The 115,343-nt window shown below is 38.1% G+C and carries 112 protein-coding genes, 2 riboswitches and 1 other annotated feature (2 of these 115 only partly in view); of the genes, 31 read left to right on the forward strand and 81 right to left on the reverse strand.

All coding sequences use genetic code 11. From position 1 onward, the window contains the following. The 6 genes in view from AC4BHA_RS12785 to mnhG are tightly spaced (at most 7 nt apart) and all read left to right on the forward strand, a layout consistent with a single transcriptional unit that may run on beyond the window. Nucleotides 1-193: the 3' end of a Na(+)/H(+) antiporter subunit B gene (locus AC4BHA_RS12785; RefSeq protein ID WP_066106630.1), read on the forward strand. It extends 230 nt beyond the left edge of the window; the window shows 193 of its 423 coding nt (coding positions 231-423); its start codon lies off the left edge, out of view; it ends in the stop codon at nt 191-193. Further along, nucleotides 193-534 carry a Na(+)/H(+) antiporter subunit C gene (locus AC4BHA_RS12790; protein ID WP_066106626.1) on the forward strand — a complete coding sequence of 114 codons (342 nt, stop codon included), beginning with the start codon at nt 193-195 and terminating at the stop codon, nt 532-534. Before AC4BHA_RS12785 ends, AC4BHA_RS12790 begins: the two co-directional genes overlap by 1 nt. Then, on the forward strand, nt 527-2,011 hold the full coding sequence (locus AC4BHA_RS12795; protein ID WP_139892294.1) for a Na+/H+ antiporter subunit D: 1,485 nt from the start codon (nt 527-529) through the stop codon (nt 2,009-2,011). Before AC4BHA_RS12790 ends, AC4BHA_RS12795 begins: the two co-directional genes overlap by 8 nt. A gap of 7 nt (nt 2,012-2,018) precedes the next feature. Then, nucleotides 2,019-2,495 carry a Na+/H+ antiporter subunit E gene (locus AC4BHA_RS12800; protein ID WP_066106620.1) on the forward strand — a complete coding sequence of 159 codons (477 nt, stop codon included), beginning with the start codon at nt 2,019-2,021 and terminating at the stop codon, nt 2,493-2,495. Further along, nucleotides 2,495-2,776, forward strand: coding sequence for a Na(+)/H(+) antiporter subunit F1 (locus AC4BHA_RS12805; RefSeq protein ID WP_066106615.1), 282 nt, complete (start codon nt 2,495-2,497; stop codon nt 2,774-2,776). The genes AC4BHA_RS12800 and AC4BHA_RS12805 overlap by 1 nt, the downstream gene beginning before the upstream one ends. Then, on the forward strand, nt 2,763-3,116 hold the full coding sequence (gene mnhG, locus AC4BHA_RS12810) for a monovalent cation/H(+) antiporter subunit G (RefSeq protein WP_066106612.1): 354 nt from the start codon (nt 2,763-2,765) through the stop codon (nt 3,114-3,116). Before AC4BHA_RS12805 ends, mnhG begins: the two co-directional genes overlap by 14 nt. A gap of 52 nt (nt 3,117-3,168) precedes the next feature. Here mnhG and AC4BHA_RS12815 read toward each other — a convergent pair whose 3' ends face one another. After that, nucleotides 3,169-3,534, reverse strand: coding sequence for a hotdog fold thioesterase (locus AC4BHA_RS12815; RefSeq protein ID WP_066106926.1), 366 nt, complete (start codon nt 3,532-3,534; stop codon nt 3,169-3,171). 206 nt (nt 3,535-3,740) lie between these two features. Here AC4BHA_RS12815 and AC4BHA_RS12820 point away from each other — a divergent pair, with 206 nt between their 5' ends. Both AC4BHA_RS12820 and AC4BHA_RS12825 read left to right on the forward strand, forming a co-directional pair. Next, on the forward strand, nt 3,741-3,920 hold the full coding sequence (locus tag AC4BHA_RS12820) for an asparagine synthase (protein ID WP_066106609.1): 180 nt from the start codon (nt 3,741-3,743) through the stop codon (nt 3,918-3,920). 121 nt (nt 3,921-4,041) lie between these two features. After that, nucleotides 4,042-4,455, forward strand: a complete 414-nt coding sequence (locus AC4BHA_RS12825) for a YuzC family spore coat inner layer protein (protein WP_066106606.1) — start codon at nt 4,042-4,044, stop codon at nt 4,453-4,455. A 44-nt stretch (nt 4,456-4,499) separates the two neighbouring features. Here AC4BHA_RS12825 and AC4BHA_RS12830 read toward each other — a convergent pair whose 3' ends face one another. The 6 genes from AC4BHA_RS12830 to AC4BHA_RS12855 form a co-directional block, all read right to left on the reverse strand. Next, nucleotides 4,500-4,733 carry an inner spore coat protein YmaG gene (locus AC4BHA_RS12830; RefSeq protein WP_066106603.1) on the reverse strand — a complete coding sequence of 78 codons (234 nt, stop codon included), beginning with the start codon at nt 4,731-4,733 and terminating at the stop codon, nt 4,500-4,502. A 126-nt stretch (nt 4,734-4,859) separates the two neighbouring features. After that, nucleotides 4,860-6,368, reverse strand: a complete 1,509-nt coding sequence (locus tag AC4BHA_RS12835; protein ID WP_066106601.1) for a leucyl aminopeptidase — start codon at nt 6,366-6,368, stop codon at nt 4,860-4,862. Nucleotides 6,369-6,779: 411 nt separating this feature from the next. Further along, nucleotides 6,780-7,559 carry an ABC transporter ATP-binding protein gene (locus AC4BHA_RS12840; protein ID WP_139892288.1) on the reverse strand — a complete coding sequence of 260 codons (780 nt, stop codon included), beginning with the start codon at nt 7,557-7,559 and terminating at the stop codon, nt 6,780-6,782. Nucleotides 7,560-7,575: 16 nt separating this feature from the next. After that, nucleotides 7,576-8,598, reverse strand: a complete 1,023-nt coding sequence (locus AC4BHA_RS12845; protein WP_490558750.1) for a FecCD family ABC transporter permease — start codon at nt 8,596-8,598, stop codon at nt 7,576-7,578. Next, nucleotides 8,591-9,595, reverse strand: a complete 1,005-nt coding sequence (locus tag AC4BHA_RS12850) for a FecCD family ABC transporter permease (protein WP_490558751.1) — start codon at nt 9,593-9,595, stop codon at nt 8,591-8,593. The genes AC4BHA_RS12845 and AC4BHA_RS12850 overlap by 8 nt, the downstream gene beginning before the upstream one ends. Before the next feature lie 12 nt (nt 9,596-9,607). Further along, complete coding sequence (locus AC4BHA_RS12855; protein ID WP_148630788.1) at nt 9,608-10,582, reverse strand: iron-hydroxamate ABC transporter substrate-binding protein; 975 nt, start codon at nt 10,580-10,582, stop codon at nt 9,608-9,610. A gap of 244 nt (nt 10,583-10,826) precedes the next feature. Between AC4BHA_RS12855 and AC4BHA_RS12860 the strand changes: the two genes are divergently transcribed. Beyond that, entirely contained in the window at nt 10,827-11,678 is an 852-nt protein-coding gene (locus AC4BHA_RS12860; protein ID WP_490558752.1) for an alpha/beta hydrolase, read from the forward strand. A gap of 79 nt (nt 11,679-11,757) precedes the next feature. Here AC4BHA_RS12860 and spsC read toward each other — a convergent pair whose 3' ends face one another. The 5 genes from spsC to AC4BHA_RS12885 all read right to left on the reverse strand — a co-directional run bounded on the left by spsC (nt 11,758) and on the right by AC4BHA_RS12885 (nt 15,017). Beyond that, the gene (gene spsC, locus AC4BHA_RS12865) at nt 11,758-12,420 is read right to left on the reverse strand and encodes a stationary phase survival protein SpsC (protein WP_139892282.1); all 663 of its coding nucleotides are present in this window, start codon (nt 12,418-12,420) and stop codon (nt 11,758-11,760) included. Between the two features lie 117 nt (nt 12,421-12,537). Next, nucleotides 12,538-12,861, reverse strand: coding sequence for a YuiB family protein (locus AC4BHA_RS12870; RefSeq protein ID WP_066106581.1), 324 nt, complete (start codon nt 12,859-12,861; stop codon nt 12,538-12,540). 87 nt (nt 12,862-12,948) lie between these two features. Next, nucleotides 12,949-13,071, reverse strand: coding sequence for a YuiA family protein (locus AC4BHA_RS12875; protein WP_175354293.1), 123 nt, complete (start codon nt 13,069-13,071; stop codon nt 12,949-12,951). A gap of 150 nt (nt 13,072-13,221) precedes the next feature. After that, nucleotides 13,222-13,701 carry an NUDIX hydrolase gene (locus AC4BHA_RS12880; RefSeq protein WP_175354297.1) on the reverse strand — a complete coding sequence of 160 codons (480 nt, stop codon included), beginning with the start codon at nt 13,699-13,701 and terminating at the stop codon, nt 13,222-13,224. Nucleotides 13,702-13,799: 98 nt separating this feature from the next. Continuing rightward, entirely contained in the window at nt 13,800-15,017 is a 1,218-nt protein-coding gene (locus AC4BHA_RS12885; protein WP_225983739.1) for an NAD(P)/FAD-dependent oxidoreductase, read from the reverse strand. A 299-nt stretch (nt 15,018-15,316) separates the two neighbouring features. On the opposite strand from AC4BHA_RS12885, the gene AC4BHA_RS12890 reads away from it, so the two are divergent. Beyond that, on the forward strand, nt 15,317-16,315 hold the full coding sequence (locus AC4BHA_RS12890; protein ID WP_066106573.1) for an NAD(P)/FAD-dependent oxidoreductase: 999 nt from the start codon (nt 15,317-15,319) through the stop codon (nt 16,313-16,315). A 213-nt stretch (nt 16,316-16,528) separates the two neighbouring features. Next, nucleotides 16,529-17,161: an NAD(P)H-binding protein gene (locus AC4BHA_RS12895; RefSeq protein ID WP_066106570.1), complete on the forward strand. Its 633-nt coding sequence runs from the start codon at nt 16,529-16,531 to the stop codon at nt 17,159-17,161. A 175-nt stretch (nt 17,162-17,336) separates the two neighbouring features. On the opposite strand, the gene AC4BHA_RS12900 is transcribed toward AC4BHA_RS12895, so the two are convergent. Beyond that, nucleotides 17,337-17,702 carry a HesB/IscA family protein gene (locus AC4BHA_RS12900; RefSeq protein ID WP_066106916.1) on the reverse strand — a complete coding sequence of 122 codons (366 nt, stop codon included), beginning with the start codon at nt 17,700-17,702 and terminating at the stop codon, nt 17,337-17,339. Between the two features lie 262 nt (nt 17,703-17,964). On the opposite strand from AC4BHA_RS12900, the gene AC4BHA_RS12905 reads away from it, so the two are divergent. Next, the gene (locus tag AC4BHA_RS12905) at nt 17,965-18,723 is read left to right on the forward strand and encodes a TraR/DksA C4-type zinc finger protein (RefSeq protein WP_066106567.1); all 759 of its coding nucleotides are present in this window, start codon (nt 17,965-17,967) and stop codon (nt 18,721-18,723) included. 64 nt (nt 18,724-18,787) lie between these two features. Here the strand turns inward: AC4BHA_RS12905 and AC4BHA_RS12910 are convergent, their stop codons facing one another. Then, nucleotides 18,788-19,024, reverse strand: coding sequence for a YuzB family protein (locus AC4BHA_RS12910; RefSeq protein WP_066106566.1), 237 nt, complete (start codon nt 19,022-19,024; stop codon nt 18,788-18,790). A 345-nt stretch (nt 19,025-19,369) separates the two neighbouring features. Here AC4BHA_RS12910 and AC4BHA_RS12915 point away from each other — a divergent pair, with 345 nt between their 5' ends. Then, nucleotides 19,370-20,440: an NAD(P)/FAD-dependent oxidoreductase gene (locus AC4BHA_RS12915; protein ID WP_066106563.1), complete on the forward strand. Its 1,071-nt coding sequence runs from the start codon at nt 19,370-19,372 to the stop codon at nt 20,438-20,440. Nucleotides 20,441-20,530: 90 nt separating this feature from the next. Here the strand turns inward: AC4BHA_RS12915 and AC4BHA_RS12920 are convergent, their stop codons facing one another. Then, nucleotides 20,531-20,893, reverse strand: coding sequence for a YuzD family protein (locus AC4BHA_RS12920; protein WP_139892277.1), 363 nt, complete (start codon nt 20,891-20,893; stop codon nt 20,531-20,533). Between the two features lie 102 nt (nt 20,894-20,995). Here AC4BHA_RS12920 and AC4BHA_RS12925 point away from each other — a divergent pair, with 102 nt between their 5' ends. Next, the gene (locus AC4BHA_RS12925) at nt 20,996-21,232 is read left to right on the forward strand and encodes a NifU family protein (protein WP_066106557.1); all 237 of its coding nucleotides are present in this window, start codon (nt 20,996-20,998) and stop codon (nt 21,230-21,232) included. Between the two features lie 52 nt (nt 21,233-21,284). On the opposite strand, the gene thrB is transcribed toward AC4BHA_RS12925, so the two are convergent. Genes thrB through AC4BHA_RS12940 form a run of 3 tightly spaced genes read right to left on the reverse strand, consistent with a single transcriptional unit; the run spans nt 21,285 to nt 24,548 of the window. Beyond that, nucleotides 21,285-22,196 carry a homoserine kinase gene (thrB, locus tag AC4BHA_RS12930; RefSeq protein ID WP_066106554.1) on the reverse strand — a complete coding sequence of 304 codons (912 nt, stop codon included), beginning with the start codon at nt 22,194-22,196 and terminating at the stop codon, nt 21,285-21,287. After that, the gene (gene thrC, locus AC4BHA_RS12935) at nt 22,193-23,254 is read right to left on the reverse strand and encodes a threonine synthase (RefSeq protein WP_066106550.1); all 1,062 of its coding nucleotides are present in this window, start codon (nt 23,252-23,254) and stop codon (nt 22,193-22,195) included. Before thrC ends, thrB begins: the two co-directional genes overlap by 4 nt. Nucleotide 23,255: 1 nt before the next feature. Next, entirely contained in the window at nt 23,256-24,548 is a 1,293-nt protein-coding gene (locus tag AC4BHA_RS12940; protein ID WP_175354291.1) for a homoserine dehydrogenase, read from the reverse strand. A gap of 412 nt (nt 24,549-24,960) precedes the next feature. Between AC4BHA_RS12940 and AC4BHA_RS12945 the strand changes: the two genes are divergently transcribed. Then, nucleotides 24,961-25,458 (forward strand): phosphatidylglycerophosphatase A family protein, encoded by a 498-nt coding sequence (locus AC4BHA_RS12945; protein ID WP_066106546.1) that lies wholly within the window; start codon nt 24,961-24,963, stop codon nt 25,456-25,458. A gap of 59 nt (nt 25,459-25,517) precedes the next feature. On the opposite strand, the gene AC4BHA_RS12950 is transcribed toward AC4BHA_RS12945, so the two are convergent. From AC4BHA_RS12950 to AC4BHA_RS12960, 3 genes are all read right to left on the reverse strand, one after another. Next, nucleotides 25,518-26,282 (reverse strand): TIGR01457 family HAD-type hydrolase, encoded by a 765-nt coding sequence (locus AC4BHA_RS12950; protein ID WP_066106910.1) that lies wholly within the window; start codon nt 26,280-26,282, stop codon nt 25,518-25,520. A gap of 499 nt (nt 26,283-26,781) precedes the next feature. Next, nucleotides 26,782-27,231 carry a DUF86 domain-containing protein gene (locus tag AC4BHA_RS12955; protein WP_066106543.1) on the reverse strand — a complete coding sequence of 150 codons (450 nt, stop codon included), beginning with the start codon at nt 27,229-27,231 and terminating at the stop codon, nt 26,782-26,784. Nucleotides 27,232-27,281: 50 nt separating this feature from the next. Then, the gene (locus AC4BHA_RS12960; RefSeq protein ID WP_066106540.1) at nt 27,282-28,580 is read right to left on the reverse strand and encodes an EAL domain-containing protein; all 1,299 of its coding nucleotides are present in this window, start codon (nt 28,578-28,580) and stop codon (nt 27,282-27,284) included. A 190-nt stretch (nt 28,581-28,770) separates the two neighbouring features. Between AC4BHA_RS12960 and AC4BHA_RS12965 the strand changes: the two genes are divergently transcribed. After that, nucleotides 28,771-29,037, forward strand: coding sequence for a DUF3055 domain-containing protein (locus AC4BHA_RS12965; protein ID WP_066106537.1), 267 nt, complete (start codon nt 28,771-28,773; stop codon nt 29,035-29,037). A 58-nt stretch (nt 29,038-29,095) separates the two neighbouring features. On the opposite strand, the gene AC4BHA_RS12970 is transcribed toward AC4BHA_RS12965, so the two are convergent. Beyond that, nucleotides 29,096-29,371: a YutD family protein gene (locus tag AC4BHA_RS12970; protein ID WP_066106535.1), complete on the reverse strand. Its 276-nt coding sequence runs from the start codon at nt 29,369-29,371 to the stop codon at nt 29,096-29,098. Nucleotides 29,372-29,613: 242 nt separating this feature from the next. Between AC4BHA_RS12970 and AC4BHA_RS12975 the strand changes: the two genes are divergently transcribed. Continuing rightward, on the forward strand, nt 29,614-30,606 hold the full coding sequence (locus AC4BHA_RS12975; protein ID WP_066106532.1) for a M23 family metallopeptidase: 993 nt from the start codon (nt 29,614-29,616) through the stop codon (nt 30,604-30,606). A 61-nt stretch (nt 30,607-30,667) separates the two neighbouring features. Here AC4BHA_RS12975 and yunB read toward each other — a convergent pair whose 3' ends face one another. From yunB to adhE, 7 genes are all read right to left on the reverse strand, one after another. Further along, entirely contained in the window at nt 30,668-31,441 is a 774-nt protein-coding gene (gene yunB, locus AC4BHA_RS12980; protein WP_140461720.1) for a sporulation protein YunB, read from the reverse strand. A gap of 49 nt (nt 31,442-31,490) precedes the next feature. Next, a complete protein-coding gene (locus tag AC4BHA_RS12985; protein ID WP_148630710.1) occupies nt 31,491-32,603 on the reverse strand; it encodes an HD-GYP domain-containing protein in 1,113 nt (370 codons plus the stop codon). 180 nt (nt 32,604-32,783) lie between these two features. Further along, nucleotides 32,784-33,083, reverse strand: a complete 300-nt coding sequence (locus tag AC4BHA_RS12990; protein WP_066106526.1) for a YunC family protein — start codon at nt 33,081-33,083, stop codon at nt 32,784-32,786. 64 nt (nt 33,084-33,147) lie between these two features. Further along, entirely contained in the window at nt 33,148-34,515 is a 1,368-nt protein-coding gene (locus AC4BHA_RS12995) for a bifunctional metallophosphatase/5'-nucleotidase (protein ID WP_490558753.1), read from the reverse strand. A gap of 10 nt (nt 34,516-34,525) precedes the next feature. Further along, entirely contained in the window at nt 34,526-35,350 is an 825-nt protein-coding gene (locus tag AC4BHA_RS13000; protein WP_066106520.1) for a sulfite exporter TauE/SafE family protein, read from the reverse strand. Between the two features lie 250 nt (nt 35,351-35,600). Continuing rightward, a complete protein-coding gene (locus AC4BHA_RS13005) occupies nt 35,601-36,446 on the reverse strand; it encodes a DUF72 domain-containing protein (protein WP_066106517.1) in 846 nt (281 codons plus the stop codon). 140 nt (nt 36,447-36,586) lie between these two features. Then, nucleotides 36,587-39,190 carry a bifunctional acetaldehyde-CoA/alcohol dehydrogenase gene (gene adhE, locus AC4BHA_RS13010; RefSeq protein WP_066106514.1) on the reverse strand — a complete coding sequence of 868 codons (2,604 nt, stop codon included), beginning with the start codon at nt 39,188-39,190 and terminating at the stop codon, nt 36,587-36,589. Between the two features lie 362 nt (nt 39,191-39,552). On the opposite strand from adhE, the gene AC4BHA_RS13015 reads away from it, so the two are divergent. Then, nucleotides 39,553-39,858, forward strand: a complete 306-nt coding sequence (locus AC4BHA_RS13015; RefSeq protein WP_490552409.1) for a c-type cytochrome — start codon at nt 39,553-39,555, stop codon at nt 39,856-39,858. A gap of 98 nt (nt 39,859-39,956) precedes the next feature. Here the strand turns inward: AC4BHA_RS13015 and AC4BHA_RS13020 are convergent, their stop codons facing one another. The 11 genes from AC4BHA_RS13020 to AC4BHA_RS13070 all read right to left on the reverse strand — a co-directional run bounded on the left by AC4BHA_RS13020 (nt 39,957) and on the right by AC4BHA_RS13070 (nt 51,445). Continuing rightward, on the reverse strand, nt 39,957-40,838 hold the full coding sequence (locus AC4BHA_RS13020) for a mechanosensitive ion channel family protein (RefSeq protein WP_077248115.1): 882 nt from the start codon (nt 40,836-40,838) through the stop codon (nt 39,957-39,959). Nucleotides 40,839-41,235: 397 nt separating this feature from the next. After that, entirely contained in the window at nt 41,236-42,633 is a 1,398-nt protein-coding gene (sufB, locus tag AC4BHA_RS13025; protein WP_066106507.1) for a Fe-S cluster assembly protein SufB, read from the reverse strand. Between the two features lie 63 nt (nt 42,634-42,696). Then, the gene (sufU, locus tag AC4BHA_RS13030; RefSeq protein WP_066106504.1) at nt 42,697-43,131 is read right to left on the reverse strand and encodes a Fe-S cluster assembly sulfur transfer protein SufU; all 435 of its coding nucleotides are present in this window, start codon (nt 43,129-43,131) and stop codon (nt 42,697-42,699) included. Further along, nucleotides 43,121-44,350, reverse strand: coding sequence for a cysteine desulfurase (locus AC4BHA_RS13035; RefSeq protein ID WP_490558754.1), 1,230 nt, complete (start codon nt 44,348-44,350; stop codon nt 43,121-43,123). Before AC4BHA_RS13035 ends, sufU begins: the two co-directional genes overlap by 11 nt. After that, the gene (gene sufD / locus AC4BHA_RS13040; protein WP_066106498.1) at nt 44,350-45,654 is read right to left on the reverse strand and encodes a Fe-S cluster assembly protein SufD; all 1,305 of its coding nucleotides are present in this window, start codon (nt 45,652-45,654) and stop codon (nt 44,350-44,352) included. The genes AC4BHA_RS13035 and sufD overlap by 1 nt, the downstream gene beginning before the upstream one ends. A 17-nt stretch (nt 45,655-45,671) precedes the next feature. Continuing rightward, a complete protein-coding gene (gene sufC / locus AC4BHA_RS13045) occupies nt 45,672-46,457 on the reverse strand; it encodes a Fe-S cluster assembly ATPase SufC (RefSeq protein ID WP_066106490.1) in 786 nt (261 codons plus the stop codon). A gap of 359 nt (nt 46,458-46,816) precedes the next feature. Beyond that, a complete protein-coding gene (locus tag AC4BHA_RS13050; protein WP_175354290.1) occupies nt 46,817-46,969 on the reverse strand; it encodes a YuzK family famiily protein in 153 nt (50 codons plus the stop codon). A gap of 293 nt (nt 46,970-47,262) precedes the next feature. Then, the gene (locus AC4BHA_RS13055) at nt 47,263-48,096 is read right to left on the reverse strand and encodes a MetQ/NlpA family ABC transporter substrate-binding protein (protein ID WP_066106487.1); all 834 of its coding nucleotides are present in this window, start codon (nt 48,094-48,096) and stop codon (nt 47,263-47,265) included. A gap of 13 nt (nt 48,097-48,109) precedes the next feature. Continuing rightward, nucleotides 48,110-48,778, reverse strand: a complete 669-nt coding sequence (locus AC4BHA_RS13060; protein WP_066106484.1) for a methionine ABC transporter permease — start codon at nt 48,776-48,778, stop codon at nt 48,110-48,112. Next, a complete protein-coding gene (locus tag AC4BHA_RS13065; protein ID WP_066106481.1) occupies nt 48,775-49,806 on the reverse strand; it encodes a methionine ABC transporter ATP-binding protein in 1,032 nt (343 codons plus the stop codon). Before AC4BHA_RS13065 ends, AC4BHA_RS13060 begins: the two co-directional genes overlap by 4 nt. A gap of 113 nt (nt 49,807-49,919) precedes the next feature. Next, a riboswitch (SAM riboswitch) is annotated at nt 49,920-50,031 on the reverse strand. Between the two features lie 94 nt (nt 50,032-50,125). After that, a complete protein-coding gene (locus tag AC4BHA_RS13070) occupies nt 50,126-51,445 on the reverse strand; it encodes an O-acetylhomoserine aminocarboxypropyltransferase/cysteine synthase family protein (RefSeq protein ID WP_490558755.1) in 1,320 nt (439 codons plus the stop codon). A gap of 86 nt (nt 51,446-51,531) precedes the next feature. Further along, nucleotides 51,532-51,638: riboswitch (SAM riboswitch) on the reverse strand. A gap of 290 nt (nt 51,639-51,928) precedes the next feature. Here AC4BHA_RS13070 and AC4BHA_RS13075 point away from each other — a divergent pair. Further along, on the forward strand, nt 51,929-52,777 hold the full coding sequence (locus AC4BHA_RS13075; RefSeq protein ID WP_490558756.1) for a DUF5677 domain-containing protein: 849 nt from the start codon (nt 51,929-51,931) through the stop codon (nt 52,775-52,777). A 271-nt stretch (nt 52,778-53,048) separates the two neighbouring features. On the opposite strand, the gene AC4BHA_RS13080 is transcribed toward AC4BHA_RS13075, so the two are convergent. The 8 genes from AC4BHA_RS13080 to AC4BHA_RS13115 form a co-directional block, all read right to left on the reverse strand. After that, on the reverse strand, nt 53,049-53,264 hold the full coding sequence (locus tag AC4BHA_RS13080) for a hypothetical protein (RefSeq protein WP_490558757.1): 216 nt from the start codon (nt 53,262-53,264) through the stop codon (nt 53,049-53,051). A gap of 570 nt (nt 53,265-53,834) precedes the next feature. Next, nucleotides 53,835-54,116 carry a thioredoxin family protein gene (locus tag AC4BHA_RS13085; RefSeq protein ID WP_066106475.1) on the reverse strand — a complete coding sequence of 94 codons (282 nt, stop codon included), beginning with the start codon at nt 54,114-54,116 and terminating at the stop codon, nt 53,835-53,837. Then, entirely contained in the window at nt 54,091-54,486 is a 396-nt protein-coding gene (locus tag AC4BHA_RS13090) for a toprim domain-containing protein (RefSeq protein ID WP_139892263.1), read from the reverse strand. The genes AC4BHA_RS13085 and AC4BHA_RS13090 overlap by 26 nt, the downstream gene beginning before the upstream one ends. A gap of 170 nt (nt 54,487-54,656) precedes the next feature. After that, nucleotides 54,657-55,040 (reverse strand): glycine cleavage system protein GcvH, encoded by a 384-nt coding sequence (gene gcvH / locus AC4BHA_RS13095; protein ID WP_066106469.1) that lies wholly within the window; start codon nt 55,038-55,040, stop codon nt 54,657-54,659. 72 nt (nt 55,041-55,112) lie between these two features. Further along, entirely contained in the window at nt 55,113-55,466 is a 354-nt protein-coding gene (locus AC4BHA_RS13100; protein ID WP_490558758.1) for an arsenate reductase family protein, read from the reverse strand. Between the two features lie 142 nt (nt 55,467-55,608). Beyond that, nucleotides 55,609-57,393, reverse strand: a complete 1,785-nt coding sequence (locus AC4BHA_RS13105) for an acyl-CoA dehydrogenase FadE (protein WP_490558759.1) — start codon at nt 57,391-57,393, stop codon at nt 55,609-55,611. Between the two features lie 66 nt (nt 57,394-57,459). After that, a complete protein-coding gene (locus AC4BHA_RS13110) occupies nt 57,460-58,638 on the reverse strand; it encodes an acetyl-CoA C-acetyltransferase (RefSeq protein WP_490558760.1) in 1,179 nt (392 codons plus the stop codon). Between the two features lie 37 nt (nt 58,639-58,675). After that, on the reverse strand, nt 58,676-61,066 hold the full coding sequence (locus tag AC4BHA_RS13115) for a 3-hydroxyacyl-CoA dehydrogenase/enoyl-CoA hydratase family protein (RefSeq protein ID WP_066106456.1): 2,391 nt from the start codon (nt 61,064-61,066) through the stop codon (nt 58,676-58,678). Nucleotides 61,067-61,245: 179 nt separating this feature from the next. On the opposite strand from AC4BHA_RS13115, the gene AC4BHA_RS13120 reads away from it, so the two are divergent. Continuing rightward, on the forward strand, nt 61,246-61,374 hold the full coding sequence (locus AC4BHA_RS13120) for a YuzL family protein (RefSeq protein ID WP_077248114.1): 129 nt from the start codon (nt 61,246-61,248) through the stop codon (nt 61,372-61,374). A 101-nt stretch (nt 61,375-61,475) separates the two neighbouring features. Here the strand turns inward: AC4BHA_RS13120 and arcC are convergent, their stop codons facing one another. The 5 genes from arcC to argR all read right to left on the reverse strand — a co-directional run bounded on the left by arcC (nt 61,476) and on the right by argR (nt 66,947). Further along, a complete protein-coding gene (gene arcC / locus AC4BHA_RS13125; protein WP_066106453.1) occupies nt 61,476-62,438 on the reverse strand; it encodes a carbamate kinase in 963 nt (320 codons plus the stop codon). Nucleotides 62,439-62,482: 44 nt separating this feature from the next. Beyond that, nucleotides 62,483-63,898: an arginine-ornithine antiporter gene (arcD, locus tag AC4BHA_RS13130; RefSeq protein WP_066106450.1), complete on the reverse strand. Its 1,416-nt coding sequence runs from the start codon at nt 63,896-63,898 to the stop codon at nt 62,483-62,485. Nucleotides 63,899-63,968: 70 nt separating this feature from the next. Further along, nucleotides 63,969-64,979, reverse strand: coding sequence for an ornithine carbamoyltransferase (gene argF / locus AC4BHA_RS13135; RefSeq protein WP_066106447.1), 1,011 nt, complete (start codon nt 64,977-64,979; stop codon nt 63,969-63,971). A gap of 48 nt (nt 64,980-65,027) precedes the next feature. Next, entirely contained in the window at nt 65,028-66,260 is a 1,233-nt protein-coding gene (arcA, locus tag AC4BHA_RS13140) for an arginine deiminase (RefSeq protein ID WP_066106443.1), read from the reverse strand. 231 nt (nt 66,261-66,491) lie between these two features. Next, complete coding sequence (gene argR / locus AC4BHA_RS13145) at nt 66,492-66,947, reverse strand: arginine repressor (RefSeq protein ID WP_066106440.1); 456 nt, start codon at nt 66,945-66,947, stop codon at nt 66,492-66,494. A 142-nt stretch (nt 66,948-67,089) separates the two neighbouring features. Further along, nucleotides 67,090-67,300, forward strand: a binding site (T-box leader). 52 nt (nt 67,301-67,352) lie between these two features. Between argR and argS the strand changes: the two genes are divergently transcribed. Next, a complete protein-coding gene (gene argS / locus AC4BHA_RS13150; protein WP_140461733.1) occupies nt 67,353-69,038 on the forward strand; it encodes an arginine--tRNA ligase in 1,686 nt (561 codons plus the stop codon). A gap of 79 nt (nt 69,039-69,117) precedes the next feature. Here the strand turns inward: argS and AC4BHA_RS13155 are convergent, their stop codons facing one another. The 4 genes from AC4BHA_RS13155 to rodA all read right to left on the reverse strand — a co-directional run bounded on the left by AC4BHA_RS13155 (nt 69,118) and on the right by rodA (nt 73,471). Then, entirely contained in the window at nt 69,118-69,741 is a 624-nt protein-coding gene (locus tag AC4BHA_RS13155; RefSeq protein WP_139892259.1) for a hypothetical protein, read from the reverse strand. A gap of 85 nt (nt 69,742-69,826) precedes the next feature. Further along, nucleotides 69,827-70,513, reverse strand: coding sequence for a Crp/Fnr family transcriptional regulator (locus AC4BHA_RS13160; protein WP_066106431.1), 687 nt, complete (start codon nt 70,511-70,513; stop codon nt 69,827-69,829). Between the two features lie 414 nt (nt 70,514-70,927). Next, entirely contained in the window at nt 70,928-72,055 is a 1,128-nt protein-coding gene (locus AC4BHA_RS13165; RefSeq protein WP_490552430.1) for a GGDEF domain-containing protein, read from the reverse strand. Nucleotides 72,056-72,298: 243 nt separating this feature from the next. Continuing rightward, nucleotides 72,299-73,471, reverse strand: a complete 1,173-nt coding sequence (rodA, locus tag AC4BHA_RS13170) for a rod shape-determining protein RodA (protein WP_066106425.1) — start codon at nt 73,469-73,471, stop codon at nt 72,299-72,301. 341 nt (nt 73,472-73,812) lie between these two features. On the opposite strand from rodA, the gene AC4BHA_RS13175 reads away from it, so the two are divergent. Further along, entirely contained in the window at nt 73,813-74,664 is an 852-nt protein-coding gene (locus AC4BHA_RS13175; RefSeq protein ID WP_490552432.1) for an MBL fold metallo-hydrolase, read from the forward strand. 644 nt (nt 74,665-75,308) lie between these two features. After that, nucleotides 75,309-75,890, forward strand: a complete 582-nt coding sequence (locus tag AC4BHA_RS13180) for a YdcF family protein (RefSeq protein WP_066106420.1) — start codon at nt 75,309-75,311, stop codon at nt 75,888-75,890. A gap of 70 nt (nt 75,891-75,960) precedes the next feature. Here the strand turns inward: AC4BHA_RS13180 and AC4BHA_RS13185 are convergent, their stop codons facing one another. Further along, complete coding sequence (locus AC4BHA_RS13185; RefSeq protein WP_066106417.1) at nt 75,961-76,473, reverse strand: acyl-CoA thioesterase; 513 nt, start codon at nt 76,471-76,473, stop codon at nt 75,961-75,963. A gap of 202 nt (nt 76,474-76,675) precedes the next feature. Here AC4BHA_RS13185 and AC4BHA_RS13190 point away from each other — a divergent pair, with 202 nt between their 5' ends. Then, complete coding sequence (locus tag AC4BHA_RS13190; RefSeq protein WP_490552434.1) at nt 76,676-78,802, forward strand: MMPL family transporter; 2,127 nt, start codon at nt 76,676-76,678, stop codon at nt 78,800-78,802. A 177-nt stretch (nt 78,803-78,979) separates the two neighbouring features. Continuing rightward, the gene (gene helD / locus AC4BHA_RS13195; protein WP_490552436.1) at nt 78,980-81,313 is read left to right on the forward strand and encodes an RNA polymerase recycling motor HelD; all 2,334 of its coding nucleotides are present in this window, start codon (nt 78,980-78,982) and stop codon (nt 81,311-81,313) included. A gap of 60 nt (nt 81,314-81,373) precedes the next feature. Here helD and AC4BHA_RS13200 read toward each other — a convergent pair whose 3' ends face one another. The 7 genes from AC4BHA_RS13200 to AC4BHA_RS13230 all read right to left on the reverse strand — a co-directional run bounded on the left by AC4BHA_RS13200 (nt 81,374) and on the right by AC4BHA_RS13230 (nt 91,717). Further along, a complete protein-coding gene (locus tag AC4BHA_RS13200) occupies nt 81,374-82,633 on the reverse strand; it encodes an ATP-binding protein (protein WP_490552438.1) in 1,260 nt (419 codons plus the stop codon). A gap of 108 nt (nt 82,634-82,741) precedes the next feature. Beyond that, complete coding sequence (locus tag AC4BHA_RS13205; RefSeq protein ID WP_490552441.1) at nt 82,742-84,955, reverse strand: alpha-galactosidase; 2,214 nt, start codon at nt 84,953-84,955, stop codon at nt 82,742-82,744. 171 nt (nt 84,956-85,126) lie between these two features. Then, nucleotides 85,127-86,587 (reverse strand): S1C family serine protease, encoded by a 1,461-nt coding sequence (locus AC4BHA_RS13210; protein ID WP_490552443.1) that lies wholly within the window; start codon nt 86,585-86,587, stop codon nt 85,127-85,129. Between the two features lie 659 nt (nt 86,588-87,246). Further along, nucleotides 87,247-88,740, reverse strand: coding sequence for a HAMP domain-containing sensor histidine kinase (locus AC4BHA_RS13215; RefSeq protein WP_490558788.1), 1,494 nt, complete (start codon nt 88,738-88,740; stop codon nt 87,247-87,249). After that, a complete protein-coding gene (locus AC4BHA_RS13220) occupies nt 88,727-89,416 on the reverse strand; it encodes a response regulator transcription factor (RefSeq protein ID WP_139892251.1) in 690 nt (229 codons plus the stop codon). Before AC4BHA_RS13220 ends, AC4BHA_RS13215 begins: the two co-directional genes overlap by 14 nt. A gap of 81 nt (nt 89,417-89,497) precedes the next feature. Then, nucleotides 89,498-90,196 (reverse strand): ABC transporter ATP-binding protein, encoded by a 699-nt coding sequence (locus tag AC4BHA_RS13225; RefSeq protein WP_066106398.1) that lies wholly within the window; start codon nt 90,194-90,196, stop codon nt 89,498-89,500. 12 nt (nt 90,197-90,208) lie between these two features. Beyond that, entirely contained in the window at nt 90,209-91,717 is a 1,509-nt protein-coding gene (locus AC4BHA_RS13230) for an ABC transporter permease (protein WP_490558761.1), read from the reverse strand. 291 nt (nt 91,718-92,008) lie between these two features. On the opposite strand from AC4BHA_RS13230, the gene AC4BHA_RS13235 reads away from it, so the two are divergent. Together AC4BHA_RS13235 and dnaN are read left to right on the forward strand one after the other, a co-directional pair. Then, the gene (locus AC4BHA_RS13235; protein ID WP_140461740.1) at nt 92,009-93,175 is read left to right on the forward strand and encodes an MFS transporter; all 1,167 of its coding nucleotides are present in this window, start codon (nt 92,009-92,011) and stop codon (nt 93,173-93,175) included. A gap of 479 nt (nt 93,176-93,654) precedes the next feature. Beyond that, the gene (gene dnaN, locus AC4BHA_RS13240; RefSeq protein ID WP_066106897.1) at nt 93,655-94,785 is read left to right on the forward strand and encodes a DNA polymerase III subunit beta; all 1,131 of its coding nucleotides are present in this window, start codon (nt 93,655-93,657) and stop codon (nt 94,783-94,785) included. A 59-nt stretch (nt 94,786-94,844) separates the two neighbouring features. Here the strand turns inward: dnaN and AC4BHA_RS13245 are convergent, their stop codons facing one another. Then, nucleotides 94,845-95,087 carry a YkuS family protein gene (locus tag AC4BHA_RS13245; protein ID WP_066106389.1) on the reverse strand — a complete coding sequence of 81 codons (243 nt, stop codon included), beginning with the start codon at nt 95,085-95,087 and terminating at the stop codon, nt 94,845-94,847. A 208-nt stretch (nt 95,088-95,295) separates the two neighbouring features. Between AC4BHA_RS13245 and AC4BHA_RS13250 the strand changes: the two genes are divergently transcribed. Further along, nucleotides 95,296-95,574, forward strand: a complete 279-nt coding sequence (locus AC4BHA_RS13250) for an AbrB/MazE/SpoVT family DNA-binding domain-containing protein (RefSeq protein WP_066106388.1) — start codon at nt 95,296-95,298, stop codon at nt 95,572-95,574. A gap of 318 nt (nt 95,575-95,892) precedes the next feature. Here the strand turns inward: AC4BHA_RS13250 and AC4BHA_RS13255 are convergent, their stop codons facing one another. From AC4BHA_RS13255 to desA, 10 genes are all read right to left on the reverse strand, one after another. Next, nucleotides 95,893-97,632: a glycine betaine ABC transporter substrate-binding protein gene (locus AC4BHA_RS13255; protein ID WP_066106386.1), complete on the reverse strand. Its 1,740-nt coding sequence runs from the start codon at nt 97,630-97,632 to the stop codon at nt 95,893-95,895. Continuing rightward, on the reverse strand, nt 97,629-98,837 hold the full coding sequence (locus AC4BHA_RS13260) for a quaternary amine ABC transporter ATP-binding protein (RefSeq protein ID WP_490558762.1): 1,209 nt from the start codon (nt 98,835-98,837) through the stop codon (nt 97,629-97,631). The genes AC4BHA_RS13255 and AC4BHA_RS13260 overlap by 4 nt, the downstream gene beginning before the upstream one ends. A gap of 173 nt (nt 98,838-99,010) precedes the next feature. After that, complete coding sequence (gene murB, locus AC4BHA_RS13265; RefSeq protein ID WP_140461742.1) at nt 99,011-99,925, reverse strand: UDP-N-acetylmuramate dehydrogenase; 915 nt, start codon at nt 99,923-99,925, stop codon at nt 99,011-99,013. A 313-nt stretch (nt 99,926-100,238) separates the two neighbouring features. After that, entirely contained in the window at nt 100,239-100,901 is a 663-nt protein-coding gene (locus tag AC4BHA_RS13270) for an amino acid ABC transporter permease (RefSeq protein WP_490558763.1), read from the reverse strand. A gap of 12 nt (nt 100,902-100,913) precedes the next feature. Then, nucleotides 100,914-101,549, reverse strand: a complete 636-nt coding sequence (locus tag AC4BHA_RS13275) for an amino acid ABC transporter permease (protein ID WP_077248128.1) — start codon at nt 101,547-101,549, stop codon at nt 100,914-100,916. Between the two features lie 62 nt (nt 101,550-101,611). Then, nucleotides 101,612-102,421 (reverse strand): transporter substrate-binding domain-containing protein, encoded by an 810-nt coding sequence (locus AC4BHA_RS13280; protein WP_139892245.1) that lies wholly within the window; start codon nt 102,419-102,421, stop codon nt 101,612-101,614. A 15-nt stretch (nt 102,422-102,436) separates the two neighbouring features. Beyond that, nucleotides 102,437-103,165, reverse strand: coding sequence for an amino acid ABC transporter ATP-binding protein (locus tag AC4BHA_RS13285; protein WP_490558764.1), 729 nt, complete (start codon nt 103,163-103,165; stop codon nt 102,437-102,439). A gap of 493 nt (nt 103,166-103,658) precedes the next feature. Then, on the reverse strand, nt 103,659-104,258 hold the full coding sequence (locus AC4BHA_RS13290; protein WP_139892244.1) for a response regulator transcription factor: 600 nt from the start codon (nt 104,256-104,258) through the stop codon (nt 103,659-103,661). Next, a complete protein-coding gene (locus AC4BHA_RS13295) occupies nt 104,255-105,388 on the reverse strand; it encodes a sensor histidine kinase (protein WP_066106359.1) in 1,134 nt (377 codons plus the stop codon). The genes AC4BHA_RS13290 and AC4BHA_RS13295 overlap by 4 nt, the downstream gene beginning before the upstream one ends. 93 nt (nt 105,389-105,481) lie before the next feature. Then, nucleotides 105,482-106,492, reverse strand: coding sequence for a Delta(5) desaturase DesA (gene desA, locus AC4BHA_RS13300; protein WP_066106354.1), 1,011 nt, complete (start codon nt 106,490-106,492; stop codon nt 105,482-105,484). A gap of 433 nt (nt 106,493-106,925) precedes the next feature. Here desA and rsgA point away from each other — a divergent pair, with 433 nt between their 5' ends. Together rsgA and AC4BHA_RS13310 are read left to right on the forward strand one after the other, a co-directional pair. Next, entirely contained in the window at nt 106,926-107,963 is a 1,038-nt protein-coding gene (rsgA, locus tag AC4BHA_RS13305) for a ribosome small subunit-dependent GTPase A (RefSeq protein ID WP_490558765.1), read from the forward strand. Between the two features lie 525 nt (nt 107,964-108,488). After that, nucleotides 108,489-109,133, forward strand: a complete 645-nt coding sequence (locus AC4BHA_RS13310; protein ID WP_066106350.1) for a DUF4272 domain-containing protein — start codon at nt 108,489-108,491, stop codon at nt 109,131-109,133. Between the two features lie 63 nt (nt 109,134-109,196). Here AC4BHA_RS13310 and AC4BHA_RS13315 read toward each other — a convergent pair whose 3' ends face one another. The 4 genes from AC4BHA_RS13315 to AC4BHA_RS13330 all read right to left on the reverse strand — a co-directional run bounded on the left by AC4BHA_RS13315 (nt 109,197) and on the right by AC4BHA_RS13330 (nt 113,236). Beyond that, nucleotides 109,197-110,105, reverse strand: a complete 909-nt coding sequence (locus tag AC4BHA_RS13315; RefSeq protein WP_066106347.1) for an SDR family oxidoreductase — start codon at nt 110,103-110,105, stop codon at nt 109,197-109,199. A gap of 166 nt (nt 110,106-110,271) precedes the next feature. Further along, complete coding sequence (gene cypC, locus AC4BHA_RS13320; protein ID WP_490558766.1) at nt 110,272-111,528, reverse strand: CYP152 family fatty-acid peroxygenase CypC; 1,257 nt, start codon at nt 111,526-111,528, stop codon at nt 110,272-110,274. 147 nt (nt 111,529-111,675) lie between these two features. Beyond that, on the reverse strand, nt 111,676-112,074 hold the full coding sequence (locus AC4BHA_RS13325) for an acyl-CoA thioesterase (RefSeq protein WP_066106341.1): 399 nt from the start codon (nt 112,072-112,074) through the stop codon (nt 111,676-111,678). Beyond that, nucleotides 112,067-113,236: an iron-containing alcohol dehydrogenase gene (locus tag AC4BHA_RS13330; protein ID WP_490558767.1), complete on the reverse strand. Its 1,170-nt coding sequence runs from the start codon at nt 113,234-113,236 to the stop codon at nt 112,067-112,069. The genes AC4BHA_RS13325 and AC4BHA_RS13330 overlap by 8 nt, the downstream gene beginning before the upstream one ends. 226 nt (nt 113,237-113,462) lie before the next feature. On the opposite strand from AC4BHA_RS13330, the gene AC4BHA_RS13335 reads away from it, so the two are divergent. Then, complete coding sequence (locus tag AC4BHA_RS13335) at nt 113,463-114,287, forward strand: PRD domain-containing protein (protein ID WP_490552465.1); 825 nt, start codon at nt 113,463-113,465, stop codon at nt 114,285-114,287. Nucleotides 114,288-114,518: 231 nt separating this feature from the next. Here the strand turns inward: AC4BHA_RS13335 and nagE are convergent, their stop codons facing one another. Further along, nucleotides 114,519-115,343, reverse strand: partial view of an N-acetylglucosamine-specific PTS transporter subunit IIBC gene (gene nagE / locus AC4BHA_RS13340; RefSeq protein ID WP_490552468.1) — the 3' portion only. 630 nt of this gene lie beyond the right edge of the window; the window shows 825 of its 1,455 coding nt (coding positions 631-1,455); the start codon falls outside the window, past its right edge; the stop codon is at nt 114,519-114,521.

Raw genomic sequence — 115,343 nt, forward strand, 5'->3', positions numbered from 1 at the left:
GTTATCTGTCGGGACTGGAGCTGGTGCGTTATTCTTCGATGCTCCTTTCCTGACGCACGCCTTTGATTATTTTGATTTGCCGCTCCTTGGAAAAACATCCCTTCATACAGCAGTTATCTTTGATACGGGTGTTTATCTAGTTGTAATCGGCGTGACAATGACCATTATTCAAACGATTGGGGAGAGTGAATGATGGAGATTTTAATGTGTTTTGCTATAGGAATTCTATTTACGATTTCCACCTATTTACTTTTATCAAAAAGCTTGCTTCGTATCATTATTGGAACAAGCATATTGAGCCATGCGGTGAATTTATTGGTTCTTACCATGGGAGGATTAAAACAAGGAGCTGTGCCTATCTTAAGTGAACACGCCAAATCCTATGTGGATCCGCTGCCACAGGCATTAATCCTGACAGCGATTGTAATTAGCTTCGGTGTCACATCTTTCTTCCTGGTATTGGCCTATCGTTCCTATCAGGAACTTGGAACGGATAACATGGATCAACTGAGAGGAAATAAGTCATATGAATAACCTTGTTATATTACCTATTTTACTTCCGTTATTGACAGGAATTTTATTGTTATTCCTTGCGAAAAAAATAAATGCCCAACGAATAGTCGCCTTGGCCTCTTCTATACTGGTCCTGGTAGTTACCTTTTCACTTTTAATAGAGGTAAAAACAAATGGCATTCTAACCTTGCAGGCCGGCAGCTGGGATGCCCCTTTCGGAATTAGTCTTGTAGCGGATATGCTGGCAGCCTTACTGGTTTTAACTACATCTCTTATTACATTAGTAACGATTATTTATTCTTTTAAAAATATTGATGCAAACCGTGAAAAATATTTCTACTATGCCCTTATCCAATTTTTAATTGTAGGTGTTAACGGGGCATTTTTGACCGGAGATATATTCAACTTATTTGTATTTTTTGAAGTAATGCTGATGTCATCTTATGTATTACTTGTGACAGGTGGTACAAAAGTACAGCTTCGCGAGTCTATTAAATATTTGCTTGTAAATGTAATTGCTTCTGGCCTTTTTGTTGCTGCTGTTGCATTCTTATACTCTGTTGTAGGTACGCTGAATATGGCAGATATCTCAGAAAGAATTGCGGAAGTAGACCAGCCGGGAATCATCACGGTTATCGCTGTTCTGTTTCTAATCGTGTTTGGATTGAAGGCAGCCATTTTTCCTTTATATTTTTGGATGCCCGGCTCATACTTTGCGCCGCCAATTCCAATCCTGGCTTTGTTTGGTTCATTATTAACGAAGGTTGGTGTTTATTCCATCCTAAGAACCTTTACCATTATGTTTTATCATCATACTGATTATACGCATACATTGCTGGAGTACCTTGGAATTTTAACCATTGTATTTGGCTGTATCGGTGTATTGGCCTATATGGATGGTAAAAAAATCATCATTTACAATATCGTAATTGCCATTGGTGTTATAATCTTCGGTATTTCAATCATGAATACCGCATCCATATCCGGTTCAATTATGTATACAATTCATGACATGATGATTAAAGCAGCCCTGTTTCTGCTTATTGGAGTAATGATGGCCAAAACAGGGACAAGTAATATTAAGCGCATGGGTGGGTTAATTCACGAATCTCCACTTTTAGCTTGGATGTTCTTCATAGCGGCTATATCGTTAGCAGGGGTTCCACCTTTCAGCGGCTTTACAGGAAAATTACTAATCATTCAGGGTGCCTTTGATGAAAGGCATTACGTAGGAGGATTGGTAGTCCTATTCTCAAGTTTAATTGTTTTATATTCCGTGATGCGCATTTTCATATTCGCGTTCTGGGGAGAGAAAAAAGTTTACGATGAGAACTTCTCCAAGAAAGATAACCGTTTTTTACTATTGCCGATCGGCATTTTACTTGTAGTCTCAATATTGTACGGATTGGGCTCTGAAGTTGTTTATACGTATGTTTCTGATGCGGTTGATGTTTTAATGAATCCATCAGATTACATTCAGGCCGTACTAAAGGAGTGATGAAGATATGTCTTATCAAATATTATTAAATGTAATTCTAGCCTTGACCTGGATGTTCCTGACGACGTCAAATACAGCCGCTTCCTTTATTATCGGCTATTTAATTGGGGCGATTATTCTTTTTCTATTCAGACGCTTTTTTTCGACTCGGTTTTATTTGCATAAGGTAGTGGCTGTCCTTCACCTTCTGGGGATATTTATACGAGAATTATTGATTGCAAACTTCGACGTTTTTAAAACAATCATCAGACCAAAGCTTGAACTGAAGCCAGGAATTTTTACTTATGAAACCAAACTTAAATCGGATTGGCAGATCACTCTTCTGTCCTGTCTGATTACCTTAACTCCCGGTACATTAGTTCTGGATATTTCTTCTGATAACAAAACATTATTCATCCATGCATTAAACATATCGGAGATTCCAGAGATGCAAGAAAGTATAAAAAATTCATTTGAGCGGCTTATTCTGGAGGTGAGTGAGTAATGATTAATTTCATCCTTCAGCTTTCTTTAGTCTGTATAGCTATTTCGATGCTCATTCTAATTTATAGAGTAATTAAGGGACCAAGCATCCCTGATCGTGTAATGGCATTGGATGCTATTGGCATGAACTTAATTTGCATGATTGCCATACTATCTTTATTGCTCAGCACATCCATGTTTTTAGAGGTTATCCTTCTGATCAGTATTCTTTCGTTCACTGGTACGGTTGCCTTTTCGAAATTCCTGGAGAAAGGGGAAATCATAGAAAATGAACGAAATTAGTTCCTATATTTTTGTTTGTATCGTTTTAATCGGTTCTATATTAACCGTTGTATCAGCTCTTGGAATACTCCGTTTACCCGATGTCTATACGCGGAACCATGCAGCTTCTAAAACATCCACTTTGGGTGTAACCCTTGTATTGCTTGGCACATTCTTATATTTCTGGATTACAGAGGGCCATTTTAACTCCCGTATCCTGTTAGCTATCTTCTTTATTTTTATGACAGCTCCGGTTGCCGGACATTTAATCAGCCGTGCAGCCTATAATACAGGCGTTAAATTGTGGAAACATAGTGTGCGTGATGATTTAAAAAAGGCAAAAAAACAAAAAAATAGCTAATGACAGAAAAAGAGGATGCTTACAAGATCGCTTTAGACCTTGTAAAACATCCTCATTTTTTTATTTGAATAACAGCAAGCGTACATCTGCTGATACATATTAATTCGTTCTCTTCATCCGTTATTTTAATTTCCCATACCATTGTTTTTTTTCCTCTGTGTACAATATTTCCTGTTGCGGTCACCAAGCCTTCCCTTTTGCTTTTAAGATGATTCGCATTAATCTCTAAACCAACGACTGCTTCTTTCTCCTCGTCAACCATTGTATATCCACCAAGACTGGCGACCGTTTCGGCAAGAGCCACCGATGCGCCACCGTGAAGAAGTCCCATCGGCTGGTGTGTCCGATGGTCAACAGGCATGGTTGCAACAACTCTTCCTTCACAGACCTCAACTATTTCTATCCCTAATGTACCCATCAATGTTTTACTTAAATCCAATTAAAGGCATCCTTTCCATTGCTTATTTGTTATGAATTAGATAAAGAGCGGAAAAATAAAGGAGTAAAGCTTTCTTACAACTGATTCCTATTCTGATTTTTAAGGTGAATCCCTTCGAAAAAAGATGAACTGGATATCTGTAAGACTTTACAAAAAGCATATCTAGATGATGGAGGATTGGTCAAATGGATCTTCGAGAAGGAATGGTTCCAACTGTATTAGGTACCGCTGTTGCTGCTACTGGTTATGCCCTTAAACAAAAGCATAATAGCAATAAAATGATTGCCAATGCACTATTTGGATTTGGGCTTGCCCATATTGCTCTTGGTGTTATTGATTTAGTCGAGCATCGCAACGATATCTAAACGAACATCATCTATCCCCTAAATAAGCAACCTAACCGTTGCTTATTTTTTGGTCTAATACAATCTACCTTCTCTTATATATAGTTATAAGGTATTTTATTTCGTAAGAGGAGGTGCCCATATGTATGCAAATCAACAGTTTTATAACTGGGCTCAAAGTCTAGGTCCTCATTACCACATACCCACATGGATCCATCCATCTGTTACTGGTATGAATTCTTATTCTTCATATAACAGAAAAGTTCCTGCTATAGATACAACAAAATTTAAGAATTCTGCCAATCGAACCGCGTCCTATCTGACTGAAGCATTAAGAATTGCCAATCAGATCTCTGCATCTCAAGATTTAGCTCGTCAAATTATGGCAGCCTCTGAGTTTAATAACCTAAGCGAAGTGAATCGATTATTGCTTTCAACCGGTATTCGAATAGCTCCTTCCATCTATTACGATCCGGAGGGAATTCGGCTGGTTTTTGCTGATAAACAAACCAGTCCTCCCTGTTGTGAAGTTGGGGTAGTCATACGATGGAGCTAAAAACCAGCAGTTTGATAACTGCTGGTTTTGTTTACAAATTATTATTAATAAAATCCGCCACCATATCCCCATGGGGACCCATATCCATACGGAGGATAACCATATCCATATCCCCATGGTCTGCTAAGCAATGCTCCACCTATTAATCCGCCGGCTAATCCTAAACCAAATCCCCCGATCGGACCTCCAAATCCAAAACCAAAACCTGGTCTACCCCATGGTCTTCCCCACGGTCCGCCCCACGGTCTGCCCCATGGTCTTCTCTGTCTGTAATCCATCTGTAAAATACCTCCTGTTTGTTTAAATGCCTACACTATTATGTATGCAGAAACCTAACAGCAGGTAAGGGCGTATGCCCTCTTACAAGGATAACATTCCCATTTAAATCTATTTATGAGATTAGATTAATCTTCACCATCCAAACCAAAACGTTCAACCAATACAGCCAATGTCCTCGCCATTACACCAGTAGCACCTGATGGTCCAAGTTCATAGCTGGAACGTCTTGTAGATGTACCAGCTATATCTAAATGCACCCATGGAGTCTCCTCGGCAAACTCACCAACAAATGCACCTCCCATAATGGCATGCCCCTCTGCTCCCGGCGAATTATTAAGATCAGCTATTTTGCTATTGCGAACACGCGCTTTATCCCTTTCGGTAATTGGCAATCTCCACATGGGTTCTCCAGCTTCATCAGATGCTTTTAAGACTTCCTCAAACCAGCTTTCATGATTTGTCATCGCACCTGTCATTTCTACACCTAATGCTGTAATAACTCCCCCGGTTAATGTAGCTACATCAACTAAATAATCCGCTCCATGCTGTTTAGCATATGTAATCGCATCTGCCAACACAAGACGCCCCTCGGCATCTGTATTCAAGACCTCAATTGTTTTACCAGCCATGGAAACTATGACATCATCCGGTTTGAAGGCATTTCCGGAAATCATATTATCTGTTGATGGAATAACAGCCACAACATTTTGTTCAGGTCTCAATTCCCCAATTATCTCCATAGCTCCAAGGACAGCGGCTGCTCCCCCCATATCCGTTTTCATTCCAACTATCCCTGCTTTTGTCTTTATTGAATATCCGCCTGTATCAAATGTAATTCCTTTGCCAACCAAACCAATTACATCTGTCCAGTCAGATTTCCCTTGATATTTTAGGACAATCATTTTAGGTGGTTCAGCAGATCCTTGGTTGACGGCAAGCAAGGCTCCCATTCCAAGCTCCTGCATATCTTCTTTTTCAAGGATTTCGCACTCAAACTGATACTTATCAGCCAGCCCTTTAGCATAATTGGCCATATCTGTAGACGTTAGCATATTACCTGGAAGATTTACTAAAGTCCGAGCTGAATTGGTTCCTTTTCCATATGTATATCCAACAAAAAGGGAAGACTCAACTAGCTCTCGGTCGGCTTCCGTATATACAGAAACCTCTTCTATTTTCTGATCTGGTTCATTTTTCTTATGCTTATATCCTTCAAATTCATACGTAGACAAGGCTAATGCTTCTCCTAAAGCATGTGCTGCATCCTCCACCGTAATGACATCTGTCAGGAATGACGTTAAGTCGACGCTAATCTTTGTCCATCCACGACCTTCGACTTTCTGAAACATTTTGCCAAATGCTTCTTTCAGCTCTTCGAATGTTAAATCTTTTTGTTTCCCCAATCCAACGAACACCAATCTCTCCGGTGGAATAAGATCAAGTGTATGCAATGTCGAAACTTTTTTCTTCCGAGCGGAAATATCTCCAACCTTGGCAAGCTCCTGAAGCTTACTATTCATCATTTTATCCGCTTCCGATAAAGTCGCTGCAAGCGTAACTGGATGATTAAATGCTCCAGTTACCAAAACAGGCATATGTAGTTGACTCGGATTTTCATTATAAACTTTAAACATACTACTCCTCCTGATCGTTTATCTTTATTCATGCCTTTTCTTACTGACATTAACTATCCTTACCTATTATCTTACCATTGGCATCATAATTTAGAACAAATGACGCATTCCATTCACTGAAAAATTAAACGATTTACCCCGACATATCTTGCCTATTTTACCCTTCCTTTAGACATAAAAAAACAGAGGACTATTATCCTCTGTGAATTAGTTGCGGAGGCCAACAGGATGTTGGTCACAAAGACGTTGTCACAGGACATGGCGTTCTTAGTCTTTGTTCCTTGAAATGGTCGCCTCAGCTTTTATGCAATCCGGCTTCAACGGCTAGAAACTCACCTCTACAGGAGGGAAGAACTCCTCCTTCCGAGCCCCTGTCTTATGCTCCTCGCTTCTGAGCAAGCCGTTTCAGCACTATAGATTATATCCAACACATACCGGCGCTTGGTCATATGGGTCGATGATGATTCTGGCTTCTATTTGGAATACGGTTTTTAGTACTTCTTGGTTAATGATTTCGGTTGGTGTGCCGGATTTGATTATACTGCCGTCTTTCATGGCTATGATATGGTCTGAGTATCTGGAGGCATGGTTAATATCATGAAGAACCATTACAATTGTACTTTTTTCTTGGCGATTGAGTTCCTGAATAATTTGCAATACATCCAGCTGGTGGGCCATATCCAAGTATGTTGTGGGCTCGTCTAAGAGGATGATATCTGTTTTCTGAGCTAGGGCCATGGCTAGCCAAACCTTTTGTCTTTGCCCACCAGATAAGCTTGCGATGCTTCGGTTTCGGAAAGGGGATGTTTTAGTTATATCCATTGCCCATTCAATGATTTCCATATCTTCATTCGTCATTATTTTATTATTTTTACGATGTGGATAACGTCCATAGGATACCAATTCCTCCACACCCAACAAGCCCGGTGCAACCGGGCTTTGCGGCAGCATAGAAAGCCGTCTGGCAATCTCCTTCGTTGAAATCGTGTTCATATCTTGCTCTTGCAAAAATACCTTCCCTTGCTTTTGTTTCAGTATACGTCCCATTGTTTTTAATAAAGTAGATTTTCCACAACCGTTCGGTCCAATAATAGTCGTTATTTTTCCTTTAGTAATGTCTAAGTTTAAATTTTGAAACACGGTCTTTTTTTCATAACAGGCTTCAAGATTTTCTGTACGCAGAATACTCATATCAAATATCCCCCCTTTATGCTTTCGCCTTTTTGAGTAAATACAAGAAGAATGGTACCCCAATAATGGATACGATAATACCAACTGGCAGTTCAGCAGGGGCAATGATTGTTTTGGCAATATAATCAGAAGAGACTACCAACAGCGCACCGATTGCTGCACTCACAGGGATAACAAATCTATTTTGAACACCAACAAGATAGCGCGATATATGCGGCGCCATTAAGCCAATAAATCCAATACTGCCTGATACTGATACACAAGCGCTTATTAAGCCGATACTGCTGAGAAGTAAGATTGATTTTTCTTTATTAATGGCTATACCTAAACTGATAGCGCTACTATCCTCTAATTGGAGCAAATCAAGTATATAGGCCTTTTTTAGAATGATCGGTATACATATAAACAGCCAGGGGGCTATGGCAAGTATGTAAAGCCAATTGGCATCATAAATGCTGCCTGTGATCCACACAACTGCCATTTCAAAATCAGTTGCTTTCATTTTCAGCGACAAATATAAGGAAACGGCACCAAAAGCTGAACCAATCGCTATTCCAGTCAAGATGAGTCGTTCTACATCAAGGGAACCATTTTTCCATGAAAAGGCGAATATAATTAAGGCCGCCAGCAATCCTCCAACGAGACCAAATAAGGGCATAGCCATAATGGAGAGCCATGTCATTCCTTGAAATACGCTATGAAAGAAAAACATAAATAAAACTACAGCCGTACCAGCACCGGCATTAATACCAAGTATTCCTGGATCGGCCAAGCCATTCTTCGTCACTCCCTGAATCACAGCACCGGCTATTCCAAGCCCGATCCCAACCAGACAGCCAATCAGAATCCTCGGTAACCTAAAATCAAAGATGACCAAATCGTGTTCCGGATTTACGTCTATTCGAGCTAATGTCTTTATTACATCGATAACAGACAATTGAAAGGTTCCGGCCATCAAGCTATAAACGATGACTGCTGTAATAGCGAGTACAATCAGCCATAATGTTATGTAATATCTTAGTTTTGAAACTTTATGCAAGGCCTCTTCCTCCTTTTGTTCTGATTAAATAGAGGAAGAATGGTACACCAATCAATGCAGTCACAACGCCAATCGGTGTTTCAAAGGGATAATTAATAAACCTGCTTAAAACGTCACATAAACCAAGAAATACAGCCCCGAGTATGCCTGCACAAGGAATTATCCATTTATAATCAACGCCGACAAGCATACGGCTAATGTGCGGAATGATTAAGCCTACGAAACCAACTTTTCCTACTAATGCAATTGCCGTACCCGTTAAACAAATAACAGACAGAATACAAATTACTTTGACTAATCCGGTACGCTGGCCCAGGCTGATTGAAACTTCTTCACCAAGAGAAAGAATCGTTACGGATTTGGAAACTAGTAAGGCAAGGAAGATTCCAACTATTCCAATTGGTACAGCCAGTCCAAGGAGCTCTGAATCTATTTGATGCAATCTCGCATTATACCAAAAACTAATATTCTGGGAGACTTGGTAATAGGAGGCCAATGCTTGAGACAGGCTGCTCAGAAACGTCCCAATTACAGTACCTATAATTGCCAAACGAACAGGTGATAAACCATTGGGAAGCATAGAGCCAAATCCATAAACAATTCCTGCACCGAGCGCTGAACCAACCATTGACAACAAAATCATTTTAATAGATGTCATATTCGGTAGGAAAATCATTGATACAGTAATGATAAAAGCTGAACCGTCTGCCACCCCCATAATGGAAGGGGATGCAAGATAGTTTCTTGTCATCCCCTGCATTAGTGCACCTGATATGGCAAGGAAAGCTCCAACAAGAAGTGCGCCTATTGCTCTCGGTAAACGGGATGTCATAATAATGGCATGGTCTACATTACCGGCATCATAATGAAAAAGGGCATTCCAAATCGTTATATAATCTATATTTTTGGCTCCATAAAAAACGGATAACAGGATGATAAGGAGTATAAGAATGGGTGCCGCACATATTATCAATAAAGGTAATTCCCTCTTATCCATACACCTTCAACCTTACTCAGTCAAAGAGCTGGTTGCAGCTTCGAGGAAAGCCGTCTTACTCCATGCCGTACCGCCCTGGGCAAGAGGATCCACAGTATTAACGAATACTTTTTCGTTTTTAGCAGCATTCATACTTTTCCAAATTGGATTAGCTTCTAGTTCTTCTAATGCTTTCGGTTTATCAGCATTTTCACTTTCTTCGAATTGAAGGAACACATAATCCGGATTCACTTCCGCAAGCTTTTCCATTGAGATAACTTCCTGTGCCTTCGCAGATTTTACCACTTCCGGTACCTCAAGTCCTAAATCATTGTATAGAACTGGGTTAAGGTACATACTTTCCGGATACACATAGACATTGCCTCCTCGGATACGAAGTACCATTGCCTTTTTCCCTTTCAGAGATTCACCCAATTGTTCTTTTGCTTCCTCAGCATCTTTCTTATAACCAGAAATAATCATATCTGCTTCAGTTTCTTTACCTGTCAAATGAGCCATTAAATTTAAGTTATCTTCCCAATTTGTTGAGATATGGGAGTATGGGAATGTTGGTGCAACCTTCGTTAATTGTTCAGTAACATTCTCCTTCGCTTTGGAAGTCCAAAGGATTACATCAGGCTTTAATCCAAGTAACGTTTCATAATTTGGCTGTGTTTTTTCCCCTATCGACTTGGCACCAGCCAAATCTTCAGCCAAATAAGCAGGTAGTTCTCCGGCAATTGTAATAGCGCCTACAGGCTTAACTCCTAAAATTGCTGCATCCTCCATGGATTCAAGACTCGCTGTAGCAATCTTTTTCACTTCAGAAGGTACCGTATATTCTTTATCTAGGTATGTAATCGTTTGAGTTTTATCTTCTGATTTCTTGCTTTCATTAGCTTGAACTTTATTGTCGGATTGTTTTATTTGTGTCTCAGTACCATTGCATGCTGCCAAACCAAGGCAAATCATTGCGGATAAACCCACTATTAATAAATTCTTTTTAATACTCATTTTCCTCTTCCTCCATCTAATCTTTTTTCTATGTACTCGCTTTCACTCTAACTTAACTATTGTTTTTCCTACCCCCATATTTATCGCAGAAAGTATTGAAAATGATAATCATTATCAAGTATTATATAAAATATATACTAACAAACTGGAATTTTCAATTAATTTTATGTAAATTTTTGAATGATTTATACTTAATTTGTCAAATAATCTTTTGAATCAAATGAAAAGAGGTCAATAAATGAGAGAGACACCCCAAAAAAATCCTATGGAAGACAGCTTGCCTTGGCAGCAAAATATTTCTTTACCCAATACCTGGGAAATAGATATGTACAATCAGAAACAGGACCGGTTTTATCGTATTTTTATTTACAAGCCGGATACTGTTCCTCCTCCTGAAGGATACCCGGTTATCTATGCGTTGGATGCAAACTCTGTATTTGGCACCTTTGTTGATGCAATGCGTGTGCAGATGAGAAAGCCGGAAAAAACTGGCGTGTATCCAGCGATTATTGTTGGAATTGGTTATCACACAGATCAGCCATTCTCTCCTTACCGTGTCTATGATTTTACTAGGGCAATATCAAAAGAGGATTTACCGCCGCACCCAGCAGGCTTGGAATGGCCGTCTCATGGCGGAGCTGAATCTTTCATTACATTTATTAAAGAGAAAGTTAAACCTGAAATTGAGCGCCATCTGCCGGTCAATATAGACAAACAAACACTATTTGGCCATTCACTAGGCGGATTATTTGTTTTACAAACTCTTTTTTCAGAGCCAGATACTTTTCATACATACATTGCAGGAAGCCCCTCTATTCATTGGGATATACAGTTTTTTAGAAGTGAGAAAGAAGCATTCATCCATAAGGTAAAGCAATCAGAGCGGCAAATAAAGATTTTGGTCGGGGTAGGCGAGCTGGAAAAGCTACACTTTAGCGGAATGAATAAAAATGCTGCTGAAATTTCCGAAGAACTTAATCAATTGCATCAATACGGTATTCACATACAGTTCAGAGAGTTTACAGAGGAAAGTCATGTATCGGTATTATTACCACTTATTAATCGTGCAATTAAACTGGGGAGTATATAAAAAAGCTATATAGCGAACACCGAATTTAAATCATAAAAAAACCGCCCATGAGGAACGGTAAAGGAAGAAAAATATTTCACTACTTGTTATTAATAATTTGATTTCTAAATACTTGCAAGCTCTCTGTTTCATTCAAAGCTTTTAGCTCAGGTTCAGTCAGCTTGCCTGTTCCCATACTGACTACATACACCTTCAGCTGCTTTTTCCCCCATTTCTGATATACATCGTCCACGGTATCGTAATAAAGATCTATTTTATTCCCCTTTATGGCTGAACCTGTATCAGCAACCACTCCATACCCATAGGATGGGATAAAAAGAATGGTCCCAATTGGAAAGACACTTGTGTCCGCTGCAATCGTTGAATATAAGTCACGTTTTACCCTAACACCGGAATAGGTGATTCCGTAGCTGGGATGGTTTGGATTTTTCCCAGTTGACTCGTATCCTGCTGTATAACCTGTAGCAATCACTTCTTTAGCCGGGTATTTATTCCAATTATCATTTTCTTCCAGCGTGGACGCTGATTTTATTTGTTTAACAGAGGAAGTTGTGTCATAGCTTGATAACGATATTTGCTCTTTGGGCTTAGGATTTTCCCTTACTATTTTAGAATGTATATGGCGAAAAACAGGAAACTCATGAACACTAATTCCTGTAAAATATGAAAGGGTTACAACGGTAGCCAGTAAGAATAAAAAAACGAGTGAAATTGCTCTGATAAATTTAAAAGTATGGTCCATGTGACGATTTCTCCTTTCACACAAACCATTTTTCCCAATACCAGATTATCTATTCGTTTTTCAGAACTATCTATATTTTTTCAAATAAAAAACCCTTTAACGATTGCTCGAAAAGGGTTAAAACATTCTGTATCCCATGGTACGAAGTATTCTTATAACGATACCTGAAACAATCGACCCTGCTAAACCTGCGGCTAGGATAATTGCATCTGCAGAGGCAAGATTGAATAAATGCTCTTTTAATGATTGAAAGCTAGAAGATGGATTTACAAAGTACTCCGTTAACTTAACACTGTTAATAAAATATAATGCTGCCAAAGGATAAATAACGGCCATAATCCATGTCTTTCTAAATAACATATTTAAAATAAAGCCCAATCCGAAAAAAAGAATAAAGAACAATACAACTGATATAATTACAACCGGAATTGACATGCCCATTCTCTATAACTCCCCCTTAGTCGTACAAAAGTAAGTTTATAGGATGGAATAATTTTCGTCAATTGGGTTGTTTTTGAAAAATAACATTTATTTAGTGTTTTTTGTTTTACCACTTCCTCCGCAACATGAGCATGTTTCAGATCCTCCAAGCAATAATTGAAAATATCCCTTTCCATAGCAATACGGGCACTGATAGGCTTTTTGATTCATAATATGATCAACCCCTAATTTAATTGAATTTTCTGATAATATAACAGAAAATTTGGTAAATGAAAAGCACCCCAAAAGACTCAGTAATTTAATGTAAGCGTATACAAGTTAAATTTCCTTTTAAATACTCCCTTATACACCGCTTATAAATTATATAAATAATTTATAAGCGGTGTATTGAAAGACATCCCCAGGATTGATTCCTTCAAGCGGTTTCTTATGAAGGGATGCATGCTTATCATTTAACTCCGTCAATAACAATGAACTGTCCGGATCCTTTTTAATTGTCTCCTGGTCCATAAAAGCAACATCCAATAATTCAGTTTTTTGTATCGAAATCTCTCCGGAAATTGGTTCCAATAAAAATAGCAGCATATTATCACTGATCTCATTACGTATAACACCTGTTCTAAGACCAAATAATCCAATGATTTTCGTCTCAATCCCCGTCTCTTCTTTAATCTCTCTAACCACTGCTTCATCTGCTGTTTCTCCCGGCTGTACAAAACCCGCCGGCAATGACCATTTCCCTTTTAAACCGCCATAAGACTTCTTCACAACAAGCCATCTGCCATCCTTTGTTACGACCAATCCTGCTACACCTAACCAGACATATTTGCTTCTTTCTATCATATGAGCACCTTTTCCTAGATTTTTTTTATTATCTATACAAAAAGCTGTCTCGAGTATAATCGGACAGCTTTCTTTCAAACTATATTATACCTTTATTAAATTAATTTAAATTTACCCTTTTTCATGAGAAGCGGCAAGCCACCCATCATGTATAAGGCACGATTATCAATGATTTTTTTCATCGCAGCTGCTTTTGTACCTTTTAATTTTTTGCCAAAAACGACTCCAATAGCATCATCATCCCCAAGTGAACATACAGTGCCTTTTGGTTCAAATACGAAATCTTTCATTTTCTCTCCTCGAATAAGGGCAGCAATATTTTCGGAGCAAACTTCTGCCTGCTGCATAGAAATTTGTGCTGTTGGCGGGTAAGGACGATTAATCTCTTCATTAATGATTAACGCACAATCTCCAATGACAAAAACATTTTCAAGACCGGGCGCCTGCAAAGTAGGCTCCACTTTCACACGGCCGCGCATCGCCTCAATACCTGACTTTTCAATGATACTGCTTCCTCTGACACCCGCTGCCCAGATAACTGTACCGGCTTTTATTAATTCTGTATCGTCTTCGCCTTTTCCGACCAGAATTCCCTCTTCCGTGCAGCCTTTGACTGGTGTACCAATCATAAACTCAACACCTTTTTTCTCCAATCGTGCAACAGCATATTGTACAAGCTCCGGATCAAAGCCTGGCAATGCTGTAGGTGCTGCTTCTACACAAATAATACGTGCTTTATTAGGATCAACATCATATTCTTCACAAAGAGCCGGCATACGATTAGCAAGCTCTCCAATAAATTCAATACCTGTAAATCCAGCACCGCCTACTATAATGGTCAGTCTTTCTTCCTTTTTATCCGTTTGGTATTGGGAGAACTGATAATCAATATGTTCACGAATATGACGTGCTTTATTCACACTGGAAATACTGAATGCATATTCCTTTAATCCTTCAATACCAAATGTTTCAGATTCAGCACCTAAAGCAACCACTAAATAATCATATGAAACAGTGCCATTCTCGCAAACTATCACTTTCTCATCTTTTTTTATTTCTACAACGGTATCTTCAATCATGGCTACCTTATTACGATCAATGATACTGCTAATATCATAGCGTACTTTATTGTGATGTATGGTACCCGCAGACGCTTCATGCAGCCAAGTTGTTTCATAATGATAACGATGCTTATTAATTAGTGTAATTTCAGCTTCATTCACATTAATTTTATTTTGCAAACGCTTAGCTGTTAACAATCCGCCATAACCGGCTCCTAGAATAACAATTTGAGGCTTTTTCACTAGTATCACGTCCACCTTTTTTATATGATATAAAAATTCAAACATCTTGTGATATCATTCACGTATATCACGTCAAAAATGTCACAAAATATTAACATTTCGCTATAGATTACTATATTCTCTTTTGGTTATTTTTTCAAGCGCTGGATATAAAAAGGATAAAAAAATAAGTAACGGTATTACCTTTGACTTTTTTGAATATTTACTCTTATTATCTTTATATACACACATATCCTTTAGAGGAACGTTATACCAAGATATATGGTACTATTTATTAAAGATTTATTTACAATATAGGGGGTAATCAAGTGAAAGAAGATCAAAAAGTATATGACGTAACGATCATAGGTGGAGGACCTGTAGGATTGTTCACTGCTTTCTATGGTGGTATGAGGCAAGCCTCAGTGAAAATCATCGAAAGTCTGCCCCAGCTAGGCGGACAATTATCCGCACTCTATCCCGAGAAATATATTTATGATGTAGCGGGTTTTCCCAAAATACTCGCTCAAGAATTAGTTAATAACCTAAAGGAACAAATGGCTAAGTTCGATCCAACCATTTGCCTTGAACAAGCTGTCGAGAATGTTGAAAAACAGGCAGATGGCGTTTTTAAAGTAACAACCGATAAGGAAGTTCATTATTCAAACACGATCATCATCACAGCCGGTAATGGAGCATTCCAGCCAAGGCGCCTTGAACTTGAAAATGCGTCTAATTATGAAGGGAAAAATCTTCATTATTTTGTTGATGATTTAAATAAATTTGCCGGTAAAAAAGTCGTCGTATGTGGCGGAGGGGACTCTGCAGTAGACTGGGCATTAATGCTTGAGCCTATCGCCGAGGAAGTAACCCTTGTTCATCGCCGGGATAAATTCCGTGCCCATGAACATAGTGTGGAAAATCTTAAAAATTCAAGTGTAATCATAAAGACTCCATATATACCATCTGAATTAGTTGGCGATGGGGAATCCATTAAACAAATCGTGTTGGATGATGCAACCGGGGATCATAAAGAAACGATTGATGTTGATGACGTATTAGTTACGTTTGGCTTTGTTTCTTCACTTGGACCTATTAAAGAGTGGGGACTTAATATCGAGAAAAATTCCATCATTGTGAATAGCAAAATGGAAACTAATATACCTGGTATATATGCAGCAGGAGATATTTGCACATATGATGGGAAAGTGAAGCTAATTGCCTGTGGATTTGGTGAAGCTCCTACGGCTATTAACAATGCAAAAGCATATATGGATCCTAAAGCAAGAATCCAGCCCCTTCACAGTACAAGTATGTTTAAGGATTGATTTATTGAATTAAAACTGGTCAAGACGCGCCATGCAGAATAAATAAAGGAATTCAGGATGTAAGCTCCTATGCTAACACATTCTGAATTCCTTCTTTTTTTAGAACCCAACCTTCCCTCTTTGTATGTATACAAATTCTTCCCTTACGTACTAGTAAATACCAGAGTCAGGCCCCCTATGAAGCGGGTATGAGTTACTAGTGAGGTGATTACAATGAATGTGTTAATAGTCGGTGCAAACAATCGCACAGGCCAGCGAGTACTTGAGCTTTTGAATAAGTCTTCTCATCAGGCATACTGTTTAGTACATGATGAAAATCTTGCTTCATTAGTTAGAAGTCTTGGTGCTGAACCCATGTTCGGAGAAATAACCGATTCTCTCCAATTGGAGGGCATGCACGCAGTTATTTACGCAGTCGATGTAACAAATCCTAGTATTCATGATACGATCTCCCATGTAACACAGCACGGAGCTATCCACTTTATACGTGAGTGTGAAAAAGCGGGCATAGAGCGCTTCGTCATGCTAAGCTCCGTTTATGCTGACAAACCGGATGAAGCACCATGTGTTCTTTATTCCTTATTGGAGGAAACAAGGATGACGGAGAATTATTTAACTGGATCCAGTAGGTTAAAGTATACAATTGTCCGTCCAGGCAAAATGATTGATTCTGATGGCACATTTAAAATACTGGCGGCAGAATCTATCGATGATGATGGAATGATTTCACGTAATGAAGTTGCACAGGTTTTAGTTGATACATTAGAAATAGATACGACTTTTAATAAGAAATTTTATTGTATTGAAGGCCCTTTTCCTATTAAGGAAGCCTTGGCTGAAGTGTAATATAAAAACAACTAGTCTCCCTCTCCCCGCTCTTATTGGGAGAGGTTATTTTTGTATTTAGCAGGAACCTTAAAATGCCTTAGTCTCATATAAAAAATTCCTTCTCAATAGATACCTTTTTGATCGCATCTGTTTAAAGAAGGAATTCCAACTAAATCAGTATTGATTTGTTAGTTTAACATTGCTCTGGATTACCCGTAACTTTAGCTGTACGAAATGAAGACCCACAACCACATGTGGCAATGGCATTCGGATTATCAATCGTAAAACCTCCGCCGAGCATCGATTGTTTATAGTCTATACGCGTTCCAGTCAGGATAGGCGCGTCCTCTTTATTCACAAGAAAATGAATTTCATGCTGTATGGTTTCAATATCACTATCTTGTTTTTTTTGCTCAAAGTTCATGCCATACGATAAACCGCTGCACCCTCCACCATGGACGGAAACACGCAAATATGGCTGATCTTCCCCGCTTTCTTTTATCATCGTATTTATTTGAAAAGCTGCTGCTTCTGTTACAATAATGACATCATTATTCATTACCATACTTCCCCCTTATAAAAAGTTAGAAGGAAATTAAATCCTCTATTTATTAGTATATACATTAACCGGTGTCCTCTCAACCTTAAAACTGCCCATAATATGCTGCTGTTCGCACGTTTTTGAATAAGATATACGCTTTTAAATAACACTTTACCTAAATGACTATATTATTTTATCCAAAAGATTAATTAATATTTTTTACATAAACAGCAGCGGAATGAAAGAAAATAGAAAGACGAAATTGAAAGGAGTTTCCTTGATGCTTTCTTCCGAACAACAATCCAATCTTCAATCAAAATTAGCAGATGAAAAAAAGGAACTTGAACATCACATTTCCCTGAATAATCATTTTGGCATAGGGGAAGATGAAAATTTTTATAATTATGTAGGAGAACTCTCTACATATGATAACCATCCTGCGGATACCGCCACTGAGCTATATGAACGTGGTAAAGACCTAGCCTTAAATGAACATTTTGAGAATGAACTTAATCAGGTAAATAGAGCTTTACAGGCAATTGAACAAGGAACCTATGGTAAATGTGAAGTATGCGGTAAAGACATCCCTTTTGAGCGGCTTCAAGCAATACCATCTACCACTTATTGCATCGAGCACAGTACTGAGCAAACCGTTTCTCACGAACGTCCAATAGAAGAACAGGTCCTGCATCCATTATATGAAAAAAAGCATGAGACAGAAGTAAATGGCTTTGATGAAGAAGATTCCTGGCAGGCTGTTGCGGAGTGGGGGAGTTCAGATACCCCATCTGATTATTATGATCCAAAAGAGCACTATGATCAGGTCTATTTAAATTCCGATGAATATATTGGATATGTGGAGGATATTGAAAATTTCGCTGGAAACGATATTGAAGGGAAAAATGTTCAAATCTATCCTACAGCAGAACTTGAGCAATTAAAGGATTTATTGGATGAAGAAGGTATCATGACATCCTTTGGCGATTTAAAACCATATGAGGAAGATCCTTATACTGAAGATACCAATGATGATGAGTAATTCTTTATACAAAAAATAGGGAAGAAATAAGCAGAGTATGCCTATTTCTTCCCTTTTTATTATATTAAAACATTGGGTTCTCTTCCAGATATTCATAAATATGATCTACTAATTCTTCCGGACTGTCCCCTGTTACGACTTCTCCATTTACAAGGGCATACATACTGGCAGAGCAAATTCCACAATAACTAAGACACCCATATTCAATAACATCCAAATTAGGATCTTTATCTAAAATCTCCATAGCGGCCTGTGAACCGCTGACAAGATTACTGACACAAAATTCAATTATTGGTTTCATACTATTGTCACCCCTTAGCACAACCAAAATCCTACTCTAAAATGATATAATAGTCAATTAATTAAGGTGAATCAGTTACCTTTTTATACTCCATCTGCCGAGAGATGTGATAGAGAAAATGTTTTTAAATTAGGACATCCGAAACGGAGTAATAATGTGACTTTTCACAAATTATACACAATTCAGTTGTTATTTTTTCCTATTTTCGATATACTTTGTATGGAATTTTACAATATTGACATCTATTATAATAATTTAATATTTTTATAGCACTACTTTGAATTTAGTATTCTAGCATAGTTTAAAATTAGAAAATTGTATCCCAACAAAGGAGTCGTCATTTCTATGAAAAACTTAGTCATCCTCGGTGGTGGGTATGGTGGTATGAGAATACTTAACAAGCTCACTGATCATCATTTTCCCGCAGATATTCATGTTACTTTGGTCGATCGAATTCCTTATCATTGTTTAAAAACTGAATTTTATGCGCTTGCCGCTGGTTCCATTTCTGACCACACTATTCGTGTATCATTTCCTCAGCACGAAAGAATTCAATACAAGTACGGTGAAGTATCCTCTATCGATTTATCAAATAAGAAAGTTCTATTAAAAGATCAGGAACCGCTTACATATGATGAACTGATTATCGGCCTGGGCTGTGAGGACAATTATCATAATGTGCCTGGAGCCGCAGAATATACCTATAGCATACAGTCTATTGATAAATCTCGCAGTACCTATCAAGCACTGAATAACCTCGGACCAGGTAAAGTAGTTGCCATCATTGGCGGAGGATTAAGCGGAATTGAACTAGCTAGTGAATTGATTGAAGGACGCCCGGATTTAAATATTAAGCTTTTTGACCGTAATGACCATATTTTATCAGCATTTCCTAAAAAACTTAGTAATTATGTGGAAAGCTGGTTTCATGAACATCGTGTAGACTTAGTCCCAAATAGTAATATTACTAAGATAGAACCTAACCTGCTTTATAATGGTGACGTTTCCATTCCATGTGATGCCATTGTTTGGACCGCTGGCATTCAGCCAGTACAGCCAGTCAGAGAACTGCCTGTTGAAAAAGACAGCGGTAACAAAATAAAACTGACAGTCCAGCACACCATCCCAGGCTATCCAGATGTATTTGTCATTGGAGATTGCGCAAGCCTTGGACATGCCCCAAGTGCGCAATTGGCAGAGGGGCAAGGTGAACAAATTTATCAGGTACTGGTTAAAAAATGGGCCGGAGAACCGCTCCCAGAATCCTTCCCTCCAATTAAACTGAAGGGAATTCTAGGATCCCTTGGTAAAAAACATGGTTTCGGGCTAATGTCTGAACGTACTATTATTACTGGCAGAATGGCGCGGCTGTTAAAGTCAGGGGTTTTGTGGATGTACAAGTATCATAATGGATAATAGGACCCTATGTTGATGGTTCGAATATATCGATTATTAAAAAACAAGCTTGCAGACCCTAAAAGTAGGCTGCAAGCTTTATCCAAATAATTATTCACTTTTATATCCGTAATCTCGTAAAGCTTCAGTTATTACCTTTAATCGAGGGCTTCCTTCTCCGACTACTTTCCCGTCCAAGATGACTAAAGGATAAAAATATTCTCCTTCGGCAACTTTCTCAGCTATTTCTTTAATTTTCGGATCTTCTGGTGGGTTAAAAATATCGATGTATGTGATCGTTAATGGGTGACTTGGGAATTTTCTCGATAAGGCAGCCTGCAGCCATTCATATGTTTCTTTTGATGATGGCATTCCAACACAGCTTGCACATATTTGTGTGGCTCCGTATACATATAAATTTGCAACCGTCACCTGTTTTCCCCCTATTTTATCGCTTTTCTTTTCATCATACATAAATTTAATATAGGAAACAAATTTTAACTATAAGCTAAGGAATGTAGATAGCTTTTTTAAGGTAAAATCATTATAATATGATTAGGAAAGGAGTCGATAGCCATGGCAGAACAAGAATTATTTGGGCAAGTTCAGGAAGTACTAGATAAATTACGTCCATTTCTTCTTCGCGACGGCGGCGACTGTGAGCTGGTTGATGTGGATGATGGAATTGTAAAATTACGTCTTTTAGGGGCTTGCGGAAGCTGTCCCAGCTCCACAATCACATTGAAAGCTGGCATCGAACGTGCACTTCTTGAAGAAGTTCCAGGCGTTGTTGAAGTTGAACAAGTTTTCTAATGATCAAAACACAAATAGCAGCGATTCCCCAATTATAGGGGAATCGCTGTTTTTAATTTAAATCCGTCAGTTGTATAATAGAACCCGTATTGACCATTGGAATATGAAGGATATTCATTTCAGGAAACTCTCCTTTAAGACGTTCACAAATAAGTGGAACAGAATGTGAAGGAGCTAAAGAAAAAATGGTTGGCCCGGCACCGCTGATTGAACTGCCATAAGCTCCTTCCTCTTTTGCTAAACGTTTAATTCTAGAATAGTGAGGCATTAACTCACTTCGATACTTTTCATGGAAATCATCTCTTTCCATCATCTCTCCAACCAGTTTCCAATCATTTGTAGCAGCAGCGGCTACCAAAATGTTCGCTGCAGCACTTGAAGAAACAGCTTGAGAATGGGACAGATGAGTTGGCAATACTTCACGTGCTCTTTCAGTGTTCAACTCAAACGGAGGAATCGTTACAATTGCCCCGACATCCCCAATCGGTAATGATACAAGGGTTGATTCACAATCATTATGAATGCCGACAATCATGCCACCGTAAATGGATGCACCCACATTATCTGGATGCCCTTCCTCTAAACTCGCAAATCTTAGTTTTTCTTCCTTGCTCAAATTCAGATTACAAAAGACATTGGCAAGCTCAAGTCCCGCTACAATTGCTGACGCACTGCTGCCCAGACCTCTTGCCAACGGTATTTCACTTTTCACCATCAATCTGCAGACCGGCATTTCTGCCCCAAAATAGGCTGCAGCTTTCTTAGCCATACGAACAATAAAATTACTTTCATCCGAAGGAGTTTTCTTTAATTCATCCGATTTGATAATAACCATCCATTCATCTGATGGCATTGCTTCTATCGTCAAATACAAGCCCAGTGCGATTCCAATTGAGTCAAATCCCGGTCCCAGATTGGCTGTACTTGCCGGTATTTTAATACGCAACATGTCAGGCTGGTTCATGATGAGACTACACCGCCAAAGCATCTTACCAATTCTTCTTCATCGTTTTCAATAACAGTTGGTTGTATTTGACTGTACTCCACAGCCGTATTTGGGTCTTTAAGCCCGTTACCGGTTAATACTGCGACAACTGTTTGTCCCTTCTTTATTTCTCCTGTTTGCAATTGTTTATAGATACCTGCAATGGAAGCACAGGAAGCTGGTTCGGCAAATATTCCTTCTTTTCTGGCTAATAACTGATAAGCCTTGATAATATCATCATCATTGATTTCATCTATTTTTCCGTTTGATTCCTTTACCGCCTCAACGGCATATTCCCAACTGGCCGGATTTCCGATACGAATCGCAGTGGCTATGGTTTCTGGTTGTTCGAACACCCGATTATGTACAATCGCAGCCGCACCTTCCGCTTCGAATCCTCTCATTTCCGGAAGCCCACTCTGGCATTGCTCATGATATTCCTTAAACCCTTTCCAATACGCTGTAATATTACCGGCATTTCCAACCGGTATTGCGAGCACATCAGGGGCCTTACCCAATTGTTTACATATCTCAAAAGCAGCCGTTTTTTGCCCTTCAATTCTGTAAGGATTCACCGAATTGACAAGTGTGATGGGAAATTTGGCACTGATGGAGCGGACCATAGCCAATGCCTGATCGAAGTTCCCTTTAATGGCATAGATTTCGGCTCCATACATAACTGCCTGAGCTAACTTACCCATGGCAATTTTCCCATCAGGAATAACAACAATGCAGCGTAGCCCGGATCGGGCTGCGTAGGCTGCAGCTGCAGCGGATGTATTGCCGGTTGAAGCACATATAATCGTATCACTGCCTTCTTCTATGGCTTTTGCTACTGCCATCACCATTCCCCGATCTTTAAAGGAGCCTGTTGGATTGGCACCTTCATATTTAACATATAAATCAATCCCCAACTCCTTTGAAAGATTATGACAGCGAATTAACGGCGTATTCCCCTCCAACAGACTTAAATTCGGGGTCTGGTTATTCACCGGTAAAAATTCTTTAAATTCCTGCAGTAACCCATTCCAGCTCATTCTATGCTCCCCCTTCAACTCGATACGTACTTTTTATGGAGTAAACTTTTTCATTGGTTTCCAGCTCACGCAATACGTTTTCAAAATTAGCCACTGGAGCCTTATGTGATACAAGTACAATTTCCGATAATTCGTTGACCTTAATTGGCAGCTGCATGATTTTCTCAAAGCTTATTCCATGGTTAGCAAAAATAGCAGTTAGCTGTGCAAAAACACCAACTTCATCCTTCACATGAATCCGCAGAAAAAATTTGCTATTAATTTCTTCATTCGTTTTTAATTTTTTATCAAATTGAGGTATAACTGCACTTCGCCCATTTACATCCAGCCTCATATTTTTCATGATGGCAACAAGATCCGATACTACTGCTGTTGCTGTTGGCAGACTGCCGGCTCCAGGTCCGTAAAACATGGTCTCACCAACTGCCTCCCCATATACATACACCGCATTATATTCGTCATTTACGGTAGCAAGAGGATGTTCCTCCGGTAAAAGGGTGGGCTGGACGCTCACCTCCACTTTATTTTCGGTTCGATTGGCAAACCCAAGCAGCTTCATAGTGTATCCAAGCCTTTTGCAGAGCGCTAGGTCCGCATCAGAAACAGTTGTAATCCCCTGTACCTTCACATCTTCCAATCCAATATTCATTGAAAAGCCCAAGGTTGCCAGAATCGCCATCTTTCTTGCTGCATCTAAGCCTTCTACATCGGCAGTTGGATCTGCTTCAGCAAAGCCAAGATCCTGTGCTTCTTTTAACGCTTCCTGATAAGAGACTTTTTCCTTGGTCATTTTCGTCATAATATAATTCGTAGTACCATTTACAATGCCCATTATTTTTGTAATATGATCTGATGCAAGTCCATCTACCAAGCTTCGTAAAATAGGGATACCCCCAGCTACACTTGCCTCATAAAATAAATCACAGCCATTCTCTGAAGCAGTACGCAATAAATCCGGTCCATAGACTGCCATCAGATCTTTATTAGCTGTTACTATATGTTTTTTATTATTTAAAGCCTGCATCAGCAACAAGTAAGTATCTTCCACACCGCCTATTACCTCAATAACGATATCTATTTCAGGATCAGAGATGATGTCTGTTGCGGAAGTCGTTAAAAGTTCGGATGATACATCCATTGCTCTATCTTTATATTTATCTTTAACAAGGATTCTTTTAATCTCTACCGGGCAACCAACCTGATGCGTCAGTTTTTCCTGGTGATTCTGAATGATTTGTACCACACCTGTTCCGACAGTTCCCAGTCCCAGTAATCCAATTGTAATTGGTTTCACCCTATCTCCCCCTTTTTGTCTACTACAAAAATACATTTGTTTATGTATAGAAGACATTATAAATATAAACATAACCGTTTACAATATTAAATTAATTAAAAATTAAAATAATTTTACCCTATCGTTCTATTATACACAATATTCTAAAAATATATTTGAACCATAAGCAAAGTAAATTCTTCTCCGCATACTAAATGGGTGTCTTCTTATGATACAAATTTTATTCAGCAAATAATCACCTCTTATTAGCATGCTTACTAAGATATAAAAAGAAGAATATTTCATAATTAAAGCGATATGGATTTTACAAAGATTGCAAGGATAGATGATTAGCCGATAAGGAAGAAGGCCTTTTAATATGCTCATCAACCACTATTTGTACGTATTATAAATGGAAGTCGGTGTACACTTAATGAAAGATAAATCGATTGATAAAACGGAACAGACTGCAAGACAATGGCTAATGGATCGCGGCGTATCGGTAAAAGATATCGGTGAATTAGTTATGTATCTCCAGCATAAATACCATGATGATTTGCAATTGGAAGATTGTATTTACAACGTGGAACGCGTACTTTCAAAACGCGAGGTTCAAAATGCCATTTTAACCGGCATTCAATTAGATATGTTAGCTGAAAAGGGCTTATTGGAGGAACCAATACAATCCATTATTGGTGTCGATGAAGGTTTGTATGGCGTGGATGAGATTCTTGCATTAAGCATTGTTAATGTATATGGCTCCATTGGCTTTACCAACTATGGATATGTAGATAAACTTAAGCCCGGTATCCTGAAGCGATTAAATGATAAATCAACCGGAGAATGTCATACCTTTCTAGATGATATTGTCGGCGCCATCGCAGCTGCTGCCTCTAGCCGGCTGGCACACCGTATTGAAAACGTGGAGTAAAATCATTAAAGAAGGCTCACACTCGAGAATTAATCATGAGTTGTGAGCCTTTTTTTAGATTAAATAGTCCATTGATCCAATGAATCAATTGTATAAGTTGGCTTGCGGTCATAGCCTTTTAAATGTTCTCTGGTCGTAACACCAGTATGAACAAGCAATGTATCAACCCCAGCATTCATACCAGCCATAATATCCGTATCATAGTTATCTCCAACCATCAACGTCTCTTCTTTAGAGACACCCAGCACCTTCATCGCCTGTTCCATAATGATTGATTCAGGCTTTCCGATAAATATAGGCTCCGTTTGAGTAGACACAGTAACAACAGAAGTTAATGATCCATTACCTGGTAAGAGCCCTCTCTCAGTTGGAATGGCAATATCAGCATTGGTAGAAATGAATGTTGCTCCATTACGGACTGCAAGACAGGCAACCGATAATTTTTCATATGTAATTCCACGATCAATTCCAGTAATCACAAAATCAGCATCTTCATTCTTAAAGGTAAATCCTTTTTCTTTACAGGCTTCAATGATACCGTCTTCCCCAATAATGAAAACAGATGCATCTTGTTTTTTCTCATATATATAATTTGCTGTAGCCATACTTGTTGTAAAAACTTGTTCCCCTGTAGCAGGAATGTCAAATTGGCGCAGCTTTTCAGCTACCTGCTCAGGAGTACGTGATGAATTATTCGTTACAAATAAATAAGGAATCTCTTGTCTTTTTAGTTCCTGCACAAAATGGACAGCCTCCAAAATTCGTTCTGTTCCCTTATACATTGTTCCATCTAAATCAATTAAATAACCTTTATACTTTTTCATACGCATTGTTCTCTCCTGGACGTGTTAGATTTACTTCATTTACTTTACCACAGTAGCATTCAATCGAAAAGCGGAAGCCCGTCTAATTATCTCCTGATGCTAATTAGGACATACCCAAGTAGTTTAATCCTCTTTTTCTACTTTTAAGCTTTCTATTTGGCCAATTAACTTCCTATAAAATTCCGAACGAATGGAAAATCCACCGAACTCCTCATGTGTAGTACAGGTGAACCATGCAAAATTGTTCAAGTATTTCTTGTTTATAAGTTAATTCTTTCCGTGTTACAAAATAGAATGTGTCCGAGTAATCACATAAGACTTCTAATAATTGCTGATAAGTATTACCTACAGGATTTTCAGTTAAGTTCCAGATTTCCATCATAGCACCTTCTTTTATCAGGGTATTTAAAATTCAAAAGTACCCAAAATGTCTAACTCAAACGATTATCACAATCATTAAAAAAACGATAAGCATATTGGCTCATCGTTTATGTACGTATCATTTATCATATGGTTTAAAAGCTGTTACGACACCTAATTCAGTTTCAATATAGCTTCTTATACATGCAGGGAATTGTTGAATAGTGTTCAAATTTTCATATACTGCTTTTTGCAGTTGCCCGTGATGAATAGCTGTGTAGGCTTGCACGAGTTCTTTCCTGTATGGGAGCAATGTTTTTAAATCAATCTCCATCGCTGAATCAATCACTTTTTCATCCAGCAGGATATCGATTATGTCTTCATAGCTGCCTGGATCTCTCATAATAAAACCATCTATCATTGAATTCCCTACATCCAGAACGGCATCAATGATGGTTTGAAAGATACGCTCTAATGCCAGTTTCTCAATAGTAGACTCAGTCCATTCTCCTTTACTTTTCAGAAGATTTGTCTGAGTTTCTAAATAAAGCAGTTTATCCTCAATTGCTTCTCGATCTACGAAGTACATCCTGTATTCCTCCTCATCAATCTCACCACATATACTATCCATTTTTAAGCTTAAATGGTTGCTAATGAAAGTTCAAGAAATTGGGGTCTCCCATAAAAATAACCCTGAGCAAGGTCTACCTTATTCCGTACCATCACCATAGCCTCATCTTCATTTTCTATTCCTTCTGCAACAACAAGAGAACCCGTTTCTTTAGCAATGAGCAGCAGACCCTTAAGCATAGATTCTTTCACACGGTTTGAATGAATATTTTGTATAACTGTACGATCGATTTTTATGATATCCGGCAATACTTCTCCTATAATATGCAAACTTGCATAGCCAGCTCCTGTATCATCAATAGCTATTCTAATTCCAAGTGAACGTAAATAGCTGACATTTGATCTTAATAGATGAACTCCTTCAATCGAATCTCTCTCGGTTATTTCAAACACTACCACGGATGGGTCAATCTCATATTTTTTTAATAACATCTCTACATGGCCAGGAAAATTACGTTCTCCCATTGTTATTGGTGTAAAATTGATATAGATATCACCCTCTATATCCGTCATTTGGATGTGTTGAAATACCTTTTCCAACACAATCATTTCAAGAGTAAACAATCTGCCAGTTTGTTTAGCGACTGCAAATAACGTTAACGGATTTTCAAGCTTCGTTCCGGACGGTCCTCTTGATAGCATTTCCCATGCTTTAACCTTACCCGTTTCTACTTCTAAGATAGCCTGTGACATCAAGCGAATCGATTTATCATGGATAATACCAGTAAGCTGATGAATCATATCATTATAATCTGGCTCCACCTCATTACGAGCCATGGAATGAGCTAAAACAAAGGCCCGATTAACCGTTGTTTCAATATTTATATAGGTCCGGTCACAGTACATATATCCACGTCCGATTGTAAGCTCAATTGGCGAATATCTATATATGTCAGATTCCTGTACTGACTGGTGTATATTCCCTATTATATTATCCAACTGGTCAGTTCCTGGTGTGCACAAAGGACTCCTTACATACAAGACAATGCTATCCTGATTAAAATCTTGTACTCCCATAATATTTGTTCTGTAAATATATTTTTTAATAGCTATTTCAAATTCTTTTTTTAAATCATGAAAGAAGGAGTAATAGGCTTGCTCACCAGCCATTTCCTTTAATTCATCCATTTTGCTAATATGAAATACAACAATTGCAATTTCACCTTGATTTCCAAATGCTTTTTTTATCCTTGATACAATTGGGTTTCTTATTGTAAATTTCGGAGGATAGAACAGAAGTCTCGAATCAAGAAGAAAAATGGACATCCACTTACTCCATTTTGTTCCTCCATTATAGGAATGAACCATATTACACAATCCTCTCACAAAAGCATAGTTGGGATTTAACATTAGAGCCTTAAACTTTCAGTATATTCCTATTATATCCTTTTTTTAAAATTTTTTGTTGAAAAATGTTAGAATAAGACTAGAAGTCTCCAGTATAAAAACCATAGGATTTAGAAGAATCAAATGATAATAACAAAATGGAGGAACCCATATGTCCGAGCGATTTTTTCTTTACGATGACACGTATGATACAAAAACTAGATTTGTCAGTTTCATGGGTGAAAACAGCAGAATTGACCTAGCTTTAACCAGAACCGATCGTTTCTATGGAAAAACACTTGTGTTGGATATGCAAGGGAACCGTTTCGCCATTATTGGACCAGACGATTTAGAGGAGCCCGGCTATTTGGAATATGCTTTTTCTATAACGAGTGATGAGGCATTGGAGTGGAAAAAATTCTTAGACGAGGTCATTTAACTCTGCACAGCGGTTAAAATAATAGCCCCTCAATTACGAAGAATTGGGGGCTTTTCACTCACTTTTTAGTTTTCTTTAAAATAAAGTACGAACAGCCAAAGTTACAGTATTCATACAGATATTCTTTGATGGTACTTATTTTATTATCGTAGGATGCTTTCTGATTCTGGTCATCAAAAAACCCTTTAAGGCGAAGTTGTCCATATCCCCAGTCCCCAAGTATATAGTCATAACGGTTCAATATCTCACTAAAACGGCTTTTAAAGGTCTCTTCATTAAACCCGTCTCCATGTTCTTCTACAATCTCATATTGAGTGTTATTAATGGTAATCATTTGTTCACCTCTTACTCATTTATTCCGTAATTTGTTTCCTTATTATATCATTCCCCACATATAACCATGAAGTTTTTTATTTATGATGTGGATTTCTCTAGCCCTCCATTTTCTTTATCCATGTTTACCTACTGTTATTATAATGAGCTACCTTACAGATTTTACAATCACTTTCCAATTTCCTACTAAAATAATCATCCTCATTTATCGGTATACTAACGAACAGTAAAGGAGTGTTCCAAATGTTCTATCGTATATTGATTCTATTCATTCTGGCAGCTTATATCTCCCCCTGCATACCTGTGCAAGCATCAGCCAGTCAAGATGAGCAGCAACTATTAAAAAAACGGATGGAAATGTACAAACGTGTAGAAGACTCCACCCAACTCCCTTGGTACTATATAGCTGCTTTTGATCAATATGAACGAAGTATCAGATTGGCTCGAAAAGACCTATCGGACCCAAATACACTTGGTATTCTAATTCCAGCAGATAAGTGGACCGGAATCTCAAATCCAAATACCAAAGACACTAACCCTTTAACCATTTCTTTTTTTGGTGGCATGGGGATTGATGGTGATCAAGATGGTAAAGCAGATCCCTTTAATGAATATGATCAATTAGCTGCGATAAATCAATATTTACTATCCTATGGAGTAGATAAAGATAACTTCCGTATCGGTATATGGGAATACTATAAAAGAGATCGAGCAGTAAGTATTATTATGAGCAATGCTCAATTATTTAAAAAACATCAAACCATTGATTTGCAGAAAAAAGCTTTTCCTGTTCCACTTGGCAGCCATTATACATATACAAGCACATGGGGAGTTGCCCGTGGCTGGGGTGGCCGTCGTTCTCATGAAGGTACAGATATTTTTGCAGGCTATGGTGTACCCGTAAGATCCACCTGTTATGGAATTATAGAGCTAAAGGGGTGGAATAAATTTGGCGGGTGGAGAATTGGCATTCGTGATATCAATAACACCTATCATTATTTTGCACATCTAAATGGATTTGCAAAAGGGATTGAGGTTGGTCAATTAGTTGAACCAGGCACTCTCCTTGGAGGTGTTGGCAGCTCTGGATATGGTCCCCCCGGTACATCTGGAAAATTCCCTCCTCATCTTCATTATGGGATGTATAAAGAAAACGGCCGCACTGAATGGTCCTTTAATCCATATCCGTATTTAAAGCTTTGGGAAAGAGCTGAAAAAGCCGCGAAGGCAAAGTAAACTAGAAAGGCTTGGATCCTGTATAAAACAAGATTCAAGCCTTTTTCTATTGAACAGACCCCTATTTTGCAGGTAGTTGGATAGCAGGGGATCCCCCTGTCCCACTCCCATTGAAATAAGTAGGAACATGACCGGACACGACTCTCATTCCCATTGGAATAGTGGTTTTAATCTTCGTCGGCTTTGAAGCAAATGGGATAATAACCTGGGCATGAACTTCAACCTCTAAATAGACCTTAATCAGGGCGTTATTGATTCCGTATGGCTCCAGGGTCGTTTTGACATCACTTTGTATATCACTGATTGTTTCCATTTCCACCGGGATTTTTGGACCAAGATTACCAAGCAAGGCATTATTCGTTGCTTTCCCGAGCGGAACCTCATGTATAATTCCCTTTGAACCATTTTCCTTCACCCTTACTCGATCCTTCAGATAGTCAAAGGATGATAAATTACCATTTTCTATTTCACTTAATTGATTTTGGATAAGCAAAGAGGTTTCCGAACGGATTCTATTAATAATTTCTGTGTTAAACTGGATTCCATCCACAGCTATATCGTCTCCCTGCTTGGGTATATCTGTAATAATTTTGTCCATATCATTATGTGTGGAAAGAGTTTCTTTAATTGCTTGATTAATAACCAAGCTGGTAAGTTTTTTCGTTTCAGATTCTGCATAACGCATCAATGTAGGTTCAATAGCCGCATTCACGATCCAAAGACTGATTAGGCTCGTTCCCATAAAGAACAAAAATGTTATAATAAGGACATGCTTAACCGGCAAGGGACCCCGCATAATAGATCGTTTCCTTTTAATCCGTTTACGTCTATACATAAAAAATCCCCTCCTTACAAGTATACCTATGCTTGTAAGAAGAGGTTTATTAGCTTAATTTCATTGTATGATTGCTGAAGGTTGTATCACATTTTTTAATGGTTACATCCAGCTGTATTTTCAAATCAACTTCATATCTAAATGGGAGCTGCTCACCATTTCTTTCATACACTTCTATGACAGGGCGATCACTGTAGCCTGCATTCTGCCTAGATACGATTCCTTTTCGTCCATCATTTAATTCAACAGTGATGCCGACTGGATAAATGGCAATCGACCTCTTGAATGCATCCACAATCTCCCGATCAAATTTAGTACCTGTACCTGCATACAACAGTTCCAGAGCTTCACTTGGCAGCATCGCTTCCCGATACACACGTTTAGATGTAACAGCATCAAAAACATCTGCTACAGCAATAATTTTAGCCATGTATAAAATTTCATTGTTTTTTAGTCCTCGAGGATACCCGCTGCCATCAAGCCGTTCATGATGCTGATATGCACAATGAGCCACGAGCAATGAAAGATTGTGGACCTGTCTGAGTATATGGAATCCTTCTTCCGAATGCCGTTTAATAATTTGGAACTCACTTTCCAGAAGTTTTCCTGGTTTAAAGAGGATTTCCTCCGGAACGGCCATTTTCCCCACATCATGCAAGATTGAACCAAGTCCCAATGTTTTTAATACATCTGGCTTTAACTTTAATTCCAGACCGATGGCCAGTGAATATAGTGCCACATTTAAAGAGTGGTTAAAAACATAATTGTCAAATGCATAGATATCAGAAATAATATGAAATAAATCCTGATGTCCTTTTAATTCGGCTGTCAGTTGATCAACCAGCTTTGACATAGTCAATGCAGCCTTTTCTATGACTATACTTTTAGATTGCTTGACTTCATTCTTCATATTATCAAAGGTATCTTTAATTGTTACAATAGCTCCTCTTCGGATTTTATCTGAAATGATATCCTCAGGAATTATATGACTGGTTTCTATATCATCAATATAAACATAAGGAATATTATATTTCTGCAGCCGTTTAATCTGCCAATCTGTAATTTGCACACCTTTATGCAACAGGGTACGCCCCTTGATATCAACGATTGGCTTTCCTAAAACGGCACCCGAAGTTAAATAAGCTGTCTGAACGATTCTCATTTTTATACCTCTGTTTAGGAAAAGATTTAATGTCTATAATTTGACATCTTATCCTATATTATAACAGATTAACCTGAAATTATTTTCATTTTTTGGCATATATTATAAAAATTTGTTTTTTAATTACACTATTTCATTAGTTCCGTTAACAAAAAAAGAGCACCCCCTTTAGGAGTTGCTCTACATAAATTGAATTGCATCTTTTCCAAGCATTCCTGGAACAATCCCTCTTCTTTTGGCCTCTTCCGTTACTGATTCGAGCGGAGCATTCAATAATTCCTCTAGGGTACGTACCCCTACCGCTCTTCCGGCAATAATCCTACGTTCGTTGAGCCTTTCATTCAATAATCCAATATCCAGTGCTCCGCACATAATATATCCCTTCTGTCCGGCAATTGCCAGTAGAGATGTCTTTGGAAGCTGTACACTCACACCCTTATATAATTTACCGTCTATTTCAAAGGGCACAAATTCAATCATGAGCACCACCCCTTATTCCAGTACCATTCATAAAGTATATGGCTGCTCACCCTAAAAAATGCCGTTAAGATGCAAGCTGCGCTAATTTCCAGGCAAGAATATCTCTAAGAAATTCTGGCATCAAATAGGTTTTGTTCTCAACCTCTCTGACTTCCGGAAAAAGATGGCCAAACGTAAACATATCAGGGATGGCCACCCTGTACAGCTCCTGTGTATTAATTTGTTTACCATTATGTAACCAACAGCTCTGATTATCCCTATCTATCAATTGAACACCGTCATAAACAAATGCTCCCATTATTTTCCCCCTAAAGCCAAGACCCTTTACTTGCAGATGAGGCCAGTCGGGATTACGAGTCAAATTTAAAATTTGTATTAATTTTTCTCCTGTAATGGTTAATATACATGGATTAATTGGGTGAGGACAAATTTTGTGGATATCATATTTAGTCACATCTTTAGCATCCAAACCATCCAATAGTAGACCTGAATTTAATAAGGCGATGTCCACTTCACACCATTCCTTCACCCCTTGGCAAAGTAATTTAGAAAGATCTGAATCATGAAACCAGTCAGTTTTTAACGGCTGTTCTAGAGTTAGTATCGTTTCATTGAGAGTTGTCTTTCCGATTTCATACAGTTTATCTGCCATCAACTGATCTGCTACCGTTAATCCATCCGATCGCATATCTACAAGACCGGCCCGTGTAGAAATAAATCCTTCATCTATTGTTACTTCTGCATGACCGACGTACATTCCATATTTACCTGCACAACATAAAAGAGTTTGGTTAATCCTTTTTCCACTATGCAAAATATGATGAGTATGCCCTCCAATAATCAGAGAAATTTCCGGATGTTTGGCAGCGATAACCTCATCACTTGGTAAGCCTAAGTGAGATAATAAAATTATAATATCTGCTTTTCCCTTTAATTCATTTATAATACGTTCGACCTCATAAAATGGATCTGTGATGGACCACCCTAGGAGATGATACAATTCAGTAAATGGAGCTGTTACGCCAAAAAAAGCAATACGCCTTCCTTTAGGCGTTACCCTAATATAATATGGCAAAGCCCAGCTAGGTCTGCTTCCATCAGGTTTATAAAGATTGGCAACGGTAACTGGAAATTCGGCTTCCTCATATAAATGATCCAATTCATCATGGGGTAATGTAATTCCCTCGTTATTGCCAATCGTTGCACCGTTTATGCCCGCTTCATTTAATAATTGAATATTTCCTTTTCCCATTGTACCTTCCGTAAAAGGATGAAATCGGTCAACATGATCACCTATATCGAGCTTAAACACAATATCTCCGGCTTCCTCATATGCCGCCTGCTGATTATTCATATATGTTACAATTTTATTCCAATGCTCAAAATGACTATGTATATCATTTATATGAAACAAATGAATTGTTTCCTTCATATTCCCACCTCTAAATTAACGCTTGTACCCCTTCCCAGATCAATTTTATGCCAACTACTACCAGCATGATTCTGAGTGCGATGACCAAGGTTGTACTTTTCATTTTCGTATTTACAAAGGCACCCAATTTTGCTCCAATATATCCACCCGGTATTAGTGCCAATGCATAAAGCCAATTGACATGGCCTTGAAAAATGTGGCTAATGGATCCAATAATGGAAGAGAAGAATATTAACAACATCGATGTCCCGACAGCGACATGGGGAGGAAAATGAAACGCAATCAACATAACCGGTACCATCAAAGAGCCTCCGCCTATCCCAAATAACGAAGAGAGAAAGCCGACCGCAAAAGAGACCAATATGGCGCTACTTTTTTTGTAACCATATTGATGCTCACGCCCTTCCTTATCTATGTATGTACGTGTAACCATCCCGTTGAAATTCTTCTTTTTTGGCTTCAGTTTATTTCTGACCATAAGGAGAAAGGACATGAAAACCATAAGGATTCCAAACAGGATATTAAAGGCATCCACATTTAAATAGGAATTGGCCCATCCTCCAATCAAACTGCCTGGCGCAATCCCAATCAAAAATAAATATGCACTTTTATAGTCCACAGTCTTCTGCTTTAAATAAGCAAGAGTAGAAGACAGCCCCGTAAAAATCAGGGTAAACAGAGAAGTACCCACTGCCATTTGGGGGCTGAGGGCACCGAGGATTCCACCTGATAAAAATAATAGAATCGGAACGATGATAATACCTCCGCCCAATCCAACAAGGGAACCGAAAAAGCCGGCAGCTAACCCCACAATTATTAATAAAATATAACTCATATAATCCGCCTTCCAATGATTTAGTAATAAAGAGACAAAGCTGCTTGATTATAGCTCATCGGTTGTTTATATCATTAATAACACCTCGACGTTATTGCAGAGAAAAATCGTCCAGGCGTATCTGCCTAATAAATCCTTGCGATGTTCCTTCCAACCGCTGGAGGCTTTTAACTTGATTCAGTCGAAGTTTGAACTCCTACTGATTTATCTCACGACCTAATCGAGGTGGGGAGACTTCTGCTGAATCAAGTTAAAACAAATCCATTTGTCTCGGATTTAAATCTTGATAGCTTATCCCGAGCATTTGTTGAAATTCCTTTGCGTTACCAGCGGCGTCTCCACCGGAATTATTGTTAAATAAGACAATAATATCCCTTGTATCCTTTGCTAACTCCTGGATTCTCATTCTCCATTCAAGCAGTTCTTCTTCATTGTATTTATATAAATATCGAACTTCCCGCCAATTTGCATCATTCGGTTTATTCCAGCCATACACATTTCTTCCATGCATCCGCACAAGTGTAACTTCAGAATCGGTTGCAACTGGTACTGTCGGGATTGAACCCTCGCCTGCTTGCGGTTCATCCACAATTGAATGAATCCACCCTTCTTCTTTCATAAAAGACAAGGTTGCTTCACGATATTTCTCACTAAACCATGATTGATTTCTGAATTCCAAGGCCACCTTACAATCGCCCATCATTTCCTTGCAATACCTTAAATAACTGACGTTTTCTTTTTTACAATCAAACCATGGGGGAAATTGAAACAAAACCAAGGCCAGCTTATTCGCGTTACTGTACGGCTTTAAGGAATCCTTAAAAGCATGGAACATGTCTTTTTTTGATTTAAAAGGGATATCGCCACGCTGATGGCCCGTCATTCCTTGATAGGCTTTAACTATAAATTTAAAAGAATCAGGTGTCTCTTTAACCCATTTCTCAGCGTTCCTAATCGGCTGTACCGCATAAAAGGAGGCATCAACTTCCACTACCGGAAAATGGCTACTGTACTCAGCCAGCTTATCTTTAGGCTTAATAGTTGAAGGATAAAGGGTATCATGATCACCCCAACCGGTTACACCAATATAAATCATAAAGGATCCCCCTCCTACGTCATATAATAGCATATGAATACAGATCCTTGGTGATTGGTGCTCCTTTGTTTTGGAGGACTACATTTAATCCTATATACAAAAAAGACGGCACATTTCATGCCGTCTTTTTTACCAGATAATTAAACTCCTTTGTACGCTTCTCTTAAGATTTCTTCCAGTTCACTGATTAGAGGTAATTTTGGATTGGCAGTTGTACATTGGTCTTCAAATGCACGCTCTGCTAATATTTTTACATTTTCCTCAAATCTTTCTTGAGTTATTCCTTGTCCTTTAATGCTCATATCGATTTCCAATGATTTACCCAGCTCAGTGACAGCCTCTATTAATGACTGAACCCCTTCTTCAGTTGTGCTTGCAGGTAGTCCCAGTATTCTGGCTATTTGAGCATATCGCTCATCCGCACAGTAGTATTCATATTTAGGGAAGAGCGCATGTTTTCTTGGACGAATGGCATTGTAACGAATAACATGCGGCATAAGAATTGCATTAGAGCGGCCATGCGGGATATGGAATTCAGCTCCAATCTTATGTGCTAGGCTGTGATTAATACCCAGGAAGGCATTGGAGAAGGCCATCCCTGCCATACAGGATGCATTATGCATTTTCTCACGAGCTTCCTCATTCGCTCCGTCATGGTACGCTGTTTTTAAATTATTAAAGACTAGTTCAATAGCTTTTAAGGCTAAACCATCTGTATAATCATTTGCCATTACAGACACATAAGCCTCAATGGCATGTGTTAAAACGTCCATCCCTGTATCAGCTGTGATATTTTTAGGAACAGTCATGACAAACTGGGAATCCAGGATTGCTACATCCGGTGTTAAGGCATAGTCAGCCAGCGGATACTTTACATTCGTTTCTTTATCCGTAATAACCGCAAATGGCGTTACTTCAGAACCAGTACCGGAGGTGGTCGGGATGGCAACAAATTGGGCTTTTTCACCTAAGTCAGGATATTTATACGTACGTTTCCTGATATCAATGAATTTTTGTTTAATGTTAAAGAATGATGTTTCCGGTTGTTCATAGAATAACCACATGCCCTTCGCTGCATCCAGCGCAGAACCACCGCCCAGAGCGACAATTACATCCGGCTCAAAGCTATGCATTAATTTAGCACCCTTGAATACTGTTTCATCAGATGGATCCGGTTCAACATCCGCAAACATTTCGATTGCTTCAATCCCTTTATTTTTCCATAAATATTCTTTAACAATATCAACATAACCAAGGCTTACCATGCCTGGATCCGTTACAATAAAGGCACGTTTGATTCTTCTCATTTTTGCTAGATACTGTGTGGAATACTTCTCAAAATAAATTTTTGGCGGCAATTTAAACCATTGCATATTATTACGACGCTGTGTCATCATCTTCACGTTAATCAAGTGAGTAGCTGATACATTTTCAGAAACTGAGTTATTTCCATAAGAGCCACAACCAAGTGTTAAAGATGGAATGAAGGCATTATAGATGTCACCAATTCCTCCTTGAGCAGATGGGGAATTTACAATAATACGACATGCTTTCATTTTTATTCCGTATTCCCGTTGGATTTGTTCATTGGTGCTATGAATAACGGCCGAGTGTCCAAGACCACCTAAGTTCAGCATATCCATACATGCACCAAAGCCCTCTTCCGTAGATTTAACACGGATACACGCCAATACCGGACTTAATTTTTCACGAGATAAAGGATATTGTGGACCTGCACCATCAATTTCGGCAATTATTATTTTGGTATGCTCAGGTACTTTAATTCCAGCCATTTCAGCTATCTCATTAGCAGATTTTCCAACAATATGAGCATTAACGGCACATGATTTTTCATCAATAACAAGACGTTCAAGTTTCTTTAATTCTTTATCATTTACAAAATAGCAGTTATTTTTTATAAACTCTTGTTTAACTTCTTCATAGATCTGATCATCTACAATAATAGCTTGCTCAGAGGCACAGATCATGCCGTTATCAAAAGACTTCGATAAAATAACATCATTGACTGCACGTTTTACTTTAGCTGACTTTTCAATATAACAAGGTACGTTACCAGGACCTACACCTAGTGCCGGCTTACCTGTAGAATAAGCTGATTTAACCATTCCTGCTCCGCCTGTCGCAAGCACTAATGCGATATCTTTATGATTCATTAATTGCTTTGTAGCTTCAATGGATGGGTGCTCAATCCATTGAATACATCCTTTAGGAGCACCTGCAGCTACGGCAGCATCATGCAGGACTTGCGCCGCCTTCTTGGAGCATTCTTGTGCTGATGGATGGAAAGCAAATATAATTGGGTTACGTGTCTTAATAGATATTAAAGCTTTAAACATAGTAGTCGAAGTAGGATTCGTAACTGGTGTGACACCTGCAACAATTCCGACAGGCTCTGCAATCTCCATGACACCTGTTTGTTGATCTTCACGAATGACACCAACCGTTTTATCGTATTTAATACTGTGCCAAATATATTCCGTTGCAAACATGTTTTTAGTACATTTATCTTCGTAAATCCCTCTGCCAGTCTCTTCCACCGCCATTTTAGCTAAAAGCATGTGTTGATCAAGACCGGCAATTGCCATTTGATGAACAATCTCATCGATTTTTTCTTGATCAAATGTCTCAAATGTACGCAGGGCCGATTTTCCATTTTCGATTAACTCTTCAATCATCTCAGATACCTTAAGGACTTCTTCTATTTTTTCTTCTTTAACAGCCATTTCAATTTCCTCCTTATAGAAAACTTAGCATTGGTCGTAAATAGTCCCACAGGGATAAAATACGTCCCTATTAGTGAAAAAAATTACTGAACATCCTATCTGACAATTTAATTTTATCAGATTATTTAAAATCAGTCTGTAAACAATTTGTGAACACCTTCACCTTACAGATTGTGAAATACCTCACATACTTATTATATGCCTGCTTTATGTATTTGTCTAACTGTAGTCATTATTTTTTGAATTTAAGTCCTTTGTCATAGATCCACTTCTATCGGATTGACAGAGAAGTCTTTATATTGACAAAATAATAAACTCAAGTAAAGTAATTCTTAAATAGAACTGAAGGGAGAATGATTCCTATGTACAATAAAGCCCTCTTACTGGCAGGCTTAGTTTTTTCTTTAACTGCATGCTCTTCTGGCAATGAAGAAGAATCGCAAAAACCACTAACAGAAGAAGAAAAAATATATGCCAATAACTGTGCTTCCTGCCATGGCAATGCTTTAGAAGGCTATGCCGGACCAAAGCTTGAGGATATCGGAAATAGTATGAGTAAGGATGAAATCCTGGATATAATCAATAACGGTGCGAAAGGAATGCCTGCAGGAATAATTAAAGGCGAGGATGCAGAGAAAGTTGCTGCATGGCTTGCTGAGAAAAAGTAGAATAGAGATTTAAAGAGAGATATGGAATCAATGGTTTATGGTTTAATGAAAATTAAACAGCACTAAGAAATGCCGTTACCACTACGTAACGGCATTTCTTAGTGTTCTATATAATCCTTTTGTCTATCTTGTACGGCAAATTGTTGTGATGCTAAACCAATACGATTTTCATACATTTTCTGCGCCATAACTTTCTTAGCCATTTGAGCTGCTTCCATATAGTACTCATCGCTTACTGTAGCTTTGATTGAAAATCGTAAGCCATACGGACTGCTATCTAATGAAGATAAGCCATGAACTTGATAGGGTTCGAGATATTCTCCGTTTAAATCAGTTTTGAGATAATGGATTTGCTTTTGGTTGAGTTCATCACATACCTCAGCAAGTAACTCTTCTATTTTTGCAGGATTCTCTTGGAAACTAACAATTACGCTCTCAAAAATTCTTCTCCTTTCAACATTTCCGTTTTCTACTTTGCGAATTTCACCATTTGGAACTGTCATTAGTTTTCCGTTAAGTAATCGGATTTTCACCACTCTAAATCCCATATCCTCTACTGTCCCACCATCTATTTCCCCATTTACGTGGACAAAATCCCCTCGCTGAAATTGTTTTTCGAATATCATAAAAAACCCTGCCAGAAGATCAGTCATAATTTTTTGGGCACCCAGTCCAACTACAATTCCTACCACTCCGCCGGCAACCAGTATATTTTTGATATCCACGAAGGGTTTAATCATGGCAAGAATAATAATAAAGAAACCCAAATAATTAGACGTGTTGCGTACTACAGATTCAATTGTTTGTTCCTTTTTCTCAATCAAAAAATTTGTATGCTTAAAGAACTTGTGAAGAATAAACCTGACGAGATAAATCAAAGCATAGGTGATGATAAAAGTGTATAGGATTGTTAATCCATAACTTTTGAGTTGAGGCCAATCAATGCTGATATAACTTTGTAACCTGTTAATAAAGTCCATATCTATCCTCCCTAATTATAAAAACAATATAATAATTACTAAATACTACTAAATATTCTGTTATTATCCAAGTGTTATTGTTTAATAAAATCTATTAGACCTATTTAAATAAAATAGAGGCAGATGCTATGGAGTCTAAATTATATGGTTCATGGCTAATATAAGTTGCATTGCTTATTCTTCCTTCGGTAAAGATGGGGCATAGCTGCGGCATAGGCGGATTATAGGTGGCTTCCTCCACCCTTTCACACATCCTGCACCTTTACCACAGTATAGGTGGGGCATAGCTACGCCATAGGTAGGGTATAGGTGATTCCCCTTCAACTTTGGAGACGATAAAAAAAGAATCCGAAAATAAATTCGGATTCTTAATATAGTGGAAAGAGTTGTCTCAGTATTAACCGATAGAACCTTCCATCTCAAATTTAATTAATCTGTTCATTTCAACTGCATATTCCATTGGAAGTTCTTTTGTGAACGGTTCAATGAATCCCATAACGATCATTTCTGTTGCTTCCTGTTCTGAGATACCGCGGCTCATTAAATAGAAGAGCTGCTCTTCAGATACTTTGGAAACCTTCGCTTCATGCTCAAGTGAGATATTATCATTGTGGATTTCATTGTATGGAATCGTATCAGAAGTTGATTGATTATCCATAATGAGTGTATCACACTCGATATTAGAGCGTGCTCCATCAGCCCTTTTACCAAAGTGCACAACCCCACGATAGCTCACTTTACCGCCATGCTGAGAAATTGACTTAGATACAATCGTAGAAGATGTATTTGGAGCTAAGTGGATCATTTTAGCGCCTGCATCCTGGTGTTGACCTTTACCTGCAATAGCAATGGAAAGCGTCATACCACGGGCACCCTCACCGCGTAAAATACAAGCTGGATATTTCATGGTAAGCTTGGAGCCGATGTTTCCATCTACCCATTCCATTGTACCGTGAGCATCTACTACTGTACGTTTAGTAACAAGGTTATATACATTGTTTGCCCAGTTTTGGATTGTTGTGTAACGGCAATAAGCATTTTCTTTAACAATGATTTCAACAACAGCACTGTGAAGTGAATTTGTTGTATAAACAGGAGCCGTACAGCCTTCTACATAATGTACGGACGCATCTTTATCAACGATGATTAAAGTACGCTCAAACTGACCCATGTTTTCAGAGTTAATACGGAAATATGCTTGCAATGGTGTATCTACTTTAATACCTGGTGGGACATAGATAAATGATCCGCCAGACCAAACTGCAGAGTTCAATGCAGCAAATTTATTATCAGATGGCGGAATTACTTTAGCAAAGTGTTCACGGAAAAGGTCTTCATTTTCACGTAAAGCGGAATCTGTATCTTTGAATACGATTCCCATTGCTTCTAAGTCTTCCTTCATGTTATGGTACACAACTTCAGATTCGTATTGAGCTGATACACCGGCTAGGTATTTTTGTTCAGCTTCAGGAATACCAAGTTTGTCAAATGTACGTTTAATTTCCTCAGGAACTTCATCCCATGATTTCTCGGACTTCTCAGATGGTTTTACATAATACGTAATCTCATCAAAGTTTAAATCTGAAAGATTGCCTCCCCATTGTGGCATTGGCATGTTATAAAAATGTTCAAGAGACTTCAAGCGGAAGTCAAGCATCCATTGTGGTTCGTTCTTCATACGAGAGATTTCTTCAACAATCCCTTTAGTTAAACCGCGTTTAGAACGAAAGATGGAAACGTCCTTATCATGAAAGCCATATTTATAATCACCGATATCAGGCATTTTTTTAGCCATCGATCGCTTCCTCCTTCTTACTTAGTTCTAGCTGTTTTTCACTCTCAGCTAAAACATGTCATTTTAGTTTTCGTTAAGCCCTTTTTCCATAGCTTTCCAAGCAAGTGTCGCACACTTAATACGTGCTGGAAATTTACTCACACCTTGAAGGGCCTCTATATCACCAAGATCAAGATCGCCTTCGTCATATTCCTTGCCCTGTATCATGTTCGAAAATATACCAGCAAGCTTTAATGCTTCCTCACTGCTTTTGCCTTTGACGATTTGAGTCATCATGGAAGCTGATGACATAGAGATGGAACAACCTTCTCCATCAAACTTTGCATCTTGCACAATACCATCCTCTACTTTAAGTGTAAGATGAATACGATCTCCACAAGTAGGGTTATTCATATCTATCACAAGACTGCCGTCTTCCAGGCTTCCTTTATTTCGTGGATTTTTATAGTGATCCATGATCACTTGCCTGTAAAGGGTATCTAAATTATTAGAAGCCATTACTGAAATACTCCTTTGTTTTAACGAGTCCTTCGACTAAACGGTCGATATCTTGTTCTGTATTATATACATAAAAACTTGCTCTCGCCGTAGACGAAGCTTTTAACCATTTCATAAGCGGTTGTGCACAGTGATGCCCGGCACGAATAGCTATTCCATCTGTATCCAGAACGGTAGCGACATCATGCGGATGAACATCCTCAAGGTTAAAAGTTACTACACCAGCTCTTGATTCCGGATTTTTAGGTCCATAGATTTGGAGCCCCTCTATACTTGATAATTTATCAAGTGCATAAGCAGAAAGCTTATGCTCATGCGCCTCTACATTATCAAGACCAATCTCATTCAAGAAATCAATTGCAGCTCCAAGTCCAATGGCACCTGCAATGATTGGAGTACCGCCTTCAAATTTCCAAGGCAGCTCTTTCCATGTAGAATCCTGCAATCCCACAAAATCAATCATCTCTCCGCCAAATTCGATTGGTTCCATATTCTCGAGGTATTCCTTTTTCCCGTACATGACACCAATGCCAGTTGGTCCACACATTTTATGTGCAGAAAAGGCAAAGAAATCACAGTCAAGATCCTGAACATCCACTTTCAAATGCGGAGTGCTTTGCGCACCATCTACAACCATTACTGCTCCATTTTCATGGGCAATTTTCGCAATTTCTTTAACCGGATTGATGACACCAAGCACATTCGATACGTGCATAACTGAAACGATTTTCGTGTTTGAAGTAATCACTTCTTTGACTGTTTCAAGTGAAATAGTACCGTCTTCTCCAAGCGGGATATATTTCAATGTCGCACCGGTTGCTTTAGCTACTTGCTGCCATGGAATGATATTACTATGATGTTCCATCATACTGATAACAATTTCATCACCAGCTTTTAGGTTAGCTTTCCCGTAGCTGGCAGCAATTGTATTAATCGAAGTCGTTGTCCCTCTTGTAAAGACAACTTCTTCGATGGATTTCGCATTAATGAACTTTCTTACCTTTTCACGTGCTCCCTCATAAGCATCCGTGGCCATCGTTCCAAGTGTGTGAACACCACGGTGTACATTAGAGTTATACCGCTTGTAATACTCATCAATAGTCTGAATAACGGATGCTGGCTTCTGCGAAGTTGCGGCACTGTCCAGATATACTAATGAATGACCATTGACTTTCTCATTTAAAATTGGGAAAAGTTCTTTAATATTCGTTGGAATCATTATTTAACTTTCCTTTCAATTACCTCAGTCAACTGCTTTTTAACAGCTTCAACAGGTAATTGATTTACTACTGGGGCAAGGAACCCATGGATAATTAAACGTTCTGCTTCTGTTTTACTGATCCCTCTGCTCATTAAATAATAAAGCTGAATTGGATCCACACGGCCTACAGAAGCTGCGTGTCCAGCTGTTACATCATCTTCATCAATTAACAGAATAGGGTTTGCATCCCCACGTGCTTTCGGACTAAGCATTAATACTCTGGATTCCTGTACAGCATCAGCTTTAGTGGCACCATGTTCAATCTTACCGATACCATTAAAAATGGAGGATGCTTCATCCTTCATAACACCGTGCTTCAGGATATATCCATTTGAGTTTTTACCAAAATGAACAACTTTAGTTGTAAAGTTTTGAGTTTGTTTACCAGTACCAACCACTACTGTTTTAGTATCACCATATGAACCATTACCATGTAGGTTTGTAATATTCTCTGAAATAGTATTACCATCGTTCATTAAGCCCAATGCCCATTCCACTCGTCCATCATTTCCTACATATGCATTACGGTTTACATAGGTTTTCATATCTTTAGATAATGTATCAACTGCACCATATTTAACGACCGCATTGTTGCCGACGATAACCTCAGAAATGATATTTCCAATAGTCTCTTTGCCGTCAACCAATGAAATATAGTTTTCAACGTACGTTACGGAGCTGCTCTCTTCAGCAACAACAAGTACGTGATTATATAATTCAGTCTCAGCATTATCAATCATGAAGATAGCCTGGATGGGTTCTTCAATAACCACGTTACGTGGGATATAAAGAAAAGCTCCACCATTAAAGAGTGCTGCATGTAAAGCTGTAAGCTTATTCGTTTTTACAGGAACACTTGTAGTCATGAAGTATTTTTGCAAAAGTTCAGGATGTTCTTTAGCAGCAGTCCTGATATCTGTAAAAATAACACCTTTATCTTTAAGTTCCTGAGATACTGTCAAATAAGCAGCTGTATTGTTTCGTTGTACATACAAACTTCTGTTCTCATCAGGATTGATCAGCTTTTTCACGTCTTCAGCAAGTTCATCAATAGATGTAAATGTCTCGCTTGTAACGGAGTTCACTTTCATATCCTCTAATTGCCATTTATCAATCTTCGTTTTATCAGGTCTCGGCATAGGTAGCTCAGCTGAGGCAGAAAGGGCGTCTAAACGGAAGCTTTCAAGCCAGGCAGGCTCACTATGTGCTTTTGAAAAAGATGATACAACATCTTTTTCGAGTAATGTAGTTTCGATTGTCATAACGATCCTCCTATTGCTTATGCTTCAATTCCTACTGTTTCGTCTTCAATACCTAATTCTTTTTTAATCCAGTCATATCCTTCTGCTTCTAAGCGTTGCGCTAGTTCTGCTCCACCGGATTTCACGATTTTACCTTGCATCATTACGTGAACATAATCTGGAGTAATGTAGTTCAATAAGCGTTGATAGTGAGTAATCATTAGGCAGCCAAAATCTTCGTTTCTCATTTGGTTGATTCCTTTGGAAACAACTTTCAGCGCATCAATATCTAAACCGGAGTCGATTTCATCAAGAATCGCAATGGCTGGTTGCAGCATTAATAATTGAAGGATTTCATTACGTTTCTTTTCACCGCCGGAAAAGCCTTCATTTAAATAACGTTGAGCCATATCTTGATCCATTTCTAATAGATCCATTTTTTTATCCATTTCTTTAATGAATTTCATTAAGGAAATTTCGTCTCCTTCTTCACGTTTACTGTTAATAGCAGAACGCATGAAGTCGGCATTAGTAACCCCAGTAATTTCACTTGGGTATTGCATTGCTAAAAATAGACCGGCACGAGCACGTTCGTCAACTTCCATTTCAAGAACATCTTCACCGTCCATTGTGATGGAACCACTTGTTACTTCATATTTTGGGTGACCCATGATAGCAGATGACAATGTAGATTTTCCTGTACCATTTGGCCCCATAATTGCATGGATTTCTCCACCTTTAACTTCAAGGTTTACCCCTTTAAGAATCTCTTTACCTTCTATTGAAACATGTAAATCTTTAATTGTAAGAACTGAACCAGCCATTCTTATACCTCCAATATATAGTCATCTAAAGTTTTAGATTATTTCTATTCTCAATTTATTCTCATTACAATCTTATAACAAATCAAATCTAGATTCAACTTTTTGAAACGAGAAAATTACATAAAATGGACATAATATTTTAACATAATACTTAGCTTTACTGACATTATAATGTTAATTTTCACGAAAGAAAAGAACCAGCATGATCTTTACCAACCACCCTGATTTTAAAGACGGCAGTAACATTTTTGCACTAATTGAAAACATAAAAACAGGTAGAAGGAGAAATTGATTTTTCTTCCGCTACCTGTTTTTATGATTATCACTTTTAGAAATATTCACTTTATCACTTGATTCATTTACCCATGTACTCTTCTATTCACATCATTTAAGATTTGATTACTCTTCATATAACTACGTTCACGCTTCTCTTCTACTTTCATACGCACTTCAAGATTCTGACTGTAAACTTCATAGCCAACTCCATGTGCCTGCCTCATCGCTTTTTCCATTTCATCTGTTACTCTAAGCTGTAACTGATTGTCAAAGATAATGAATCATTCCTTTCCATTTATTATAATAAGGGTATCACTTTGCAGAAGAACCCTCAAAGTCTATATACCACTCTGAGCACATCTTAAAAGTGATATTGCGTATTTCTTCTAGGAAATCCTTGATTATCCTGAAAAATAATACCAGAGAAGAAAATAATTCATTGGAAAAGCATCTTACAATTGCTTTTAAAACACCTATTATATAGATGAAAAAGGTGCAGCTAAATGAATAGCTGCACCTTCCTTTTCTATTATTTATTTGATGGGATAACGGACCCTTTGTAGTTTTCATTAATGAAATCCTGGATATCTTTAGAATGAAGAACTTCAACCAATGTTTTAATTTCTTCCTTATTCTTATCCTCAGATCTAACAGCAATAATGTTTACGTATGGATTATTATCAGCACTTTCCAATGCAATCGCATCCTCAGCTGGTACAAGATCCGCTTCAATGGCATAGTTGGAATTAATCAGTACTGCATCGCCTTCATCATTATTGTAAACCTGCGTAAGCATAGGTGCTTCAATATCCGTTTTAAACTTTAAATTCTTCGGATTTTCCGCAATATCATCCACAGTTGCTTTAGTTTTATCAATGCCTTCTTTTAGCTTTATTAAGCCTTCTGTTTCCAGCATAGATAACATACGCCCATGATCAGCTACTGAGCTGCTCATAATGATGCTTGCGCCTTTTGGTAGGTCATCCAGGCTGTCGTATTTTTTAGAATAAACACCAATCGGTTCAATATGGATTCCGCCTGCATTGGCGAAATCATACCCATTATCCTTCACTTGACTCTCAAAATAAGGGATGTGTTGGAAATAGTTAGCGTCAATTGAGCCATCTTCCAATGCTTTATTCGGCATTACATAGTCTGTAAATACTTCAACTTCAAGTTTAATACCTTTTTCTTCAAGAAGAGTTGCTGCTTCTTCCAATATTTCTGCATGTGGAACATTTGATGCGCCAATTTTAATCGTTTTTAGTTCTTTGTCCCCGGAATTGGATTCATCTCCTGATCCACCGCAGGCTGCCAATAATAGGGTTAATCCTAAAACAAGTATGAACGATAACTTTTTCACTTTGGTTTCCTCCCTAGCGCTTATCTAATTTTCTTGTTATAAAATCTCCAATAAATTGGAGAATAAACACAATAATCAATACTAAAATAGTAGCAACAATCGTGACATCTGTCTGTCCGCGGCTAAACCCTTCCAAATAGGCAAGGTTTCCAAGTCCGCCCGCACCAATCATACCTGCCATCGCTGTATAACCTACAAGCGCAATTGCCGTAACTGTGATACCAGAAACAAGTGCAGGCAGAGATTCAGGAATTAGCACCTTCCATATGATTGTAAAGGAAGTGGCCCCCATCGATCTTGCTGCTTCTATTACACCTTTATCAATTTCACGCAATCCAATCTCAACCATTCGCGCATAGAATGGAGCAGCACCTATAATTAAAGCTGGCAAAGCCGCATTGACACCGATAATACTTCCTACTAATGCCTTTGTGAAAGGAATTAACAACACGATTAGAATAATGAATGGAATGGAACGGAATATGTTAACGAAAGCACCTACAATTCCGTAAATCACTTTGTTTTCCCACATATTCCCCTTTGAGGTCAAGAATAATAGCAGACCCAATATAATTCCAAGGAAAAAAGTTGCGATTAATGAGACACCTGTCATATACAAGGTTTCCCATGTCTTTTCATAAATTCGTTCCCAAACTACATTTGGTAATAATGTTTCCATCATTCTGAAATCACCTCCACACCAATTTCCTGATTGTGGAGATAGTCAATCGCTTTCGCCACTTCAGCAGCATCACCGTCTACATGAATAAATAACGTTCCATAGGACCCGTGCTGAGTCTGCGATATTTTACCCTGCAATATGTTTACATTGATTTTGTAAGAGCGGATAACCTCTGATAAAACAGGGGTTTCAGCTGATTCGCCAATAAAGGATAATTGTACAACTTTCCCCGTCGGATATTCAGCAAGCAAATGCTCAATCGTCTCTTTCGTTTCTTCTGGCTCAGTCACTTGCTGTACAAATCGTTTAGTAATCGGAGCATTTGGTTTTTTAAATACATCAAGTACTTTTCCGCTCTCGACCACTTTCCCCATCTCCATCACAGCAACGCGATGACAGATTTTACGAATAACATGCATTTCATGTGTAATTAATACGATTGTCAAGCCAAGTCTTTTATTTATATCAACGAGCAAATCCAAAATATCGTCTGTAGTCTGAGGATCAAGTGCTGATGTCGCCTCGTCACAAAGAAGAACCTGTGGATTGTTCGCTAATGCGCGCGCTATACCGACCCGCTGCTTCTGACCGCCGCTCAACTGAGATGGATAAGCATTTTCACGGCCATCTAATCCTACCAGACTTACAAGTTCCTTCACTCTTTCTTTACGTACCTTGCTTGGTACGCCCGCAATTTCTAAAGGAAACTCTATATTTTCGCTGACTGTCCTTGACCAGAGGAGATTAAAGTGTTGAAAAATCATACTTATTTCCATTCTGGCTTTTCTTAATTCAGCGCCTTTTATAGCAGCCATATCTTTGCCTGCCACCAAGACACTGCCTTCTGTTGGCTTCTCTAAACCGTTCAGCATTCTAATGAGGGTACTTTTTCCCGCACCGCTGTACCCAATAATTCCAAAGATCTCGCCTTTTTCAATAGATAATGAGACTTGATCCACTGCTTTGACAGCTGATGAACGTTTAAATGTTCCTGAGAAGGTCTTCGATACATCACGTAATGTAATCATGAAAAGTTCACCTGCTCTTTCTATCAACCTATAATTAAAGAATAACTTCAGTTAAACAAAAATGCCTTTCTGCGGAGGCAGAAAGGCATGATTTATTTATAACATGTTCCTTTCTCTCATCTCCCAGGATTTATTATCCTGTGTGAATTGGCACCTTTTCAATCATAAATGATTGCCGGTTGCCGGGCGTCAAAGGGCACTTCCCTCGGCCTCTCTTGATAAGAGTACTTAAACTATTCAATTAAATCTAACTGTCTGCTATCCTATCATGTTGAAGAAAGAACTGTCAACACCAAAGTCTGCATAGCATGTTCAATATTTATTTCACAACCACCTCAGTGGAAGCTATACCTGTTGCTTTTTCAATCGCAAGCTCCAATTCTTCAATTAGATCTTCTGCATGTTCAATTCCAACAGACAGTCTGATTAAATCCTCCTGTACACCTGATGCTTTTAATCCCTCTTCACTTAGTTGCTGATGAGTCGTGCTTGCCGGATGGATAATTAGGCTCTTTGCATCTCCCACATTGGCCACATGGGACCACAGTTCAACGGAATCAATCAGTTTTTTACCTGCCTCACGTCCACCCTTTATTCCAAAAACAACGACTGCTCCAGCACCTTTGGGTAAATATTTCTTCGTTTTTTCGTAATCAGGGTGATCTGAATCTCCTGGATACAAGACCCACGATACAGCCGGATGCTGTTTTAAATAGTCAACTATTAATCTCGTATTGGCTACATGCTCCTTCATCCTCACATGCAGAGTTTCCAATCCGAGAATAAATTGAAAGGCATTGTACGGGCTTAAGGAAGGACCTAAATCTCTCAACAGCTGAACTCTGGCCTTCACAATAAATGCTGCTGCACCAATTGCTTCACTGTAAATCAGATCATGATAGCTTGGATCGGGTTCAGTAAAGCCCGGAAATTTAGATGAATTCCAGTCAAACTTCCCTCCATCCACTATGACCCCGCCTAATGTGGTTCCATTTCCAAGCAGCCATTTCGTAGCTGAGTGTACGACGATATCCGCTCCAAACTCAATCGGACGGGATAAATAAGGAGTTGCAAATGTATTATCAATAATTAACGGAATTCCAGCTTCATGAGCAATTTCCGCCACCCGTTCAATATCAAGAACCTGCAGGCTTGGATTTCCAATCGTTTCTCCAAAAATAGCTTTGGTCTTTGATGTAATCGCTTCTCTAAAATTTTCAATGTCACTTGGATCCACGAACCTTACGTTAATACCATACTTAGGGAGAGTATTGGCAAATAAATTGTAGGTTCCGCCGTATAGAGTGGACGCAGAGATAATTTCATCACCTGCTCCCGCAATATTTAGGATTGAGAGTGTTATAGCTGCAGCACCACTTGATACCGCTAAAGCTCCAATGCCACCTTCTAATTCTGCTATACGTTCTTCGAATACACTTGAAGTTGGATTATGGATTCTAGTATAAATATAGCCAGTTTCAGCTAATCCAAATAAATCCGCAGCATGATCTGTGTCTTTAAATAAATAAGCATTCGTCTGGTAAATCGGCACGCTTCTCGCTCCAGTTACCGAATCCTGCTGCAATCCTCCGTGTATACCTACTGTTTCAAACCGATACTTCTTTTCTTCATTTGCCATTCTACATCTCTCCATTTCATTTTAAATAGAGAAGTGAGTAAATGAAAAAAACCTCTTCACAAGAAGAGGCAGGCATTTTCCATCTCTCCTTATCTCCCGGATTTATATCCGCTGGAATTGGCACCGTGTATTATAAAAATACCGGTTGCCGGGCTTCAACGGGCCAAGCCGTACTTTATCCCCCCATGAAGAACGAAATATACTGATAGCCTTGTCCGAAATGAGTATTGTTAAGACTTTAAGACGGAAAGGACATCAAGAAAGGTTAAAATAGCAAGAAAGGGCGGTTTGCACCGCCCTTTTTTTGTACGCCTATCATATCACGCTTAAATTTCCAATTCAAGGAATATTCTGAACATTCGATAAAAAATATATTCGCACTTGAGAAAAAGTAAAATATATACAAATTTGCAGATAATTAGCACTATCTTTTTCCTTTATATGTTAAAATATTCTTAACAATGTGATAGCGAGGTGTTCAGTTTGGATAAAACGATAAATCTTTCGAACCATTTATTCTACGATGAAGTAAGAAATCAAATTGCCCTAGAAACCAAGGAATCATTGAAACTATCTGCTGACTTACTGTCCTACGTGGAAGAAGAATTATTATTGATGTTGAATGATGCGATTGCGGAAGATAACGATAATAAACTTGTAAATGAAGCACTGTTTCTATTCTTTGCTCAAGGTATTAAATCCGTGAAATCTAGCCTTATCCTTAGTACAGAAGGGTATCTAACAAATGCTGTGATGTGTGCAAGAAATTGTATTGAAACTATCTTTAATATTCATTACCTAATAGGGGATAAAAAACAGAGCGAAAGCCGAGCGAAAAAGTTTCTTTCGAATCCTACTTATTGGACAAGCCACAAAATCATAGAAAGAGCTTATATGGAACTAAACAGACCATTATATGAGCTTTATCGAGTCTTTAGTAATTACACACATTCCAACTTAATGGGAGTAAGCCAAAACATACTAGCAAACCATAATATTTCGAGCATCCCTTCCGCTGAAAAAATCCCTTACTTGATAAATATGACGAACGCTTTATTTTACTCAATGATTCTAGATATTAGTGGTCACTATCAGATAAAAAGCCAACGGTTTGATTCCATCAAATTAAATGAAGAAACACAAAATATGTTAGAAACATTTGATATTGAAAGAACTGCCTGGGATGATGTTACAAATATGTTCAAGGAAATGGGCTTCACAGAAGCACAGATTCAAGAATTACAAAGAGATTATAAGAAACATTCTTTGAAGAATTTAAAAAGCAAGAACCCTAAGAAGAGCAAGAATAAAAGAAAGAAGAAAAAGAGATAATAAACCTAGTCCTACTCTCGAAATCTTATAGCACATAACAGTCTTGTTGCTAAAAGCGAAAGAGACTTGATTAAAGTTTACTATAATTCTATTTTGAAACAGATAGAGAATACCCCTTCGAAGAAAACAGAAATAGATGAATTACTATTCTAAAAGCTGACACTAACCTTCACATAATAAAAACAACTCCTATACAAGGGTTGTTTTTTTGTTACAAAATTCAACTAACGGTTCAGTTTGTTTAGTGAAGTATTTCACAATATAGATTAACCTATGTTTCAAGTTTTGGTTTGCTTTGAGCGTTTTGGAAAAGAAGATAAACAGTCGATACTGCGCCCAATACAGCAACTGTCTGTAAAGGATATTTATTTATGGTTTCTTTCACAAAGTCAGTCACAGCCTTGCCTGCCACTTTACTCACTCCATCGGCAACAACTTCTTTACCTTTTTCAACAACAGGATTGATAACATCATATTTTTTCGACAAATATATGCATCTCCTTTTTTATCAAACTGCTCCGTTAGTTGACGAACACAATTTAATATCCCTATATTTATTCTAACATATTACTCCACTAAACCTCGATTTCACCGATTTCCTTAATTCAAATTATAAAAGGTGGGCAGATTTGTTTTTGGAGCAATTGAACATAAAGAATACTCTTTTAATTTACGCACAAAAAATACACAAACTTTAATAGTAAAATTTGTGTATATTGTATACAAGTACCGTGCTAACAGGCAATGGTGGGCCAGTCCCTCCACCTCTCTTGATAAGAACCAAATATTAAGTTGTTAAAACTATAGCATATGGAAAAATATGAGTCAACTGATTATTCAGAATTTTTAAATTAAGTAACAAAGAGCTTCTTTTACTATAATAAATGCCTCCAGTTAGCCACTTAACAATCATCTAATCGGTTGAGATTACAGGCTATTATATAGAATTCTACAAATCAATTAAAACTTCTGACATAGACAGCGTAAAATAGAAACAGCACCTTTAAAAGATTCTAGTTAAATATTCATCGACATATTTCCTGAGAAATAACTGCTCTTATTCTGTAATTCTCTTTAATTGATCAACAAGATAGGGAACTGAGTGGAAGGCATAGATTTTCTCGATTGGCTGGTTATCCTTGATTAAAATGAGGCATGGTACACTCTGAATTTGATATTCTTCTGCAAGTTCCTTAGCATAGTTAAGATTGACTTTTTCCAAAGAGGCATTTGGGAGGACTTCCTTTGCAATATCAAGCATTTTACCTGCTAATTGACATGTTCCGCAAAGAGGAGTAAAAGTATAGATCGCTTTATTTATCGTGGTTTGATTGTTCATTTTTCATTACATCCTTCATTTGTTTTAAAAATTCGGCTTTTACATCTATATTGGCTGCCAAAAGAACCGTTGCTAAATGATATCTTGGCGCATTAGCAACTTCACGGTATGTACGATCAATATATATGTGAGATGCATTTGGCATTTCTCGTCTTAACTGTTTTCTCAGCTTTTCTCCGGATTCATCTGCATCAGCCAAAATATACACGTCTCTCTGTTCAAGTTCGTCTACTAATTCATCCAGTTTCGATAGACTGATGGTTCCATTTGTACATCTTATATCGACAGATTCGTTAAGTACAGATTGTATTTTTTGGCGGTCGGTAGAACCTTCCACAATAATTACTTTCTCACTTTGAGCATCCTGCATGATTGATCACCTTTTATTAGGAGAGTACGTTCTATGTGATTGGACAATTGCCTTCGTCTTTTTCATTATATGTATCTTACCCTAACATAGTGGAAAGTAACAATTGATCTAAAAACATAATAAAAAGGAAAGAAGCTGACGAATGACCCCAAACTTCTCCCCTCTATTGACTACTCTTCTTTAGTCGCTGTTTCGTATTGGCCAGCATCCATTAATTCATCATATTCACTGATTTCGGATGGTTCAACAACTACCATCCATGCTTTTTCATATGGAGATTCATTAACATATTCTGGACTATCCGCTAATTCTTCATTTACTTCAACAACTGTCCCACTGATTGGCGCATACAATTCAGATACTGTCTTAACTGATTCTACACTGCCAAACGGTTCATTACGGGTCAATTGATCACCTATTTCCGGTAGTTCCACAAATACGATGTCTCCCAATTCTTTTTGAGCAAAATCAGTTATTCCAATTCGAATCTTACCATCCTCTTGTTTAACCCATTCATGCTCAGCTGTATAACGTAATCCCGCTGGAATGCTCATGATTTAATCCCCCCAAAATGTATGTATGGTTCCTATTTATCATGACATCAAACTGGTTATTTGACAATTGTTTCATGCCCAGATTTTCTGGTAATTTACCTCTTTGAATCCTACTGTTACTTTTTCTCCATCAAATGCGATTGGGCGCTTGATTAGCATCCCGTCTGATGCAAGCAAGGTAAGAATTTCATCTTCAGACATATCCTTCACTTTATCTTTTAACCCAAGTTCTCTGTATTTCATCCCACTTGTGTTAAAAAATTTCTGAAGAGACAATTCACTTTTTTGATAAATTATTTCTAGCTCTTCTTTCGTTGGAGGATTTTGCGCTATATCAACTTCTTGATAGGATATTCCCTTTTCATCAAACCATTTCTTTGCTTTTCTGCATGTCCCGCATTTAGGATACCAGTATAATGTAATCATCGTTTTATCACCTCAATTGAAGCATACCACATTTTTTCATCTATCTTAAACGGATATACTTCTGCTCTAGAAAAGGTAACAGGTCTAACATAGCAGGAAAAGAAAAAGCCTGGTTTTCACCAAGCCTCCATAGTATAAAGGATTAAACAGTGTAACGCTCAGCATCAACTAACTTTTCTGAAGCTTCACGTTTAAGTGCGATTACATTGATTGGTGTGAAACGTGTGAATTTACGTAAAGCTGATGTCATCATACGTAATGTATCACCAGTTTCTGTTGCCACTAATGTTTCTTTAGCATGCTTCTCGATTTCGCCAAATGCTTCCTGGCAGAAGATTTGAGTATAAAGAAGTTTTTGTTTGTTCTTTTCTAAGCCATCTTTTTTGATTGCTTTTTCTGTACGAAGAACAACTGATTCCATCGCATAAACGAAAGAAGCAATATCCGCAATATTAACAAGAATTTCTTGTTCTTTTTCCAGCTCAGTACCATATTTTTGCGCAGCCAATCCTGCAATCATAATACCAATCTTCTTAGCATTTTTCACAAGATGTTTTTCTTGATCAAGCGGCTCTGTACCTGGCTCTTCAGGCATAAGCATCATGAGTCCTTCAGACAGCTCCTGTGCTTTTTGTAATAACGGCAATTCACCTTTTAAAGCTTTTTTCAGGAATGTACCTGGTACAAGCAGACGGTTAATTTCGTTTGTTCCTTCAAATATACGGTTAATACGAGAATCACGGTACATTCTTTCAATTTCATACTCAGCCATAAATCCATAGCCTCCATGAAGCTGAACCGCTTCATCCACAACATAATCTAAAACCTCGGAAGCAAAGAACTTATTTAAGGAGCATTCGATTGCATATTCAGCAATTGATTTTGCTACTTCTTTCCCATCTTTTACTTCTTCATCACTTAGGCGGCTCATTCTTTCCTCGAATAAACCAACTGTCCTATAGACGGAACTTTCAGCTGCGTATATTTTGGAAGCCATTGTAGAGAGCTTTTCTTTTGTTAAATTAAATGAAGAGATTGGTGTTTTAAACTGTTGGCGTTGATTAGCATACGTAGCAGCTAATTCAAATCCTCGTTTGGAAGCACCAACAGCTCCTACTCCCAATTTATAACGACCGATATTCAAAATGTTAAAGGCAATTACATGACCTCTTCCTGCTTCTCCCAATAGGTTCTCAACAGGTACTTCTGCATCCTCAAGAATTAATGTTCTAGTTGAAGAGCTCTTAATCCCCATTTTCTTTTCTTCCGGTCCAGTAGACACACCTGGATACTCTCTTTCTACGATGAATGCAGAAAATTTGTCGCCGTCGATTTTTGCATATACGACAAATACATCAGCAAAGCCTGCATTTGTAATCCATTGTTTCTCACCATTTAAGACATAGTGAGTTCCTTCTTCATTCAATTTTGCTGTTGTCTTTGCGCCAAGCGCATCAGAGCCTGAGCTTGGTTCAGTTAAGGCATAGGCTGCCAGCTTTTCCCCGGTAGCTAATAATGGGAGGTACTTTTGTTTTTGTTCTTCATTACCAAATAAAACGATTGGCAAGGACCCGATCCCAACATGTGCTCCATGAGAAATTGAGAAGCCTCCTGCACGGGATAATCTTTCTGAAATAAGGGCGGAACTGACTTTATCCAAGCCTAATCCACCATATTCCTCCGGTACATCTGCACCTAATAGACCTAGTTCTCCAGCTTGTTTCAATAATTTTACAGAACGGTCAAACTCATGATTCTCTAAATATTCCACCTGAGGCAATACTTCATTTACTAAATAATCCTCAGTCGTTTTCGCAATCATTTTATGTTCATCAGTATAATCCTCAGGTGTAAACATGTTTTCTGCATCAATATCTTCAATTAAAAACGCTCCGCCTTTTAACACTTCTTCTGTTTGATTAGCCACTTTTCTTCCTCCTGATTTAGAGATGACTGGACTCTTGTTGCCAATCATCTCATCGTTTATAAATTTTTATGCTAATAATTCAAATACACCAGCCGCGCCCATTCCTCCGCCAATACACATCGTTACGATTCCAAATTGCTCATTTCGGCGTTTCATCTCATGAAGGAGGCTCAATGTTAATTTAGCTCCAGTACACCCAAGCGGATGTCCTAATGCAATGGCGCCGCCATTTACATTCACTCTCTCCTCATCCAATCCAAGCTGACGAATTACCTGAATGGATTGAGAAGCAAACGCTTCATTTAATTCGAACAATCCAATATCAGATAAACTTAAGCCTGCCAGTTTAAGAGCTTTAGGAATTGCTTCTACCGGACCGATTCCCATAAGTTCCGGTGGCACTCCTGCGACTGCAAAAGAACGAAATTTCAAAAGTGGCTTGAAGCCATCCGCCTCGGCTTTTTCCCGATCCATCAGTAATACCGCTGCTGCTCCATCACTGGTTTGTGAAGCATTCCCGGCTGTTACTGTTCCTGTGAGTGAAAATGCAGGCCTCAGTCTAGCAAGCACTTCCGTTGTTGTCCCTTCTCGTACTCCTTCATCTGTTGTAAATTGAACGGAGCGCTCTTTTAATTTATTGTCTGATCCTACTTGACGAAAAGTGACATCAACAGGAACGATTTCATCTTCAAATTTCCCATCCCGAATGGCCTGTGCTGCTTTTTGGTGACTGCGTACTGCAAAGGCATCCTGGTCTTCACGGGTAATCCCAAATTTCTTAGCAACTTCTTCAGCCGTATGTCCCATACCCATATAATATTCAGGAGCTGCTTCTGCCAGTTTCGAATTGGGACGAACTACATGTCCCATCATCGGAACCATACTCATCGATTCAACCCCACCGGAAATGACCGTTTCAGAATGTCCGAGCATAATTCGCTCTGCTCCATAAGCAATGGATTGCAGTCCTGATGAACAGTAACGATTGATCGTTATAGCGGGTACATTGTATGGTAAACCTGCCAAGGCACCGATATTACGAGTCACATTGAGCCCTTGCTCTGCTTCAGGCATAGCGCATCCAAAGATCATATCATCAATTGGTCCATCGTAATTTTCTGCTCGTTTTAGCGTTTCCTTTACTACTAATGCACCTAAATCATCTGGTCGAACATTTGCAAGAGTTCCTTTTTTGGCTCTGCCTACCGGGGTTCTGGCTCCGGCTACAATCACTGCTTCTCTCATGCCAATCCTCCTCTTAATCACTCAAAATACGGATCTATTAATTGCGTAATGGTTTTCCTTTAACAAGCATATGTTGCATGCGCTGCTGTGTTTTTCCTTCTTGGACAAGGCTGATAAATGCTTCTCTTTCTAAATCAAGTAAATACTGTTCATCTACTTCTGTTCCATAAGGCACTTTACCGCCAGCTAAAACATAGGCAATTTTTTGGGCAATCTTCAAATCATGCTCTGAAATATAGCCTGAATACAGCATGGATTGCGCTCCTAGTAACAGAGCCGCATAACCAGGTTCTCCTGATACCGGAATTTTTTTGCGCACCGGTGGCTTATAACCAGTATCATGTAAAGCAATAACAGCCTGTTTCGCATCGTATAACTGATGATCCGGATTAAAGCTGATTCCATCGTTACTATTCAGGAAGTTATTCTCTCTTGCTTCATCAGCGGAAGTAGATACTTGGGCAGTAGCAATCGTTTCAAACACTTTAATAGCAACTTTAGTAATATCGAAATCAATACCATTCGGTAAGCTATCCAGATGTTTAATATACAGCTCTTTATTTCCGCCTCCGCCAGGCAACAAACCGACACCCGTCTCAACCAATCCTATATATGACTCAGATGATGCCTGGATTTTTGCGGCTGGCAAGCAAATTTCAGCTCCTCCGCCAAGCGTCATATTAAATGGCGCAGCGACAACCGGTTTATTGCTGTATTTAATATTCATCATTGCTTGCTGGAATTGACGTGTAATCATTTCTACATCAAATATATTGTCGTCCTGTACTTCCATTAAAATCATGGCCAGGTTGGCTCCAACGCAGAAGTTTTTGCCCTGGTTTCCGATAACTAATCCTTTGTAGTTTTTATCCACTTCTTCAATTGCATAATTGATCATTTGAATAATATCAAAGCCAATCGCATTATTCGGAGAATGGAATTCTAGCAAAGCCACACCATCACCAATATCAATCAGGCTCGCACCGCTATTTTTCTTAATGACCCCTTTTTGTTTCTTAATCAACTTCAGATTTATGATTTTTTCGTTTACTTCAACCTCTTGATATTCACCATTTGCATAATAAAGGGTTCCGTTATCCCCTTCTTTATAGAAGGTTGTGTTACCGTTTTCAATCATTTGTGTGATCCATTCAGGAATATTGCGTCCTTCCTCCTGCATCCTGGCAACGGATTTCTCTAGGCCAATTGCATCCCAGGTTTCAAATGGTCCAAGCTGCCAACCGAATCCCCATTTCATGGCCTGATCGATTGCAACAATATCATCGGCAATGTCGCCAAGTAGTTCTGCTGAATAGAGTAAAGTAGGGCTGATTACATTCCATAGCAATTCACCGACACGATCTTTCGCATAAATAAGCGCTTTCAATTTTCTCGCGGCGCCTTTCTCCTGCTTTACCATATCAAGCGAAGGTGCTTTTAGCTTTTTACGCTCTACATATTCCAAAGTGGATGGGTCAAGCTCCAGTATTTCTTTCCCTTTTTTCAGGAAGAATCCCTGCCCTGACTTACTTCCCAACCAGCCGTTATCAAGCATCTTTTTCATAAATTCAGGTACTTCAAATACAGATTTTTCTTCCTCATTATCTACATTGTCATAAACATTTTTAGCTACATGCGCGAATGTATCCAGTCCCACTACATCCAGCGTACGGAAGGTTGCACTCTTTGGACGGCCAATTAAAGGACCAGTTACAGAATCTACTTCCCCGACACTGTAGCCGCGCTCCATCATTTCACGAACAGTTACCAATAAACCGTAAGTCCCAATGCGATTACCGATAAAATTCGGGGTATCTTTAGCAATTACAACCCCTTTTCCTAAAACATCTTCTCCAAATTGTTTCATCGCTTTAACTATTTCAGGCGATGTTGCTTCTGTCGGGATAATTTCCAAAAGCTTTAAATATCTAGGTGGATTAAAGAAATGAGTGCCAAGGAAATGTTTGCGGAAATCTTCTGAACGCCCTTCCGCCATTGCCTCAATGGAAATTCCGGATGTATTTGAACTAATAATACTCCCCGGCTTTCTATATTCGTCAATTTGTGAAAACACACTTTGTTTAATATCAAGTCTTTCAACAACGACCTCAATAATCCAGTCGCAATCATTAATTTTTGACAAGTCGTCTTCAAAGTTTCCTGGCTCAATTAAAGATAAATTTTTCTTGGAGGTTAACGGTGCAGGTTTTTGTTTAAGTAGTTTTTGAATGGACATTTGAGCCAATCGATTACGGACTTGCTTGTCTTCAAGAGTTAGCCCCTTTTTTCCCTCATCCGCGGTAAGTTCTCTTGGAACAATATCCAATAGCTTAACCGGAATTCCAATGTTGGCTAAATGTGCTGCAATCCCTGAACCCATGACACCTGATCCAAGTACAGCTACTTTTTTAATTTTAAGGTTCAACATTAATCCCCCTTTAATTTGAATGAATACTCATTCATTTTTATGACAAAAAAATATGGAATAAAAATCCTACATCTTTAACTATAAAAGATTTTCGAAAATTCCGCAATTAAAAAAGCCATAAAAATGGTAATTTGTTAGAAAGTTTTTATTTGGTCAAACTACTACTGGAGGTGAATTTAATGGCGAAGCTTAAAAAGAATCCAAGCAAAGAAGGAGTCAGTGCGGCAAGTGTAAAAGGCAATGCTGGTCCGCACCATGAAAAACATTATAATAAGGTAAACAGCCAAAATAACCAGTTTAAAAAATAGTCTGCACCTGTTTTATACTATGTACAAGGCGTACTTTTTCGCTCCTATTAAACGCACATAAAATACCCCAAATCTAATGATTTGGGGTATGTGTTTCATCATTATGCCATTACTGTCTCTTCCTGCATAGATATAATCGTTCCCGCATTTCCTTTCAATGCATCTAATGCTTTTTCGAGAGATGTAATAATAGTAGTACGGCCAGGTCTTGATTCTGCAAATTGAATAGCAGCTTCTACTTTAGGAAGCATACTGCCCGGTGCAAAGTGACCTTCTTCAGCCAATGCCTTTATTTCATTGGTTGAAATAGATTCCAGTTTTTGCTGATTAGGCTGATTGTAGTTTATGTAGATATTGTCTACAGCAGTCAAAATAATTAATGAGTCTGCATCCACTAATTCTGCTAACTTCTCAGAAGCAAAATCCTTGTCGATTACTGCCTCAACACCAATCAACTCGTCGTCAGATTGCATAACTGGGATACCGCCGCCTCCTGTAGAAATAACAATTTTTCCACTTTCCACAAGACTATTAATGCTCTTATGCTCCAGGATGCTGACCGGTTTCGGTGAAGGAACGACTCTTCTCCAACCTCTGCCTGCATCTTCCTTAAAGGAAGCACCAGTCTCCTGGATCAATTTCATCGCTTCCTCTTCTGTATAAAAAGGACCAATCGGTTTTGTAGGATTCTTGAAGGCGCCATCGTTTTCATCAACTACGACCCTTGTTACAATGCCCACTACATCTTTATGAATTCCTCTTTTGCTTAGGGCTTTGTCCATGGCATTTTCCAACCAGTATCCAATCATACCTTGTGACATCGCTCCGCAAGTATCAAGTGGCATTGCTGGATTTTTCTCTGAATCAGCCGCTTTTTGCTGAAGAAGGATATTTCCTACTTGTGGACCATTACCATGCGAAATGATAATATCCATTCCATTTTCAACAAGCGTTGCAAGCTGTTCAGCTGTCTTTTCTAGTGCCAGCTGTTGAGCCTTTGCACTGGCATCTCCGGATTGAATGGCATTACCGCCTAAAGCTATCACTACTTTTTTTCTTTCCATAGTTGATTCAATACCTCCAAAAATCAGTCTGTATTTAGAACTCATTAAATGGAAATAGTTCCATTGATCAATCCAACAATCGCCATACCGGCAAATACAACAAACGCTGCTGCAATAGCCAATTCTGTTTTCGTAAATACTTGTTTAATATTCGCTTCTTTCTGTACAGCTCTGTAAATCAGGATACCTGGTGCATATAAAAGCATAGTTAATAGTAAGTATCCAATACCGGCTGCATAAACCATCCAAACACCATATACACTTGCCACAATACCAACAATAATGTTTTTCACGCGATCTGCGGCAGTATCTTGTAAGGAATATTTCAATTGATAGAATGCTGTAAATGCATACGGAATTAAAATAGCTGAAGATGCCAATGAAAATGCAAAGTTATAAGCTTGCTCAGATACAAGGAATGTCAATAGGAACACTTGAATCAGACCATTTGTAATCCATAAAGAATTAGACGGAGCCCCATTTTTATTAACTTTTGCAAACCATTTAGGGAATAATTTATCCTTACCTGCTAAGTAAGGAATCTCGGATGCCAGCAATGTCCATCCCAACCAAGCACCTAGGACAGAGACTATTAATCCAAGATTGATGAATGTTGCTCCCCATGGACCTACCATTTCTTCAAACACATATGCCATAGACGGATTAGCCAAACCGGCTACTTCTGCACGATTCATTGCACCGATAGACATAATATTAATTAATACGTAAATGATTAACGTACTAATCAAACCAATGACAGTCGCTTTACCAACATCCTTTTTGTCTTTCGCACGGCTGGATAAAACAACCGCTCCTTCAACCCCAATGAACACCCAAAGTGTTACAAGCATAGTGCTCTTTGTTTGGGACATAACATCACTAAATTTGAAGCCAGCACCAGTTCCCCAGAAGTCGTCTAAGAAAATATCCGCATTAAAAGCAAAAATACCAATAATGATAAATAGGAAAATAGGAACTAATTTTGCAATTGTTGTTATTGTATTTACAAGTGTTGCTGAGTGAACTCCTCGTAAAACTAAAGCATGCACAGCCCATAGCAATACGCTGGCACCAATGATTGCAGCTATGTTTTGTCCACCTTCAAACATAGGGATAAAGTAACCAATGGAAGAGAACAAAAGTGTAGCGTATGCTACGTTACCTAACCATGCAGACAGCCAGTAACCCCAAGCACTGTTGAATCCCATAAATTTACCAAATCCAGCTGAAGCATAGCTGTAAACTCCACCATCAAGATCCGGTCTTTTATCATTCAAGTTTTGGAAAGATAACGCTAGCGCGACCATCCCTATACCAGTAATTGTCCATCCTAAAATAATTGCACCGGGAGAAGCTGCACCAGCCATATCTGAAGCAAGGTTAAATGCTCCTCCTCCAATCATAGAACCTATAACAATGGCAATTAAGGCAAATAAGCCAATCTTTTTATCTTCTGCCATTTTTTCTTCACCTCGTTAATTTGATAATGGTAGCAGGGAATTGTGTAGAACCAATTCCCTGCTCATCTACTTATTCAATATTTCCTAATGTCAATGCCATTACAGATTTGATTGTATGCATTCTGTTTTCAGCTTGATCAAATACTTTGGAATGCTTGCTGCGGAAGACTTCATCTGTAACTTCCATTTCAGCTAATCCGTGCTCTTCATGAATCGCACGACCATAAGAAGTTTCTAAGTCATGGAATGCCGGTAAGCAGTGTAAGAAGATCACGTTGTCATTTCCAGTCATTTTGATCATATCCATATTCACTTGATATGGAGCTAATAAAGCGATACGTTCTGCGAACTTGTCTTCTTCTCCCATTGATACCCAAACATCTGTGTAGATAACATCAGCGCCGGATACTGCCTCTTCAACATTAGATGTGATTGTTACACGGCCTTGGGACTCTTTTGCTAATTCCTTAGCAAGTTCAACAATAGATGCTTCTGGGAATAAAGATTCCGGTGAACAGATACGTACATCCATACCAACTTTTGCACCGCCGACAAGTAAGCTGTTTGCTACGTTGTTACGGCCATCCCCAACGTATACGAATTTAACGCCTTTTAAGTGGCCTACATTTTCTTTCACTGTTAAGAAGTCCGCTAAAGTTTGAGTTGGATGCCATAAATCTGTAAGACCATTCCATACAGGAACTCCGGAGTGCTCAGCCAAAGATTCCACTTTTGCATGTTCAAAGCCACGGAATTCGATACCATCAAACATACGGCCTAAAACTTTAGCAGTATCTTCAATAGATTCTTTTTTTCCAAGTTGGATATCATCTTTTCCAAGATACTCAGGATGAGCGCCTAAATCAGTACAAGCTACCGTAAAAGCACAACGTGTACGAGTTGATGGTTTTTCAAATAATAAGGCAATATTTTTACCTTCCATATAACGGTGAGGAATGCCTTGTTTTTTCTTTTCCTTTAACTCAGCAGCAAAATCAATCATGTGTAAGAATTCTTCTTCAGTGAAATCTTTCTCAGCCAAGAAACTTCTACCTTTAAGGTCTGGTCTTGTTTTAATCATTTTATATACTCCCTCCAACGATAACCTTTTAATCAACTAAATCTTTTATTAAATGTCTTCACGTACTAGAGGCATGCTCATGCAGCGTGGGCCCCCACGGCCACGAGACAATTCAGAGCTTTTGATTTCAATAACTTTTACACCATGTTTGCGTAAGCACTCGTTTGAGATATAGTTACGGTCATATGTAACAACTACACCAGGTGCAATCGCCAGTGTATTGGAACCATCATTCCACTGTTCACGTGGAGCTGCGATTTCATCTCCGTCACCACAAAGGATGATTTCAAGTTCAGGCAAGTTAAGCACTTCTTTTAAAGTCTCTTTAATGTCAGTACGGTGTGTGATATTTACATTAAATTCATCAGCGCCTTTTTCAAGGATGTAAATATTCATTTTACCGCCAGGTCCCTGAATCATCGGATGCATTGTAAATTTATTGTAGTCTACCATTGTAAATACAGTATCCAGGTGCATGAATGCACGGCAGCTAGGTATTTCAATAGCTATTACTTTCTTGAATTGATTTTGTTTATTCAAGATGCTAAGCGCGAATTTTTCGATTGCTTTAGCAGATGTTCTTGCTGAAACACCGATTGCGACTACTTCTGGGCTTAATACCAGTTCATCTCCCCCCTCAATTGGGTTATGATAAGTACGGTCAAGCCATACAGGAACATCTTTACCAGCAAAACGTGGATGATGCTTGATAATATATTCCATGAACATGGACTCTCTGCGTCTTGCAGGTTCGCGCATGTTATTAATTGTTAAACCGTTTCCGATAGCTGCTGCCGGGTCCCGCGTAAAATACAGGTTTGGCATTGGATCTGTATAGAATGGATAATGGTCTTCCATCAATTCATACAAATGTGTTTTTTTGCTGATCTCCAGTTCATTTTTGCGGATACCGGACATAATTTTGTCAACCATGTCTTCATTTGAAAATGATAATAAATACTCTTTAAGATTTTCAAATGTACCCTGTACCTTTGCATTGCTTTCTTCAAGCATGCGGCTAACAAATTCCTCTTTCACTTCAGGATTTGTAAGAGATTCTGCAGCAAGCTTCTCAAGGTATAAAACTTCTATTCCTTGATCTCTTAGTGTATTAGCAAAATAATCGTGCTCTTCCTGAATAATCGGCAAATAAGGAATATCATCAAACAATAGTCTCTCCAGATATTCCGGAGTAAGATTTTCTACTTCTTTTCCGGGACGCTTTAACATTACAGTTTTTAAAGTGCCGATTTCAGAAGTAACATGAATTGGATTTGTCATATTGCCTTTCCTCCTGCACACCTTATTTTTCTTACATTTTTAGTGTAAAGGAACGAAAAAAAGAGATTTGTGATTTTTTACACACAAAAAATGTGTAAATCCTCACATAAATCTCTTTAAATAGAAAAGTTTATGTATGAATATTCAATTAATTGTTTTTAATTTCCTATTATTTCGCATAACTATGTATATTTTTTTGCATATCATACTTGAAATATAAAAAAATATTTCTTATAAATTTGCAACTGTTCTTAACCTTTCTTCCAGGGCCTCTGCTTGATGGATTGTACGGCAAATAATCATACAGGTATCATTCCCACATATAGTTGCCGCCTTCTCTTCCCACTCAAGTTCATCTAAAATTGCCCCAAATGAGTGGGCATGGCCAGGTAATACTTTTAGGATAATAAAATATTCTATTCTTTCAATATTTAATAATGCGTCTTGCATTTTTTTACGTAGTTTCATTGTGTCATTGTACTTATGATCTCCGATAAATCCATACTTCGTCCCTCCGGTCTTAGATGGATATTTTACCAGGCTTAATTCCCGGATATCTCGAGAAATGGTGGCTTGTGTAATATGCAACCCTTGCTTAGATAATTCTTCGACCAGCTGTTCCTGAGTTTTAATTTCATTATTCTGAATTACCTGCTTAATAATAGCGAGTCTTTTTTCCTTATTCATAATAAAATACTCCTTTTACTAAGTTCTATAATTCTATTTATACTCATTTGTGCATAGATGAGCAATATATTCATACAAAAGAATATTTTGTATTGACTTTCTATTCGGAATTTCTATACTATTTGTATATAAAATAATAAAGATAATATTTATGATGAAGAATAGTACTTAAAATACAAATTATAGCGAGCCGGGAATGGTGAGAGCCTGGTATTAATGGTTTTAAGGAACGCCCTTCTGAAATGCTCATTCGAACAACTTTAGTAGTTTGGGCCGGACTTTTCCGTTATAAAGTTAAGGTGGTTCATTAGAACAAGCAGAGTGGTACCGCGGGTTTACAGCCCGTCTCTTAAAGATTTTTAAGAGGCGGGCTTTTTTTATTATATTTTACTGGAGGCTGAGGATATGGATATAAAACTAGATGTAGCTTCTCATATGAATGAAGTACTAAAAGGTGACTTAAATCTTGAAACATGCTTGTCTTTGGTCGAAACCCCAAAGAACAAAGAGCATGGAGATTTGGCATTTCCCTGTTTCACTCTCGCAAAACTGTGGAAGCAATCTCCGCAGAAAATTGCAGTAACATTAGCTGACCAACTAAAGGATGAACGTTATGAGGATGTAAAAGCTATTGGACCGTATGTTAACTTTTTCCTCGATAAAAAGTCTATCAGTGAAAGAGTAATGAATACGATATTAACTGATCAACATCAGTACGGCACACTTTCTCTTGGACATGGTGAAAATATCGCAATTGATATGTCTTCACCCAATATCGCCAAGCCCTTTTCGATGGGGCACCTTCGCTCCACAGTAATCGGAGCCTCTATAGCCAATATTATTAAAAAATGCGGTTATACCCCTGTTAAAATTAATCACATTGGTGATTGGGGCACTCAATTCGGAAAATTAATTGTAGCCTATAAAGCTTGGGGAAATGAAGAAAAAGTTAAAAAGAGTCCCATCAGCGAACTTTTAAAGTTATATATTATCTTTCATGAAAAAGCCGAAACAGAACTTGAGCTAGAGCAACAGGGACGTGACTGGTTCAAAAAGCTGGAAGATGGGGACGAAGAAGCCACGAAATTATGGAAATGGTTCAAAGAAGAATCCCTGAAGGAATTCGAGAAAATATATGAGCTGCTTGGCATTCAATTCGACTCTTTTAATGGGGAAGCTTTTTATAATGATAAGATGGCAGAGGTTATAGAAATAATTGAGAATAGCGGCCTGCTTGTAGAAGATCAGGGTGCCATGGTAGTCAAATTAGAGGAAGAGGGATTAACACCTTGTTTAATCAAAAAATCCGATGGTGCGACTCTTTATGTAACACGGGATTTATCAGCTGCTTTATACCGTTACCGTACCTACGACTTTGCCAAGGCTGTATATGTAGTCGGAAATGAACAATCCTTACATTTTAAACAGCTTAAAGCTGTTTTAAAGAAACTTGGATTTGACTGGGCTGACGACATTTCACATGTACCATTCGGAATGATTATGAAAGACGGCAAAAAAATGTCGACTCGTAAAGGAAGAGTGGTCCTCCTCGAGGAAGTGCTGGCCGAATCAATCGAGCTTGCTCGTAAGAATATTGAGAATAAAAATCCTGATTTAAATAACAAAGATGAGGTTGCAAGACAAGTAGGCGTAGGAGCTGTTATATTCAACGATTTGAAAAATGACCGTATGAATAATATTGAATTCTCGCTCGAAGACATCCTAAAATTTGAAGGTGAAACTGGTCCCTATTTACAATATACAAATGCTCGTGCCCATTCTATTCTTAGAAAGGCCTTTACTCCTGCTAGTGCATCAGCAGGCTTGAGTGATGAATATAGCTTTGATATTGTAAAGCATTTGCTGGCATTTCCATCCGTGATTGAGCGGTCTTTCAAAAAAATGGAGCCATCCGTTATTGCTAAATACTTGATTGACTTGGCTCAATCATTTAATCGCTATTATGGACATATACGCATATTAGAGAATGACAGTGAATTGCAAAATCGCTTGGCTTTAATAAAATCAATTACCATCGTTCTTGAAGAAGGCATGCATTTATTAGGAATGGAAGCACCGCAGGAAATGTAATCCCAGCTAACCTTCAATAAAAAATATCGGAGAACCGCTTCTATGATACACGGTTCTCCGATATTTTCTATTAAGACCATTATGATTGAATTGTAAATTCAGGTACCCCTTCGAAAGCGGCTAATTCATCAGCTGTAAATTGCACTCTAATCTCTTTTTTTTCATGAACCTGTAAATAAGCTGTTACTTGTTTTTCTTTCTTTACCGAATCGGAAACAGGAAAATGCAACGTTACCTGCTGTGATTGATGCTCATAATTTTGCAGTATAATTTTGCATTCATACAGATTACCTTCATCCTGCTCTTCTATTGTACATTCGCTTTCCAAATATTCTATAGCATTAGCTCCATTCTCAGCAGCATAAATATACGTTTTGGCAGAAGTACTTAATAGACTGTTAATTACAAAAGGAATAGCAAACAATAAGACAACCAAGAATACCGGTTCAAATTTCATATATTTCTTTAAAATCTGAGGATGCTCCATAAATAGCCATTTCAAAAATAACAAGATTCCGCTGACCTGAATGATAATGGATACAATCCAAACATAAGAGACCCCAATCTCGGCTGTAACAGGAATAGAGTACGCTTGAAACAGTTGATGGCCTATAGTTTCATCCTGACCGGGCCATTTCAGTTGTAATACTAACCCCCAAATAAATATAACTGCTCCCAGTGTATGATAGGAAGTTTTGATCACATTACCCCTCCATCCCTTTAGTATAATATTCCTATTATAGTAGGGAGATGGAGAGATTTTCAATTAATCAGTTCATAAATTTTCCTCATATAACTTCTTCTTCAAAATATTCAGGTTTATGAATATGAAGCATTCGATCTTTTATGGATAGAATCTGATCCTTCTTTAATTTATTTACGACCATACTTACGGTTTCTCTGGAGGTTCCGGACATAACAGAAATTTTGGTTGTTGTAATCGGACAGTTAATACGAATGACCCCTGATTCTTCTTCACCCAAATCATTCATTAAATAATCAATCGTATTCAACACTCTTACATGTGCACTAGGGGTCATAACGTTTTTAACTCGATTTTCTTGTACCGCAAGCAACTCATTGACTTGTAGGATTACTTTTTTAAGAAGTGCAGAGTTTTTTGCCACAATACTTTCGAATGCATCCGCTACCATATAGAAGACCCGAATATCTGTTTCTGCAACGGCACTGTGATTGTAGTCCTCATTTTTAAATAAGCCCATATAAGGAAAGACCGTGTTCTTTTTGACGTAACTTGTATATAATAAGCTACCCTGTTGATTCGATTTTTCAAGCATAACAAAGCCTTCAAGCAATATATATATCCTGAGTCTCGGATCTCCTTCAAAAAATAGATATTGACCCTTCTTATATGTTCTTTCATATATAAAAGGCTCCAGTTCTTTTATCTCTTTTTCTGATAAGCACGAAAATAGGTCAACTTGTCTTAATAATTGAATTGCTTTTGCTTTCATTCGAACACCCACTTATATGTATTGTTCAGTTTACTATCAATTCTTCTATTAAATTCAGCTTGCAAACAAAATATGTTTAGAGCTGATAACAATATAAAAATCCCTTTAAGGCAAGATTCTACTTAACCTTATTTCACTCCATTGACATACAAACATATCTGATGCTGATCGATTGGACCTTATCCTTGCAGTAATATAGTATGGGAGCGAGTAACCATACGTATGATTTGAATATAGTTTCTATTCTATTACTATCAAAATGTATAATATCTCTTCTTTAATATTATCAAAAAATTATATTAAAATAATTAAAAGTAGATAAAAAAACAAAAAAGTATGTATTTTTAATAAATTCATTATTAAAATACATACTTTTTTATCACTCTATCCATATTTATTTAATTGGAACGTCATTTACACTCGCGCAGCACTACTTATTTTTGCCTGATTCAATTCAACATTTGCTTCTTCTATAAGAATAGAGTAATCTAAATTGTCTGTCGCTACCCGTGTAGACGCTCCTATAAATACAGTAAAATCATTTATATTGGATGCTGATTTATTTTCATCTGTCAGCTGAATAAGCCCATTTCTTAATTCAGCTTGCCTCTCTCTTATTTGTTTACCAAATAGTCCTGAAAAGATGACAGCAAATCTGCTTCCCTCTATATGAGCTACAACTCCCTCTCCGTTCACTGCCTCGCATAATTTTTTAGATACTTCCATTAATACATGGTCACTATAGGTAAATTCCTGATCCCTCCTATACTCCTTCGTATAATCAATTTCGATTAAATATAATGTAACAGGTGTTCCAGACTTTTTAGATTCAAGCCAAACCTCAGTTAAATAAGAATTAAAATAACGTCGATTTGGGATATTTAAAATATAATCTGTGAATGACATTTGCCGTAATTGTTCATTTTTTTCATTTAATAGTTTTATTGAATTAAATTGGTCAGTTATCTCACTGAATACGAGTACAACTGCTTCTATATGTTTATCTGCATTTAAAACAGGATTGGCACTAACTTCGAGCCAAATAGGCTGTTGAAATTTGAAATTTTTTATGCCTATAACTTCTTTTTCAACCGGTTTACACGTATTTAATGAAACCGATATTGGGATATCATTTTTATGCATTAGATTTCCATTTCTGTCTACGAGTCCCCATAGGCCATCAATCAATGATACAGAAGAAGCACTTTCAGCTGCTATTCCAAGGATCTCACTCCCAACTCGATTTATATCAATAATTTTCCCTTGGGAATCACTGATAATGATTCCATATAAAATCGAATTAATAGATTGTCCCCTCTCCATATCACCCACGTTTATTGGCTGTCTGGATATGTAATAGGATTGAAGACTAATAACAAAAATCAATAAACCAGAGAGGAGGATTGTTCCAAATTCCAAATGTTCATAATCAAATAGGATTACTATAAAATTCAAGCCTAATAACAAGAGAAACAGAGTGAGAAATACCGGATAATATCCTATAAATAAACCCGGTAATTTTCCATATGACTTTTGTCTCATTCATTCACCTTTTCTTTACATATTATTTATATAGTTCGCACTTATGTGGTTTTATATGACTATCTCTTTATTATAAAATAAAAAATAACAATAACTGCCATGTAACATATTCTTAAACTAAATATAAAATAGTAATTTATCATTCATAAAAAACATCTATTTTGAGCCATATTAGATTGTTATTAAACAAAAAATACCCCCTGCCGATTTAAGATCAGCAAGAGGTATTCAATGTTAATTTCCTTATGAAGATGTAGAAAACATGTATTTCTTATGATGGTATCTTATGCTGAATATTAATCCGAGCGCCATCATATTGCCGAGCAATGAACTTCCCCCATAGCTTAAAAATGGTAAAGGAATACCGGTAATCGGCAGCAAGCCGATCGTCATCCCAATATTTTCAAACACATGGAAAGTCAGCATACAGATTACACCAACACATATATAGGTATTAAAATCATTTTTAGTTTCAAGTCCAATTTTTGTCATGTTATAGATCAATAAGAAGAATAAGCTGATGACAATACTTGAACCAAGGAATCCGTATTCTTCTCCAATGACAGCAAATATGAAATCTGTGTGACCTTCTGGCAAGTAAACTTCCCTATTTCCAAATCCCTTACCGGATGTGGTGCCGGATCCAATCGCTAATAGTGATTTAATTAACTGGTATCCTTCTGAGGAAGTATAGTTATACGGATCAAGCCATGCATATATACGCCCAAATTGATACTGTTTAACATGGAAATATTTCTCCATAATATTTGGATGCCATACAACGAGGTAAAAAATAACTCCAACTAACAGTGTGCCACCGCCAAATATCGGTAAAAGCAATTTCCAAGTGATACCCGATACAAAAATCATCCCAACCATAATCGCAATCATGACAAGAGAAGTACCCAAATCGGGCTGTTTCATGACAAGCAAAATCGGAATAGCTGTAGTAAGTACGATTTTACATAAAAGGATGAAGTCCGTTTGAAGTGTTTTAATCCGATGCTTCAAATGATGATTTTGGATAAGAGCCGCCAACGCCAAAATTAGAAATACCTTCATAAATTCCGATGGCTGAATTGAACCAATACCAGGAAATCTAAACCAGCTCTTTGCTCCATTGACAACTGGAGCAATACTTGTTGGTGCAATTATAATGGTCATCAATAGAAATAAGCCAAAGAAGTATAAATACCAGCTCATTTTTTTCATTTGGTCAGCATCAAATCTCATGATCACAAATGCAAGGCTGATTCCTACGATATACCAGACAATTTGCTTTACAAGAAAGTTTTCGGCATATTGACCTGTCGTTTGTGCACTATATATAGCCATACAGCTTGTTATAAAAAGCAAAAATACAATAAATAGAAGACCATAATCTATTCTCGACGTGAAATTTTTATTGTTAGACATGATAAACCACCATATTCATTACTAGTTAGGCCAGTAGCCATTTTCTTTATTATACTTGAACAAGATAAAATCACAACTGACACGGCATCAAGAATATAATTCCTGAAAAAGATAATTATACATATAAATCATTATCAATTCCACTTTCTGCAATACAGTTCTTCTTTTTACTATTTTTAATGGATTCTAATTGTACCAGTTTTATAGATTTGAACTACAAACATTTGCATCTGCAAGGAATCTTAAAATCGTTAATTTTTTCTATTTTCCATGATTAGTGTTAATGAGAAAAGTAATAAGGGTACATACTACTAAAGAGCTGACTAAAGGAGTGATCTTTTATGGAACATAAATCTAAACAAACATTCCGTCATACATATATTCCTTTAACTTCCTCTACAAGCGGAATGGGTATTGAGGTAAAAGAAGATATTTATGTCCTGAATACGCAAATTGTCAATGTGACACTGGCCGGACTTCCTAATCAAGACAATTTTGTTCTGATTGATGCCGGTATGCCTAAAGCAGATGACGAAATTATTGATGCAGTAAACAAACGGTTCGGTGAAGGCAGTATGCCAAAAGCGATTATTTTAACACACGGCCACTTTGACCATGTTGGTGCACTCGAAGAATTACTGGATAAGTGGGATGTGCCCGTATATGCACATGAGCTGGAAATCCCTTATATAACCGGACAAAAGAATTATCCTGAACCTGACTATAAAGCAGAGGGCGGACTTGTTCCGGATATTGCTCGCTTCTTTCCTAATCACGGCATTGATCTTGGCAATAAAGTGCAACCTCTTCCTGCTGATGGGAGTGTTCCTGAAATGCCTGGATGGAGATGGATCCATACGCCTGGGCATACACCTGGACATATTTCATTATACCGAGAAGATGACGGCTTCCTGATTGCCGGAGATGCATTTGTTGGTGTAAAACAGGAATCCCTTTATAAAGTCCTTACTCAAAAACAAGAAATCAGCGGTCCGCCCCGTTATTTCACAACAGACTGGAAAGCCGCAAAAGATTCAGTCATACAATTAAACCAGCTAAATCCAAACTTTGCTGTAACAGGTCATGGTCTTCCTCTCCTTGAGGAATATTTAAAAAAAGAGCTTAACATCCTAGCATCCAATTTTGATGAGATGGCCATTCCGAAACACAGTATTTACAAGGAAGAAGAATAGGCACTTTTTTCAAATGGACACCCTTTTTGATGCCTCTATAGACAATCGAGAATGTCCTGTTAAATCACCTTCTATAAAAATAAAAAAAGAGATTAGATAGTTTCTCTACCTCTAATCTCTTTTTTCATTTCTCTATTTCCGTAATCGAAGGATCCTTCAGTTAACATACAAAGAGACTCAATCATAAACAGCTGATAAATTTAAAATACATTTGTCATCGGTTACTTATAAAATACGAATCAGCTGATTATGCAGGTTCCGTATTCTAACATTACAAGAAACTCAACTATATATTTCATTTCTCTATCCCTGTACCCTCTATCACATTCGTTCACATAATCTGTAAGGTTAGAATGATTCGCACGAATTATGCTGCAATTCCATTTAATTTTAAGGATATAATAAATATTTTTACTTTGTTCGCCTTTTCCAGTGACTTACCTCTACGAAACAAACACGTTGATTGAGCCTCTTTATAGGTTAAAACTTTGTATATGATCCTTCTGCCTTAATAATAACTCATATCCCATTCAAATAAATGCCTACATTTTGAACTTTTTGTTAATTATTACCTATTTATTTTACACACCCCTCCATATTTCCTTTATGATTATCTTAGAAATGCTGAAAAGGAGCTGCCAAAGGTGAAAAGGATTCTATTGATAAGTTTTACAGCTATTATCATAATCTTACTTATTTACATATCCATTCTTCAATTCAATATGTATCGCTACGCAAATCAAGAACAGGAGAAAACAATTGATTATATTATTGTACTCGGGGCAAGAGTAAAAGGTGAAACACCATCTCTGTCACTAAAGTACCGTATTGATGCTGCGGCTGACTTTTTAATAAATCATCCTAAATGTATGGCAATCCTATCCGGTGGCCAGGGAGATGGTGAGGATATTTCAGAAGCTGAGGCAATGAAAAGAGGATTAGAGGAATACGGTATACCAAGCAACAGATTAATTCTCGAAGATGCTTCGACAAACACGAAAGAAAACATATCATTTTCTAAAGAACTTATACCAAGCCACCTAAATTCTGGTGCCGTTGTAACAAATGATTACCACCTCTATCGAACAATCAAAATAGCTGAGAAACTAGATTTAAAATTAACTGGAATCCCAGCTAAAACACCTAAAATTTCAAGGCTGAAGTCACATGTCAGGGAGTACGCGGCTATAACATCCTATCGGCTAAAAAAAGACATTAGCTGGTGATTGGAATCAAAAAAAAGAAATGTAGATTATGGCTGTCCCATTTTCTGCATTTCTTTTTAGTAACATCTTGTTATTCCCACGGTCTTTTTGTTGTGATGTATTCAGCAAGCTCCTTACTTTGGATACGATGAAGTTTTCGTTTAGCAGCGCGAATGCTCCCTGTCTCATTCAGTTTCTTCTCTTCCTCAGTTTCAGGGACGATGGTTGGAACACGACATGGCCTTCCTCCTTCATCTAGTGCAACAAAAGTAAGAAATGCTGTGGCTGCAATTTTACGTTCTCCACTCATTAAATTTTCAGCAATTACCTTTACAAATACCTCCATAGAGCTCTTACCAGTATAGGTCACATATGACTCCAAACATACAGAGTCCCGGGTTGTAATGGGATTTAGAAAATCTACAGAATCTGTTGAAGCCGTAACCACCGTTTTACGGCTATGTCTCGTCGCTGAAAGTGAAGCTGTCATATCAATATCACTCATTAACTTTCCGCCAAATAACGTATTATGATCGTTTACATCGCTCGGAAATATACGGTTTGTTTTTACAATTCTTGTTTCACTGCATGTCTTTGTTTCCAAGTTGTTACCTTCTTTCCTTCTACGCTCATTTATTCTTTTTATATCTTACTATATGGAATGTTTCAACCAATACGATTCAGTGTACAGACAATATTAGTACAATTTAAGGAATCATCAAATTTGATAAATTGTTGTATAAATTATTTAATTAAATTATGGTATGCGTATAATTCCCATAACCTTTCCTGAAGGAGGAATTTAATTGAAGAGATTATTAGCCGCACTAACAGATAGGGTTACTACTAAACGCGGCATGTGGATAACGTTAATTGCATGGTTAGTGGTGACCTTAGGATTATTCTTATTTGCACCAAGTGCCAAAGATTATGATGTGTCGAGTATACAAACATTACCTGATGATGCAAAATCCGTTATTGCCAACGAAGAACTGAACAAATATTTTAAAGATGATCAGGGGGTCCCAGCCCTTTTAGTATTCTCAGCTGAGTCAGGAAAAGCAGACACGCAGACAATAAGTCAAGCGATGGATGTGATCATTAAGGAAGATATAAAAGGAGTTAAGGAAGCTGTTCCTTTTTCTTCACTGCCTCCACAGGCACAGGTACAATTCTTATCAAAGGATGGAACAACAGCTGTTGTACCGCTTAATTTTGAAAGCTCACTTGAGTCAAAAGAGATTCAAGCCGGTATTGAGGATATCTATGCTGCAGTAGAAGATACCACTGCTGATATGACATTCAAGATTACTGGACCGGCGGGAATTGCCGCTGATACATTGGGCTTATTTTCAAAAGCCGACCTTGTCTTATTATTTTCAACAGTTGGATTGATTTTAGTCCTGCTAATTGTTATTTATCGTTCCCCATTATTGGCACTTATTCCGCTTTTGGCTGCTGGTTTTGTGTATATAGTGGTTGATCAGGTACTTGGTATAATGGGAAAAGCCGGTTTGGAAATGAGTACCCAATCTCTATCCATTATGACCATTCTCTTATTTGCAGCTGTAATAGATTATTCTCTATTTGTCTTTGCACGATATCGAGAAGAACTGAAACGTTATACCAGCAAGCATGAAGCAATGAGTTTGGCGATGCGAGAAACAGGCGAACCTGTTTTCTTCTCAGGCGGGACGGTTTTGGCTGCCATGCTTGTCCTATTCCTGGCTAAAAATGGGGACTATCAAAGCTTTGCACCTACCTTTGCCACAACGATGTTTATCATCATGATCGCATCAGTGACACTCGTTCCGGCTTTATTTACCCTATTTGGCCGAAAATCCTTTTGGCCTAAGGTCCCTCAGGTTGGGGAAAGTAATCAAACAAAAGCTACTTTCTGGTCCAGAACTGCAAACTTTGTTACCACCAAGCCTTTAATGGCTGGAGGAATTGTATTTGCTATTCTGCTTATCTCTGCCTTAAACATATTTAATATAGAATATGAATTTGATACAGTAAAAGGATTCCCAGAGGATATGCAATCTCGCGAAGGCTATGAGATTGTGGAAGAAAAGTTCGATAAAGGTGACTTGGCACCAACAACTGTTTTACTTAAATCTGAACAATCTATTTCAAAGGAACAAAGTGAAAAACTTGCAAAGTCACTTGAAGAACAAAATCTGGTGGCAAGTATTCGCCAATCAGGTGCTACTGAAGATGGGAAAGCACTACAGTACAGCCTTTCATTTTCAGAAAGTCCATATGCATTAGAATCCTTAGATGCTTTAGAGTCTATACGAGACAAATCAGATACACTCTTAAAAGAAGCAGACATTGAAGGGGAGCTATACTTCGCTGGAGAAACTGCTACCAAAGTGGACGATCGAACTATTAATGATCGAGATATTATCGTGATTGTCATTGCAGAAACATTACTCATTTTAGTTCTACTATTTGTTTTGACCAGATCATTCAAGATGCCTATCTATATGATGGGAACGATTTTGCTATCCTTCCTGGCAGCTCTAGGCCTTGGAACATTTTTAACAGATATCCTATTTGGTATTGATGCTATTAACACCCGTGTACCGCTGTATGCTTTCGTTTTCCTTGTAGCACTGGGTATCGATTATAATATTATTTTAATATCCAGATACAAAGAAGAACGTGAAAAGCACCCTGTTAAAAAAGCTGTAGAAATCGCGGTGGCTAATACAGGCGGTGTCATTTCCTCCGCTGGAATCATTCTTGCGGCCACATTCGCTGTATTAATGACACAGCCCATAGCCGTTTTATTTGTTTTTGGTTTTATTGTAGCAATAGGCATTATATTGGATACATTCCTTGTAAGAGGCCTATTACTGCCTTCTCTAATCCTGTTCTTTGAAAAAGATGCAGATCAACAGAAAGAAGTTCATTCAACTAAACTGTAATTTAACCCACCAATACCCGGTATTGATGACAGGATTTAAATGTCACCGATACCGGGTATTGATATTTTATAGTTTGGAAAAGAATAATTTGATCCGTCTTTCATTATATTCACCAAAATCAACCATTATAGAAAGTATGACTGTGTATCAATATCCGAATCACTAGGAGGACAGGATATGACCGAACAAAATTTTGCTAAACAACAGGAAGAACAACGACTATCAACCATTATCAAGATTATTGAGAATAAAGCCAATAAGCTGAACCAATCATCAGGTGGACTCAAGGATGAAGTCATTTATATTCGCAAAACCTTTTGGGAAGATGTCACCGTCAATATGGACAATATTGAGGATGCAGTCGAAACATTGGCGAGCATAAAACAGCAATCTGAATTACTGTCAGAAAGAGAAAGAACCCAATATCAGATTACGAAGCAACTAAAAACACTGGACCTACTTAAAGACTCCCCATATTTCGGCAGGATTGATTTTCATGAAGACGGTGAAGAACAAATAGATCAAGTCTATATTGGAATTGCTTCTCTAATGGATCAGAACAATGAAAATTTCCTGATCTATGATTGGCGTGCCCCAATCTCGAGTCTATACTATGACCACTCACCCGGACCCGCTGAATATCAAACACTCGAAGGGCCCATCACGGGCACGATGGAGCTAAAGAGACAATATATCATCAAAAATGGAAAGCTTAAAAGTATGTTTGATACCGGCTTAACAATAGGGGATGAACTCTTAAAAGAAGTTCTTGGCACCCGTGCGGATAATCAAATGAAGAATATTGTTGCCACGATTCAAAAAGAGCAAAATAAAATTATTCGTAACGTACAAAGTAAGTATTTGGTCGTCCAGGGTGTGGCCGGAAGCGGTAAAACTTCGGCTGCCCTTCAGCGCGTGGCTTTTTTACTATATCGTTATTTTGGGAAGATCAAATCAGATCATATCTTATTATTTTCTCCAAATCCCTTATTCAACAGCTATATAGCCACTGTTCTGCCTAATTTAGGTGAAGAAAACATGCAACAAATTACTTTTCAGGATTATATCGAAAAGTATGTAGGTAACGAATTTGATATCGAGGATCCTTTTCAGCAAATGGAATACGTATTGAAAAATGAACAGGATGAATATTACCAGGCTCGACTTGAAGGAATTCGTTTTAAATCCCATTTGCAGTATAAACAATTGATAGATGCCTATATTCACCATCTCAGTCGACAGGATTTAAAATTTAAAACAATTTCTTTCCGCGGTGAAACACTTATTTCGGCAAGTGAAATTGCGGAATACTTTTACTCTCTTGATAACAGGAGTCCTATCCAACTTCGTATGCAGACCGTGAAGGATTGGCTTTTACAAAAGCTGGATCAAAAAGAAAAACTCGAATATAAAAAAGAATGGGTAGAAGATGAACTAGAGTTACTTGAAACAGATGAATATACCGAGACTTATTTGGAGATTCAGGCAAAAGATCGCTTGTCAGAGGACACATTTAATGATTTTGAACACGAGAAAGATGAATTGGCAAAAAAATTAGTTCGTAAATATTTTAATCCAATAAAAAAAGCCATTAAAAATCTAAAATTTATCCATGTAAAAGCTATCTATAAGAACTTCTTCCTTAATAGCTATAAATATATCAATGATGCAGATTATCCTGAATCATGGCCAAGGATTTGTGATTACACCTTAGACAAATGCAAACAAAACCAATTAGCCAATGAAGATGCAACAGCTTATATTTATTTAAAGGCACAATTGGAGGGGCGAAAAACTAATAATATTATCCGGCACTTATTTATTGATGAGGCACAGGATTATTCGCCATTTCAATTTGCTGTTCTTAAACAACTTTTTCCAAATAGTAAAATGACCATTTTAGGCGACTTTAATCAGGCTATTTATGCTCATTCGATGAATGCGCCAACCCTTCTGTCTAATGAGCTGTATGAGTCAGAGAGCTTTGAGAAGATGGTTCTGACAAAGAGCTACCGATCAACCCGTCAAATTGTTGACTTTACGAAGGAAATTTTGGGCAATGTCCAAATTGAGCCATTTAATAGAACTGGGCCAAAACCTACAATAAAAATCGTAAATAACAATTCAGAACGGACCCAGGAAATAATGAATCTGATCGCTTCTTTGGAGAACACTGGTCATCAAACCATTGCGATTATATGCAAAACAGAAGAAGAAACTCGGAATGCCTACGTAGAATTATCAAAAAACCTCGATGTCCAGCTCATGCAAAAAAACACCTATTCGTATAATAAGGGAATATTAATTCTGCCTTCCTATTTATCAAAAGGAATTGAATTCGATGCTGTCATTATTTTTGATGCATCAAAAGAAACCTATAGCCGCGAATTGGAGAGAAAATTATTCTATACGGCTTGTACAAGAGCTATGCACGAACTCTATCTGGTTAGCAGTGATGAAATGAGTCCATTTCTTGATGGGATACCGACTGATTTATACCATGTTGATTAAAGGCATAAAAAGACCTGAATGGGCTATAACCCTTCAGGTCTTCTCCATTTATGGAGTTATTTATTCTTGTCCCGGAAAATAGATGGTAAAGGCTGTCCCTTCACCAGGCTTGCTTTTTACACGGATTGACCCTTTCATCGAATCAATTATCCGATATACCGCCATCATTCCAAGACCTGTTCCTTCTACCCCTTTTGTTGAATAATAGGGCTCGCCCAAACGCTTTAATTGTTCATTGGTCATACCAATGCCCGTATCGATGATATGTATATCTACACCTTTCCTCTTATGATCCGTGTTGATTGTAAGAGAACCCCCATGACCCATTGATTCGATTCCATTTTTTAAGATATTAACGAAACATTGCTGAAATAATTGCTTTTCTCCTCTCACTATAAAGGAAGCTACTTCAATCTGAATACGTACATTTCGCATAGTAGCCAGCGGCTGAACAATATCAGCTACTTTATTCAACTCTGCTTGAATATTGATATCTTCTTTACTGTTAATATGCGGTTTAGCAAACGCCAGAAAATCTTTAATAATGTTATCAGCCCGGTCCAATTCGGATAGCGCAATATCAATATACTGCTCCTTTTTTTCCTTCGTAAGATTCTCATCACTTCTTAATAATTGTAAAAATCCTTTCGTGGCTGTTAATGGATTACGAACTTCATGTGAAATTGAGGCTGCTAAATGACTGACAGACTGCATCTTTTCCGTATCAATCAATTTACTTTTAAAGTTTCTGTTTTTCTCTAGCCTTTCTATTGAATAAACAAGCCAGACCGTTCCAGTTATATACAAGAAAACATATAAAATTTGATTTAGTGTTTTAATATCGTTAATCATTATAATTGTAAAAATCTCCATAATAGCCAAAGAGGAAATAAGCGCCGTTACAAAGGAGGCTACTAAACGCTGTCTGGTCATTAGTTTAACGTATTGCTTTCTAATAACCATTGCAGAGAAAAGGGCAAAAAAACCTGAAAAGAAGTGAAACCATTCAAATGAAGTGGTGTAAAGGATAGACGTAGTAAGCGTCAGCATATATAAACTGATACCAACCGCATACCCACCATAAAAGATACCGATAAAAATGGAGATAGAACTAAAATTCATGATCTGAAAGACAGGAGGTGATTCAGCAGTGAAGAATACAATATTAATAAGAATCGCAATCGCTTGACCAATTCCAACGATTAAAGGACTAATCACTCCAGGTACCTCATATTTAACATGCCAAAAGTAAATGAATTGAATAATAATCAGAATGATAAATAGATTAATAAATAAATTTGCAATGAATTCACTTGTCATCTGATTCTCCTTCTAAACACATCTATACTTTGAAGTTTAGAGGAAAATATATCCAAAGTAAATTATTATTTTTAGAAGTCTCAGTATATTAATCTAAACTCATAAAAGCTAGAACTCTATATTATTAATCTTTTCGTAACCTTCAAAGGCGAGCCTCCAAAACATACTGCAATAATCCCCCTTCATTTCCGGGATAGAAAGTCCTGCATACATTAATTCATCTCCACCATATATTAAGGATGTATGTTTATCGAGGTATTCTTTCTCGGGATTTAACCCCCTGAGCCTCAGAATATGGAACGGTTCTGCAGGCTGTGCCATCATTCTGAAATACATCACAACCGTTTCAGATAAATCTTGACTGACAAATTGCCAAGCTGCCTGATTTCCTGCAAATGGGCTAAGTAATCGATAATACGTGCCAAATTGTATAATCGAACGAATTTCCTTATACAAGGAAATCTGGTCTTTAATCATTTTCTTTTCTAATTGACTCAGTTTGGAAAAATCCAGCTCGTATCCTAGATTTCCTGACATAGCAACATGTCCACGCATGTTTAAAGAAGTGTGACGATGCACCTGATGATTTGGGCTTGCTGACACATGAGCACCCATTGTCACCGGTGGATACACAAGGCTTGTTCCGTGCTGGATTTTTAACCTTGAGATAGCATCTGTATTGTCACTCGTCCATACTTGAGGCATATAAAACAGCATCCCTGGATCATATCTTCCCCCTCCCCCCGAACAACTCTCAAATAAGACCGTTGGATGGCGGGTAGTCAACACCTCTAATATATAATAGAGTCCCAGAATGTAGCGATGCCCTGTTTCTCTTTGGCGTTCTATAGGTAAAGCAAGTGACCCCACTTCCGTCATATGTCGATTCATATCCCACTTCACATAGCTAATAGGAGCAGATAATAAGACATTTGAAACCGATTCAATAATGTACTCACATACCTCGGCTCTTGTTAGATCGAGGACCAATTGATTACGTCCTAATGATTTCGGGCGATTGGGCACTTGAATGCACCAATCGGGATGATTTCGATATAAGTCACTTTCCATAGATACCATTTCAGGTTCAAACCAAAGCCCAAATTTCATCCCAAGCTGATTAATTTGCTCTGCCAGCTTTTTTAACCCGCCAGGTAATTTTTGCTTATTTACATACCAATCTCCAAGAGAAGTTTTGGCGTTGTTACGTTTTCCGAACCATCCATCATCCAGGACAAATAATTCAATCCCAAGCTCCTTACCTTCTCGTGCAAGCTTTAAAAGCTTGTCAGAGTCAAATTTAAAATACGTAGCCTCCCAGTTATTTAACAATACTGGCCGCAGACAATCTCTGTGCTGCCCTCTCGCCAATCGAAAGCGATATAATTCATGATAAGTTCTCGACATGTCACTGAAACCCTTATAAGAATAAACCATAACGACTTCCGGTGTTTGAAAGATTTCTCCTCTCCCCAAATGCCAACTAAAATTAGAGGGATTAATACCAATGGAAAGGCGCGTGGTTTCATACTGATCAACCTCAGCCTGCGCTCTAAAATTCCCACTATAAACCAGACTGAACCCATATACTTCTCCATACTCTTCATTTGTATCTGGCTTTGCCAGGCACATAAAGGGATTATGCTGATGACTGCTGGCCCCACGTCTGCTCTCGATGAGATGGCTTCCGGCTGTTAAACGTTTTCTCGATAGATTACATTCATTCGCATGGGCGCCATATAAAGTGAGCAAATCAAATTCGCTTTCTCTAAAATCAACAGAAGCACTCATGGCTTTAATTATACTCACGGAGTTAGCTCCATGATTTATAAACCGGACTGACCGAGTGATCACATTGGATTGCTCGTATGTACTATACGTCAATATCGCCTGAAGCCCCGTTTGATTATCCATAAGGGTAAAATCTATAGAGGTTGCTTCCTCTTCTTCTTCAATGTACGTAGCAGGTAATCCGGTTAATTTTCGTTTCCCCTTATATATGTGAAAATGTTTATATTTTAAATCAGTAACGGCTGAACCATCCGAAAATTGAACTTGATAGGCCGGCGTACGAAAATCAGTGTTGTTTGCTGGATATTCCTGAGGCAACGTATCAAGGGAAAACGTTCTGTCAAACCCTTCTGGTTGTGGAGAGAACAATCGGTACTTAAACTGTAATTGATTGCTTTCATTCACATCCTTGATCCTTTTCCCCCAATATAAATGAGACAGATATGCTTGATGATAGATTTTTATCACATAGCTCATTTCACCAGCTTGCAAATGGAATATTTTCCGTTTAGGACAGTACGACACTCCCATTTTGATCTCCCTCATATCTTTTCTTCTATATATATGTACACGAAAATACCAACTTGCTCATAAATGCAAAAAAAAGAAGCCTTAAAATAAGGCTTCAAAGCGAAATCTTCATCTATTTAAATAATGTCTTCTACCCAAGGGGGCAAGGCAGTCGACAGTTATTCTCAGTTATTATTTCTCCGTTACTGTAACAGATACGGTTTTCTCCACTCCATTTCGATAAAGCTTGATTTTGACCTTATCTCCATTTGCAGCATTAGAATACAAGTATTTTCTGAACTCCCCAAGTGTAGTGACTTCCGCATCATTGATTGCCACTACCACGTCCTTAGCCTCTATACCTGCTTCAGCAGCGGGAGAACCGGTTTCCACCTGAGTTACTAACACTCCACTTGTTATCTCGGAAGGAAGATTCAATTGTTGCTGCAATACATATTGAGGTATTTCGGATATAGATTGCAAGCCTACACCAATATATGGACGTTGTACTTTTCCATCGGCAAGAAGGTCATTCACAATATCTGAAACATCCTTACTTGGAATAGCAAACCCTATTCCCTCAACCTCTTCAGATGATATTTTCATACTGTTGATACCAATAACTTGTCCGTCGGAATTGACAAGCGCTCCGCCACTGTTCCCAGGGTTTATAGCTGCATCCGTTTGAATTGCATCCATATCCCATTCACCAGCAGATGTAGCAACCGTTACTGTACGCTGCAATCCGCTGATAATTCCCTGGGTTACGGACCCCGAGAAGTCAAGACCCAAAGGGTTACCTATTGCCAACACTGGTTCACCAACACTTAGCTTTTCAGAGTCTCCGAATTCGGCTACTTTTGTCACTTTGCTTCCATCAATTTTTAATACCGCCAAGTCTGTTAATGGATCTGTTCCAACCAGTTCAGCCGTTATCCTTGTACCTTCTGCCAAGGACACCTCAATAGTATCTGCATTCTCAATAACATGATTATTGGTCACAATAAATGCATCTTTTCCCGATTTTTTGAAAATAACCCCAGAACCAGTCCCGCTCTCCTGGCTGTTATTGGACTCCTCATTGATTGTTGGTTGGCGGTAGTCATAGTAATTAGATGAGTTTTGTATATTCACTATACCTACAACCGCAGGAGAAACCTCCTCAATCATTTGAATTAGTTCAGAGGTTGTTTTCGTAGAGTCTACAATCTTCAGGCCATCCTCATCATTTACCTTATCATTTGTAGCAATGGCTGTTTTAACAGGTCCATCATCACCTGGCAGTACGCCTGATAAATCAACAAAACCTAAGTAAGAACCTGCTCCAAGTGCCACCATTCCACCAAGAATTGCGGTAATGACTGGTGTCAGCCATCTGGACCTTTTTTTCTTCTCTCTTGTAGATCTAACCTCTGCTTGATCATCAGATGCTTGAAGCGGTTGTACTTCCAAACATTCATTTACTTGTTCATTATTTTCATCTGTCATATCTTCTTCCTTGGCAGAGCTTAGTTCATGATATCCACGATATGAAATAATTTCTGTTTCAATATCTTTCTCATCTGGTAATGCAGGAATCTGAATATTATCCTGATTAGCAGTATCTATTGGTCTATCAAAATCATCATAATCACGACGGTTATTGTTTTCCATCCAAATTCCTCTCCTCACTCATTAAAGTGTCTATTTAATATATTACGATAATTGTAGAATAATTGCATTTCTGCTCTTCTCACTATCTAATTTACTAACTGTATGTGTCAACAAAATGTCAAAATCTTTTCTCCTCTTAAAAAATTTAAAAGCTGCCTGTTCTTTGGCAGCTTTTAAACATATTCATTATGTTCTGGGGGCCTACAGGATGTAGGTCACAAAGACGTTGCCACAGGACATGGCGTTTTTAGTCTTTGTCCCTTACCCTTAATCCTTCCGAGCCTCTGTCTTATGCTCCTCGCGGGCCTACAGGATGTAGGTCATGAAGACGTTGCCACAGGACGTGGCGCTTTTAGTCTTCGTTCCTTAAACGAGGCTCTTCAGCACTATGGTAATCCGGCTTCAGAGCCTAGGAGTTCGGGACATAAGCATAGCCTCTTCGGGGAAGAACATCCCCTTCGAGCCTCTGTCTTATGCTCCTCACGGGCCTACAGGATGTAGGTCATGAAGACGTTGCCACAGGACGTGGCGTTCTTAGTCTTCGTTCCTTAAGATAAGGCTCTTCAGTACTATGTGTAATCCGGCTTCAACGGCTAGAAGCTCAGGACATAAGCATAGTCTCTTCAGGAGGGAAGAACACCTCCTTCCGAGCCTCTGTCTTATGCTCCTCGCTTCTGAGCAAGCCGTTTCAGCACTATAGTAAACGTTGTACCTTCTTCACTGCTATTCGTTAATACCAAATCTCCATCCATTGCATTGGCGAGCATTCTGCTGAATGGGAGTCCTAGTCCTAGACCGCGGATTTTGTATTTTTTATCTTCTCCTCGATAAAAACGTTCAAATATTAAATCCTGCTCGGCAAGCGGGATTCCCGAACCGCTGTCCTGTACATCGATTGCGACATGATCCTCATCATATTTATAAATACGGACCTCTATCCTTCCCTCTCCTTGAATAGCATGCTTGGAATTATTCAAGAGATTAATCATAATTTGCTGCAATCGCAGAGGGTCCGCCGATACTACCATATCTTCTTTTGGCTGCTGTACAGTAACTTTAACAAGTTGATCATCCTGCACAATATCCCATTGGTAAATCATTTCATTAATGACCTCACCAATTTTTACAGACTCTCTGTTAACAGGGATGGCATTGGCTGTAAAGGAGTTGAACTCCAATAAGTCTCCCACCATTTTTTGCATACGAGTCGTTTCCTGTAAGGATATGGCCAGAAACTCTTTTGCTTCTTCCCCTGTTACAACTCCATCATTAACGGCTTGAAGCAAACCGCTGATAGACGTTACAGGCGTCTTTAATTCATGTGTTACACCTGCCAGCAATTCAGCTCGCATAGCTTCAAGCTGCTCCAATTTAATAGCCATTTCCTTAAAGGAATGGACTAAATCATAAACTTCCTGTTCATTTACCTCTTCAATAAGTTCAATATTATAATTTCCTTTTTGAACCTGCTTAGCTGCTTCAGCTACATTCTCAATCGGCTTAACCAGTCTTTTGGATAAAAAGTAAATCGCAACCCATCCGAGCAAGGCCAAACTTAAAATCATAATCAAAAGTAATTTGTATTCCTGATCTACTGCAGTTAACTCATCCTCAGATTGCATAACGACAATCCAACTAATCACCGTATCATTCACAATCATAGGCCGCTTAACCAAATAATAATCTCTGCCACCAATATTGTTTAATTGTTTCACTTCATCCTTACTATTAAGCAGTGCAGTTGAAAATGAAGATACATTAAGGTGATTACTTGAACGATTCTCAATTACTATTTTTCCATTTACATCCACCACATAAATGGACGGATTGCCGCTGACCTCTAATAATTTTTTTCGATTGGCAAAAACCTCTGGATTCTGCTCTGTTTGAATATCAGTTCCAACCATTTGATCCAGTATTCGCGCTGCTACTTCCTCAGCCAAATATTTATTAATATCCAGGTTCTTATTAAGAGTGGATTGCCTGATAATGATTCCTGTAAGGAATCCTATGACAATAAGTCCAATAAACAGGGTAACCAGATATCGTGTCGTCCAGTATTTCAACAAACTGACACGTTTAGTCGGATGGTTTTTCTTTTTTTGACCCAAGTGCTTCAGAAAATACATTTGCAGTTTATTATTTTTTTTCATAGACACTTAATTGATACCCCAATCCTCGCAGAGTTTTAATTTCTCCTTCAGATGCAGGCCAGTTTTGCAGAGACTTTCTCAGCCTTTTGATGGACAAATCTACCGCTCGGTCACTGCCGTCGTAATCCATCCCCCATACATGATCAATTAATTGATCTCTCGTAAATAATTGATTAGGATTTTGTGCCAAGAAGATGAGCAGTGAGAGATCGCGCGGTGTTAAGTCAAGCTCTACTCCATTTAATGTAACATTATGAGCTTTCATATTAATGCACAACGCGCCAAACTGTTTCTTTTCCTTATCATCAATGACCTGTCCAGATCTTCTCAATACTGCCTGGACACGGGCAACCACTTCATCTCCAATGAAGGGTTTAGTGATATAGTCGTCAGCTCCATCATTTAAGCCTGTGAGCTTGTAATTAATATCACCAAGTGCTGTGAGCATAATAACAGGGCATGCGCTTTTCGTACGAATTTCTTTTAATATATCCCATCCACTCATACCTGGAAGCATAACATCGAGCAAAACAAGATTCGGTTGAAACTCCTCAAATTTAGCAATGGCTTCACCACCTGTAAATACTTGTTCAACTTCGTAGTTTACTTTCTTCAAGTAAGCCTTTAAAACCTGGCTGATGGCTTTTTCATCTTCTACAATCATGATTTTTTGCATCTTTCGTACTCACTCCTCGAGGATTAAAAGATAGGACAAAAATCCCCGATAACTCGGAGATTTTCATTAAACAAAATTCACTTATTGGTGCGAATGTTCGCTTATATTATTAACAATCGTTATTTGGCCTTTAGAAAGGCGAATCGTTTGATCTGCAATGTCAGCAATATGCTGATCATGCGTAACGATGATGACACATTTATTTTCCTCATGTGCCAGCTGCATAAATAACTTAATGATGTCTTGAGCGGTATCCTCATCGAGGTTTCCAGTCGGTTCATCTGCTACAATTAAATCTGATTTACAGCAAAGGGCTCGTGCAATGGAGACACGTTGCTGCTGACCGCCACTCAGTGTGAGCACCTTTTGTCCAGCCTGCTTTTCATCGATGCCCACTTTTCTAAGCATCTCGAGTGCATACTGTTTTTTGTCCTTAACCTTATTTCCGGTAATCTCCATCGCTGTAGTGACATTTTGTAACGCAGTCATATAGGGCAGTAAATTATAGGATTGGAAGACAATCGAAACATATTTATTTCGAAACGTGGTATATCCAATTTTTCTAATATCTTTTCCTTCGTATAATACCTGTCCATCCTTAGGAGCATCCAGCGCACTCGCCAAGGCGAGAAGCGTAGTTTTTCCTGAACCGGAAGGACCGACAATTGCATAAAATAATCCTTTATTAAAAGAAACATTAATTTTCTTTACTATATCATGCTGTTTATTATTATGTCTGTACCAATAACTTAGATCCTTAAACTCCAATAATGCGCTCATTTACGGTTCCTCCTAATCCTGTCTTGAAAGTATTGCTTTTGGCTGCAATCGAAGTATGGATAATGATGGGATCAATGTAGCCAGGATGGCAATCAGTAAACCAATACCGGTTAACATACCAAGATCGGAAGCAGTTACTTTAACATCTAGATCATCCACTTGAGCTGTTTCCACCTGTGCCTGATTCGGTGCACCAGGAGCGTTTCCTCCTCCTCCCATTCCAGGGCCCATGCCGCCTTCCATTTGCATTCCTTTACCGCCAAATGGATCCATTGTGGATTGTGTATCCGTTTCTACTTGTTGGGATAATAATTGATCGCCGATTTTATCAGCTGCTACATTACCAGTGACAGAAGCTATACCAAGTGCAAATACAGCAATGATTAGTATTTCTACAATAAACTGCCCTATCAACTTGCTCTTCTTTTCTCCAATGGCAAGCAGTACGCCCATTTCATATTTACGCTCCCGTATACCAAGCATTACAATCAGTCCTAAAATAATCGCACCTGCAATAGTCACGAGATAGACAACGTTCTTAGAAAAGGATGCTACATTGTTAATTGGTTCAACCATTTGTTGATACAACTGATCGTTGGCATCCATTTTAAATATGTCCGTATCAATAGCTCCGGTCGCTTCTGCATCCTCAATAAAAGAATCCGTATCCGCTGGGTCATTCATGTAGTAGACTGCGCTTTCGATTGTATCCTTGTAATCTTCACCCTTCAATTCATTAACAAGTGTGTATGGTACATATACTTTGTTATACGGATTCATGGCAGTGAAGTTCATCATACCTGAATCAGTAGATATTGAAGAAGTTTTGTAAATGCCGATTATTTCGACTTCAACAGTTGTATCTTCATCTGTTGAAGAGGTCACCTCTAATTGGTCCCCAACTACCAATTCGTTCTCTTCAGCCAGTGTCTCTTCGATAATGGCTACATTTTTATTTAAATGGTCATCTGATAGATGAGTGCCCTCTACCATTTCGGCATCTCCATCCATAAATTCGCTTGTTGTATCTGTAAAAGCTACTCCCTGGAGACTAATATCGGCATCCGCCATACTTGGACTGCCGCCTCCTCCAAATCCCGGACCTTGGCCATTTTTGTTCGTTTCATTTGTTGTACTTGTTGACTCTGTTTCTATTGGATCAAAATTTCCAGCCACTCCAAATGTAGTAGAATAATAGTTATATCCTTTTATCTGTGACAAAGATAGTAATTCATTTGCATCCTCAACCGCGACAGGCTCTTCTGTTAATCTAACAGGTTCTCTGTTTTCTTGATTTTCACGCTCCTGCCGTTGCTGCTCCATTAATTTTTCTCGATCAGCACTTAGTGTGACTTCACTGCCAAGACTCTGTTTTGCGAGCTCTGCTGATTTGTTTGCTGCTGTTTGTATCGATAAGCCAGATAAAACAAGCACACAGGTAACTGTGAATACAACTAACTGTAGAATGCTCTTCCCTTTTCTGGCTTTTACACTTAAAAAAGCCCTTTTTATAAAGTTCATCTTTTTCATCCTTTCTGACAATCTATACCGGGTAAATCCTTAGAAAAGCTTTTCTATAAAAAATCTTACGACCATAATGTGTCGATAAAATGTCAAACAAAACTAAAAATATTTGTGTAGGTGAAACTATTATATTTGTATGAAAAGCTTTACAATTGACGTTAGAAATATTGATTATGTACAGTTGAAAAGAATATAACTATTAATATAACCGCTTGATACATAGATTTTTTTATACTTCATAGACACATAATTATCTAAGCATTTTGAGCGGTTTTAGAGGAGAAACTCATGGAAAATAAAAAAATATTGCCCGTTCTATTCCTGGTCATGTTTTTAGTGATGGTTGGCTTCGGGATTATCATTCCGGTCCTTCCATTTTTAGCAGAAGAGGTCGGCGGCACACCTACCCAGCTTGGCTTACTAATGGCAGTTTATTCGTTAATGCAGTTAATTTTCGCTCCGATTTGGGGAAAGATATCGGATCGAATCGGCAGAAAACCAGTCATGTTAATCGGTATATTTGGTCTGGCTTTATCATTCTTCATCATGGCCATAGCCAATTCATTATGGATAATGTTTGTGGCACGGATCATTGGTGGTATCCTTTCCTCAGCCAATATGCCAACTACCATGGCCTATGTAGCAGATATTACGACTGAAGAAGATCGTGGAAAAGGAATGGGGATTATAGGAGCAGCGACCGGGTTAGGCTTCATCTTCGGTCCAGCAATTGGCGGGATTCTTTCAAAATCCAGCTTAAATACGCCTTTCTTAATTGCCGGAATCCTCTCTACTTTGACGTTCTTATTAGTACTTATTGTTCTTAAGGAATCCTTAACAGCTGAACAATTAGGAAAACAAAGCTCGGGCAACAAATCGATGTGGATGAATTTTAGCGGTGCTGCTTCTATCTTGTTTGTGCTTCAATGCGTCGTATCTTTGTCTATGGCTGGTCTTGAAGCAACTTTTGCTTATTTTGCCGCTAATAAGGCTGGAATTGATACGGTCCAATTAGGATATATCTTTATGATTATGGGATTTGGCAGTGCGATTGTGCAGGGAGGACTCATTGGAATTATGACGAAGAAATGGGGAGAAGGCCGAGTCATTCAAATCGGGCTAATCGTTTCAATCATCGGGTTTATACTAATCCTATTTACCAATAGCTTCTGGACTGCAACACTCTTTATAACAATCTTCGGGTTAGGCAATGGGCTTATTCGTCCAGCTGTCACTGCATTGCTGACAAAGACCTCAACAGGAGGACACGGCAGCTCAACCGGACTACTTTCATCCTTTGATTCCCTTGGCAGGATCATAGGCCCGCCACTTGGAGGTTTACTGTATTCATTCGCCGTTGGACTCCCTTATATTTCAGGAGCTATTCTGACTGTAGGTGCATTATTGCTTTATCAGGTTTACCATGCTCAGGCAAGAAAAGTTCAAGCTTTATAAAATTATAGTATTGAAGCCTTCGATTTTTTACCATCGGAGGCTTTTTTGTTTTATAAGAGGTAATCTTAAGCGCTATGGGCAGGCGCTGGCTGGTTTTTTCCTCAATCCGGCTTTATTATTCCTGCTTTCCGCTGGTTTATTCACCTAATTGGCTGGTTTCTGCCTCTTTCCCGCTGGATTTCCTGCCGAATCGGCGGGATTCCCCCTGTTACTCTCCCTAGAATATCCTAATCATCAGTTTCCTTTCCGCTATTTCACTTGCAATCTAGATTCGGTCTATATTTAGGAGGAATTTTGAGTGAATTATAGAATATAGGTATATCATAACTAACATTTTGTTAGCGGGGAGCCTTTACTTAATTTTATGCAACTTAATGGCTAGTAAGTTAACCGGAAGGATTCATGCTGAAAGAAGGAATATGATTCTTTTTGGAGAATTGAATATACATGAAACTAATTATGGACTTGGGAGACTTCTAATGGAACTTACAATAAGTAAAGATTATTTCAACGAGGCATTATCCGATGTTAGCAGGGCAGTGACAACAAAATCGCTTTTACCAATTCTAACAGGCATAAAGTTGGTCGCTAAGGAGGATTGTTTAATTCTGATTGGCAGCAATTCCAATATTGCAATAGAAAAAATAATTCCTTTAGAAATGAACGGTATCCGGATATTAAACATAGATGAAACTGGCAGCGCAGTTCTTCCAGCTAAATATTTATGTGAAGTTGTAAAAAAATTATCTGATGATATTCATATAAAGGTAACTGGAAATAACGTAGCTAAAATTCAATCTGATGAAGTCATGGTATACCTAAATGGATTTAATCCTGGCAAGTATCCCACTTACCCTTCAATAAAGACAAACCATTTTATACAGATACACAGCTCTGCCTTAATGGAAATAATCAAACAAACTACATTTGCAGTCTCCAAAAGTGAAACAAGACCTGTTCTAACTGGTGTGAATATGTCGTTTAAAGAGAATAAGCTAACCTGTGTTGCGACCAATTCCCATCGACTGGCTTTAAGGAAAGTACCAATAAACTCACAAATTGAAGCTTCTTTCATTGTTCCTGGTGCCAGCCTTACTGAGCTCACAAAACTAATGAATAATGAAAAAGATCTTATACATATTTACATATTAGACAATTATATCGTATTCAAATCGTCGACTACCTCATTATATTCCAGACTTATTGAAGGTAATTTCCCTGGCATCTCTAAACTTATACCAGCCGATTCGAAAACCGTCATGATACTAGATACAGTAAAGTTATTAAAGGGGATAGATCGGGCTCGGCTGTTTGCAAGTGAATGGAAAAATAACAATATATTGATTGAAATGATAGATGGTAAACAAATAAAGATTGCATCAAACTCAACAGACATGGGGAAAATCGAAGAAATAATGGATATCAGAATGGTTCAAGGTGAAATTAATTTAAGTATATCTCTTGATGGAGAATTTCTACTCGATGCTTTAAAAGCCATAAAAGAAAAAGAAGTAAAATTAAGTTTTGGCGGATCCTTAAGACCCGTCTTGATTGAACCAGTTAACAATCCGTCTCATCTTCACCTTATATCCCCTGTACGATCGTATTGATGTAAATCTATTTCTTAGAAAAAAAATAACGGCTGCTTGTACACGGCAGCCGTTATTTTTTATTGAATTCTGTTTTCAACTGCCTGACATACTTCCTCAGCAGTAAGACCATCAGCGTTGATCACTGAAGCTTTTGTTGCTGTATCCTGCATACCCATTACGTTAATATCCAGGCCGGATACAACACAGCAGTCACACCCTTGTGTGTCATTTTCCTGTTTTAATTCGATTACATTATGTCCTTTATCACGTAAAGCTTGTTGAACGTCTGATAAAGATTGCTCCACACCAATTTTAGCCATAACATCCACCTCCTTCTTATGTAAATTGTCCATTAAGGCGACAAATTATACCAAAAATGCAGAAGGTCAATCGAAATATTGGTATATATATTATTATTACTGGTATAGCATTTAGTATTACAATCATGTTAATATTTGAGCAAAACTATTTACTTATAACCAATTTAAGACTATTATTCTATAAAAAGGAAAGAAAAGTGGTGTGAAAATGAAGTCAACTGGGATTGTTAGAAAAGTCGATGAACTCGGCAGAATTGTACTGCCGATTGAACTTAGAAGAACTCTTGATATTAACATAAAAGATTCTATAGAGATTTTTACGGATGAAGACAAAATTATCCTGCAAAAATATACACCGGGTAAGGCTTGTGCCATTACAGGTGAAGTCAGTAATCAGAATATTTCATTAGCCAATGGAAAGATTGTGTTAAGTCAGGAAGGATTACGAATACTAAATTCAGAATTAAATCGAGTGATTGAAAGATAAAAGGCGATTCTTTATCGCCTTTTACCTCGAATTCAAGAGAATTTTATACTTACTTACTAGCATCGACTGTAATATGTTTAAATGCTTGGAAATTAAAGAGTCCTTGATTTGTTAATTTAAGTTGCGGACTAACTGGCAGTGCCAAAAAGGATCACATTAAAAAGGATTAACATCCTTTGAGGCACCGAGTTGTTCTAATCCTTTATGCAGCCGTCCAACTTTCTGATTTATCATGCAGGCAAAACAAAAAGCATGAGTCCAGTAAAGTACCGAACTCATGCCCTAAATCATCTGCAAAACAATATGTCATTTACTCAATTATTCTTTCACTAGATCCTCGATTGAATCTATATCCATGTAAGTAGGAACAACGAGTCCACTCTTGGCACCTTTTAGATTTGGACCCAGATCGGTTAAATCTTCCTTATACTTATCATAGTAGGCATTATGAGTTAATGGCAGCCAAGCCGCAACCATGGCATCTGCTTTTTGATTGGCAATTGATGCAAACATCGGCCCAATTTCTACCTGCTTTAATTCCGGACTATATCCATGCATTCTTAATACTTCACCAATAACATTTGTTGATGCGATCTCTGACTCCCAGGCAACATAGATTAGACTAATACTTTGTCCTTCTCCCTTTTCTGCACCTGTCAGCCATTGATCCACCTTATTTGGATATTTTTCAATCCATTTGGCGGCTGCCTCTTTTGGTGTCATTCCTCCTTCCATGTCCACCATTACCTCTTCCATATCAGCTGGAGTCCAGTAAAATTGATCTAAGATTTGTTCTGCTCCAGGCAACTCTTCTTTCAAGCCTTTTCGGACCAATGTATGGATGTTTTCACTTTGGCCATATACATTCTTGGGATCATCTAAATATTTCAGATCATATTTTTGGAACTTCCAATGCGGTGTCCAACCTGTCAGAATAATTGGATCCTGATTATCGTAAGCCTTTTGAAGCTCAGCAACCATAGCAGCAGATGATCCTTCCTGCAAAGTCCAGTCTTCTTCCAGTCCATATTTCTTCAACACTTCTTCAGTTGCTGACATAATTCCTGCTCCAGGCTCAATACCCACAATTTTATAATCCACCTGATTGCCCACATAAGCATCATCTTTTGTACCTGTTTCTGCAGAAGAAGATAATGCTATATATGCGTATCCTCCAAGGAAAATTAAGATGATGAAACTATAAACCCATTTCTTAGCAATTACTCTTTCATATACAGGAGTTCTGAGGTTTTGCGATAATCTGTCTAAAATAATTGCAATGATAACAAGTGCTAAACCAGCTTCGAATCCTTCACCTACTGCTATTTGCGAAACGGCACGGTATACCTCGGCACCCAATCCAGGCGCACCAACAAGGGATGCCATAACCACCATAGATAAAGAAAGCATGATACTTTGGTTGATTCCGGCCATTATCGTTGAAACAGCCAATGGCAGTTGGACCTTTGTGATTTTCTGCCACGTGGTGGAACCAAAGGCTTGAGAAGCTTCTATTAAATCTGCCGGAACCTCCCGGATTCCTAAGTTCGTCATTCGAATCGTCGGCGCAACAGCGAAAATAAAAGAGGCCACGATTCCCGGAACGACTCCAATTCCAAAGAAAAGGATGGCAGGAATCAGATAAACGAAGCCAGGCATCGTTTGCATGAAATCCAGAATCGGCATTACAATTCTCTTCACCGTATTACTCTGTGACGCCCAAATACCAATTGGGACTCCGACAATAACCGTAATCAGTACGGATGCCAATACTAATGCCAATGTTTGAATCATAGCATCCCATAATCCTAAATTATCAATCAATAATAATCCTATAAACGTTAATAATGCCATGCCCCAATTATTTGTATATAAAACTAGCAGAGTAATCAGGATAATTAACAGAATGGAAGGTCCTAAGCCCAGTACTTCCACACTTGTATCAATAATAGTTTGAATGAACATCGAAATCCAATTAAATAGTGGTCCACATACTTCTGTTACCCAATCAATAAAACGATCTACTCCAGAAGCTATCGGTAATTTTTCTAGGTTCATTGACTTTCCTCCTTATCTTGGAGTACATCTTTGTTACCAGCCAATGCTCCAATGACAACACCACGTACAAGAACACCCTTCAATCTGTTAGCTTCATCAACGATTGCTAATGGGATTTGTGCATTTGCCATATCGTCGAGCAAATCAGATAGAATCGTATTTTCCAATGCTGTTGGCACTTCTTTTGTCATGACCTCTTCTATAGGGATTTTCTTTAGAATAGCTTCTCTTGCCTGGTCGGCGGAGAGCGCCCCAAGCAGTGTCTGCTTGCGGTCTACGATAAATATACTGGAGTATCCCCTGTCTTTCATAATTTGTAAGGCAACACGAGGACCTCGTTCAATTATAATACGTTCCGCCCGAGTCATAATCGAAGACGCAGTAAGAACATGTGACAAATCGATTCCTTCAATAAATCGTTCAACATAATCATTGGCAGGATTCATCATGATTTCCTCAGGGGTTCCCACTTGAATTACCTTGCCATCACGCATCAAGGCGATCCGGTCACCTATTCTTAAAGCTTCATCCAAATCATGCGTAATAAACACAATTGTTTTTTTGTAATTATCCTGGATTTCCAGCAGCTCATCCTGCATGCTTTTGCGGATAAGAGGATCAAGGGCACTAAACGCCTCATCCATAAGAACAATATCTGTATCACTGGCCAAAGCCCTCGCAAGCCCAACACGCTGTTGCATTCCGCCGCTCAATTGGGATGGATATTGATCTTCATATCCTTTTAGGCCAACCACTTCCAGTGATTCCATTGCCTTCTGTTTTCGTTCCTGTTCAGGTATTTTTTGAATTTCCAATCCATACTCTGTATTCTCCAGGATAGTTTTATGAGGGAATAGGGCGAAGTTTTGAAACACCATACTAATTTTCTTTCTTCTAGTTTCACGTAATTCAGCCGGTGACATGTTGACTATATTCTCATTATCAATCAATATCTCACCGGATGTCGGGGCAATTAGACGGTTTAACATTCGAATCAACGTGGATTTCCCACTCCCCGATAATCCCATAACTACAAAAATTTCTCCTTCATAGATATCAAGATTGGCATTATTAACCCCAATCGTACATCCTGTTTTCTTTAAGATATCTTTTTTTGAAGAGCCCTGCTTCAATAATTCAAGTGCAGATTGTGGAGATTTCCCAAACACTTTTACAACATTTTTTATACTTATTTTTGGCTGCAAACAACCACTCCTTCTATGTATTTTTTTGAATCAAACCATTTTTCCCTACTTATTACTATATCCTATTTTGTGAAAATCTAAACTTTTTTGCTCCTTTATACCCTTTTTCATGAGAATTGACACTAAAAAAGCCCCTCTTTTATGAGGGGCCAGACATTCAATATATAAAAACTCTATTCTTCTTCACCAATTATTTTTACTTCTGTTTCCAGACTGACGCCAAAATTAGCTTTAACCGTGTCCTGAACATGCTTAATTAATGCCAGATAGTCAGTAGCAGTAGCATCTCCAGTGTTAATAATGAACCCAGCATGCTTTGTAGAAACCTGTGCTCCACCAATTTGAGCTCCTTGCAGGCCGCTATCCTGAATCAGTTTACCTGCAAAATAGCCCGGCGGACGTTTAAATACACTTCCGCAGGAAGGATACTCAAGCGGTTGCTTGGACTCCCTTAAAAAGGTTAACTCATCCATTTTTTCTTTAATTTCTTTTACATCTCCCGGTACTGGGGCAAAACGGGCTTCTAAAACGATATAGTTTTGCTTGGCAATCAAACTGCTGCGGTAAGTAAGCTCCATCTCATCTTTCGTCAATGTAAGAAGCTCACCCTTCTCATTTAACACGATCGCTGACTCAATCACCTGGGAGATTTCTCCACCGTAAGCACCAGCATTCATATACACAGCTCCACCGACTGAACCGGGGATTCCGCACGCAAACTCTAGTCCCGTCAGCTTCTGTTCTAAAGCAAAGCGGGATACATCAATAATGGTTGCTCCGCTCTGGGCAATAATTTTCCCATCTTCCATATAAATCTTATCCAAATGATTTAGAATCAGGACAATTCCTCTTATTCCACCATCTCTAACAATTAAATTCGACCCATTTCCTAAAATAGTCAACGGTATATCATTCTTATTTGCATAAAGTATCGTACTTTGAACCTCTTCATAGGTTGTAGGCAACACCAGAAAGTCTGCATTCCCACCCGTTTTAGTAAATGTATATTCACGTAAAGGTTCATCCTGTTTAATATGTTCTGCCTGAATAATCTGCTGCAATTCTTCAATTGTTTTTTGTTTATTCATACTCTCAACCTTCTGAATTTATATTTGTCATATCTTATTATATACATGATTCACTCTGGTAAATCACTGCAAATGGTTGGAAATCGCTAAAATCACATTCATGAGTAAAACGATAATCCTGTTAGTGAGATATCTTTAGAACAACCTCATTGACTATCATACTATAAATATGCCCTATAAAAAAATAGTTATATCTATACCAAGATACATCGAGTTAATTAAATGAACCATTTTTCTTTATGTATATGACATATACCTAAACTAATGTGCAAAAAGCATCATCCCTCCTTAAGGATGATGCTACGTACACACTCTAAGCCCTTTTAATCTCTAATGTTCTTGCAACTAAGGATAAACCGTAATTAACCACAAAATACATAAGTGCAACGAGAATCAGGATGGGGTAAATATAGTTCCCGTTTTGCGCGTAAATAATCTGGCCGTTATGTGTCAGTTCTGGCAATGCAATAATAACCGCTAATGATGTATCTTTTAACAAGGAAATAAACTGACTAACAATAGGTGGAACCATGTTCCGCAAGGCCTGTGGCAAAATAATATGAATAAGTGTCTGCATATAATTTAAACCTGATGAACGGGCTGCTTCTATTTGTCCTTTTGGCACTGAGTTTAAGCCACTTCTGATAATTTCTGAGATCATAGCAGATTCAAAAATGGTTAACGCCATAATGGCAGCAGTCGTTACACTCATATTCAAGGACCAGCCTCTGCTTGGATCCTGTAAACCAAAATAAACAAAGAAAATAATTAGGATTAGTGGCAGATTTCGAATCGTTTCTACTATAACCGCCACAACCTTTGATAACAATGGTATCTTGGCATAACGGATTATTCCTAATATCCCCCCGATAATAAAACTAAGGATAATAGAAATTACAGCAACCTTTAGCGTAACAAGAAATCCATCTACTAAAAATTTGAGATTATCGGGCGTATATGCTCCTGCAAAATCCATGATTACGCCTCCTTACGAGCTTTTTTCCAGGTGTTTTTCTAAATAGCCAACACCTAAACTTAGTGGAATGGTGATAACCAAATAGAATATAGCAACAAAAATATAGACATCAAATACAACAAATGTGTGGAGAGAGATCAAATCGGCCTGATACATTAATTCACCGCCGGCAATGACAGCCAAAATGGATGAATTTTTGACTAAATTGATAAATTGGTTGCCTAATGGAGGAATTACAACTTTTATAGCCTGAGGCAAAACAATCATTCTCATAGCCTGCCCATAGGTTAAACCTGATGAACGTGCTGCTTCCATTTGCCCTTTGTGAATTGAAAGAATCCCTGCACGAATGGCCTCTGCTATAAAAGCAGCCGTATAGATCGTTAATGCTAATGATCCCGCCGCAAAGCCTGGCATTTTCGCCCCATAATAAAAGATAAATGCAATGATTAATAAAGGAATATTTCGGACAAATTCAACATAGGCAGTCCCAATCCAATTTAGTGGCTTGAACGGCGCAATCCTCATGACTGCAATCAATGCCCCTAAAAAAAAGCTTCCTACGAGGGCTAATAAACTAATTTGTATCGTTTTTAAAAAACCCTCCAAATACATATCCATATTTTCTGCGAGTATAGAAAAATCCAGCAATTGATTCACTCCTCTTAATCAATCAGGATGAGCATACATGCCCATCCTGATCGGAGAAATTATTTATTTTCGATCCATTTATTAAGTATCTCATCATAAGTTCCGTTATCTTTAATTGTTTTTAGAGCTTTATTTAATTCATCCACTAATTCTGTATTACCTTTTTTAACAGCGATTCCATATGGCTCTTCCGTAAATTGTCCGCCAACTAATTCATACGAAGGATCTTCATCAACCATTCCATACAGGATGGCATCATCCGTTGTTAAGGCATCTCCTTGTCCGGATTTAAGTGCTGTAAAAGCTTCTGCATAGTTTTCATATTGCAGAACTTCTGCATCCGGTGCTTTTTCAGCTATATTTATAGCAGAAGTAGAACCTTTAACGGCAAGAACTTTGGTACCCGCTTTTAAATCATCTATGCTTTTAATTTTGCTTCCCTTTTTAACAAGCAATGATTGACCTGCTTCAAAATAAACATCTGTGAAATCTACTTCCTTTTTACGCTCCTCTGTAATTGTCATAGTGGCAACAACAGCATCAATCTTTCCATTCTGCAGCAATGGCACACGTGTTTTAGAAGTCACTTCTACGAACTCTACTTTATTTTCATCCCCAATTACCTCTTTAGCCAGTGCTTTTGCAATGTCCACATCAAAGCCTTCTACTTTACCAGTGCTCGTATTTTTCAATCCAAACAGGCGTGTATCATTTTTCACGCCAAATACGATTTTATCTTTATCCTTAATTTTTTCCAGACCCTTTTCAGATGATCCTCCGGTTGTTTCTTCTTTACTACCGCAGGCTGCCAACATGAATACAGCAATGATTGAGAGTATTGATACCTTCCAAAACTTTTTTAATGACATTCTTTTTCCCCCTTATTAATGATTTAAAATACGGCTTAAGAACGAACGAGCCCTTTCTTCCTGTGGATTCGTAAAGAATTCAGCCGGTGTGGATTCTTCTAAGATTTTTCCTTCATCCATAAAGACAATACGATTAGCAACCTCTTTCGCAAAGCCCATTTCATGCGTGACGACAACCATCGTCATACCTTCCTTCGCCAGCGCTTTCATAACATCCAATACTTCACCAATCATCTCAGGATCGAGAGCGGAGGTTGGTTCATCAAAAAGCATAACTTCCGGATTCATCGCTAATCCTCTTGCAATAGCTACACGTTGTTGCTGCCCGCCGGAAAGCTGGGCAGGATATGCATTTGCCTTATCAGGAATCCCTACTTTTTCAAGATATAGTTTTGCAGTCTTTTCGGCTTCCTCTTCAGATTTACCCAACACTTTCATAGGAGCCAATGTTATATTTTGAAGAACTGTTTTATGAGGATATAAATAAAAATGCTGAAATACCATACCGATATCACGACGAAGCTCGTTGATATTTGTCTTTTTATCCGTCACCGAAATACCATTTACTTTTAAAGTACCGCTATTAATCGCTTCGAGACGATTAATGCATCTGAGCATCGTACTTTTACCAGATCCCGAAGGACCAATTACGACTACTACTTCTCCCTTTTCAATTTGTAGATTTATATCTTTTAGAACATGAAAATCACCAAAATACTTATTTACATGATCAAAGACAATCAAAATACTTCCCCCTTGCTGATATTTGCAGCAATATTTTATATTTTCTGATATTATATGGACTACTTAGAATTATATGTATATAAAGTTTGTCCGTCAATCAAATTAAAACAGAATTTTCCGTTTTTTGAATAATTATACTTAGATAGGATCCATTAAATAACCTCTTATTATCATGACAATATACTATTTTTTTCTGAAAATATGTTTAAGTGCGTAGTGGTTTAATCATTCTAATAGAATTTATTGAAGTAGCAAATTCATCTCATCTAGATGTAAAACTTGCTGTACTAAGAAGTGTCATACTCTGAGGTAATAGAAATGTAGATCTAAAGATGTTTAAAAGGAATATTTCCTCCGATAAATGAAAAAGCAAAATAGGAACATGTTACTACATTTGTTCAATCCTATTTTACCTATATTTCATCATATAATTTAGATTTTACTGGTATATTATAACATTATCAATCATATTTTTTAAAAATTATAACATATTCTACTTAAACCAGCCTTTTTCTTTAAATCGAGAGATAGCTTCTATTCGATTATTGACGTCCAGTTTATCAAGTATGACAGAGATATAGTTTCGAACCGTCCCTGTTGTTATAAATAGTTGATTGGCAATTTCCTTCGTATTTTTCCCATCAGCTATTAAGCCCAAAACCTGCTGTTCACGTTCCGTAAGAGGGTTTTCCTCTTCATAAATCATGTCAACCAGTTCGGGTGCATAAATACGTCGTCCATCCATAATAACCCTGATAGAGTTGGCCAGTTCTTCACTCGGACTGTCCTTTAACAAATACCCGCGTACATCCGCTTTTCGTGCCCTTTCAAAATAACCTGATCTCGCAAAGGTTGTAAGTATAATTACTTTGCATGCGCTTCCTTTTAATTCTTCTGCGACATCGAGTCCACTTTTTCCAGGCATTTCTATATCCATCACACAAACATCTGGCTTATGCTGTTTGATCATGGATATAGCTTCCTCTCCATTTTTAGCTTTACCAACTACCGTCATATCTGGTTCTAAATCTAACAATGCGCCTAATGCACCAAGCAGCATTCTTTGATCTTCAGCTATTACGATTTTAATCATGCCATTACCTCCTGTTGAACGTTTCGCTCTATCAGTGGAATTTTAAAAATTAATTCTGTTCCTGAATTAACCCGAATATCAAGGCTTCCATTCACAAATTCAAGCCGCTCCCTCATTCCCTTTAATCCATTCCCTTTACCCATTTCTTTTTCAACAATTCCTGTTCCATTATCCTGAATAATCATTGTTAATTCTGTATGCGTTTTTTTAATATCGAGTCTGCATTCATTGGCCCTGCTATGCTTCACGATGTTAGTAATAGCTTCCTTTAAACACATACTCAATACATTTTCCACAAGCAGCGGAATCTTCTGGATACTCTCTTCTCCTTCAACATAAAATTCCATTTGAGCTGCTCTCAATATTTGCTTGATACGGATTAATTCATCCTCCATTTTGGTGCCCCTCATATCAGCTACAATGTCACGCACTTCTTTTAATGCTGTTCTTGCAGTCACTTGAATATCTTTCAATTCATTCTTTGCCTGCTCCGGATTTATTTGTACCAGCCTACCGGCCAAATCACTTTTCAGTCCGATCAACGAGAGTTTCTGACCAAGAATATCATGTAAGTCCCTTGCAATTCGCTGGCGTTCCTGAAGCTTAACTAAATCTGATATTTGTTTGTGAGCATCTTTCAGCTCAGCCTCCAGCCTTTCTCTTTTGTGAATATTATAGGAGCTCAATGGAAGTAAAATAACACCAATTACACATATTAAAATAAAAGGAAATTGTGAAAAGAAGAGTGGATTCTGAGTAATGAATCCCCAATTAACCGTCAGTACTGTGCCTCCAACATGAATACCATATAAAATAAAGAAACCTACCTTATTCTCAACAGTTCCAATATAATAAGCCAGAAAGAGCGAAAAATAAACAAACCCAAATATTAATGACATAGCGATACAAATCGCCATTTGGATTCCTACCCAGAAATAAACAAATCCACCTTTCGAAATAGCTGAAATACGATTGCTTATAAAAAATAACAGAATAAGAATGATTCCTAACACAATCATAAAAATGGATTTTGCATGAAAAATAAAATAGAAAGGGAGAATACTAAATACGAGCCAAACATAAAGATTCAGTCCTTTATTAGTTGGAAATAACTGATTCAAAGCATTCAATTGTCCTCTCCCCCTCCATTAATTTTACTTCAGCATATACCAGTAAATAAAAAAAATACAGTAAATTTACTGTATTTTTTTGTAACATCTAAATTATGACTTTACCTTACCAGCACGCCTATTTATGTCTTTAAAGCTCACAAAGCCTTTACCTTTTTCATCCCATAAGCGAAAACGGATTGCCTTTAAGCTTGAAGATATCGTAATGGTTGTAGCTTGCTGTAAAGGAGCAGTCTCATTATGGACTTTTTCAAGATGATAATTTGGTACTCTTGGGCTTAAATGATGGACATGGTGAAACCCTATATTCCCCGTCACCCATTGAAGAATTCTTGGAAGCTTATAATAGGAGCTTCCGTCGATTGCCGCTTTGACATAGTCCCAATCTTTTTCTTCCTCAAAATATGAATCTTCAAATTGATGCTGTACATAGAATAACCAGATTCCCAGAGCACCTGCAATAAACAAGATCGGCAATTGAATCAATAAAAATTCTTTCCAACCGATGAGCAAGCACATAGACGCATAAATGACGACGATAGATAGATTGGTAATATACGTGTTTATGCGTTCTTTTCTTCTGGCACCTTTACGATTGAAACGATTTGTAACTAAAAATAAATAGATTGGACCTAATCCAAACATGACAATTGGATTCCGATATAGTCGATATATTAACTTTTCCTTAAACGAGGCCATCTTGTATTCCTCGACAGTCATGATCCAAATATCTCCGGTTCCACGCTTATTCAAATTACTGCTTGTCGCATGGTGAATGGAATGACTTCTTTTCCACTGTTCATATGGAAACATGGTAATAACTCCAGTTATCGTCCCTAAAATGTCGTTCCATTTCCTATTTTTAAAAAAGGATTGATGGCAGCAATCATGGAAGATAATAAACAATCTAATAACAAAACCGGATGTAAGTACCGCAAAAAACAATGTCAGCCAATACGAAATTTCCAGGCTTTGATAGGCAGCAAACCAAAGAATTAAAAACGGAATAAATGTATTTAGAATTTGTTTTACACTTGATTTTGTATTCGCCTTTTCATAGGGAGCAATTTGTTTTCTTAAGGATATATTCTTCTCCTTGGACATTTTATTCACCTCTATAACAATATTTATTCTTAATGTTATAGAATAGTTCAACTCCAAACTAGTCATAAACGTCAATAGGTGAACATGACATATGTCATATACAAACATTTTAGAATAAACTGAATAATTCATTTGCAAATCATACATAATTAAACTATAGTTAATGTAATCACTTACTTAAAGGAGGAATGTATTATGGAAACTCAAATCGTAAATATAGTTTCTGTCAATTTCATATCACAGCCCTCTGGTAAGGATGCATAAAATTCCTTTATTTTAACATGATTGAATTTGCATATATCCATGGGCTGTGTGCGCCCATGGTTTTTATTTGTCCGATCTGTCTATAACACAGAAACGACATGAAGGAGACCAACGTATTTGGCCTCCTTTTTATTTTGCAATCAAAAACAATCATATGGAGGAATTTAAATTGAATTTAAAACAATTAGGTTGGAATCAGCATTTTGAAGAAGCTTTCAAACAATATAGCAATAAAGAATATACAGTAGGCCGCGTGGCTTTAGAGCATAAGGGTATGTATCGTGTTTTCTCAGCTGATGGTAATCTTTTAGCTGAAGTTACAGGCAAAATGCGTCATGAAGCAAAGGAAAGCTCAGATTTTCCTGCAGTCGGTGATTGGGTTACCATCACTTCCCGAAAAGATGAGCAAAAAGCAACCATCCACGCCGTACTGCCAAGAAAAAGTAAATTCTCAAGAAAGAAAGCTGGAGTGACAACTGAAGAGCAACTTGTCGCAGCCAATATCGATACCATTTTCTTAGTCAATGCACTAAACACCGATTTTAATATGCGCAGGCTGGAACGTTACTTATTGATGGCTTGGGAAAGCGGAGCAAATCCTGTCATTATTTTAAGCAAATCTGATTTATGTGATGATGTTGATCAAAAAATCAGAGAAGTAGAGGCAGTCGCATTAGGTGTACCCATTCATGCTATCAGTGCGGAAAACAGGATGGGTTTAGAGCAATTAGACCCTTATATCCAAGAAGGTAAAACAGTTGCTTTACTTGGTTCATCTGGTACCGGTAAATCAACATTAACAAATGTACTATACGGCGACAGCATCCTAGAGGTTAAATCCATTCGGAAAGATGATGATAAAGGGAGACACACAACTACACACCGAGAACTAGTTATCCTTAATGGAGGAGGGATCATAATTGATACTCCCGGAATGAGGGAATTACAATTATGGGAAGCCGACGAAGGAATCAGTCATAGTTTCACTGATATAGAAGAATTAGCTTCACAATGTAAATTCACAGACTGTAAACACAAAACCGAACCAAGTTGCGCAGTACAGGAGGCAATATCCAATAAAACGCTGAGTAAAGAACGCTTTGCCAGTTACCTAAAACTCCAACGCGAACTCGCCTACCTAAACCGAAAAGAAAACCAACGCGCCGCACTCGCGGAAAAAGCTAAATGGAAAAAAACAAAAGGCTGAAGGGCCCCGCTCAGCCGCGACAAGCGTAAGAAGAGGCGCGCAGGGAGAACGATTCTTCCTCCCGTAGCGGCTATTCTTACGACCTCGAGCGGCTAGGCCCTGAAGCTAGATTAAGCAAAAAGCGGAGACGGCTTGCCCAGAAGCGAGGAGCATAAGACAGGAACTCGGAAGGAGGTGTTCTCCCTCCTGTAGAGTTCATGCTTATGTCCTGAGCTCCTAGGCCCTGAATCTGGATTAAGCAAAAGGCTGAAGGGCTGGGTTAAGGAACGAAGACTAAATTCGCCACATCCTGTGGTAATGTCATCGTTCTTTTTCTTTTGCACTACCTTATCTTTCTGAGTGAACTGCCCACTCAAATCAAACCTCTCTTATACAAACCCTCTTACATAAAAAAATTACAAAATTCTCCTCCCAGTGCAGAATATTCAATCATTTAACCAAAATATGTTAAAATCATCATGACAAAATGATTATCCATATTTACAAGATAAAAGGCAGGCCTTTGTACAGAAAGAGGAGATTTAAATGAATAGTCCAATAGGAAGAAAAAAGCGGACAGAAAAATTATTAAAAGAGATGGGAATCCCAATAAATACACACTTACATACATTAGAAAGTGAAAATAGCCTGCATTTTAAAGATATTGAACAGGTGATTGACCGAATTATTGCCATCACCATAGTATCGGCTAAAGGCAGCGGTGCCCCCGATGAAACGATCGACGAATTTTTAGAGAGTTACAATGCGAAAGAATTATTTTCTCCTGAGGAAAAAGAGTTCATTGAGAATGAAGAACCTGACCAGGACGAATATAACACCTACTCCTGGAAAATTGAATGTAACTCTGCCCTTTTATGGGCCATTAATCTGATACCCGATCTTCCATTCCCACATACTTTATCCGATGTAGAAACACTTTATGATCTTGTATTGCATTCTACCAAGGAAGAGCTATTGGAACGGGCTTCCTATCGGGACAAAAATGAAATACTGGATGCACTCGATCTTTTGTACAGACTCCATTGGGCTATTGCCGAAACTCGTATGAATAATGAAGAATTTCCGATTGAAATTAGTCCCGGTGTTGTTTACGAGAGAAGATATGCTCTAAATTGGATGATTAATATCTTGGATGAGGAATGGGACGATATATCAATGGATACAATCTAAACCTATACTATATTCGATCAATTCAGATGGGGATGCCTTGGCTTGCAGTTTCGTCACTACTTGTTACGAACTTACCATATCCCCTCCATTTGGATGGAGGATTTGCCCCGACATATAGCTCGAATCATCTGATGCTAAAAATACATAGCTGGGGGCAATTTCAAATGGTTGGCCTGCTCGCTTCATCGGTACCTCAGGAGTTAATGTTCCAAAAGTCTTTACCTCTTCAGCTGAAAATGAAGACGGAATCAGCGGTGTCCAAATTGGTCCTGGAGCTACACCATTTACCCGAATCCCCTTTTTTATTAAAGAAAGAGAAAGCGAACGCGTAAATGTAACAACCGCACCTTTCGTTGCTGAATAATCCAATAGCTTAGGGTGACCATTATATGCTGTTACGGAAGCTGTATTTATAATAGAAGACCCACGCTGGAGATGTGGCAGGACAGCCTTCACCATAAAAAAATAGGAATAAATATTCGTACGAAATGTTAAATCAAGTTGTTCCTCCGTAATATCCTCAATCCGTTTTTGAACAAACTGTACAGCATGATTATTTACCAAAATATCGATCTTTCCAAATTCGTCCAAACATTGACGAACGGCAGCCACTGACATATCCTCATGGGTAAGATTTCCACATATAAGCAGGCACTTAACCCCTAGCTTCTCGATTCTTTCTTTTGTTTCCTCGGCATCCTCATGCTCATACAGATATACAATAGCAACATTCGCACCCTCTTTCGCAAAAGAATAGGCGACCGCTCTGCCAATACCTGAATCTCCTCCTGTAATAAGCGCAGTCTTCCTCTCCAGCTTTCCGCTCCCTTTGTAGTATGGATTTTCAGATATAGGTCTAGGATTCATTACATATTCCAACCCCGGATGCTCGCTTTGATGTTGAGGAGGAAAAGCAATCGGTACATCTTTACAATATCTTTCCTTCCTTAAATACTTATAGTATGGATACATATAATTCAGACCTCCCGAATTTTAGCCTCACTATTATGCGTATAGCAGAAAAGTGTCCTATATGCACCCTGGGGTTATATATTTATTAAAATAGCCCATCAAGAGACAGGTGGCTTCCTATAATCCCTTTAACATAAAAAAGACACCCACTCTGGGTGACCTTCATTTAAATACTTTTTACATTTTGGATAATGAATCCACTTTTTGGGTAGGTTGGTATTCTGGTCTTACTGATTGCTAAGTCCTGTTCGGGTACTTCATAATCAATATCTTTAACTAGAAAATCAACAGTTGTTTGCAAAATCTTGACGGTAGCCCATTCCCCTGCACAACGGTGTCCCTTATCATAATCTCCGCCGCCTTGTGGAATAAAGGCAAATGGGCTGTCCTTCCATTCTCTAAATCGCTCAACGTTAAATGTATCTGGATCATCCCAAAGATTCGGATGATGATTGGTTCCGTATAGATCCAAAAGAACCAATGTCCCTTTTTTGAACGGATATTCATTCCAATAAAAGTCTTTGCGGACTCTGGCTCCTAAAAATGGTGCAAAAGGATAATAGCGACGTACTTCCTGTACAAACATTTTATTGTACACTTCATTATTGGTTTTCAATAATTTACGTACCTCAGGATAATCATGCATCGCTATAGCACAGAATACAACAAAATAACAATTAGCCACCACAGGTCGAATGATATTAATTAATTCGACCGCAGCCAATTCCAGTTCCAACAATTCACCAGTCAAATCACGATGATTAGCTATGATCGATAAAGCAGTACCTTGCTCAGCTCTTAGTTTCCCATCCCGTACTTGTCCAATAATATCAGCAACCCACTTATCTGAGTCTCTTCTTGCCCATCTGCCTTTTTGGTATCTTGGACCCACTCCACCAATAGAATCAACTAAATTAAACATTTCTTCTGCTCTCTTTTTTACTTCCTTTTCTTTTAACGGAACTCCAGCCCACTCACAGGCAATCCTGTAAAGAACTTGTTTAGCCTCTTCCATTAAAATCACTTTTTTACTCTTTTCCCATTTAGGGATAACCGATATCCATTGTTTTTTTGTGATTTCCTGGAGTTTGTCCAAACTTTGGTGTGTCATAATCGACATGAACATCCCTTTACGATGTCGGTGTTCTTCTTCATCCAGCGTTTGTACACCATTTTTACCAAAAAGAGATTTCTGAATTCTCATCGGAATTGCCGGTTTACGAATAAATCGATCTTCATCATAGAAGGCTCTTCCAGCTTCCTCTCCTGTCATACAAATAACCTTCTGTCCCAGAAGGCGAGTCTGAAATATGTCCGAGTTGAATTGCTTTCGCCTGTTAGAAATAAATTCGTACCCTTCTGATAATAGGGTAAGGGTGTTATCAACGGTTTTTTCACGAGGAATTTCTTTTATACCTTTCATATCAACAGCTCCTCATATATAGTCCATAATAAAACAGGATACCCCTCAGAAAAGTATATAAACATACTATTCATGCATGCCATTTCCGTTCTGTACCAACTAGCTGCCCTAATAGAAATAAGACTTACGTAATCCGTAAGTCTCTAATCAATTTTCAATATATACATGCTGGGAAAGTTCATGTTTTAAATGTTGCGGTATAGGTTCTGTTTTCTGAGTCTCCAAATTAAAATTAACATATACTGCTGTCCCTTTGGCACAAACCTGACCATTCTGGTGAATCTCCTCATACAGCTCCAAGCTTGTATTTCCAATGCGTTTAACCCATGTGAAAACTTCGACATTTGTACCGAAATATATTTGTCTACTATAATCTATATTCATATTTAGAATGATCATTTTCCATTTCTGAAATGAGAGATCTGGAGTAAACAGTTTAAAAATCGGGTTCCTTGCTGCTTCAAGCCAAATGGGAATCGTCGTATTATTGACATGGCCAATGCCATCTGTTTCAGAAACTCTCGGCTCTATCGTTTTCTTATACATACCGGCCTCCCGCCTCCCTACTCAAAGGCACTCCTTTATATGCATGCTGATAAATGTTCAATATATCATCCTTATTTAAAGGGAGCGGACTTCTGGCCAGCAGCCTTGTCTGTTTGTTCGCATCATCGGACAATCCTACCAACGAGGCTTCCTTCACACCATATTCTTTCAATGTGACAGGCAATCCAACGTCCTCTATCAATTGATGAAACACCTCGAATGGCGTCTGCTTTTCATCTCCCAGCATCGTTACTAGATGACTCATTTTATCCTGGCAATGTTCCTTAATATAGTCCATTACATAAGGCAGCAATACAGCATTCGATTCACCATGAGGCAGTTTGTATTGACTTCCTAGTGGATACGCAAGTGCATGGACACCGGCTACACCTGCATTGTGAAAAGCCAGGCCAGCCAGATAACTCCCATGGCTCATTGCTGATCTTGCTTCCGGGGTCTCACCATTTTGTACACCCCTGCGGATTGCCCCTCCAATAAGCTTAATTGCTTGAATGGCAATCCCATCCGTCACATCATTCGCTTGGACTGAAAGATATGACTCTATCGCATGTGTCAAAGCATCCACACCGGTAGCAGCCGTAATTCGTCTTGGTACAGAAACAGTCAGCTGCGGATCGACAATTGCCAGATCAGACAACAAATACTTATGGGTAATGACATCTTTTGTTCCATCAAGTGATAACACGGCAATATCCGTCACTTCACTTCCAGTCCCCGAGGTGGTCGGGATTAATATTTTTTGTTTCCCTTTACGGAGGATTGGTTTTGTCCCAGTTAAATTTAAATAGTCGGCAACATCCCCTTCATTGTCAGATATAACCGCGGCCAGCTTAGCTAAATCCAATACCGATCCTCCGCCAATACCTACAATACAATCAAAATCTTCTATTCTTGCAAAATCGACCAATCGTTGAGCACAAGCAAGAGTCGGCTCTGGCTCTACATCTGTGTAAATTTCAACTCTATATTTTGATTGCAATGGAGTCATATAAGGTGTAAGCAATCCAATATCAAGTAATATTTGGTCAGTGATTAGCAGGATTTTATTACTTTTCATAGATTGCAAACCTTCATCCAGTCTCTCCATTGAACCCCAGCCGATAAAAGTTTGACTTGGTAATTTAATAGTAGACAACACCATCACAGCCTCCTTTTCTCTATTAATGACTCTTTACTGAAAATCTAAAGACTTCTTTTACATACTTCGTTATAAACGATCTATTTCCTGTTATATTTTCAACAACCACACAATTTTCTTCCAATTAAATATAAATTTTACATCTATTATCTATTTTAATATGATAGAAGTAACCACTTTCCCATCGATATAAAACTAATATGCCAAGGATTGCAGGAGATGAAGATGCATGAAAATCAAGAAAGTCCTTAATAATAATGCCGTTATTGTCATGGATGAAAATCAGGAAAAAATTGCGCTAGGTCCAGGAATTGCATTCAATAAAGGGAAAAACGATATCATCAATCGGAATAAAATCGATAAACTGTTTGTTATCAAAAACAGTGACCATTTTGATCAGCTTTTGCCCCAAATCCCCAATGAGCATATGATTCTAACACAGGAGATTATTCAGTATGCTGAGGATTGCCTTCAAGTAAAATTAAATCCACATATCTTTATTGCTCTCGCAGATCATCTTACGTTTGCGATTGAACGCCATGAAGATGGTATATTTATAAAAAATAAACTTATCCCCGAGATAAGAGTTTTATATAAGAAGGAGTTTGACATAGGCATTTGGGCGATCAATCATGTTAAGGAGAAAATAGGTATACAAATGCCCATAGATGAAGCTGCCTTTATCGCGCTCCATCTGCATACGGCATCTATTCCATCTGGAAATCTGCAAGTCTCCCTGCGTCAAACTTCTATTATTAATGAAATTGTACATATGATCAGGGACTATTTTTCTATCAGTTTAGAAGAAACAGGACTTTCCTACGAGCGCTTAATTACTCATTTTCGCTACACCCTTTATAGAGTCGATGAAGTTCCTGAGCGCACAATGGATGAAGAAATGCTAATGATGATAAGCAGTAAGTTTCCTTCCTCTTACCAATGTGCTAAAACAATCGCAGAACATCTATCTACACAGCATGGCATACATCTTCCCTCTGAGGAAATTGGCTATATTACGATTCATATTGAGAGATTGCGAGGCAGAAAGGGATGATTATGTTATTTGTTATTTATTGCTGATAGCTTAGACTACTTCGCTCGCATGGATGTGCTTGTAAGACTGAAAAAAAAGCTCTTTCCATATCGACTGGAAGGAGCTTTCGCTTGAGTTGCATTAAATTATAGGCTGTTTTTAGATGCTTGCAAAAAATGAAGCTAAGTTGCCAATTTAATAGGATCCACTTGAAATTCTATGATTGTATCTTTCATTTAAAACGATTATGAACTAGTTCTTTACTAATTTTTTTAATTCATCAGCAACAAACTGAACGTTTGTACCGACAATAACCTGCAGACTTTCCCTTCCGGTTATCTTAATACCATGTACACCGGTTGATTTAATTTTATTTTGATCAACCGCTTCCATATTTTTGACTTCCAGTCTAAGGCGAGTTGCACAATTATCAACAGAAACGATATTTTCTTTCCCACCCAATCCTGTATAAATCGCAGCAGCTAAACTAGCATATTTATTTTCAATAGTGGCCGCAGCAGATTGCATTCCATTTGCCTCATTCTCCAATTCTTCTCCTCTTCCAGGTGTATTAAGATTAAATTTCACAATAATGAACCGGAACAAGAAATAATAAATGACTGCAAAAATTAATCCTTGGACAATCAGCATATAAGGCTGATTAGCAAGCGGTAATCTGAAACTTAGGGCAAAGTCTATAAAACCAGCACTGAATCCAAACCCCGCTGTCCAATGAAAAGTGGCGGCAACCGCTAGAGAAATTCCTGTCAATACAGCATGGACTAAGTATAATAATGGGGCTGCAAACATAAAAGCAAACTCAAGAGGTTCTGTCACACCTGTAAAAAATGCAGCAAAGCCTGCAGCAAGCATTAAGGAAGCAATCTGTTTCTTATGTTTTGTTTTCGCCGTATGATACATAGCCAATCCAGCAGCAGGTAACCCAAACATCATTACCGGGAAGAATCCGGCCTGATACATTCCAGTGACACCTTTTACACCTTCACCTTTCCAGAAGTTACTGATATCATTAATGCCCGCAACATCAAACCAGAATACTTGGTTTAACGCATGGTG

The organism is Pradoshia sp. Z3_51 (assembly GCF_058215915.1).

Excerpts from the sequence above, each read along its gene's own strand:
- AC4BHA_RS12790 (WP_066106626.1), top strand. The coding sequence starts at position 193 with ATGGAGATTTTAATGTGTTTTGCTATAGGAATTCTATTTACGATTTCC.
- AC4BHA_RS12795 (WP_139892294.1), top strand. The coding sequence starts at position 527 with ATGAATAACCTTGTTATATTACCTATTTTACTTCCGTTATTGACAGGA.
- AC4BHA_RS12800 (WP_066106620.1), top strand. The coding sequence starts at position 2,019 with ATGTCTTATCAAATATTATTAAATGTAATTCTAGCCTTGACCTGGATG.
- AC4BHA_RS12805 (WP_066106615.1), top strand. The coding sequence starts at position 2,495 with ATGATTAATTTCATCCTTCAGCTTTCTTTAGTCTGTATAGCTATTTCG.
- mnhG (WP_066106612.1), top strand. The coding sequence starts at position 2,763 with ATGAACGAAATTAGTTCCTATATTTTTGTTTGTATCGTTTTAATCGGT.
- AC4BHA_RS12815 (WP_066106926.1), bottom strand. The coding sequence starts at position 3,534 with ATGGGTACATTAGGGATAGAAATAGTTGAGGTCTGTGAAGGAAGAGTT.
- AC4BHA_RS12820 (WP_066106609.1), top strand. The coding sequence starts at position 3,741 with ATGGATCTTCGAGAAGGAATGGTTCCAACTGTATTAGGTACCGCTGTT.
- AC4BHA_RS12825 (WP_066106606.1), top strand. The coding sequence starts at position 4,042 with ATGTATGCAAATCAACAGTTTTATAACTGGGCTCAAAGTCTAGGTCCT.
- AC4BHA_RS12830 (WP_066106603.1), bottom strand. The coding sequence starts at position 4,733 with ATGGATTACAGACAGAGAAGACCATGGGGCAGACCGTGGGGCGGACCG.
- AC4BHA_RS12835 (WP_066106601.1), bottom strand. The coding sequence starts at position 6,368 with ATGTTTAAAGTTTATAATGAAAATCCGAGTCAACTACATATGCCTGTT.
- AC4BHA_RS12840 (WP_139892288.1), bottom strand. The coding sequence starts at position 7,559 with ATGAGTATTCTGCGTACAGAAAATCTTGAAGCCTGTTATGAAAAAAAG.
- AC4BHA_RS12850 (WP_490558751.1), bottom strand. The coding sequence starts at position 9,595 with ATGGATAAGAGGGAATTACCTTTATTGATAATATGTGCGGCACCCATT.
- AC4BHA_RS12860 (WP_490558752.1), top strand. The coding sequence starts at position 10,827 with ATGAGAGAGACACCCCAAAAAAATCCTATGGAAGACAGCTTGCCTTGG.
- spsC (WP_139892282.1), bottom strand. The coding sequence starts at position 12,420 with ATGGACCATACTTTTAAATTTATCAGAGCAATTTCACTCGTTTTTTTA.
- AC4BHA_RS12870 (WP_066106581.1), bottom strand. The coding sequence starts at position 12,861 with ATGGGCATGTCAATTCCGGTTGTAATTATATCAGTTGTATTGTTCTTT.
- AC4BHA_RS12875 (WP_175354293.1), bottom strand. The coding sequence starts at position 13,071 with ATGAATCAAAAAGCCTATCAGTGCCCGTATTGCTATGGAAAGGGATAT.
- AC4BHA_RS12895 (WP_066106570.1), top strand. The coding sequence starts at position 16,529 with ATGAATGTGTTAATAGTCGGTGCAAACAATCGCACAGGCCAGCGAGTA.
- AC4BHA_RS12900 (WP_066106916.1), bottom strand. The coding sequence starts at position 17,702 with ATGAATAATGATGTCATTATTGTAACAGAAGCAGCAGCTTTTCAAATA.
- AC4BHA_RS12905 (WP_066106567.1), top strand. The coding sequence starts at position 17,965 with ATGCTTTCTTCCGAACAACAATCCAATCTTCAATCAAAATTAGCAGAT.
- AC4BHA_RS12910 (WP_066106566.1), bottom strand. The coding sequence starts at position 19,024 with ATGAAACCAATAATTGAATTTTGTGTCAGTAATCTTGTCAGCGGTTCA.
- AC4BHA_RS12915 (WP_066106563.1), top strand. The coding sequence starts at position 19,370 with ATGAAAAACTTAGTCATCCTCGGTGGTGGGTATGGTGGTATGAGAATA.
- AC4BHA_RS12920 (WP_139892277.1), bottom strand. The coding sequence starts at position 20,893 with ATGTATGATGAAAAGAAAAGCGATAAAATAGGGGGAAAACAGGTGACG.
- AC4BHA_RS12925 (WP_066106557.1), top strand. The coding sequence starts at position 20,996 with ATGGCAGAACAAGAATTATTTGGGCAAGTTCAGGAAGTACTAGATAAA.
- thrB (WP_066106554.1), bottom strand. The coding sequence starts at position 22,196 with ATGAACCAGCCTGACATGTTGCGTATTAAAATACCGGCAAGTACAGCC.
- thrC (WP_066106550.1), bottom strand. The coding sequence starts at position 23,254 with ATGAGCTGGAATGGGTTACTGCAGGAATTTAAAGAATTTTTACCGGTG.
- AC4BHA_RS12945 (WP_066106546.1), top strand. The coding sequence starts at position 24,961 with ATGAAAGATAAATCGATTGATAAAACGGAACAGACTGCAAGACAATGG.
- AC4BHA_RS12950 (WP_066106910.1), bottom strand. The coding sequence starts at position 26,282 with ATGAAAAAGTATAAAGGTTATTTAATTGATTTAGATGGAACAATGTAT.
- AC4BHA_RS12955 (WP_066106543.1), bottom strand. The coding sequence starts at position 27,231 with ATGTACTTCGTAGATCGAGAAGCAATTGAGGATAAACTGCTTTATTTA.
- AC4BHA_RS12960 (WP_066106540.1), bottom strand. The coding sequence starts at position 28,580 with ATGGTTCATTCCTATAATGGAGGAACAAAATGGAGTAAGTGGATGTCC.
- AC4BHA_RS12965 (WP_066106537.1), top strand. The coding sequence starts at position 28,771 with ATGTCCGAGCGATTTTTTCTTTACGATGACACGTATGATACAAAAACT.
- AC4BHA_RS12970 (WP_066106535.1), bottom strand. The coding sequence starts at position 29,371 with ATGATTACCATTAATAACACTCAATATGAGATTGTAGAAGAACATGGA.
- AC4BHA_RS12975 (WP_066106532.1), top strand. The coding sequence starts at position 29,614 with ATGTTCTATCGTATATTGATTCTATTCATTCTGGCAGCTTATATCTCC.
- yunB (WP_140461720.1), bottom strand. The coding sequence starts at position 31,441 with ATGTATAGACGTAAACGGATTAAAAGGAAACGATCTATTATGCGGGGT.
- AC4BHA_RS12985 (WP_148630710.1), bottom strand. The coding sequence starts at position 32,603 with ATGAGAATCGTTCAGACAGCTTATTTAACTTCGGGTGCCGTTTTAGGA.
- AC4BHA_RS12990 (WP_066106526.1), bottom strand. The coding sequence starts at position 33,083 with ATGATTGAATTTGTGCCCTTTGAAATAGACGGTAAATTATATAAGGGT.
- AC4BHA_RS12995 (WP_490558753.1), bottom strand. The coding sequence starts at position 34,515 with ATGAAGGAAACAATTCATTTGTTTCATATAAATGATATACATAGTCAT.
- AC4BHA_RS13000 (WP_066106520.1), bottom strand. The coding sequence starts at position 35,350 with ATGAGTTATATTTTATTAATAATTGTGGGGTTAGCTGCCGGCTTTTTC.
- AC4BHA_RS13005 (WP_066106517.1), bottom strand. The coding sequence starts at position 36,446 with ATGATTTATATTGGTGTAACCGGTTGGGGTGATCATGATACCCTTTAT.
- adhE (WP_066106514.1), bottom strand. The coding sequence starts at position 39,190 with ATGGCTGTTAAAGAAGAAAAAATAGAAGAAGTCCTTAAGGTATCTGAG.
- AC4BHA_RS13015 (WP_490552409.1), top strand. The coding sequence starts at position 39,553 with ATGTACAATAAAGCCCTCTTACTGGCAGGCTTAGTTTTTTCTTTAACT.
- AC4BHA_RS13020 (WP_077248115.1), bottom strand. The coding sequence starts at position 40,838 with ATGGACTTTATTAACAGGTTACAAAGTTATATCAGCATTGATTGGCCT.
- sufB (WP_066106507.1), bottom strand. The coding sequence starts at position 42,633 with ATGGCTAAAAAAATGCCTGATATCGGTGATTATAAATATGGCTTTCAT.
- sufU (WP_066106504.1), bottom strand. The coding sequence starts at position 43,131 with ATGGCTTCTAATAATTTAGATACCCTTTACAGGCAAGTGATCATGGAT.
- AC4BHA_RS13035 (WP_490558754.1), bottom strand. The coding sequence starts at position 44,350 with ATGATTCCAACGAATATTAAAGAACTTTTCCCAATTTTAAATGAGAAA.
- sufD (WP_066106498.1), bottom strand. The coding sequence starts at position 45,654 with ATGACAATCGAAACTACATTACTCGAAAAAGATGTTGTATCATCTTTT.
- sufC (WP_066106490.1), bottom strand. The coding sequence starts at position 46,457 with ATGGCTGGTTCAGTTCTTACAATTAAAGATTTACATGTTTCAATAGAA.
- AC4BHA_RS13050 (WP_175354290.1), bottom strand. The coding sequence starts at position 46,969 with ATGGAAAAAGCGATGAGGCAGGCACATGGAGTTGGCTATGAAGTTTAC.
- AC4BHA_RS13060 (WP_066106484.1), bottom strand. The coding sequence starts at position 48,778 with ATGATGGAAACATTATTACCAAATGTAGTTTGGGAACGAATTTATGAA.
- AC4BHA_RS13065 (WP_066106481.1), bottom strand. The coding sequence starts at position 49,806 with ATGATTACATTACGTGATGTATCGAAGACCTTCTCAGGAACATTTAAA.
- AC4BHA_RS13070 (WP_490558755.1), bottom strand. The coding sequence starts at position 51,445 with ATGGCAAATGAAGAAAAGAAGTATCGGTTTGAAACAGTAGGTATACAC.
- AC4BHA_RS13085 (WP_066106475.1), bottom strand. The coding sequence starts at position 54,116 with ATGAACAATCAAACCACGATAAATAAAGCGATCTATACTTTTACTCCT.
- AC4BHA_RS13090 (WP_139892263.1), bottom strand. The coding sequence starts at position 54,486 with ATGCAGGATGCTCAAAGTGAGAAAGTAATTATTGTGGAAGGTTCTACC.
- gcvH (WP_066106469.1), bottom strand. The coding sequence starts at position 55,040 with ATGAGCATTCCAGCGGGATTACGTTATACAGCTGAGCATGAATGGGTT.
- AC4BHA_RS13100 (WP_490558758.1), bottom strand. The coding sequence starts at position 55,466 with ATGATTACATTATACTGGTATCCTAAATGCGGGACATGCAGAAAAGCA.
- AC4BHA_RS13110 (WP_490558760.1), bottom strand. The coding sequence starts at position 58,638 with ATGAGAGAAGCAGTGATTGTAGCCGGAGCCAGAACCCCGGTAGGCAGA.
- AC4BHA_RS13115 (WP_066106456.1), bottom strand. The coding sequence starts at position 61,066 with ATGTTGAACCTTAAAATTAAAAAAGTAGCTGTACTTGGATCAGGTGTC.
- AC4BHA_RS13120 (WP_077248114.1), top strand. The coding sequence starts at position 61,246 with ATGGCGAAGCTTAAAAAGAATCCAAGCAAAGAAGGAGTCAGTGCGGCA.
- arcC (WP_066106453.1), bottom strand. The coding sequence starts at position 62,438 with ATGGAAAGAAAAAAAGTAGTGATAGCTTTAGGCGGTAATGCCATTCAA.
- arcD (WP_066106450.1), bottom strand. The coding sequence starts at position 63,898 with ATGGCAGAAGATAAAAAGATTGGCTTATTTGCCTTAATTGCCATTGTT.
- argF (WP_066106447.1), bottom strand. The coding sequence starts at position 64,979 with ATGATTAAAACAAGACCAGACCTTAAAGGTAGAAGTTTCTTGGCTGAG.
- arcA (WP_066106443.1), bottom strand. The coding sequence starts at position 66,260 with ATGACAAATCCAATTCATGTTACTTCTGAAATCGGCACTTTAAAAACT.
- argR (WP_066106440.1), bottom strand. The coding sequence starts at position 66,947 with ATGAATAAGGAAAAAAGACTCGCTATTATTAAGCAGGTAATTCAGAAT.
- argS (WP_140461733.1), top strand. The coding sequence starts at position 67,353 with ATGGATATAAAACTAGATGTAGCTTCTCATATGAATGAAGTACTAAAA.
- AC4BHA_RS13160 (WP_066106431.1), bottom strand. The coding sequence starts at position 70,513 with ATGAAAGCAAAAGCAATTCAATTATTAAGACAAGTTGACCTATTTTCG.
- AC4BHA_RS13165 (WP_490552430.1), bottom strand. The coding sequence starts at position 72,055 with ATGAGACAAAAGTCATATGGAAAATTACCGGGTTTATTTATAGGATAT.
- rodA (WP_066106425.1), bottom strand. The coding sequence starts at position 73,471 with ATGTCTAACAATAAAAATTTCACGTCGAGAATAGATTATGGTCTTCTA.
- AC4BHA_RS13175 (WP_490552432.1), top strand. The coding sequence starts at position 73,813 with ATGGAACATAAATCTAAACAAACATTCCGTCATACATATATTCCTTTA.
- helD (WP_490552436.1), top strand. The coding sequence starts at position 78,980 with ATGACCGAACAAAATTTTGCTAAACAACAGGAAGAACAACGACTATCA.
- AC4BHA_RS13200 (WP_490552438.1), bottom strand. The coding sequence starts at position 82,633 with ATGACAAGTGAATTCATTGCAAATTTATTTATTAATCTATTTATCATT.
- AC4BHA_RS13205 (WP_490552441.1), bottom strand. The coding sequence starts at position 84,955 with ATGGGAGTGTCGTACTGTCCTAAACGGAAAATATTCCATTTGCAAGCT.
- AC4BHA_RS13210 (WP_490552443.1), bottom strand. The coding sequence starts at position 86,587 with ATGGAAAACAATAACCGTCGTGATTATGATGATTTTGATAGACCAATA.
- AC4BHA_RS13215 (WP_490558788.1), bottom strand. The coding sequence starts at position 88,740 with ATGAAAAAAAATAATAAACTGCAAATGTATTTTCTGAAGCACTTGGGT.
- AC4BHA_RS13220 (WP_139892251.1), bottom strand. The coding sequence starts at position 89,416 with ATGCAAAAAATCATGATTGTAGAAGATGAAAAAGCCATCAGCCAGGTT.
- AC4BHA_RS13225 (WP_066106398.1), bottom strand. The coding sequence starts at position 90,196 with ATGAGCGCATTATTGGAGTTTAAGGATCTAAGTTATTGGTACAGACAT.
- AC4BHA_RS13230 (WP_490558761.1), bottom strand. The coding sequence starts at position 91,717 with ATGAACTTTATAAAAAGGGCTTTTTTAAGTGTAAAAGCCAGAAAAGGG.
- AC4BHA_RS13235 (WP_140461740.1), top strand. The coding sequence starts at position 92,009 with ATGGAAAATAAAAAAATATTGCCCGTTCTATTCCTGGTCATGTTTTTA.
- dnaN (WP_066106897.1), top strand. The coding sequence starts at position 93,655 with ATGGAACTTACAATAAGTAAAGATTATTTCAACGAGGCATTATCCGAT.
- AC4BHA_RS13245 (WP_066106389.1), bottom strand. The coding sequence starts at position 95,087 with ATGGCTAAAATTGGTGTGGAGCAATCTTTATCAGACGTTCAACAAGCT.
- AC4BHA_RS13250 (WP_066106388.1), top strand. The coding sequence starts at position 95,296 with ATGAAGTCAACTGGGATTGTTAGAAAAGTCGATGAACTCGGCAGAATT.
- AC4BHA_RS13255 (WP_066106386.1), bottom strand. The coding sequence starts at position 97,632 with ATGAACCTAGAAAAATTACCGATAGCTTCTGGAGTAGATCGTTTTATT.
- murB (WP_140461742.1), bottom strand. The coding sequence starts at position 99,925 with ATGAATAAACAAAAAACAATTGAAGAATTGCAGCAGATTATTCAGGCA.
- AC4BHA_RS13270 (WP_490558763.1), bottom strand. The coding sequence starts at position 100,901 with ATGGATTTTGCAGGAGCATATACGCCCGATAATCTCAAATTTTTAGTA.
- AC4BHA_RS13280 (WP_139892245.1), bottom strand. The coding sequence starts at position 102,421 with ATGTCATTAAAAAAGTTTTGGAAGGTATCAATACTCTCAATCATTGCT.
- AC4BHA_RS13290 (WP_139892244.1), bottom strand. The coding sequence starts at position 104,258 with ATGATTAAAATCGTAATAGCTGAAGATCAAAGAATGCTGCTTGGTGCA.
- desA (WP_066106354.1), bottom strand. The coding sequence starts at position 106,492 with ATGTCCAAGGAGAAGAATATATCCTTAAGAAAACAAATTGCTCCCTAT.
- AC4BHA_RS13310 (WP_066106350.1), top strand. The coding sequence starts at position 108,489 with ATGAATAGTCCAATAGGAAGAAAAAAGCGGACAGAAAAATTATTAAAA.
- AC4BHA_RS13315 (WP_066106347.1), bottom strand. The coding sequence starts at position 110,105 with ATGTATCCATACTATAAGTATTTAAGGAAGGAAAGATATTGTAAAGAT.
- cypC (WP_490558766.1), bottom strand. The coding sequence starts at position 111,528 with ATGAAAGGTATAAAAGAAATTCCTCGTGAAAAAACCGTTGATAACACC.
- AC4BHA_RS13325 (WP_066106341.1), bottom strand. The coding sequence starts at position 112,074 with ATGTATAAGAAAACGATAGAGCCGAGAGTTTCTGAAACAGATGGCATT.
- AC4BHA_RS13330 (WP_490558767.1), bottom strand. The coding sequence starts at position 113,236 with ATGGTGTTGTCTACTATTAAATTACCAAGTCAAACTTTTATCGGCTGG.
- AC4BHA_RS13335 (WP_490552465.1), top strand. The coding sequence starts at position 113,463 with ATGAAAATCAAGAAAGTCCTTAATAATAATGCCGTTATTGTCATGGAT.